Origin of the sequence: Citrobacter sp. Cpo089, assembly GCF_030332695.1 — a bacterium.
GTDB classification, from domain to species: Bacteria; Pseudomonadota; Gammaproteobacteria; order Enterobacterales; family Enterobacteriaceae; genus Citrobacter; species Citrobacter portucalensis.
Map to the genome: position 1 here is coordinate 1 of NZ_JAOWHJ010000050.1, position 115,343 is coordinate 115,343.

Consider the following 115,343-nt stretch of genomic DNA (forward strand, 5'->3'; position numbering starts at 1 on the left):
TTAACGCTGAGGTGTGATGACGAGGCACTACGGTGCTGAAGTAACAAATGCCCTGCTTCCAGGAAAAGCCTCTAAGCATCAGGTAACACGAAATCGTACCCCAAACCGACACAGGTGGTCAGGTAGAGAATACCAAGGCGCTTGAGAGAACTCGGGTGAAGGAACTAGGCAAAATGGTGCCGTAACTTCGGGAGAAGGCACGCTGATATGTAGGTGAAGTGGTTTACCCATGGAGCTGAAATCAGTCGAAGATACCAGCTGGCTGCAACTGTTTATTAAAAACACAGCACTGTGCAAACACGAAAGTGGACGTATACGGTGTGACGCCTGCCCGGTGCCGGAAGGTTAATTGATGGGGTTATCCGTAAGGAGAAGCTCTTGATCGAAGCCCCGGTAAACGGCGGCCGTAACTATAACGGTCCTAAGGTAGCGAAATTCCTTGTCGGGTAAGTTCCGACCTGCACGAATGGCGTAATGATGGCCAGGCTGTCTCCACCCGAGACTCAGTGAAATTGAACTCGCTGTGAAGATGCAGTGTACCCGCGGCAAGACGGAAAGACCCCGTGAACCTTTACTATAGCTTGACACTGAACACTGGTCCTTGATGTGTAGGATAGGTGGGAGGCTTTGAAGTGTGGACGCCAGTCTGCATGGAGCCATCCTTGAAATACCACCCTTTAATGGCTGGTGTTCTAACGTAGACCCGTAATCCGGGTTGCGGACAGTGTCTGGTGGGTAGTTTGACTGGGGCGGTCTCCTCCTAAAGAGTAACGGAGGAGCACGAAGGTTAGCTAATCCTGGTCGGACATCAGGAGGTTAGTGCAAAGGCATAAGCTAGCTTGACTGCGAGAGTGACGGCTCGAGCAGGTGCGAAAGCAGGTCTTAGTGATCCGGTGGTTCTGAATGGAAGGGCCATCGCTCAACGGATAAAAGGTACTCCGGGGATAACAGGCTGATACCGCCCAAGAGTTCATATCGACGGCGGTGTTTGGCACCTCGATGTCGGCTCATCACATCCTGGGGCTGAAGTAGGTCCCAAGGGTATGGCTGTTCGCCATTTAAAGTGGTACGCGAGCTGGGTTTAGAACGTCGTGAGACAGTTCGGTCCCTATCTGCCGTGGGCGCTGGAGAATTGAGGGGGGCTGCTCCTAGTACGAGAGGACCGGAGTGGACGCATCACTGGTGTTCGGGTTGTCATGCCAATGGCATTGCCCGGTAGCTAAATGCGGAAGAGATAAGTGCTGAAAGCATCTAAGCACGAAACTTGCCCCGAGATGAGTTCTCCCTGACTCCTTGAGAGTCCTGAAGGAACGTTAAAGACGATGACGTTGATAGGTCGGGTGTGTAAGTGTAGCGATACATTGAGCTAACCGATACTAATGAACCGTGAGGCTTAACCTTACAACGCCGAAGATGTTTTGGCGAAAGACAGAGACAATATTCAGCCTGATTACAGATTAGATTGACATGCAAAAGCGTGTTGATAAACAGAATTTGCCTGGCGGCTGTAGCGCGGTGGTCCCACCTGACCCCATGCCGAACTCAGAAGTGAAACGCCGTAGCGCCGATGGTAGTGTGGGGTCTCCCCATGCGAGAGTAGGGAACTGCCAGGCATTAATTAAAGTGAAGAAGCCCATCCTGCCGGATGGGCTTTTTTGCGTCTGCGCGGGATGAAAACCGCCGGATGCGGCGTGCCGCCTTATCCGGCCTGCAGGGGCCGGGCTGAACGTATTTTGTAGGCCTGATAAGCGCAGCGCATCAGGCTCATCACAACACCACGGTTACCATCTTATCCATTGCGTAACAAAATCAGCAAGTTGCTGTATATCGTTGATATCTAACAATGGAACATCCACCGCCAGCGGAACATCACTGGCAACCGCGATAACATATTCGTCTATCGCCAATTCTTCAGGACTATGCCCGCAACCGTCGCGAAAAAGCACGATCTTAGCGACAGGTTCATGCTTAAACCCTTCAACCAGCACTAGATCCAACGTCGCTGCATCCATCCGGCTTACCAGATATGCTAAATCCAGTTCGGGCTCTTCCGGTGTTTCTACCATTAATGCCCAACGTTGCTGGCTGGCGACCAGCGTTTGTGCTGCACCGGCTTTGCGCAGTTCATAGCTATCTTTACCGGGCTTGTCGACATCCATATTGTGATGGGTATGCTTAATCAATCCGGGACGTATACCTCTGGCACGTAGTTCCGGGATCAACTTTTTGAGCAGCGTGGTTTTTCCCGTGCCGCTCCATGCCGCAATGGCGAGTAATGGGATCATGATTTTTCCTGCCATTTTGCGAGCTCTTCGGGGGTGTTCACGTTTACGAACGCATCTTTATGATCGCTGAAATCGACAGCATGACCGCCAGCCAGACGCATAAAGACCATGACACGTCGTTCACCGGACTGAAGGTAATCCTGCAGCAAAGGCTGCATAGAGCGGTGCATCAGCGCAATGGTTGGGTGATCTCTTTCCCCATCATGCACCCAGACAACGGGTGCATCTTTACGTTGCTCTTTTAGACGAGCGACCAGATCGTGAGGAATATAGGGCATATCGCACGGGCAAAACAGAAACCACTCCCCCGTTTGCTGCAGGAATACCGATAGCATCCCGGCCAGTGGGCCAGGGAAATCGGCCAAGGAATCGGGAATAACTTTCAGGCCGCTTTGCTGGTATATATCCCGGTGGCGATTGGCATTAACCACCACGGTTTCGACCTGCAAAGCGAGAATGTCGGCCACATGCCGCCAAAGAGGTTTACCGTCCAGTTCAAGCAGACCTTTATCGGTTCCACCCATCCGTCTGGCCTTACCGCCAGCCAGCACAACCCCTGTTATTGCACTATCCAGAATCACTGATATCGCCTCTTTTAATGTGGGATTGACCCTGCTAACGTATCTGTATTGAGCCTAAGGAGCACAACCATGAAATGTAAACGTCTGAATGAAGTTATTGAACTCCTCCAGCCAGCCTGGCAGAAGGAACCCGATCTTAACCTGATGCAATTTTTGCAGAAACTGGCGCAAGAGTCAGGTTTTGACGGCGAACTGGCGGATTTAACTGATGACATTCTGATCTATCACCTGAAAATGCGAGACTCAGCGAAGGATGCTGTCATTCCAGGTATTCAGAAAGATTATGAAGAAGATTTTAAAACTGCACTACTCCGCGCTCGTGGTGTAATTAAAGAGTAAAAGCTTGTAATCGCCGCCACCGAAAGCGCTGCGAAATGATATCCTGAATCATTCGTAGTATTTTCCGGATGATGGGATGAACGACAACGCTTTTAATTTCCAGACGCTACACCCGGATACCATCATGGATGCACTGTTTGAGCAGGGGATCCGGGTGGATTCCGGGCTTACCCCGCTTAACAGCTATGAAAACCGTGTCTATCAATTCCAGGACGAAGACCGTCGACGCTTTGTCGTTAAGTTTTATCGCCCTGAACGTTGGTCTGTCGATCAGATCCAGGAAGAGCACCAGTTTGCTCTGGAACTGGTAAGCGATGAAGTTCCGGTAGCTGCGCCGTTGGTACTGAACGGCCAAACGCTGTTAAGCCATCAGGGTTTCCATTATGCGATCTTCCCCAGCGTCGGTGGACGCCAGTTTGAAGCCGACAACATCGATCAGATGGAGGCGGTGGGGCGCTATCTCGGGCGTATGCACCAGACCGGATGCAAGCGTACTTTTGCCTTCCGCCCAACGATTGGCCTTGAAGAGTACCTGGCTGAGCCGCGTAAAGTTTTTGAACACGCACAGCTTATCCCATCAGGGCAAAAAGCGGCTTTCCTGAAGGCAACGGATGCGCTTATCGCGATTGTTACCGAACGCTGGCATACGCGTTTTACCACGTTACGCCTGCACGGTGATTGTCATGCCGGTAATATTCTGTGGCGCGATGGCCCGATGTTTGTCGATTTAGATGATGCCCGCAATGGTCCGGTTATTCAGGATTTATGGATGCTCCTCAATGGTGATAAAGCTGAACAACGCATGCAGCTAGAAACCATTATCGAGGCTTATGAAGAGTTTAGTGAGTTCGACATCTCTGAAATCGGACTGATAGAGCCTTTACGCGCTATGCGTTTAGTTTATTATCTTGCCTGGCTGATTCGACGTTGGGCTGACCCTGCGTTCCCAAAAAACTTCCCGTGGTTAACCGGGGAAGATTACTGGCATCGTCAGACCGCAACCTTTATTGAGCAGGCAAAAATTCTGCAAGAGCCCCCCTTACAATTAACGCCAATGTATTAATCGGAGAAACTTGAACATGAAAAAAATATGGCTGGCGCTGGCTGGTATGGTCTTAGCTTTTAGCGCATCTGCAGCGCAGTTCCAGGATGGTAAACAATATATCACCCTGGAGAAGCCTGTTGCGGGTGAACCGCAAGTGTTGGAGTTCTTCTCCTTCTACTGCCCGCACTGCTATCAGTTTGAAGAAGTGCTTCATGTATCTGATAACGTGAAGAAAAAACTGCCAGAAGGCACCAAGATGACCAAATACCACGTCGAGTTTCTCGGGCCTTTGGGCAAAGACCTGACGCAGGCATGGGCGGTTGCAATGGCGCTGGGCGTTGAAGATCAGGTCACTGTTCCTCTGTTTGAAGGGGTTCAGAAAACCCAGACCGTTCAGTCTGTTGCTGATATCCGTAAAGTGTTTGTCGATGCGGGTATTAAAGGCGAAGACTATGATGCGGCATGGAACAGCTTCGTAGTGAAATCTCTCGTGGCACAGCAGGAAAAAGCAGCGGCTGATTTACAGCTGCAGGGCGTTCCGGCGATGTTCGTGAATGGTAAATATCAGGTAAATCCGCAAGGCATGGATACCAGCAGCATGGATATCTTTGTACAACAGTATGCGGATACCGTGAAATACCTGGTCGGTCAGAAGTAAAAGCAAAAGCCGGTCACTGACCGGCTTTTTTATTTTGAGGCTTTAATCGCGTCGAGCTGCGCGTCTTTCTCACTCCACAGCGTATTCAACCACAGCTGAAAGCGGCGCTTGAATGCCTTATCGTTCACGTAATCACCGTGTAACTCTTCATGGATTGGCTCCAGATTCACCCGCACGACAATCCGCGTTAGCTTACCGCTCAGCATATCGTAGAACGGTCGGCTACTGTTTTCCGGATAGCACAACGTGACGTTCAACATTTTATCGAACTGTGACCCCAGTACGTTCAATGCCATTGCAATACCTGCCGCTTTAGGAGGGAGCAGGTTTTGATAAGGAGAGCGGGTTTGCTCACGTTTATCTTTGGTAAAGCGTGAACCTTCGACAAAATTCACAATGGTTGTCGGGTGTACGCGAAACTTCTCGCAGGAACGACGCGTTGTTTCGACATCTTTACCACGGCGTTCCGGATGGCGAAGCAGATAGCCACGTGAATAGCGTTTCATAAACGGCATATCCAGCGCCCAGCAGGCCAGGCCAATAAAGGGCACCCAGGCCAACTGCTGCTTGAGGAAATATTTATTCATCGGGATGTGCTTACGGAACAGAACGCAAAGCACAACGATATCGGCCCAGCTGTAATGATTACAAATGAGCAGATACCAGTTTTTCTTGCTAAGACCTTCCAGCCCTTCAACATCCCACTTCAGCCGCGGATTAAGGTGCAGCAGTAGCGCCAGACCTTCACACCAGCAGTACATCATGAAATTACAGAAGACGGAAACCTTGCGCCAGACGACAGGAATGGGCAAAAGGAGTTTCACAACCCCGGCAAGGATGATCGGCACAGAACAAAAAATCGTGACCAATATGGTCAACACGATACTCAGCAACAGCGTTATCGCAGCGAGTATTCTCGTCATAATTAAATTATTCAAAAGGTTAGCCATAGACAGTGCGCGAAAGAGGCGCAAGGGGCTGATTTTATCAGAAAACGAACCAAATGATGGATCTTCCCTGAATAGAAAAAAAGAGAATATCTATCCACATCAGGATATAAGCTGTAAAAATGGAATAAAATGCCGTGAGTTTATTTAACCAATTGAAATTATTGTATAAATATAATGGAGCATTAATTGCCTTGCTATATTTAAAGAGCTGAAAATTATTTATTCACAAAGTTATCCACAGCTGTCTTTGCGAGCAAAGCAGAAGATCTGCAAAAGTTTTTCGACAAATGCGGCGAAAAACTCATGTTTTCATCCTGTCTGTGGCATCCTTTACCCATAATCTGATAAACAGGCACGGACATTATGGTTCAGATCCCAGAAAACCCACTTATCCTTGTAGATGGCTCATCTTACCTGTATCGCGCATACCACGCGTTCCCACCGCTGACTAACAGCGCAGGAGAACCTACGGGCGCGATGTACGGTGTCCTCAACATGCTGCGTAGCTTGATTCTGCAATATCAACCAACCCATGCAGCGGTGGTATTCGACGCCAAGGGTAAAACCTTCCGTGATGAATTATTCGAACATTATAAGTCTCACCGCCCACCGATGCCGGACGATCTGCGTGCGCAGATTGAACCTCTGCATGCGATGGTAAAGGCGATGGGGCTGCCACTGTTGGCTGTTTCTGGCGTGGAGGCGGACGATGTTATCGGTACGCTGGCGCGGGAAGCAGAGAAGATCGGTCGCCCGGTGCTGATTAGCACCGGTGATAAAGATATGGCTCAGTTAGTGACGCCGAATATCACCCTTATCAACACCATGACCAATACGATCCTCGGCCCGGATGAAGTTGTGAATAAGTACGGCGTCCCGCCGGAACTGATCATCGATTTCCTGGCGCTGATGGGGGATTCCTCAGATAACATTCCTGGCGTTCCAGGCGTAGGCGAAAAAACCGCTCAGGCACTGCTGCAGGGGCTGGGTGGGCTGGATACCCTCTATGCCGAATCAGACAAAATAGCGGGGCTGACCTTCCGTGGTGCGAAAACCATGGCGGGCAAACTTGAGCAGAACAAAGAGGTGGCGTACCTCTCTTATCAATTGGCTACCATCAAAACGGATGTTGAGCTGGAATTGACCTGTGAGCAGCTTGAAGTGCGTCAGCCCGCTGCAGAAGAACTGCTTGGCCTGTTTAAACAGTATGAATTTAAACGTTGGGTTACCGACGTTGAAGCGGGTAAATGGCTACAGGCTAAAGGGACGAAGCCGGCGGCAAAACCGCAAGAAACTATTGTCGTCGATGAAACGCCTGAGGAGCCGGCCACGGTTCTTTCGTACGATAACTATGTGACGATTCTGGACGAAGCGACGCTGGAAGCGTGGATCGCTAAGCTGAAAAAAGCACCTGTCTTTGCCTTCGATACTGAAACTGACAGCCTGGACAACATTTCCGCGAATCTGGTTGGCCTGTCTTTTGCCATTGAACCGGGTGTGGCGGCGTATGTTCCTGTTGCCCACGATTACCTGGATGCCCCTGACCAGATCGCGCGCGACCGCGCGCTGGAGCTGCTAAAGCCGCTGCTGGAAGATGAGAACGCGCACAAAGTCGGGCAAAACCTGAAGTACGATCGCGGCATCCTGGCGAACTATGGCATCGAGCTGCGCGGCATCACTTTTGACACCATGCTCGAATCCTACATTCTTAACAGCGTCGCTGGACGACACGATATGGACAGCCTGTCGGACCGCTGGCTGAAACATAAGACCATCACCTTTGAAGAGATTGCTGGAAAAGGCAAAAACCAGCTGACCTTTAACCAGATAGCACTGGAAGAGGCTGGTCGTTACGCTGCGGAAGACGCCGACGTTACGTTACAGCTGCATCTGAAGATGTGGCCAGAATTGCAACAGCATAAAGGGCCGTTGAACGTCTTTGAAAATATCGATATGCCGCTGGTGCCGGTTTTGTCTCGCGTTGAGCGCAACGGTGTGAAAATCGATCCGGCTGTTCTGCACAAGCATTCAGAAGAGCTGACGCTGCGTTTGAATGAGCTGGAGCAAAAAGCGCACGAGATCGCCGGAGAAGCGTTTAACCTCTCTTCCACTAAGCAACTGCAAACTATCCTGTTTGAAAAGCAGGGTATTAAGCCGTTGAAGAAAACCCCAGGCGGCGCGCCATCAACGTCGGAAGAGGTACTGGAAGAGCTCGCGCTGGATTACCCATTGCCGAAAGTGATCCTGGAATATCGTGGTTTAGCAAAACTGAAGTCGACCTATACGGATAAGCTTCCGTTGATGATTAACAAGAAAACCGGACGCGTGCACACCTCCTACCATCAGGCGGTTACCGCCACCGGGCGCTTGTCTTCAACGGATCCAAACCTGCAAAACATCCCGGTACGGAATGACGAAGGTCGTCGTATTCGTCAGGCGTTCATTGCGCCAGAAGACTACGTGATTGTCTCTGCGGACTACTCACAGATTGAACTGCGTATCATGGCGCACCTTTCACGTGATAAAGGTCTGCTTACCGCGTTTGCCGAAGGGAAAGACATTCACCGCGCAACGGCGGCTGAAGTCTTTGGTTTACCGCTTGATTCCGTGACCAGCGAACAACGCCGCAGCGCGAAAGCCATCAACTTCGGTTTGATCTACGGGATGAGCGCCTTTGGTTTGGCGCGCCAGTTGAATATTCCGCGCAAAGAAGCACAGAAGTACATGGATCTCTACTTTGAACGCTACCCAGGTGTGTTGGAATACATGGAACGTACCCGCGCGCAGGCGAAAGAGCAAGGCTATGTAGAAACGCTGGAAGGTCGCCGTCTCTATTTACCGGATATTAAATCCAGTAATGGTGCTCGTCGCGCTGGTGCTGAACGTGCGGCCATTAACGCCCCGATGCAGGGAACTGCCGCAGATATTATCAAGCGAGCCATGATTGCTGTGGATGGATGGCTGCAAACCGAGCAACCGCGCGTGCGCATGATCATGCAGGTACACGATGAACTGGTGTTTGAAGTGCACAAAGATGATCTGGAAAGCGTCTCTAAAAAGATCCACCAACTGATGGAAAACGAGACCCAGATTGACGTGCCGTTGCTGGTGGAAGTCGGGAGTGGTGAAAACTGGGATCAGGCGCACTAAGGGTTTACTTAATAACGCCCCTTTTTCGTAACTAAGCAACATAAGAGAGAGCTTTTTGTGATGTCCATTAGAATTCCCTATGTAAGGAATGAAAAAAAATTACAAAAAGTGCTTTCTGAGCTGCTCAAAAAAGAGTAAAGTTATTCTCGTAGGGTACAGAGGTAAGATGTTCTATCTTTCAGACCTTTTACTTCACGTAATCGGATTTGGCTGAATATTTTAGCCGCCCCAGTCAGTAATGACTGGGGCGTTTTTTATTGTGCGAAAGAAAAGTTTTGCACATGCTGTAGGCCGGATAAGACGCGCAGCGGCGCCATCCGGCATATCGGTGGGTTATTCCCCGTCCTGCTCCTCTTCAACCGGTGCCAGTTCACTAAACCAGCTATCCAGTTTTTGCCGCAGTTTGTCCACACCCAGTTTTTTCAGCGATGAAAATGCTTCTACCTGCACGTCACCGTTAAATGCCAGTACGGCTTCACGTACCATATTCAGCTGCGCTTTGCGTGCACCGCTGGCCAGCTTATCTGCTTTAGTCAGCAGTACCAGAACCTGAACGTTGCTCTCAACCGCCCACAGGATCATCTGTTGATCGAGATCTTTTAACGGGTGACGAATATCCATCAGCACTACCAGACCTTGCAGGCTCTGACGCTTTTCCAGATATTCAGCCAGCGCGCGCTGCCATTTACGCTTCATCTCTTCCGGAACTTCGGCATAACCGTATCCTGGCAAATCGACTAGGCGTTTGCCGTCAACGACTTCAAACAGGTTGATGAGCTGAGTACGACCCGGCGTTTTAGATGTACGCGCCAGACCTTTTTGATTCGTCAGGGTATTTAGCGCACTGGATTTGCCTGCGTTGGAACGGCCAGCAAAAGCCACTTCGATACCGGTATCGGAAGGTAAGTGGCGAATATCAGGCGCACTCATCACAAAGTGCGTCTGTTGATAATTCAAGTTAGTCAAAGCAGTCCTCTCCATCAATCAGGGCTTTGCAGCGATTATACCTGAACCCCAGCAAAAGGCTGGTTTTTCGACGAGTGGGCTGTGTAAGTAAAAACCCCGCGCTTTGTGAGACATTGCCGACAGTTTCTATACGAGATGACAGAGTAAAAAATGACAGAACTAAAATAAATCATATGGTTACATTTGGGCGCTATTCTTAAAATCAGAAATTGTTACCCAGGTTACTTGTACGTTTAAACCAAAACGGTAAAGTAGCGTCCATAGCGAGGAAGCTGAAAGGATAGATGACTCAGGATGAGGGTCAGGAGCGCCAGGAGGCGAAGACACAGGATTGTCAGGAAGACAAACGTCCGGAGACGTTAGTAAAAGGAAATGGAAACAACACGGAATGTTACAGGCTAAGGGAAAAACAGGGTGTGTTGATAGCCAACAGGGATTGTAGAGCCCGTAAGGGTTGAGAGTCAGGAAAAAAGGCGACAGATTACTCTGTCGCCTTTTTTCTTTATTTCTGCTAGATTCCGGCGCAATTATATACTGAATAAAAACAGCCAAAGACGAATCATGATGAAACCAACTTCTACACCACGCGGTAAAGGTCCTGCAAAAGCGCGTCGTAAAACACACGAAGAAATTAACCAGGAAGCTCGCGACCGTAAGCGCCAGAAAAAACACCGTGGTCATGCGGCAGGTAGCCGTGCGTCCGGTAGCGAAGGCGCATCTGGTGGCGGAAACCAAAATAAGCAAAAAGATCCTCGTATTGGCAGCAAAACCCCCATTCCATTGGGCGTGACCGAAAAAGTCACCAAACAGCACAAACCGAAGAGTGAGAAACCTATGCTTTCACCACAGGCTGAGTTGGATTTACTGGAAACGGATGAGCGCCTGGATGCGCTGCTGGAGCGTCTTGAAGCAGGAGAAACCCTGAGCGCGGAAGAACAGTCCTGGGTTGATGCCAAGCTGGATCGCATCGATGAGCTGATGCAAAAGCTGGGTCTTTCTTACGATGACGAGGAAGAAGAGGAAGAAGAAGAAAAGCAGGAAGACATGATGCGCCTGCTGAAAGGCGGCAACTAACGGTTTTACACCGTGGGTCTTCCCGTCCTGCTTATAACCCTTCCGGTTATATGTTATCTGGTGTGGTTATTCGTTAAACTACAGCGGTTGTCGCGGCGACAGAAGTTGCTGCGCAACCGACTTATCACCCGTACTGGGGTTAAGTCGGTACGCCGTACCCGCCAGAGACGCCATCGGAAGGAGTGAGCATGTCAGAGCAGTTAATAGACTGGGACCTGGCCCTGATCCAGAAATATAACTATTCCGGGCCACGATATACCTCGTACCCGACCGCGCTGGAGTTTTCTGAAGACTACGGCACTGAGGCATTTCTAAAGGCCGTGGCGCGTTATCCTGAGCGTCCTCTCTCGCTGTACGTTCACATCCCGTTCTGCCACAAGCTGTGCTACTTCTGCGGCTGTAACAAGGTCGTGACTCGTCAGCAGCATAAAGCCGATCAATACCTCGATGTCTTAGAACAAGAAATTATTCATCGCGCACCGCTGTTTGCCGGACGTCATGTCAGTCAACTGCACTGGGGCGGCGGCACGCCAACGTATCTGAATAAAGCGCAAATCAGCCGTTTGATGTCGCTGCTACGTGGCAACTTTAACTTTAACGACGACGCCGAAATTTCGATCGAAGTGGATCCGCGTGAAATTGAGCTGGATGTGCTCGATCATTTACGCGCTGAAGGTTTTAACCGCCTGAGCATGGGGGTGCAGGACTTCAATAAAGAAGTTCAGCGCTTGGTGAACCGTGAGCAGGATGAGGAGTTTATCTTTGCGCTGCTGAATCATGCGCGTGAGATTGGCTTTACCTCAACGAACATCGATCTGATTTATGGTTTGCCAAAACAGACGCCGGAAAGTTTCGCCTTCACCCTGAAACGCGTTGCTGAGCTGAATCCAGACCGACTGAGCGTCTTTAACTACGCGCACCTGCCGACGCTGTTTGCCGCTCAGCGCAAAATTAAAGATGCCGACCTGCCCAGCGCGCAGCAGAAGCTGGATATCCTGCAGGAAACCATCTCTTCACTGACCGAAACTGGCTATCAGTTCATTGGTATGGATCACTTTGCCCGCCCGGATGATGAGCTGGCGATTGCTCAACGCAAGGGTGTGCTGCATCGTAATTTCCAGGGTTATACCACCCAGGGTGATACCGATCTGCTGGGAATGGGCGTGTCAGCCATCAGTATGATTGGTGACAACTACGCGCAGAACCAGAAAGAGCTGAAGCGCTATTATCAGCAGGTAGACGAGCAGGGGGACGCGCTGTGGCGCGGAATTGCCCTGACCCGCGATGACTGCATTCGTCGTGATGTTATTAAGCTCCTGATCTGCAACTTCCGCCTCGACTATGCCGCTGTGGAACAGCAATGGGATCTGAACTTCGCTGACTATTTTGCCGAAGACCTGAAACTGCTGGCACCGCTGGCGAAGGATGGGCTGGTGGATGTCGATGAGAAGGGGATTCAGGTCACGCCGAAGGGCCGTCTGCTGATCCGTAATATTTGCATGTGCTTCGATGCGTATCTGCGCCAGAAAGCGCGGATGCAGCAATTCTCTCGGGTGATTTAACGCTTTTCCGGGTGGCGCTTCGCTTATCGTGCCTACGAAAATCTCAATACGTAGGTCGGGTAAGCGAAGCGCCACCCGGCGAACCCGCTAGCTGAAAAGCCCAACAAGCGCTGCGCACAATACTGCGGCGACAGCAGTTTGTGGCGTATGGCTTTCGACTGCACCGCTCGACAGCAGATTAATGATTGATTCCAGCATGATGACTTCCCCCCCGTTTTCCGGGCACGATCATACTTAACTCATCGGAACAGTAAAGCGCAAAATAGCAGCTATTTGCGCTCAATTATTGATCTTTACACAGTGACGATATGTCACTCCATTCCGAGTTCTTTTAGCTTACGCGTCAAGGTATTACGACCCCAACCGAGCAAGCGTGCCGCTTCCTGTTTATGCCCCTGAGTATGACGGAGCGCGGTAGTCAACAGCGTGCGCTCCATCTCCGGTTGGGCCTCGGAAAGCAAGTTTTGATGGCCGGAGCGTAATGCCCGATCTGCCCACTGTGCCAATAGCGTTGCCCAACTATCCGGCTGCATATGGGACGGTGCGTCTGGCACGGAGGTTTCAAACAGCTCGGTTGGTAAGTCCTGAATCAGTACTTCCTGCCCGGCGGCCATTACGGTTAACCAGCGGCAGGTGTTCTCAAGCTGACGCACGTTACCTGGCCAGGCCAGACGGGTGAGTGCAGCCTCAGTTTCCGGGTGTAATTGTTTGGCTTCCACCCCCAGTTCGCGGGCGGCCTCCTGCAGGAAATGACGCGCCAGGCGGGGGATATCCTCCCGACGTTCACGCAGCGGTGGCAGATGTACCCGAATGACGTTCAGCCGATGGAATAAGTCCTCACGGAATTTGCCTTCCTGCACGCGCAGTTCAAGATTCTGGTGCGTGGCGGCGATAATGCGTACATCTACCTTTACGGGCGCGTAACCGCCAACGCGGTAAAACTGTCCATCGGCTAATACGCGCAATAAACGCGTTTGCACGTCCAGCGGCATATCGCCAATTTCATCGAGGAACAGCGTACCGCCGTCTGCCTGTTCAAAGCGCCCCTGACGAATGGTATTCGCCCCGGTAAACGCGCCTTTCTCATGACCAAACAGCTCAGATTCGATCAAATCTTTCGGAATAGCCGCCATGTTCAGCGCGATAAACGGCGCTTTGACGCGCGGGCTATGACGGTGCAACGCATGGGCGACCAGTTCTTTACCGGTCCCTGACTCTCCGTTTATCAATACGCTGATTGACGATCGGGACAGGCGGCCAATAATGCGAAAGACATCCTGCATTGCCGGCGCTTCGCCGATGATGTCGGTTGTGGGGCCGTTAATCTGAACATTGCGCGGCTGCTGCTGTTCCTGATAATGGCTGATGGCGCGCTCGACCAGCGCCACGGCTTCATCAATATCAAAAGGTTTAGGCAGATAATCAAACGCCCCTTGCTGATAGGCGCTGACGGCGGCATCCAGATCGGAGTGCGCGGTCATTATGATGACCGGAAGCATCGGATGCCGCTGTTTAATCTGTTTTAACAGCGTCAGGCCGTCCATACCCGGCATGCGGATATCCGACAACAGCACGTCCGGCGTTTTGCTGGCCAGCGCGTCCAGTACCTCTTTACCACTTTCAAATGTGGTACAGCTTAGCCCTGCCCCTGCGAGCGCACGTTCAAGCACCCAACGGATGGAACTATCGTCATCAACGACCCAGACTATTCCTCGTTGCATAAACGTCACCTTATTTCCTGATAGGCAGGTAAACCGAGAACTCGGTATGACCCGGCCAACTGGTAAATTCAATTTTGCCGGAATGTTGATCAATCAAATTACGGGCGATAGATAATCCAAGGCCGGTACCACCTTCGCGACCGCTGACCATTGGGTAGAACAGCGTGTCCTGCAAATGCGAGGGAATACCCGGACCGTTATCCTCAACATCAATTCGTGCCGCCAGACGATAACGCATGCCGTGTAGCGTGAGCTGAAACGCGGTGCGGGTACGCAGAATGATCTCGCCGCCTTCCGGTCCCAGCGCCTGCAAAGCATTGCGCACGATGTTCAGCAAAACCTGCTCAATCTGGTCCGGGTCGTGCAGTAACTCAGGCAGACTTGGGTCGTAATCCCGGATTAGCGTGACGTTTTCCGGCAGCTCCATCGAGACCAGCGCCACCACGCGTTCCGCCACTTTGTGAATACTTTCCGTGATGTGCATTCCCGGCTGTTGTGGCCCCAGCAGACGGTCGACCAGATTACGCAGGCGGTCCGCCTGTTCAATAATGACTTTGGTATATTCGGTCAGCGCCGGGTCCGGAAGTGCTTTGCTGAGAAGTTGCGCCGCGCCGCGTAATCCACCCAGCGGGTTTTTAATTTCATGTGCCAGACCACGCACCAGATCGCGGGCAGCAATCTGCTGGGCGTGCTGGAGCTGTTCCTGACTCAGACGGCGCTGGTTATCCATAGGGGCCATCTCCAGCAAGATAAGGCCATCAGGCAGCCTCTGAGCGGTCACAGAGAGGATATGTGAGTGGCTGTCTATCACCAGCGTCACTTCGTTATCCGTAAAGCCCTGGCCTGCTTCCAGGCTCTCTCGCATCAGTCCGATGTTTAAGGAGAAATAACTCAACAGATCGGGAAGCGGTGTACCAAATAGTTTGCGGGAGCTTTGGGCGAGCAGCTGTTGCGCCGCCGGGTTGGCGTAATGTACAGCCAGCTCATCGTCGACCAGTAAGATGCTGTTGATTAAAGAATTGAGGATCTGCCCAGCATCGGGCAGCGTGCCGGTTGCCATTCAGCAGTCTCCTGAAAAGTGTTGCACCAATTTAGTGCATTATAGCGTTTTACATCAAAAAAGCGCGAAAAAGCAGGTTGTTAGTGGAGAAAAAAGCCCATCCTGGGATGGGCTACAGATGACTGGCAAACATAGATGCCGGATGGCGGCTTTGCCTTATCCGGCCTACAAGGTAATGTTACCCTCCAGGCCTGATAAGTTTGCTCCATCAGGCGTCCTATCATTCGCCATCGATCTCAAGCCTGCCTGAGCAGGCTAAAAGTTCCACGGCAACTCAAACGATTAAACGCTGTAGTACAGCTCAAACTCTACCGGGTGCGGAGTCATACGCACGCGGTCATCTTCTTCGCGACGCAGCGCAATGTACGCATCGATCGCTTCATTAGTGAACACGCCGCCTGCGGTCAGGAACTCGCGGTCCAGATCCAGTTCTTTCAGTGCTTCTTCCAGAGAACCAGCAACCTGTGGGATCTCTTTCGCTTCTTCCGGCGGCAGGTCGTACAGGTTTTTGTCCATTGCTTCGCCCGGGTGGATCTTGTTCTTAATACCGTCAAGACCAGCCATCAGCAGCGCTGCGAAGCACAGGTACGGGTTAGCAGCCGGGTCCGGGAAACGCACTTCGATACGACGCGCTTTCGGAGAAGCAACTACCGGGATACGGATAGACGCAGAACGGTTACGGGCAGAGTAAGCCAGCATGACCGGCGCTTCGTAACCCGGGACCAGACGCTTGTAGGAGTTGGTGGTCGGGTTAGCCAGGGCGTTGATCGCTTTAGCGTGTTTGATTACGCCACCGATGTAGTACAGCGCCTGCTCAGACAGACCTGCATATTTGTCACCGGAGAACAGGTTTACGCCGTTCTTGGACAGGGACATGTGGCAGTGCATGCCGGAACCGTTATCGCCAAACATTGGTTTTGGCATAAAGGTTGCGGTTTTACCGAAACGGTGAGCGACGTTGTGAACGACATATTTGTAGATCTGAATTTCGTCCGCTTTTTTGGTCATGGTGTTAAAGCGGGTCGCGATTTCGTTCTGACCAGCAGTCGCCACTTCGTGGTGATGCGCTTCAACAACCAGGCCCATCTCTTCCATGATCAGACACATGGTAGAACGGATATCCTGAGAAGAATCTACCGGAGGAACCGGGAAGTAACCGCCTTTCACGCCAGGACGATGACCTTTGTTACCACCTTCGTATTTGGTGGAGGAGTTCCATGCGCCTTCGATGTCATCGATAGCCACGTGGGAACCGGAAATAGATGCGCCGAAACGGATGTCGTCAAACAGGAAGAACTCTGGCTCTGGCCCGAACAGAACGGTGTCTGCGATGCCGGTAGAACGCAGATACTCTTCAGCACGTTTAGCAATGGAGCGCGGGTCACGGTCATAGCCCTGCAGCGTACCTGGTTCCAGGATATCGCAACGGATGATCAGGGTAGACTCTTCAAAGAACGGGTCGATGAGAGCAGTAGACGCATCTGGCATCAGAACCATGTCTGATTCGTTAATGCCTTTCCAGCCACCGATTGAGGAGCCGTCAAACATTTTGCCTTCTTCAAAGAATTCGGCATTTACCTGATGAGCAGGAATAGTGACGTGCTGTTCTTTGCCTTTGGTATCAGTGAAGCGTAAATCAACAAACTTCACTTCGTGCTCGTTCAGCATCGTCAAAACGTGTTCAGCGGACATACTTACTCTCCCGGATTGGTCATTGTCGTCGTGGTAACGAAGTCTTCAATTCTGCAAAAATTGGCCGTGTCGCCATAAAAAATATAAAGCGAAATCTGTGCCAACTTTTAAATTGCCCCTAAAAGGCGTTATCATGCGCACCATCGTGCAAAGGGGCTGCACCATGAAGGTTGTATTGCACCATTATAGTGCTTTAATGTGAACATTAAGCACCATATTGGTGCAAAGCATGTCAGATTACCCCTTTTAACGCTCCGTGAATGTGATCACAAAGAAACTCTGCAATACTTGTTTGCGGAGGATGTTTGTGATCCTGTTTTGTACTGCGATTAATCCGTGTACAATAACGCGCTATTTCTAAAATGCCTGAGGCAAAGTTGTGATCGAAAATTTGCGTAACATCGCCATCATCGCGCACGTAGACCATGGTAAAACGACCCTGGTAGACAAGCTGCTCCAACAATCCGGTACGTTCGATGCACGTGCTGAAACCCAAGAGCGCGTGATGGACTCCAACGATTTGGAGAAAGAGCGTGGGATTACTATCCTCGCTAAAAACACCGCTATCAAATGGAATGACTACCGTATCAACATCGTTGATACCCCGGGGCACGCCGACTTCGGTGGTGAAGTTGAACGTGTAATGTCCATGGTCGACTCTGTGCTGCTGGTGGTGGATGCAATGGACGGTCCGATGCCGCAGACGCGCTTCGTGACCAAAAAAGCCTTTGCCCATGGCCTGAAGCCAATTGTTGTTATCAACAAAGTTGACCGTCCTGGTGCGCGTCCTGACTGGGTTGTTGATCAGGTATTTGACCTGTTCGTTAACCTCGACGCTACCGACGAGCAGCTGGACTTCCCGATCGTTTACGCTTCTGCGCTGAACGGTATCGCGGGTCTGGATCACGAAGACATGGCTGAAGACATGACTCCGCTGTATCAGACTATCGTTGATCGTGTACCGGCTCCGAATGTAGATCTTGATGGCCCGCTGCAGATGCAAATCTCTCAGCTGGACTACAACAACTACGTTGGCGTAATCGGTATCGGCCGCATCAAACGCGGTAAAGTTAAACCGAACCAGCAGATCACTATCATTGATAGCGAAGGCAAAACCCGTAACGGTAAAGTCGGTAAAGTTCTGACCCATCTGGGTCTGGAACGTATCGAGAGTGATATTGCCGAAGCAGGCGATATCATCGCGATCACCGGTCTGGGCGAACTGAACATCTCCGACACCATCTGCGACCCGCAGAATGTTGAAGCGCTGCCAGCTCTGTCCGTTGATGAACCGACCGTTACCATGTTCTTCTGCGTAAACACCTCTCCGTTCTGCGGTAAAGAAGGTAAATATGTTACCTCTCGTCAGATCCTTGACCGCCTGAACAAAGAGCTGGTGCACAACGTTGCGCTGCGCGTTGAAGAAACCGAAGATGCGGATGCGTTCCGTGTATCCGGTCGTGGTGAGCTTCACCTGTCTGTTCTGATCGAAAACATGCGTCGTGAAGGTTTCGAAATGGCGGTTTCCCGTCCGAAAGTAATCTTCCGCGAAATCGACGGCCGTAAACAAGAGCCGTTCGAAAACGTAACGCTGGACGTTGAAGAGCAGCATCAGGGTTCTGTGATGCAGGCTCTGGGTGAGCGTAAAGGCGACCTGAAAAACATGAATCCAGATGGCAAAGGCCGCGTACGTCTTGACTACGTGATCCCAAGCCGTGGTCTGATCGGCTTCCGTTCAGAATTCATGACCATGACTTCCGGTACCGGTCTGCTGTACTCCACCTTCAGCCACTACGACGACGTTCGTGCGGGTGATGTGGGTCAGCGTCAGAACGGCGTACTGATCTCCAACGGCCAGGGTAAAGCAGTTGCGTTCGCACTGTTCAGCCTGCAGGACCGCGGTAAGCTGTTCCTGGGTCACGGTGCTGAAGTTTACGAAGGCCAGATCATCGGTATTCACAGCCGCTCTAACGACCTGACTGTAAACTGCCTGACCGGTAAGAAACTGACCAACATGCGTGCGTCTGGTACTGACGAAGCAACGGTTCTGGTTCCGCCGGTTAAGATGACTCTGGAGCAGGCTCTGGAATTCATCGATGACGACGAACTGGTAGAAGTTACCCCAACCTCTATCCGTATCCGTAAGCGTCACCTGACTGAAAACGATCGTCGCCGTGCAATGCGTGGCGCGAAAGAAGAGTAATTAACACTCTTTTTCAGGTAAGCACAAAAAAGCCGCTGATTATCAGCGGCTTTTTTTATCCCGGAAGAATTAGAAGAAATACTTAGCCCCGACACGAATTTGATTTTGTTCGCGGTGATAAGGTTCTACATTGCGGTCTAACCAGCGTAGTTCCAGGTAGGGTAACCAGTGTTCATTGATACGATACTTGAAGGTATTCGTAATCTCCCAGTGATGATCTTTTCCGTTACTGCTATTGAAGTCATTCACTCGAATAAAATAGTGCGGCTCAAAGGTATAGGAAAATTTATCGGTGATAGTAAAATTCCAGTAGTTGCCTATTTCATAGGTATCATTATTGTCCTGGTCACCGTTTAGATCGGTTGAGCTGTAGTTATTATGGTTATATCGGTTACGCACGGTAAGATTAAACCATGGGGTAAATTTATAGTTAACATCCAGATAAGCCGCACCACCGGAACCCGCACTCTTATCATTTATCAACCCACCTGGCTGGATAGTTAATTTATCTGTCGGTTTAAATAACGGATACCAGCCCTCTATTTCATTATAGCCGTGTTTTAACTCATCCTTGCGTTGCATGGTGTAGGTGTTGGTGAGCATGATACCCGCGCCCATATCGGAGTTATAGCCAACGCGCATCATCACTTCTATCTGATCTGACGCCAGATTATATGCCTCGCGGTTCTCGACATAGGCACCCGCAAAAACAGAGGTAGAAGCAACCGAAGATAAGAGAATTATTGTTGTTAACTTTTTCATAATAAATCCATTTTTTAAGCGTAGGGAGGCCGCCATCCATTAAGATGGAATAGGCGGCTATTATTTTTATACGTTTACAGCAGAGGTATTATTTTTAGTGGTAACAGGATCCGATAGAACATTGTTTTTCTTCCGTTGGCTGATTTCCTCAATAATAAAAGCAAAGCGAGTTTCGTTGAGCTTATAAAATAAACCCATTGTGAATGCAGCGATAATGGCCAGCCCACAAGGCCAGAGGAAAATAAGCTGACGCAGGCCGAGCAAAGTTGCATTACTTTGGGTTATGTTGGGGATATAACCGATTTGCGTCAGCATGATGCCCGGCAGGAAACCAGCGAGCGCAGCGGAAATTTTGCGCGAAAAGGTATAACCCGTATACACCGAACCTTCCGCGCGGATCCCTGTTTTCCATTCGCCATAATCGACCGTATCCGGAACCAGCGCCCAGTTCAGGCTGTTAACAAAAGCGGTTCCGAAGAAGGCCATACAGGAGAATGTCACGAACAAAAATGATGTGCTGCCCCAGAAAAAGTTCAGTACATCGCCGATAGCCCATAATGCCAGACCGCCGAGGTAAACCTGCTTTTTACCGAAGCGTTTCACCGCAGCGGGAACCAGCAGCACCCCAACCAGAATGCATCCCATGCTGAAGAACCCCATCCACGACAGCAGATGAATATCATTGAGCACGTACTGGGTGTAGTACACCTGGATTGCCAGCTTGATGTTGAATGCCGCTAGCGTGCATAAGTTGGCGACACACAGCACCAGCAGGGGAGGGTTACGGAAAATGGCACAGAACGATTTGAGAATGCTGGGCTTATGGTGATCCGGCACGATTTCAATGTAGCGTTCCTTCACTCCGCTGAAACACCACCACATGCTGAACAGCCCGCAGACTGAAAAGATCAGTGCGGCGATCAGATAACCCAGCGAGGATGAACTGACAAATAGCGCTTGAATCGGCATAAAGCCAACGGTGCACAGTAACAGACCAACGGTAGCGCCGCCCTGACGCCAGGCGGCGAGCTGAGCGCGTTCATGCGGGTTTTTAGTGATCGCAGGCACCATCGCGCCGTAGGAGCAGTTCATCAGGCTATAGAACAGACCGAATAGCATAAACAATACCGTCGCCAGCCCAGTTTTTACCGTTAGCGTAAAATCTGTCGCCAAAAACTGCGCGCTGGCAACAACTGCGACAGGAAATGACGCATACAAAATAAAAGGTCTGAATTTACCTTTTGCGCCAATATTACGCCTTGAGTCCAGCAATACACCGGTCAACATATCAGTGAAGGCGGTGAAGAACTTCGCCACCAGAAAGATAATCCCACCGTAATACGCCGGCATCCCTAGTTCATCGGTATAAAATTTAAGCAGATACAGTGTGCCGATACACAGCATCAAATTTGAGCCGAAGTCACCCACTCCGTAGGCGAATTTTTCACGCAGGCTCAGTTTTAGTGTTAGCGGATCATGAAAAGACATAATCGCTCCTCAATAGCGCCCCGTAGAGCGCTATTAATTATTATTATCAAACGGGTTGTTTACGCGCTTCTATCTCTTCAACGATGCGGACATACATCTTCTCGTTAAGGTTGTAGAAACAGCCCATAGCCACAATGGTGATCACCGCTAAAGCGCAGGGATAAATAAAGATCAACTGACGCAAACCTTCGACCGTACTTGCTGATTGCACCACGTTGGGAATGTAGCCGATTTGCGTCAGCATCCAGCCGGGGAAGAATCCCGCCAGCGCTTGTGAAACTTTACGAAAGAAGGTGAAACCGGTGTATACCGTGCCTTCAGAGCGTACGCCGGTTCGCCATTCGCCATATTCCACCGTATCGGAGACCAGCGCCCAGTTCAGGCTGTTAACGAATGCTGAGCCGAAGAACGCCAAGCAGGAGAAGGCGACAAAGCTGACGGAACCGCCACCAAAGAAGTAGTTAAGCAAATCCCCCGCGACCCAAATTAGCAAACCGCCAATGTAGACTTTTTTCTTGCCGAAACGTCTAACCATTCCTGGCATCAAGAAGACGCCGATGAAGATACAGCCCATGCTGAAAAAGCCCATCCAGGAAAGGAGAATTGGGTCATTCAGTACGTACTGGGTGTAATAGACCTGAATTGCCAACTTAACGTTAAATGCGCCAAGCGTACAAAGGTTGGCAACGCACAGAATAAACAGAGGGCGGTTACCGGCGATGGCGCGGAAGGATTGCAATAATCCCGGTTTTTGCGCGGCATCCACGGGTTTCACTTCCACGTAGCGTTCTTTTACCCCGGCATAGCACAGCCACATAAACAGCAGGCCAAACAGCGAGAACAACGTGGCGGCGAAGATATAACCCAGCTGTGAATTGCCTTCGATCAAGTTCATTACCGGTACAAAGCCGACTGTACATAGCAACAAACCTAAGGTTGCGCCCCCTTGTCGCCAGGCTGCCAGTGAAGCGCGCTCGTCCGGATTTTTCGTAATCGCGGGAACCATTGCACCATAGGAGCAGTTCATCATGCTGAAGAACAGTCCGTACAGCATAAACAGCACCGTTGCCATCACCGTTTTACCGGTTACTTCAAACGGTGTACCGACAAAGTTGGCAATCGCCAGCAACGTAACTGGAAATGCGGCGTAAAGAACGAACGGACGGAATTTCCCTTTCGGGCCGATTTTGCGGCGGGAATCGAGCATAATCCCGGTGCCCATATCGGTAAACGCGGTAAAAAATTTGGCGATAAGGAAAATGATGCCGCCATAAGTTCCTGGTAAACCAAGGACATCGGTATAAAACTTGAGTAAATAGAGGGTACCAATGTCCAACAGGATATTGGAGCCTAAATCACCCATCCCATAGGCGAGTTTTTCTTTGAACGGCAAGCGTAGGGTTGCCGGATTAGAGGAAGTCTGACTCATTATTATTCTCCATGTGCCCGCGAGTTTCCCCGCGGGCGAGCCGTGTTAGATATTGCGTAAGGTGGCAAACAGTGACGCCCATTCACTCTTCGCGCGATAAAACACCGGAGGCTTGCCGATAGGCGCATCTACGGTAATTTCACCGCCCTGGTAAGTTTCCCCAGTCCAGACGTTTACCCAGCTATCCTCTGGCAGATACAGCGTCCAGTTTTGCTGGCCCTGTTCGTGAACCGGCGCGACCAGCAAATCTTGTCCCAGCAGATACTGATATTTCAGGGTATAGGTCCGAGCATCGTCTTCGTAATGCAGGAACAGCGGGCGCATCACCGGCAGACCGATAGCGCTGTTTTGCGCGACAGCCTGTTTTAGATACGGTTTCAGGGTGGTAAAGACGGTGGTCATACGGGCAAAGTGGGCGATGGTTTCAGCATCACCATCAAACTGCCAGTTATCGCCAGGGCGGTTACCTTCGTGGGTGCGCATCATCGGCGTGAAGGCGCTGAAGTCACACCAGCGCAGCAGCAGTTCTTTGCTGCGTTTCATGTCAAACAGGGTGGTGTAGCCGCCGATATCGCTGTGGTGCAGACCGTGACCGGTCATCGCCAGCGACAGCGCCGCAGGAACGACGGAAGCCAGACCGTCGTCGAGGCTCCAGTCAACGTTCTGATCGCCTGCCCACATCATGGTGGAGTACTTCTGGCTGCCGGTGTAGCCCGCACGCATAAAGAACAGGATCTCGCCGAGTTTGCCGGTCTCCTGTAACGCTTCGTAGTTGCATTTCGCCCACAGTGCGGGCCAGGCGTTATGCATAATTTCAGCGCTGACGCCGTTGTGCAGATACGTATCGGTTGGCAGATATTCGCCAAAGTCGGCCATCCAACCGCCGCAGCCCAGCTCAATCATGTTCTTTTTGATGACTTCTTTGAACCAGTTGTAGGCTTCGGGGTTGGTCAGATCGACCACACCGCCGTAAAACTCGCCGAACTCAACCAAATAGTCAGCGCCTGAGGCATCTTTCGCCAGATAACCGCGAGCGGCAGCTTCGGCACAGAGATCTTTATCGCTGGCGACGTATGGGTTGATGTAGGAGAGAAACTGCACGCCTTCTTCTTTCCACTGCTTAATACGGTTATCCAACTGCGGATAGTTGTCGCTGTTCCACTTCCAGTTCCACATCACGCGCTTGCCAAAGGAGGTCATGCGGATCCCGGACCAATCCTGCGCCCAGATGCCGTTTACTTTCACGCCTGCGTTACGCATGGTGTCCAGTTTGTTCTGGCAAATCTCAGTACCGCCCTGAATACCGAGCGTGACGCCGTCGTAAATCCAGTCCGGCAGCTCCGGCTGGCGACCTAACAGCGCGGTCAGTTTTTCCAGCAGGGAAATATACGTGTCGGCGCACTCAAAGCGCAGGGTGGTTTTGTCTTCCCACAGCGCCAGCTCGTGATACTCCGGTGCGCTGAAGTCGAAATTCATATAGCAACTGTTATCAACGTGGCAGTAGTACTTCTGTGTGCTGACGAAGGTCGGCTGCGGGAAGAAGGTCCAGTAGTAGTCTCCGCCGGCATTTTCTTTGCAGTCAGCCTGCCAGGTGACATAGCTGTTTTTGTTACGGCCCACGCCCTGTTCGCTGGTCCACAGTGGGAAGGGTTTTCCGCGCAAATCGAAGTAAGAGAATTGTTCACCGCAGCCGTAAATATGATCGTCCGGGTTGGCTGCCAGACGCAGCCAGATGCGGTTATGGCTGAGATCATCGTTGTGCAGGTCCAGCTTCAGGCGGCTCTGTTCATCGGTAGAGATGTGCAGCGTGGCGTTGATGGTATTACCGCGGCTGAAATGTACCAGCCAGCCATCAGGTGACTCGCTAACCGTGGCGTCGGTCAGAGCAATCTTCTCATTGAGCTTGTCTTTGATGCTGAAGTTGCCGCGAAACATGTCAATGTCGGCAACGCCAGCGCCGATCCATAGACAAGGGGTTTCTGTGCTGTGACGTAAAATCAGGCGCTGGTGGTACGTTAAAGCAAATCCATCAGGTAGTGATGTGAGTTCTAAGGCGGTTGACCGTTGTTGTAGCGAATTCATTATCGTCTCCGTAAAAATAGGGTAATTCGGTAATTTGTCGGAAATCTGTTATTCACTGCCGATTAAAAAATGCATTTGATGTGTTTCTCCGGGCGCGAGATGAATCAGGCTAATTCCGGAGTTAAAGGCGTCTGGCGGGCAGGTCATCGGTTCAACCGCAAGGCCACGCCGTGCTAATTTTTCGCCGGTGTACACCTGTAGCCAGGGCTGGTGGCTGCGTAAAAAAGTGGACATGTTTTGCGATGGACTGGTTATCCTGACTTCCCACTCAGCGTCAGGTGGCATGGTCCTGAACGTATGATCGATAGTGGTCTGCGCAATGCGTCGCTGCGTTGTGAAATCCCGTTCATCGCATGTTTCTTCACTCGCTGGGAGTGTTAATTCACAGTCATCGATAGGGTGCTGATTGCAGGTCAGGTAGGGGTGTGCTCCCGCGCCATAGGGTGCAATTTCGTCACCCACATTCTGTGTCCGAATAATGACGTGCAATCCGCTGTCTGCCTCCAGTCGGTAAATCACCTCTGAAACCAGCGCAAAGGGATAGCCATAAGAGGGCGGAAGAAAAATCGTCAACGACACTTCCGTGTTCGACAGTTGATTAATCTGCCAGTCCCGCCAGGCCAGCAATCCATGGATGGCGGTATGTGAAACAGGGTCGTTAACGGCAAGTTGGAAGGTCTTGCCGTTATGTTTATAGCAGCCATTTGCAACGCGGTTTGGCCAGGGAACCAGCACTTTTCCTAAATGTGCCAGCGGCATCTCTTCCGGCTTATGTGGAATCACAATGTGACGCCCACGGTGCGTCAATTCTGCTAGTCCAGCACCAACCGTGACGATTTTCGCCTGGAAGTTTCCGGCTTGAAGATGAATGGTTTTTCCACCGTTATGCATGGCTGCTCACCTTGTTACTTATTTAGCGTTGATATCCAGCAGACCGGCAGCCACTGCCGGAGCAAGGCCCGGAGCCAGCGGTAGACGCGGGATCACCAGGCAGTGCAGCAGGTGATAAATGTCCTGCTTACCGTCCCAGACTTTGGTCGTCACCTTGTTATCGGTATCCAGTTCCTGCCACCATGAACCGGTCTCGTAGTCCATCAGATATGTGATGCAGTAATCCCACCACTTCTGGTACCAGGCTTCGTACTGGCTGTCGCCGGTGAGGGTATACAAGGCATAGGCGGTACCCATGGCTTCGACTATCGGCCAACGCACTCTTTCGCGAACTATGGGTTTACCATCCCAGTCCACCGAATAGACAAAACCATCTGCACCGTCTGGTGCCCAGGCATCACGGATGGTGGCGTGGAACAAGCCTTTGGCATCTTCCAGCAGCCAGGCGGGAGGCGTTTCGAAGCGGGCTTCCAGTGCGGCATGCAGATGCAGCATCAGGCGACCCCATTCGATCCAGTGGCCCGGCGTGCCGCCGTAAGCGCGGAAACGGTGAGCTGGGTTATCCTTGTTGTAATCGCGGATTGGGTTCCACTGTGAATCGAAGTGTTCGTTAACGCGATACTCCCCGCTGCGGGCTACGTCGTGAATAATCACCGATGCAATTCGCAGTGCGCGATCGAGCCATTTACGGTCATGGGTAACGTCATACACGATCAGGAAAGCCTCGACCGCGTGCATGTTGGCGTTACCGCCGCGGTAATCTTCCGTCTGGCTGAAAGCTTCGTCCCAGGATTCCAGGCACATCTGCTCTTCTTCACTCCAGAAGTACTTTTCAATCACGTCGATAGCGTCATCCAACAATTGCCTGGCCTGCGGATGACCGGTGGTGACCGCACTTGCCGCACCGAGCAAAACAAAGAAATGCTGATAGCCCTGTTTGGAGGCGTCCATAACGCCTTCGTCATTTACGCAGGCGTACCAACCGCCGTAGCGAGTGTCGCGCAGCGCGCCATTCAGTGCTTTAATGCCATGATCGACTAGCTGATATGCGCCAGGACGACCCATTGACGCGGCAACGGAGTAGACGTGCAGCATGCGGGCGGTGATCCACAGATGTGTCCCCATATCTGCTCTGACCTGACCACTGTTTCCCAGCCAGCCAAATCCGGTGGGTACCGCCGCATTCTTACCAAAGTTAAAGATGCGGTCGGTTTCTTGCTCCAGCCAACGGTTGTGGCTTAGGGTGTTGAACCATTTCATTCTTAGATCCTCTTAGCGCCGGGCCATCATTTCGTCGACGATATCGCCCAGGCGTTGCAATTTAGGTGCGGAAACATCACGCAGCATCAGTTCGGTATCCGGCAGGCCAACAACCGATGACCAGACCGCACGTCCGGCCAGGAAGCCAGATGCGCCTGCGGTCATTGCTACGCTGACTGCGCGCGGGAACAGTTTTTCATCTACACCAGAGGAGAGAATGACCCACGGCATGTTGATGTTTTCATTCAGGCGCAGAGAGGCGCTAAGCAATTCTTGTTGGGTACCTTTGCCGTACAGCGGCATTTCGACCTTGTAGAGATCGGCACCGCTATCACCCAGTTCTTTTGCGGCATCGATAATGGCCTGTTCGCGATCGAACTTATCGCCACGACGCGGTGGGCGAACAACCGGCTCGATGATGCTCAGCAAGCCATTGGAATGGCATAGCTCATTGAATTCTTTCACCATATCAAGACGCTGTTGGGCATCTTCATCGCTACGCCACAGCACCAGCAGTTTGAGAGCCTTAGCACCATCTTGCTTCACGGCCTGCGGGTTGATTTTTTTATCAATCACCACGCTATCGACCGGGATTCCGTTACCCGGAATAAACTCATCAGCGGCCACAATCATGGCGCAACTTTTGGCGACCGCGTTTTGCTCTACAACCTGGCGGTAGCAGAACTGCTGATCGACCAGAATGGCGGAGGCATAGGGGGATAGGATCTTCGCCGCATTGACTTTGAAATCGGTCAGCACGCTGTCATTGACCGGGGATTTTGCACCCGCTGCGGCAAACATTAAGCGCATGGCTTCGCGCTGATCGACCGCCAGCATGGCAAATCCGCCAGAAGCTCGGGTGATATCTTTCAGGGTGTACTTCGTCATTGCTCAGTCCTTACTTATCTGTGTGTTTATTTAGCCCGGCGGATGCGCGAACCTGTTCAAGAATGGCCGTCCAGTCTTCCCGGCCACGGCCAGCGGCACGCGCCTGGTTATAGACTTCGCGGGAGGCAGCACCGAGCGGCATCGGCACATGCAGTTGGTTGGCAACGTCCAGCGCGATGCCAAGATCCTTGTGAGCTAAATCGATCATGAATGCCGGGGAAAGATCGCCTTTCAGCACTTTGTTCGGCCAGGAGGTAGTGAAGTGGCCTTTCCCGGCGGGGGTACCGCTCATAACTTGCAAGGCCACATCAAAGGAGAGGCCAAGTGCCTCGCACAACACGGCTGCTTCGGCAGAAAGAGCGTTCAGTGCGATACTCATGTAGTTGTTGATGAGTTTCACGCGGATCCCCATGCCGGGACCCCCTGCATTGATCAGTTCATTACCCATCGCCATCAGAACCGGTGCGGCGCGTTCTACCTGCTGTGCTGTTCCGCCTGCCAGCAGCAACAGCGTTCCCGCGATAGCGTGATCGGAGGTACGCCCAACCGGGCAATCCATCATGTCGAAGCCTTTGGCACGCATATCGGCGATCAGCTTGTCGGTTTGCAGTGGGTGAATAGTCGACATATCAATCACTAATGCCTGCGGGGAGAGGCTTTCGCAGATACCTTGCTCGCCGAACAGTACGCTACGCACCAGATCGCCATTTGGCAGCATGGTGATGACAAATTCTGCCCCTTTTGCTGCCTGAGCCGGGTTGCTGGCAGGCTGTGCTCCTTTTTCCACCAGGCGCTGAACGGCATCCGGGTTAACGTCAAAGACGCTGAGTTGGTGACCCTGCTTCAGCAAGTTGCTCGCCATGGGTGAACCCATCTGACCTAATCCGATAAATGCTATAACTGCCATAACGTTCTCCTGAGACGTGGATGTCATTTTTTGTCATTTAAGGTCGTTTGTTTTTGTCTGTTTTTGATCGTATTTGTAATTTATGGTCAAAAAATTGACAGCCGTCACTTTTTAAACATTTTGTGAAATTAAAATGGTCTCATCTTGAAACGCCTAAGGAATGACCATGATTCGTATTGCTTGTGTAGGTATTGCCGTGATGGATCGCATCTATTACGTGGAAGAGTTACCGACTGAAGGAGGTAAGTATGTGGCGAAGCGTTATACGGAAGTGGGCGGTGGGCCTGCTGCAACGGCCGCAGTGGCTGCAGCGAAGCTGGGCGCACAGGTGGACTTTATTGGCCGTGTGGGCGATGACGACACCGGAAATAGCCTGCTGGCGGAGCTGGAATCCCTGGGGGTAAATACCCGTTACACCCGGCGCTACGCAGGGGCGAAGTCTTCGCAATCGGCAATTATGGTTGATACGCAAGGGGAGCGGATTATCGTTAACTATCCCAGCCCGGATTTATTGCCGGATGCTGATTGGCTAAATGAGATCGATTTTTCCCAGTGGGATGTGGTGTTGGCGGATGTTCGCTGGCATGAAGGGGCCAGAAAGGCGTTCACGCTGGCGCGTCAGGCGGGAGTGATGACAGTACTGGATGGCGACGTAACGCCACAAGATATCAGCGAGCTGGTGGCGTTAAGCGATCATGCTGCGTTCTCTGAACCTGGTCTGGTGCGTTTAACCGGGATAAATGATTCTGAAGTTGGACTGAAACAAGCAAAAACGCTCACAAATGGACATGTTTACGTAACGCGGGGAAGTGAAGGCTGTGACTGGATAAAAAATAATACGTTGCAGCATCAATCTGGATTTAAAGTCGACGTTGTGGATACTACGGGAGCTGGAGATGTTTTCCACGGTGCACTCGCATTCAGCCTGGCCGGCGGCGATGCTCCAGAAGAGGCCGTCAGGTTTGCCAGCGGGGTTGCTGCGTTAAAATGCACGCGTCCGGGAGGAAGGGCCGGAATCCCTGACTGTGATCAAACCCGATCTTTTCTGTCACTTTTTGTATAAAATGCCAGGGCAATGGTTTTTCGAGGAAATTTCATGAGTCTTACCGAACTGACCGGTAACCCGCGACACGATCAACTGCTTATGCTGATTAGCGAGCGCGGTTATATGAATATCGACGAGCTGGCCAGCCTGCTGGACGTGTCCACGCAAACCGTGCGTCGTGATATTCGTAAACTCAGTGAGCAGGGATTAATTACGCGTCATCATGGTGGCGCGGGCAGAGCTTCCAGCGTGGTGAATACGGCGTTTGAGCAGCGTGAAGTCTCCTGGACGGAAGAGAAAAAAGCCATCGCGGAAGCGGTGGCTGATTACATTCCCGATGGGTCAACGGTGTTTATTACCATTGGCACCACCGTTGAGCAGGTAGCACGCGCGCTGTTAAACCATAATCATTTGCGCATTATTACCAATAGCCTACGCGTGGCGCACATTCTGTATAACAACCCACGTTTTGAAGTCATGGTGCCGGGGGGAACGTTACGCCCGCATAACAGCGGCATCATTGGCCCTTCTGCCTCGGCATTTGTCGCTGATTTTCGGGCCGACTACCTGGTTACAAGCGTTGGCGCGATCGAAAATGATGGTGCGCTGCTGGAGTTTGATGTCAACGAGGCCAGCGTAGTGAAGACGATGATGGCCCATTCAAGGCATATTCTGTTGGCTGCGGATCATACGAAATATACGGCTTCTGCCGCGGTGGAAATTGGCAATGTGTCTCAGGTGACCGCGCTGTTTACCGATGAGTACCCAGGCCCGGCCCTGCATAATTTACTCCAGTCACAGCAGGTAGAAATTGTGCAGGTGAGTCCTTCACAGGATGATGCTCTGGCAGTGTAATTCTCCCCAATGATGGCTCGATAAGTTCGTAGCCATCACTCTCGCATAGTCAAACTTCTCCTTTCCCGCTACAGTTATTCATCCACGGCGAATAAGGAGAAGGGCATGCTCTATATCTTTGATTTGGGTAATGTGATTGTCGATATCGACTTCAATCGCGTGTTAGGAACTTGGAGCGATCTGAGCCGTGTACCGCTGGCTTCGTTAAAGCAAAGTTTCACCATGGGAGAGGCTTTTCACCAGCACGAGCGAGGTGAAATAACGGATGAAGCCTTTGCCGAGGCGATATGTCATGACATGGCGCTACCGTTAAGCTATGAGCAGTTCTCCCATGGCTGGCAGGCCGTTTTTGTTGCCTTGCGTCCTGAAGTCATCGACGTCATGCAAAAGCTGCGTGAGCAGGGGCATCGGGTGGTCGTCTTGTCGAATACTAACCGTCTGCACACGACGTTCTGGCCGGACGAATACCCCGAAATCCGCCAGGCTGCTGACCATATTTACCTTTCCCAGGATCTGGGCATGCGTAAACCGGAAGCGCGGATTTACCAGCATGTCCTGCAGTCTGAAGGTTTTTCTGCGCATGAGGCGGTATTTTTCGACGACAACGCCGATAATATTGAAGGGGCTAATCGGTTAGGGATTACCAGCATCCAGGTTGTCGATAAAACGACCATTCCGGACTATTTCGCGAAGTTGCTATGCTAAAAAATGTTCAGCAACAAGCCAGGCACCATACGCGTCCTGTTCGGGCCTGGCTGAAGCTACTATGGCAGCGGATTGATGAGGACAACATGACGACGCTGGCAGGGAATCTTGCCTATGTCTCATTGCTCTCATTAGTGCCGCTTATTGCCGTAGTTTTTGCTCTTTTCGCCGCATTTCCGATGTTTTCTGACGTCAGTGTTCAGCTACGTCATTTCATTTTCGCAAACTTTATCCCGGCGACGGGAGATGTCATTCAGCGTTATATCGAACAGTTCGTCGCCAACTCGAACAAAATGACGGCCGTTGGGGCGTGCGGGCTGATTGTGACAGCGTTATTACTGATGTATTCCATTGATAACGCCCTGAATACTATCTGGCGCAGCAAGCGTACTCGGCCTAAAGTTTACTCTTTCGCCGTTTACTGGATGATTTTAACGCTGGGGCCGCTGTTGGCGGGGGCGAGTCTGGCAATCAGCTCTTATCTGTTGTCATTGCGCTGGGCCAGCGATCTCAACACGGTGATTGATAACGTCCTGCGTATTTTCCCGCTGGTGCTTTCCTGGCTCTCGTTCTGGCTGCTATACAGCATCGTACCGACTACGCGTGTACCCAACCGTGATGCAGTTATTGGCGCCTTTGTGGCCGCTGTGTTGTTCGAAACCGGAAAGAAAGGATTTGCGCTCTATATCACGATGTTCCCGTCTTATCAGCTCATTTACGGTGTCCTGGCGGTGATCCCCATTTTATTCGTCTGGGTATACTGGACCTGGTGTATCGTCTTGCTAGGCGCGGAAATAACTGTCACTCTCGGGGAATACCGCAAACTTAAACAAGCCGCAGAACAAGAAGAAGCAGAGCAACCATGATTGCATTAATTCAGCGCGTAACCCGTGCCAGCGTCACCGTGGAGGGCGAGGTGACGGGTGAAATTGGCCCAGGACTTTTGGTCCTGTTAGGTGTCGAAAGGGATGATGACGAACAGAAAGCGAACCGCCTGTGCGAGCGCGTACTCGGCTATCGAATCTTTAGCGATGCCGAAGGTAAAATGAACCTTAACGTGCAGCAGTCAGGGGGCAGCGTGCTGGTGGTTTCACAGTTCACGCTGGCGGCAGATACCGAACGCGGCATGCGCCCGGGGTTTTCAAAAGGGGCTGCGCCCGATCGTGCAGAGGCGTTGTATGAGTACTTTGTTGAGCGTTGCCGCCAACAGGAAATGAATACGCAAACCGGTCGATTCGCTGCGGATATGCAGGTTTCACTGGTTAATGATGGCCCCGTGACGTTCTGGTTACAAGTATGAACCAGCTACCGGTGTGGCCGCGGACAACAAGAGAGAATACGACTATGTATCACCTTCGAGTACCGCAAACAGAAGAAGAATTGGAGCGTTACTACCAGTTTCGCTGGGAGATGCTGCGTAAACCTTTGCACCAGCCTAAAGGCTCAGAACGGGATGCCTGGGATGCAATGGCGCATCACCAGATGGTGGTGGACGAAGAGGGAAATCTGGTCGCAGTTGGCCGACTGTATATCAATGCGGATAACGAAGCCTCCATACGCTTTATGGCCGTTGACCCTTCCGTGCAGGAGAAAGGGTTGGGCACGCTGATGGCGATGACCCTGGAGTCTGTGGCGCGTCAGGAAGGAGTCAAACGCGTAACCTGTAGCGCCCGTGAAGATGCGGTCGAATTTTTCGCCAAACTGGGATTTGTGAGCCAGGGAGAAATCACCACACCGCAAACCACGCCGGTGCGTCACTTTTTGATGATTAAGCCTATTGCGACGCTGGACGACATTCTCCATCGCGGGGACTGGTGCGGACAGCTACAGCAAGCCTGGTACGAACATATTCCATTGAGTGAGAAAATGGGTGTGCGCATTCAGCAATATACCGGGCAGAAATTTATCACCACGATGCCCGAGACGGGCAATCAGAACCCGCACCATACGCTGTTTGCCGGGAGTCTGTTTTCCCTGGCGACGCTAACGGGCTGGGGACTTATCTGGCTGATGCTGCGTGAGCGTCATCTGGGCGGGACGATAATCCTTGCCGACGCACATATCCGATACAGCAGGCCGATCACCGGGAAACCTACCGCTATCGCCGATCTGGGCTCGCTGAGCGGTGACCTGGACCGTCTGGCAAGAGGTCGCAAGGCGCGCGTTCAGATGCAGGTTGGGGTGTTTGGCGATGACACGCCGGGCGTGGTGTTTGAAGGCACCTACATTGTGCTACCCGCAAAACCGTTTGGCGCATATGAAGAAGGCGGGAACGAGGAAGAGTAGGCCTTCTAGCTGAAATGCAATATTGGGTTCATTTGCTGATGTAAAATGCGGATTATGAAAATGCCATAATCCGCATTTTGATAAAAAATCGCATGCTGTCGATGATTGTATTGACGGGTACCTTCCTTAATCGCAGAACAGTTGTGTCCCATCAAAGCGTTTTTCTCTAACAGTAAAAAAAGCTGTTCCATCTCAGTCGTGTATTTATCCGCCTGCTGATAACCGAATTTTCTCCAGGTGTATTCATAGATAGATTCAAAGTCTTCGACTGCCTGATTAGAGAGTTTATACATTCAGACTGCGCTTTTTCCTGTGCGCGACCTCCTGTAGAGTCAGGTCGCTTGTGCCGCTGTGTATCCCATCCTCCAGCGCGTCGCGTAATGCGTTGTTTCGCAATTCTTGTTCTTCCAGTAAACGTAATGCTGAACGGACAACTTCGCTGGTGGAACCATAGCGCCCACTTTCAATCATTTCGTTAATAAAACGATCGAGATGCTCACCAATCGTAATGCTGGTAGTTCTGGGCATAGGTTTGTCCTTTGTGTTATCTATTCACACAAGATAGCACCCGTGGACGAAAACATGAACAACCTTACTGACCTAGCCGCCAGGCAACATCCCGCATTGCGCTTCGTGCCGCTTGACTCACCCCTGCTAGCTGGAAAAATCCGTGGATAACACCAAGATAGCGTTGGCAAGTGCACTCCACGCCTTGCTCCAGGAACTTTTGATACAGGGCCTCACCCTCATCTCGCAGTGGATCGAATTCAGCTGTAATGATGTGCGTGGTCGGTAAGCCGTTGAAGTCTTCGCGCCAGAGCGGGCTGACTTCGGGATGCAATGGATCGGTTTGCGAAATATACATCTCGTAGCCCGACAGCAGCGTGTCGCGGGTGATAATGTAATCCTGTCCATTATGGTCATAGCTCGCAAACCTGGCTGTTGCGTCCAGCATCGGGTAGATCAGCATAAGCTGCGCAGGTTGCCATTGTCCGCTAGCTTTCAGGCGTAGTGCGGTGACCAGCGCCAGATGCCCGCCAGCGCTGTCGCCAGCCAGCGTAATGTTGCTGCGGTCGACACCCAGTTTCTGGGCATACTTCCAGATAATATTGGCCCCGGTTTCAGCATCGTTATGTGCTGCCGGGAAGATGTGCTCAGGTGCGAGGCGATACTGCACCGCAATGACCCGACAGCCGCTGTACCAGGCAAGTTGCCTTAACTGGTTATCATGTGTGGCAAATCCGCCGCTGACAAAGCAGCCACCGTGATAATAGATAACGCAGGGGAGATTTCCCGTGCTGCCCCGCGGCGAAACTACGCGAAACATCATGGCATCGAGTTCAATATCTTCAACCTGTACGCGTGTTTCAGTTTCTCCTGCCAGCGCAGTGCTGGCGATATAGCCTGCTCTCCGGTCATCAATATTCTGCTCGCGCGAAGAAGGGCGTCCCGCCACGATAAATGCCTCAACCAGCTGTGCAATCCCGCTTTCCAGTGCCATTTTTACATCCCCTTATCTGTATAGATATACAGGTTTATAACCTGGATAACTAAGAATGAAAATGGGAAAAATGGGGGCAGGTATGATTCTGGAAAGCGGCTCGCAGATTAAATACCGTCATTGGTTTCTGCTGTTTGAATTCGGTATTGTGAGGAAAATGTACTATACGCCATTGACGTATAGTTAAGAGGATTATTTACTTTCATCAAATCAGAAAATCACAAATTCGATTGTTGCTGATTTATCAGAAAGGGATCAAGGATGATCTTACTCCACAAGAAAAAGTGCTGCTGCGTATGTTGAATGAGAGGTGGTAAATGGATAAGGCACTATTTGAGCGATTAACTCAAAGTATGGTTCAGATGAATGAGATCGCTGAAGGAACGCGACAACCTTCCCGTACCTTTCATATTGACGCCATGAAAATAAAGGAAATTCGCCAGTCTTCAGGATTATCACAGACTCGTTTCGCAGATTTGATATCGGTAAGCGTGGATACGTTGCGAAATTGGGAGCAAGGGCGTCGTTCACCGACCGGTCCAGCAAAAGCGTTGTTACGTGCTATTGCCAATGATCCAAAACATGTCATTCAGGCACTAAGATAATCCCCGGCAGTTTGGTTCAATTGCCGGGGGAAGATCTTAAAACTTACTCCCCTTCACCTGGGAACAGGAACGGGTTGATGGAGCTGCGGGCAAAGCCCTCTTGCTCCATGTGCGCGTCCAGCATCAGTGAAGCGAGATCGTCAGCCACGGCTTCAACTTTAGGGTCTTTTTCCTGATAGAGAATCTTCAGGTAAGTCCCGCAGTCGCCGCAGCCTTCAGCTTTAATTGCCGCCTGTTCGTTATCCAGCGACCAGTAGTTCAAATCACGGCTTTGCTCGCAGTTGCTGCACTTCACGCGTACCACGTGCCACTCGGTTTCGCACAGGTTGCAGTGCAGATAGCGCAGCCCCTGAGTGGTGCCGATTTGCACCATGCTGGAGACCGGCATTGAACCACACACCGGGCAGTACTGACGCTGTTCGCCGTATTCCGCACGGGCTTTGCCGGGGATCAGGCTTGCCATCTGCGCCCAGTAGAGCGACAGGGCAGCCCAAATAAACGGTGCTTTATCGCTGCTGACGGAGGCGAAATCAGAGGCAAACAGCGCGCTGGCCATCAGCTCCAGCTCCTGCTCTGAGGCTTTTTCCAGATTTTCGATCACGGCAAGCGCAGGGCCGCTCATTTCTGGTTTCAGCTCAGCAATTAACGACTGCAGTAGTTTTTGCCAGTGCTTGTCGCGTGGCAGAACGTGGATATCCAGCGGCGGTTTGCCCTGATCGTTCGCTTCTTTGATGCGAGCGGTCAGATCCATCTGCAGCGGATGGTCGTACAACACCACTTCCTGCGCGTGGGCGATCAGTGCTGCAAAGCGCAGGTAGTCGCCCAGCGGGTTGTTCTCGGCCAGCTCGCGCAGGCGCTCAGCGCGGCGGTTATACAAATTTTTGAGTCTGGGGAATAATAACGGCGGAATCATATCCGCCGTGCGTTTCTCGCTCTTCTCCAGCTCATCTTGCGGGATTATGCGAATACTCATTCAGATGACTTTTCCTGTTTCTGGCGGACTTCACGGTACCAGCGCGGGTGATGTTTCTTCGCCCATGAACTGGTAACCCATCCTTCCACCATCGCGGTAATGGTGCCTTTCACCCAAAGGGCGGCGTAAATGTGCACCATGATAACCACAATTAACGCTACTGCGGCAAATGAATGCAGCATTAACGCGAATCGGATCACCGGGATTGAGAAAGCAGGCGCAAAATACGGACGCCAGATGACCACTCCGCTCACCAGCAACAGGACCAGGAAGATAATCGCCGCCCAGAATACGCATTTCTGGCCGAAGTTATAACGTCCCGTGTCACCTACTTCCTCGTTGACGACAATCTTACGAATATTCTTCGCCCAAAAGATATCATCCCGATTGATTAGATTGTGGTGCCAGTAACGGAAAAACATGATGATAAACGAGGCAAACATGATCACGCCGACAAACGGGTGCAAAATTCGCGCCAGTTGTGGAGTGCCCATGATGTGCATCAGCCAGTTAAAAGACGGGAAGAGAAAGCCCATCCCGCTCACCGCCGCAAGAATGAAGCAGAAGGCGGTGATCCAGTGGTTGATGCGTTCCGGCGCCGTGTAGCGCACGATGGTGTCACGTCGTTTCATTTGCGCACCTCGTCGTCTTTTTCATGCAGATTGTCTTCTTCCTCTTCCGCACGGTTCGGGCCTACGCCGACGTAGTGGAAGATGCTGGCCGCAAATGTCGCTGCAAAGCCGACGGCTGCGAGGGGTTTCCAGATGCCTTTCCAGAACTTAACGGTAGCGCTGATCTCCGGGTTCTCTGGCAGGCCGTGATACAGATTCGGTTTGTCCGCATGGTGCAATACGTACATTACGTGCGTACCGCCAACACCCGCCGGATCGTACAGACCCGCGTTTTCGTAACCACGCGTTTTCAGCTCCGCCACGCGTTCGCCTGCCAGGGTTTTCATCGACTCTTTGGTGCCGAAATGAATGGCACCGGTTGGGCAGGTTTTCACGCAGGCCGGTTCTTGCCCGACCACAACACGGTCAACGCACAGCGTACATTTGTAGACGCGGTTGTCTTCCGGATTGAGGCGCGGAACGTCGAACGGGCAGCCCGCGATGCAGTAGCCACAGCCGATGCACTGCTCAGACTGGAAGTCGACGATACCGTTGGCATACTGAATGATTGCGCCTTCAGCCGGACACGCCTTCAGGCAGCCCGGATCGGCGCAGTGCATACAGCCATCCTTGCGGATAAGCCATTCCAGTTTGTCGTTTTGTTCCACTTCCGAGAAGCGCATCACCGTCCAGGATTTGGCGGTCAAATCAGCCGGGTTGTCGTACACCCCAACGTTGTTGCCCACTTCATCACGGATGTCGTTCCATTCAGAACACGCCACCTGACACGCTTTACAGCCGATACAGGTGGTGACGTCGATAAGCTTCGCCACTTCTTCCTGATGGTCCCGCGCCTGAGGCGCGGGGGTGAAACCGTTAGTGGCGGAACGACGAATGATGTCTTGCGATTGATAAGCCATAGGTCGTCTCCGTTACACCTTTTCCACGTTCACGAGGAAGGACTTAAATTCCGGCGTCTGCGTGTTCGCATCACCGACGAATGGCGTTAACGTGTTAGCGATAAAGCCTTTTTTCGCCACACCTTCGTAGCCCCAGTGAATCGGAATACCGATAGTGTCGATATCCTTACCGTTAGCCTTCAGCGTGCGAATACGTTTGGTCACCACCGCCTTGGCCTTAATGTAGCCGCGATTAGAGGAGACTTTGACGGTATCGCCGTGGGAGATACCGAGCTTATTCGCCAGCTTCTCGCCAATTTCCACAAACTGTTCCGGCTGAGCGATGGCATTCAGCAGCGCATGCTTGGTCCAGTAGTGGAAGTGCTCGGTCAGACGGTAGGTTGTACCGACGTACGGGAACTTATCTGCTTTACCCAGTGCTTCCGCGTCACCTTTAAAGATACGTGCGGCAGGGTTAGAGATAACGTTCGGGTGCAGCGGGTTAGTTCCCAGCGGCGTTTCAAACGGCTCGTAGTGTTCCGGGAACGGACCTTCCGCCATCTTATCGATAGCAAACAGGCGTCCCATCCCTTCCGGCTGCATGATGAACGGCCCAACGTTGCTGCCCGGTGCGGCGGCGCTGTAGTCCGGAATATCCATCCCGCTCCATTTTGCCCCGTCCCATTTCAGGATCTGACGTTTTGGATCCCACGGATTCCCCTGCGGGTCAGCAGAGGCGCGGTTGTACAGAATACGTCGGTTGAGCGGCCACGCCCATGCCCAGCCCAGCGTATTGCCAAGGCCTGACGGGTCGGCGTTATCGCGACGTGCCATCTGGTTGCCTTCCGGCGTCCAGCTACCGGCAAAAATCCAGCAGCCGCTGGAGGTCGTGCCATCGTCACGCAGTTGGGCGAACGAGCTAAGCTGTTGGCCTTTCTTGACAATAACCGCACCGGTTGCCGGGTCGGTAATGTCGGCCAGCGCTTTACCGTTACTCTCCATCGCCACTTCTTCCGAAGCCGGTTCGTGCGGGGTGGAGTAGTTCCAGGTCATGCTCAGCACCTGTTCAGGGTTCGCGCCACCTTGCTCGGCATACATCTTGCGCAGACGCAGGAAGATACCGGCGAGGATTTCGCCATCGGTAACGGCAATCCCCGGGGCGTCCGCGCCTTTCCAGTGCCACTGCAGCCAGCGACCGGAGTTAACGATAGAACCGTTCTCTTCAGCGAAGCAGGTGGACGGCAGACGGAATACTTCGGTCTGGATTTTCGACGGATCAACATCGTTTGACTCACCGTGGTTCTGCCAGAAGGTGGAGGTCTCGGTGTTGAGCGGGTCGATAGTGACCAGGAACTTCAGTTTGGACAGTGAAGCCACAACTTTGTTTTTGTTCGGGAATGACGCGACCGGGTTAAAGCCCTGGCAGATATAGCCATTCACTTTGCCCTGATTCATCATCTCGAAGTACTGCAGGACGTCGTACCCTTTATCCCACTTCGGCAGCCAGTCGAAGCCCCAGCTGTTTTCCGCTGTCGCTTTATCGCCAAAGAAGGCTTTCATCATCGAAACGAAGAATTTCGGGTAGTTGCCCCAGTAGTTCACCTGACCTTCCAGCAACGGTTTTGGCGTGTTGGCGGCAAGGTAGGTTTGCAGGTCAGTCTGTTTCTCGCTTGGCAGCGTCATATAGCCTGGCAGGCTTTGTGACAGCAGGCCTAAGTCGGTCAGGCCCTGAATGTTGGAGTGACCGCGCAGGGCGTTAACACCGCCGCCAGCCATCCCCATGTTGCCAAGCAGCAACTGGATCATCGCCATGGTACGGATGTTCTGCGCACCCACGGAGTGTTGCGTCCAGCCCAGGGCGTACAGGAACGACGCGGTTTTATCTTTGGCACTGGTTTCTGCGATGTACTCACAGACCTTCAGGAAGTCGGCCTTTGGCGTCCCGCAGATGTTTTCTACGACGTCCGGCGTGTAGCGGGAGACGTGCTGTTTCAGCAGGTTCCACACGCAGCGCGGATGTTGCAGGGTGACATCGCGTTTGGCGAAGCCTTTTTCATCCAGCTCGTAGTTCCAGCTGGTTTTGTCATACTTGCGTTTGTCCGCGTCGTAGCCGGTGAACAGGCCATCTTCGAAACCGTAATCCTCACGCACGATCAGGCTGGCGTTGGTATAGGCCTCAGTATATTCGCGGTTGAATTTTTCGTTGTTCAGCAGGTACAGCAAAACGCCTGACAGGAAAGCAATGTCAGTACCGGAACGAATTGGCGCATAGAAATCAGCCACCGCAGCGGTTCGCGTAAAGCGTGGATCGATAACAATCAGCTTCGCACCGTTGTGAATTTTGGCTTCCATCGCCCAGCGGAATCCGACCGGGTGAGCTTCAGCGGCGTTACCGCCCATCACCACGACGAGGTTGGCGTTTTTAATGTCGACCCAGTGGTTGGTCATCGCACCGCGACCAAATGTTGGAGCAAGACTTGCTACCGTTGGTCCGTGTCAGACGCGTGCCTGGTTGTCGACCGCGAGCATACCGAGCGCGCGGGAGAATTTTTGCGTTAAATAACCGGTTTCGTTACTGGAAGCGGAAGCACACAGCATTCCGGTGGAAAGCCAGCGGTTAACGGTTACGCCTTCAGCGTTTTGTGCAACGTAGTTAGCGTCGCGGTCTTCTTTCATCAGCTTAGCGATGCGGTCAAATGCCTCATCCCAGCTAATCTGTTGCCACTTATCTGAGCCTGGTGCGCGATATTCCGGGAATTTCAGGCGGCTTTCGGAGTGGATGAAGTCCACAAGTCCTGCCCCTTTCGGGCACAGCGCGCCACGGTTCACCGGGTGATCCGGGTCCCCTTCGATATGGAAGATGGATGCTTTGGCGTTTTTTGCGCCGTCACCGAGGCTGTACATTAACAGTCCACAGCCAACGGAACAGTAAGTGCAGGTGTTACGGGTTTCGCGGGTGCGCAGCAGTTTATATTGCCGTGTTTCCGCGAGCGCTACGCCGGGTGCAAAACCCAGTGCCGCTGCCGTGGTGCCTGCCATACCGCCAGCGCAGATCTTAAAGAACTGCCTTCTGCTGACCTGCATGGTTCGCTCCTTGTTTCGACATTGTCACGTTCCCTTCGCTTTTCTGTAACGCGAACGCGAGGGAAGTGGTTGTTATTTTTCTTTGCGGACGGGACCGCAAAGGTCCAGAATTGGGTGAATTTCCCTCCGTCCAGGAGGGATTTGTAAAGAATACCACAATGTTGGTATGCGTGTTCCAATATGGTTAAAAGAAAGTGAATAAGATTATTCAAGAAAACATCAAGAATGTGACATCTTCGACAGGATCTCGCCAGTTGACCCTCTGGAAACGCGAGGATTTGCAACATCCTCAGCCTGATGAGGTAGCTGAAGAAGTGCCTGTTGCGCTGGTATACAACGGGATTTCGCACGTGGTGATGATGGCATCCCCGAAAGATCTTGAGCACTTCGCGATGGGTTTTTCACTTTCTGAAGGCATTATTGAGTCCCCGCAGGATATCTACGGAATGGACGTAGTGCCTTCCTGCAACGGATTGGAAGTGCAGGTTGAACTGTCCAGCCGTCGCTTTATGGGGCTGAAGGAGCGTCGTCGCGCGCTGGCCGGTCGCACCGGTTGCGGCGTTTGTGGCGTGGAGCAGCTCAATGACATTGGCAAGCCGGTCCAGCCGCTGCCGTTTACCCAGACATTCGATCTGGCGAATCTTGATAACGCTTTACGACATCTCAAGGATTTTCAACCCGTGGGGCAACTGACAGGCTGCACGCACGCGGCTGCCTGGGTACAACCGTCAGGTCATCTGGCGGGCGGGCATGAAGATGTTGGACGTCATGTTGCGTTGGATAAACTGCTGGGACGACGTGCAATCGAAGGGGAAACCTGGCAACAGGGCGCGGTATTAGTCTCCAGCCGCGCCAGTTATGAGATGGTGCAGAAGTCGGCGATGTGCGGTGTGGAGATCCTGTTTGCTGTTTCTGCGGCGACAACGCTCGCCGTGGAAGTTGCCGAACGTTGTAACCTGACGCTGGTGGGTTTTTGCAAACCGGGCAGGGCGACGATCTATACGCATCCGCAACGTCTGGTCGCGCTGTGACGCCACCAGGCGGCCAGAATACTGCCGGAAAATGCCAGTTCCATGATTACGGCAACTGGCGAGCCAACAATCACATTGTTCAGCAGCCAACACAGGCTGCCACACAAGGTGTATCCCCGTAATTTTCCGCTGCGTTTTTGAAATGACGCAAATGTCATCAGCAGGCTTCCCATCAGCGGCAATATACTCGACAGATTTTGCCAAAGATAAATGCTACACAGCAGCGACCCCAGCATAAATCCCCACATCACCCAGCGGTGAAAGGTGACGATGGCTGTCGCGTAGCGGCATGCGGCAATGATCATTAACCCAGCCGCAGCGTGTTGATCCAAAAGATAGAAATGGATAGCTAACAGAGAAGTGGAGCTGGTGAGCAGCGTTAAAGTGATAGCCCGGCGTTGAAAATGAAAAGCAGAAATATCCAGTAAGAAGCTGATGCCAGCCAGCATCTGAGAAAGAAGAAATGCGTTCATTGTGGTCGCCATCTATTAAAGAGTGACGGGACAATAATCGACGCATCACCGTAAGGCGTTAACCTTTGTTAAGACGCTGGCGAATACGGGACAGGCTAACGGGGGTAATGCCGATATAGCTGGCAAGATCGCGCTGGGTGAGCTGTGACTCCCAGTCCGGGAAGTGTGTTTGTACGTACTGGTAGCGTTGCTCTGGGGTATTGAGCAGCAGCATTTGCTCTTTTTTCTCTTTGTAGATCAATTGCTGGACCAGTAGCTGAGTCTTAATATCCTGATTTTCCGGCGCATCAAGCAAAGCCAAGGGGAATTCAGTGGTTTCTCCTGCGGAGATCATTTGCAGGCTGTAATCGGCAGGTGTGTTAATTAGCCAGTTCAGGTACAGAAAGCAGTATTCCCCGGCAAAGTAGAACTCTTTAACCCTTTCAACGCCGTTGTCTGCGTGATAAACCGCACGAGCCACACCATGATGTAAAAGATGAATTTTACTTTGTGGTTCACCCTGACGAAGTAACCAACTACCCGCCGGTTGCGTTTTTCTACGGCTGCCAGCAAGCCATTGTGATTCCTGATTACGTAACATCTTATCTCTCAAATAATTTGAATAAGACTGGCAAATCCTTCCGCTTTCAGTTGTTCGAGTATCAGCCTATTATTTATCACATCAAGGCATGGTGCCTTACTCAAACAACTAAGTTAAAGGGTTTATATCATGAAAAGCATCAAAAATTTTGTCGCAGTTATCGCTCTGGCTACTTCATTCGGTTCTTTCGCTGCTCAGACAGTGACCGCAACCGGTTCTACGCTGGAAAGCGCTGAAGCAAAAATCGCCGCTCAGGCTGAACGCGCAGGTGCCAGCGATTACAAAATCACTCAGGCCTATACCGGTAACCGCGTGCACATGACCGCCGAACTGCTGAAATAAGATACCTTAGTACTGTCGAAAGAGCGCCCTTGAGGCGCTTTTTTAGTTTATGCCCGCCATTCGCAGCAGCGCCGTCACCACTGCAGCAGCGACGATCACCACGATTAGCGGCATCTTGCGCCAGGCGAGAAATACCGCAAAAGCCACGCCCAGCACGCGGGCCATGCCAGCGAAGTGTTCACCTTCGTAAAAGGTGGTCGCCAGCGCAACGGAGAACAGTAATACCGTTGCGGCGTCGGAAAGCAGCGCCTGCGAGCGTTCCGAGAACGCTAAACGGCTCCCAAGCTTCGCTCCTCCTAAACGCATTAAATACGTTCCCAGGGATAACATGGCGATACCGACGATAAACAGCGTCATGTTGCCCATTATTTTTTCCTCGTCAGTAAGCCAAACAGTGAGAGCAGAACCGGTAAACCGACCGGCGCAAAGGGGATGGCGGCAAGCGACAACCCGGCACCGCTACAGGCGCGAATCAGCGTGGTGCGGTTTTTAAAGGCCGGGACCACTAAGGCTAATAAAATTGCAGGGAAGACGGCATCCAGACCGATGGTTTCCGGGGCGGGGAGCAGTTTGCCGACGCCCGCGCCGATCAGTGTGCCAACAGGCCAGAAAATCGCGACGCCCAGACCGCACAGCCAGAAGGCGGCTTTACGTTGTTCGGGCGTTTTTTGCGACAGGCCAAAGACTACGCTTTCGTCGTTCATGATATGACAGCCGAGGAAACTCGCAGCCCGGGAGCCCACCAGGTCGCGAACCGTGACGCCAAACGGCACGTGTCGGGCGTTGACCAGTAAACCGGCCGCCGCCGCCGCCAGTGGGTTACCGCCGCTGGCGACGATGCCGATAAACATAAATTCGGACGCACCCGCCAGTACCGTAATCGAAAGCACAAACGGTACCCACAGCGGGAAGCCGTAGGCCATCGCCAGCGAGCCGTATGACATGCCGACTACGCCGACGGCCAGACAGACTAAAAATATTGCTTTTATCGTGTCGCCTTTGAGACTGGAAAAATAATGTTTCATACCGTTTTAGCCATATCGAACGAATTTCCATTATAATGAACGCGACCAGTTAATATTACAAGTCGAACGATTCGTTCGATATAAAGAACATGGAGTCGTGAATGACCCAGCCCATCAGTATGATCGCGAAAAGCCTTGTGCGTGAACGCCAGCGCACCGGTTTGTCATTGGCAGAGATTGCCCGTCGCGCAGGGATTGCAAAATCGACACTCTCGCAATTGGAAGCGGGCAATGGCAATCCTAGCCTGGAAACGCTCTGGTCGCTGTGTGTGGCGTTGGATATTCCCTTTGCTCGCCTGCTGGAGCCGCAGGAACAAAAAACGCAGGTGATTCGTCGCGGAGAAGGGACAAAGGTGGTAGCCGAGCAGGCGCACTATCAGGCCATTTTACTGGCCGCCTGCCCGCCGGGGGCGCGGCGGGATATCTATCTGCTGCTGACGCAACCGGGCGCGGATCGTATTTCACAGCCGCATCCACCGGGATCGGTTGAACACATCATCGTGACGCAGGGTAAGGCGATGGTAGGATTGACTGAAGCGCCGGAGGAGTTAGGCGAGGGGGACTATATTTGTTACCCCGCCGATCGGGCGCATATTTTTAAAGCGCTGGAGCCTGACACCCAGGCGATTCTGGTCTCTGAGCAAAATTGAATTGTCGGATGGCGCTATCGCTTATCCGACCTACAAAAAATAAAACCGTAGGCCCGGTAAGCTTGCGCCACCGGGCATATAACTTACTGTAAATAAAACACTTCTTTTAGCTCTGCGCTAACCGGGCTGTTGTCCGGGTTTGCTGGCATTACGTCACGCATATGCTTCCACCAACGTTGGCAAACGTCGGTGCTGGCAACGGCATTCCAGCGTTCTTCGGACTCAATCTCAACGGTGGCGAACAGCAGATTGCGCGCCTGATCGAGATAAATCGCGTAGTGATGGGCGCCGTGCTCTTTCAGCACCGCTTCCAGCTCTGGCCAGATGGGGTTATGACGACGCTGGTACTCAACGTGCGCGTCGGCATTCACCTGCATCACAAAGGCCTTGCGGATCATAACGCCTCCAGATACAGCTCGCGGACCTCGTCGCGGCTGGCGGTGCGCGGGTTGCACGGCGCACACGGATCGGCCAACGCTTTATCCAGCCAGCCTTCAATATCCTCTTTCGTCACGCCAAGGGAGCTAAAGCCCGCAGGAATACCGACACGCTTGCTGAGTGCACGAATCGCGTTGATGGCCTCCATACTTGCCGCTTCATCGCTCATGTTACGGATATCGACGCCCATTGCCTGCGCCACGCGGGCAAAGCGCGCCACGGCGTTCGGACGGTTAAAGTTTTCGATTACCGGCAGCAGGATGGCGTTGCAGACGCCGTGTGGCAGATTATGGGTTGCGCCCGGCTGGTGCGCCAGCGCATGCACCAGACCCAGACCAGCGCTGTTAAATGCCATCCCCGCCAGATACTGACCAAACGCCATTTGCTCACGAGCTTCGAGGTTATGACCGTCGTCGACCGCTTTTGGTAGCCACAGGTTGATCAGGCGAATCGCTTCCAGTGCGTTAGCGTCGGTAAGCGGATGAGCACCAACGGAAACATAGGCTTCCACCGCGTGGGTCAGGGCGTCCATACCGGTTGCGGCGGTGACGGAGGCCGGGATTTCCAGCATCACGCTGGCATCATCCACGGCGATATCCGGGATGATATTCGGGTCGATGATCACCTCTTTGACCTTACGGGCAGAGTCGATAATGACCGCGTTGCTGGTCATCTCTGCTGCCGTACCGGCGGTAGTGTTGATGGCGATCAGCGGGACGCCCGCATTTTTCACTTTGCCCACGCCGGAGTAAGCGGTAGAAGGGCCAGGGTTGGCTGTCAGGATTTTTACCGCTTTGGCGGTATCGATCGGGCTGCCGCCACCGAAGGCGATGATGTAGTCACATTCTGCGTTCTGATAGGCCGCAAAACCTTTCTGTACCAGCTCTTCTGTCGGGTTCGGGAATACTTCATCAAACAGGTGGTAAGACATTTGATGTTTATCCAGCGCGGCAAACAGGCTATCCAGCAGGCCCAGTTTTACCAGTTGACCATCGGTGACGATCAGCGCTTTGCCCCATTGTTTATTCGCCACGAGATTCACCATATCGACAATCGCGCCGGCGCCATGCAGGCTAATTTTTGGCAGTGCCAACATAAAGCTCATCACTATTCTCCTTAATAATAAAATCCTGTAGGCCGGATAAGGCGAAGCCGCATCCGGCGTTGAGTTGGGAGGTATCAGTACAGCTCTATGGCGCTTGCCAGCGGCGTAACACCAAAGCGTTTGCCAAGTGCGACCAGCTCTTCACGTGAGATGGTCTGCTTCATACCGCCCATCGAAAAGATTTTGACCAGAACTTCGGCGGATTTCTCTGCGGTATCTATCAAACCGAACGCTTCGTCTAGGGTAGGTCCGCTTCCGAACACGCCGTGGAACGGCCAAAGTACCAGCGAGTGTTTCTGCATTTCCTCGGCGGTAGCCTGACCAATTTCATCTGTACCCGGCACCATCCACGGCAGAATGCCAACGCCATCCGGGAACACCACCAGGCACTCGGTGCTGCCTTCCCACAGCTTGCGGGTAATCAGCGCTGTGTTGTTTTCCAGTACGTAGGTCAGAGCGATCAGGTTGGTGGCATGGCAGTGCATGATCACGCGGTCTTTACCGTTCGTCGCTTTAATGCGTTCGCAGTGGGAGAGGAAGTGAGCCGGCAGTTCAGAGGTCGGCACGGCCTCGTGGGTCAGGCCCCAGAGGATGTGGTAGCCCGCACCGTCGCTGTCTACTTGTACCACGCCCAAATTTGCCGCGGGATCGAGCTGAACGTTACGGAAAAATTTACCGGAACCAGTGACGATAAACGGCGTGTTTGCCAGCAGCGGCATCGGCTGACTTAGCGCAATATAGCGTGGTTTTTCGTAGAAATCGGCGCTAAACGGCGCGATATCTGCTTCATCAAGACGCAGCGTCAGGTTGCCGCCGTTACGCTCGTCCCAGCCTTTCAGCCACGCATCAGAAGTGGCTTTGATCATCCCCTGGACGAACCAGGAAGTCGTAATATTTTGCATGTTCGGTGTTCCTGTTTATTGCCCGAACGTTATCGGGTCTTACGAAGGCCGGATAAGCGAAGCGGTATCCGGCAATCGTGTTTCATTCATTGCCAGATGGCGACGCGGGGCGTCTTATCCGGCCTACAAGCCTGGCGTCACGGTTAGCTACGTTTGCTCAAAATCTCTTTTTCATAAGCGCGCACGCTGTCCAGCCACTGGCTGCCCGCAGGCGTGTCGTGGCGCTGGCAATACATCTCCCAGACGGCCTGCCACGGCAGCGATTTTTGCTCTTCCAGCAGGGCCAGGCGTGCGGTGTAGTCGCCGTTGGCTTCGAGCTGACGCAGTTGTTCGGTGGGTTCTAACAGCGCGCGCAGCAGGGCTTTTTTCATATTGCGGGTGCCGATCACCCACGCGGCAATGCGGTTAATGGAGGCGTCGAAGAAGTCGAGGCCAATGTGTACGCGGTCAAACAGGTTGTGGCGGACGATCTCGCTGGCAATCGCCTGAGTTTCATCATCCAGCAGCACCACGTGGTCGCTGTCCCAGCGCACCGGGCGGCTGACGTGCAGCAGCAGGCGCGGTACATACAGCATGGCGGCAGAAATTTTGTCGGAGATCACTTCAGTCGGATGGAAGTGGCCCGCATCCAGACACAGTGCGGTCTGGCGGCTGGTGGCGTAACCCATGTAGAACTCGTTAGAGCCCACGGTGTAGCTTTCCGCACCGATGCCAAATAGCTTGCTTTCGACGGCATCGATATGGTGCGCCGGGTCGAGTTTCTCGCTGATCACTTCGTCCAGTGCGTCCAGCAGACGCTGGCGCGGCGCTAAACGGTCAACGGTGATGTCTTTCATGCCATCCGGGATCCAGATGTTCATCACCGATGGTGTACCCAACTGCTCGCCAAAATACGCCGAGACGCGACGGCTGGCTTTGCAGTGATCGATCCAGAACTGGCGAATGGTGTCGTCGGCGTGCGCCAGCGTGAAACCGTCGGCGCTCAGCGGGTGTGAGAAGCAGGATGGGTTGAAATCCAGCCCTAACTGGTTCGCTTTCGCCCACTCAACCCAGTTTTTGAAGTGTTCGGGTTTGATTTGGTCGCGGGGAACCGGTGTATCCGATTCCAGATAGATCGCGTGCAAATTCAGACGTTTTGGACCAGGAATCAGGCTTAGCGCTTGCTCCAGATCGGCCCGCAGTTCGGTGGCGTTACGCGCTTTACCCGGATAGTTACCGGTAGCCTGAATACCGCCAGTAAGCGAGCCTTCCGGGTTTTCGAAACCGGCGACATCATCGCCCTGCCAGCAGTGCATGGAGACCGGCAAACGATCGAGCTGGCGTAAGGCCGCCTCGACATCAATGCCTACCGCGGCGAAACGCAGTTTTGCCAGTTCCCAGGCTTGTTCAAGTTGAGTGGTCATGCGCAAAGCTCCTTTGTCTGTCGTAGTGATTGAAACTGCGCCTGGTAGCGGGCAATTTCACTTTCAGGATTGGGAATGAAGGTGGTCAGTTCGTAGTTGGCGCGCACCACCTGACGGAAATCATCGACGTTGTTCAGCTCGTCCAGCGTCATCAGCTGGATGCCAATATTGCCGAGCGTGGAAGCCTCAATCGGCCCGGACATCACGCGAATACCGCAGGCATCCGCACATAGCTGGTTCAGTAAGGTGTTCTGGCAGCCACCACCGACAATGTGCAGTTGGCTAAATGCTGCACCACGCAGTTGAGCCAGTTCTTGCAGGATGTCGGCGTACAGCAACGCCAGGCTGTCGAAGATACAGCGCGCCAGTTCGGCGTTTTGCAGGGGAACGGGTTGACCTGATTCACGGCATGCCGCCTGAATTTCTGCACTCATATCGTCGGGGTTGATAAAGCGATCGTCGTTCGGGTTTATCAGGAACTGGCAGGCCGACAGCGCTTGCGTTTGGCAGATAAGCGTTGGCAGGTCGGTAATCTGGCGCTCTTTTAATACGCGCTGGAGCAGCCATAGCCCCATAATATTTTTCAGGACACGGTAACGTCCTTCCGCGCCGCCTTCATTGGTGATATTCGCCGCCAGCGCCTCATCGTTGGTATACGGTGTTCTGCTCTCAAAGCCCATCAGCGACCAGGTCCCGGAAGAGAGATAGGCGCTGTTTTTGTCGGCCAGCGGAGAAGCAATGACCGCGCTGGCCGTGTCGTGACTGGCGACGGCGACAACCGGAATTTGGTTTTTCTGCGGGCAAATCCAGTGGCCGATCACGTTCCCTGGATGCGTCGGGCGACCAAACCAGGCTTTGTCTGCCCCGGTCCACGCCAGCAGTGTGTCATCCCAGTCGTCGGTATTGATATTGACTAGCTGGGTGGTGGTGGCGTTGGTGTATTCCCAGTTCATTTTGCCGGTCAGGCGAAAGCTGAAGTAGTCGGGGATCAGCAGGGCATGGGCCACCTGCGGGAGCAGTTCTGGCTGCTGTTCAACCAGCGCACGCAGTTGATACAGGGTGTTAAAGGGCAGAAACTGAATGCCGCTACGGCGGTAAATTTCACCTTTACCCGGCTGCTTCATCGCCTGCGCCAGAATGCCGGTCGTGCGGCTGTCACGGTAAGAGACCGGCAGACCGACACGTTGACCGACGTTATCGATCAGAACGTAATCCACGCCCCAGGTATCAATGCCGATGCTGTCTATCCGAATGCCTTCATCGCAGACTTTTTTCAGGCCAAGACGAATATCGTGTTCCAGGCTGTCGATGTCCCAGGTGTCAAAACCGTCTGTTTTTTGCAGGCAGTTCATGAAGCGGTGGATTTCACGTAGCGTCAGGGAGCGGTGTTCACTGTCGTAACGCGCCAGCATTACGCGCCCACTGGATGCGCCGAGATCGACTGCGACACAATGGCGAAAAGTCATAGCGAGGTCCTTCTGAGTTTTATTGCACTCAGTCTAAGAACCCCAGATAAAGCGTACCTTCTTGACAGTGACAGCCACAATTAGCGGCTGGCAACATGGCAAAGGTGAACGTGACGCTGTTCACAATTTCTATTAATAGGACCAGTTTTAGCGGATGTGACGCCTTCCGCAATTCCCGATCTTTCCCGCCATTTCTTGAAGAATTGACCGTGTTTACGCACTTTGGCGTCAAAAATTTAAGGTGAGGGTGATAACCCTTAATTACTATTCAGCCATGTTCATTTGATCGGGAAGGATGTCATCATGACGGTATTGCATTGCGTGGATTTTTTTCCGACAGGTAAAGCGCCAGTGGCTATTGAACCGCGGCTTCCTCAACCTGCGTTTCCAGAGCATCATCATGATTTTCATGAAATTGTGGTGGTCGAACATGGAACGGGGATCCATGTGTTCAACGGGCAGCCTTACACCATCAGCGGCGGTACGGTGTGTTTCGTTCGCGATCATGACCGGCATTTATATGAACATACTGACAATCTGTGCCTGACCAATGTGTTGTATCGCTCTCCGGATGCGTTTCAATTTCTGGCTGGGCTGAATCAGCTTTTACCTCAGGAACAGAATGGGCAGTATCCCTCCCACTGGCGGGTGAATCAGGGGGTGTTGCAGCAGGTTCGACAACTGGTGGGGCAGATGGAAGCGCTCGGTGAGGGGATGGATACACCAACGGCGGCAAATCGCGAGATCCTGTTTATGCAACTGCTGGTGCTGCTGCGTAAAAGCAGCCTGATGGAAGCAGCGACCGATAACGACGCGCGGCTTAACCTCCTGATGGCGTGGCTGGAAGATAACTTTGCCGACGAGGTGTGTTGGGAGGCGCTGGCCGAGAAGTTTTCCCTCTCTTTGCGCACTCTGCATCGCCAGCTCAAACAGCAAACCGGATTGACGCCGCAGCGCTACCTTAACCGCTTGCGGCTGATCAAGGCCCGACATCTGCTTCGCCACAGTGATGACAGTGTGACAGACATCGCTTATCTCTGCGGATTCGGCGACAGTAACCACTTTTCGACGCTTTTTCGTCGTGAGTTCAAGTGGTCACCACGCGATATTCGTCAGGGGCGCGATCTCGTTGTGGCAAGCCGCCTCCAGTAACGCGAAAGCTATCAACGTTTTTTACCGCCGAATCTCAGATAATCATGTCCCTTAACGCCGGATGGTGGCTACGCCTTATCCGGCCTACGTGGATGCCCTGTAGGCCGGATAAGCGCAGCGCATCCGGCAAGCATTCAGGTTGAGGTCATGTGATGGCGAATCAGCTAATCCTTCTGAAATCAGACTTCTTTGCGCATGAGCAGCAGGCTGTGGCCGTGGCTGACCGTTATCCGCAGGATGTCTTTGCTGAGCATACCCACGAGTTTTGCGAGCTGGTTATGGTCTGGCGCGGTAATGGTCTGCATGTCCTTAACGATCGTCCGTACCGGATAACCCGTGGCGACCTGTTTTACATTCGCGCCGAAGATAAACACTCCTACACCTCCGTGAACGACCTGGTGTTGCAAAATATCATCTACTGCCCGGAGCGGTTGACGCTGAATGTTGACTGGCAAGGGGCGATCCCCGGATTTGACGGTACGCCGAGGCAGCCGCATTGGCGACTCGGCAGCGTTGGCATGAGCCAGGTCCGACAGGTGATAAGCCAGCTTGAGCATGAAAGCAATCAACGTGATGCACAGGCTTTTACCATGGCTGAGCTGCTGTTCGGGCAGTTGGTGACACACCTTAAGCGGCATCGTTATGCCACGGATACGCTCCCGGCGACCTCCAGTGAAACGCTGCTGGATAAACTGATCACCGCGTTAGCCGGTAGCCATGAGCATGCGTTTGAACTGGATACGTTTTGCGAGCGCGAACAGTGCAGCGAGCGCGTTTTGCGCCAGCAGTTTCGCAGCCAGACCGGGATGACCATCAACCAGTATCTCCGCCAGGTGCGGGTTTGCCATGCGCAGTATCTGCTCAAACATAGTCGGTTGATGATTAGCGAGATTTCCATGCGCTGCGGTTTTGAGGACAGTAACTACTTTTCAGTGGTATTTACGCGGGAAACCGGGATGACGCCGAGCCAGTGGCGTCATCTCAGTACTCAGCATGCTTAGCTGGCCATTCCCAGACCGACAATGTTTGCCGCGACAATGATCACCACGCAGCCGAGGCTTAGCACGCTGACCGGACGACGACCCGCGTTTTTCCACTCTTTCAATACCAGACCGACAATCCCGCCGCACAGAACATAGAAGCTCATGTGCAGCATCCAGCTTACATAGTCATACTGCGCCGGAATACGTGCGTGGCCCCAGGCGTAGAAGAAGAATTGCAGATACCACATCAAGCCACCAAGCGCAGAGAGCAGCACGTTGGTGATAATCAGCGGTTTGGCTAACGAGAAGTCGGCTTTTATCGACAAGTTCTTCACTTTTGCCAGACGAATGAAGCAGAAGCCCAGGTTAACAAGCGCGCCACCGCCCATAATGACCACATAGCTAGGCAGGGCGACATACAGCGGATCGACGCCCAACGCGGCGGCGGCATCGTGCATCGGTTTCGCTGCGTTCATCGCAAAGGACATCCCGGCGGAGAAAATACCGCACATGACGGCCAGAACCAGACCTTTTTTCAGGTTGAAATCTTCCGCTTTGATGCCCATTTTGCGTTCTTTTAACTGACCGGCACGGGTAACAATGCCTACGCCAATCAGCGCGACCAGTACGCCAAGCAGCGTCATGCGGCCACCAGAGGTATTGATCAGTACATCAAAATTGCCGTTGATAATCGGGGTCATCAGCGTGCCGACAATCAGCGTAATACCTATCGCAATCCCGATACCCATCGACATACCGAGATAGCGCATGGTCAGGCCATAGTTGATATTGCCAATCCCCCACATTGCACCAAACAGAAATACCGGAGCCAGTGTGGAGAGGCTGAAGGAGCTGAAGTAGGCCCAGAAATCGGGAAGTAACATGGCGCTGATGGTCCACGGCAGGATTATCCAGGAGACGATCCCGCCAACCGACCACATCGTTTCCCATGACCAATGTTTGACTTGCTTGAACGGGGCATAGAAACAGGCGGCACTGGCTGCCCCTATCAAATGCCAAAAGATACCCATCGTAATCGCGTTACTCATGACTTAATCCTCGTTATTTTTTATCGTCGGTAATGACCCCTCCGACCTAACGAGTTTAAAAATTACGCAGGTGGTTAACCTTTTGACGATTGCCGCCCTTTTGCGCATGTTGGCAATTATCACGTTAAGTGGGTGATTCGGCTCACATCTTTAACAATGGGTTTGATTCATTAAGACCCTGTAAAAAGTACGGCATTGATAATCATTTTCAATATCATTTAATTAACTATAATGACCCAACTGCTTACGCGGCGTTAACACTGGCCGCCCGACAATACTGGAGATGATTATGAGTTATACACTGCCATCCCTGCCGTACGCTTATGATGCCCTTGAACCGCACTTCGATAAGCAGACGATGGAAATCCACCACACCAAACACCACCAGGCTTACGTAAATAACGCCAACGCTGCGCTGGAAAGCCTGCCTGAATTCGCCAGCCTGTCCGTTGAAGAGCTGATCACCAAACTGGATCAACTGCCAGCAGACAAGAAAACCGTACTGCGTAACAACGCGGGCGGTCACGCTAACCACAGCCTGTTCTGGAAAGGCCTGAAAACCGGTACTACGCTGCAGGGCGACCTGAAAGCGGCTATCGAACGTGACTTCGGCTCCGTTGACAACTTCAAAGCTGAATTTGAAAAAGCAGCGGCAACCCGCTTTGGCTCCGGCTGGGCGTGGCTGGTTCTGAAAGGTGACAAACTGGCTGTTGTTTCCACCGCCAACCAGGATTCCCCGCTGATGGGTGAAGCTATCTCTGGCGCTTCCGGTTTCCCAATCGTGGGCCTGGACGTGTGGGAACACGCTTACTACCTGAAATTCCAGAACCGTCGCCCGGACTACATCAAAGAGTTCTGGAACGTGGTGAACTGGGACGAAGCTGCCGCGCGTTTCGCAGCAAAAAAATAAGTTCTACGCTTTAACAAAGCCCTGCAAGCGATGCTTGTGGGGTTTTTTTGTGATCAAACTCAATATAAAAACAATGATCCACTTAAATTGAAACAAGGTTTTATTATGCGAGTGGGATCACTTTTATAGTCTCTATGAATGTCTATCTTCTTTTCATCAAGACGGGCGCATCTCAAAGCAAGATGCAATCGCCCATAAAAATTGCCCCATTTTTATGTCTACAGGTGATGGAAATGCAGATCAAACGTACGATAGAGAAAATCCCAGGCGGTATGATGCTGGTGCCGCTTTTCCTGGGCGCGTTGTGTCACACCTTTTCCCCCGGCGCCGGGAAATATTTCGGCTCCTTTACCAACGGTATGATCACCGGTACGGTACCTATCCTGGCAGTCTGGTTCTTTTGCATGGGGGCGTCGATCAAGCTAAGCGCCACCGGCACCGTGCTGCGTAAATCAGGTACGTTAGTCATAACCAAGATTCTGGTGGCGTGGGTGGTTGCAGCGATTGCTTCACGCATTCTGCCGGAACATGGTGTAGAGGTCGGATTCTTCGCTGGGTTGTCTACGCTGGCGCTGGTGGCCGCGATGGATATGACCAACGGCGGGCTGTATGCCTCGATTATGCAGCAGTACGGCACCAAAGAAGAGGCCGGGGCGTTTGTCCTGATGTCGCTGGAGTCTGGCCCGCTGATGACCATGGTGATTCTGGGAACCGCCGGGATCGCGTCGTTTGAACCGCACGTATTTGTTGGTGCAGTATTGCCGTTCCTGATTGGCTTTGCGCTGGGGAATCTGGACCCTGAACTGCGGGAGTTCTTCAGCAAAGCGGTGCAGACGCTGATCCCGTTCTTTGCCTTCGCATTAGGTAACACCATTGATTTGAGCGTGATTGCGCAGACCGGCGTGCTGGGTATTCTGCTGGGCGTGGCGGTGATTATCATCACTGGTATTCCATTGATTATCGCCGATAAACTGATTGGTGGTGGCGATGGTACGGCGGGGATTGCCGCTTCCAGTTCCGCGGGGGCGGCGGTTGCTACGCCTGTGCTGATTGCTGAAATGGTTCCGGCATTTAAACCGATGGCACCGGCAGCAACTTCCCTGGTCGCCACGTCGGTGATTGTGACCTCCATTCTGGTGCCGATTATCACGTCTATCTGGTCGAAAAAGGTCAAAGCAAGGGCGGCAGAAATTGATATTCGTGGTACCGTGAAGTAAGTCTCTTAAGCCGGATGGTCTGCTCCATCCGGCTTAATTATTTACCCTTTGACGACAAACACCTCATCGATTGTTCGGCACTCACTCTCGTTCAACTCTCCACCGGCATTACGTGACACGCCGGTACAATAGCCAAATTTACGCGATACCACGGTTTTGATGGTGGTGACAAAATCTTCGCCGATGGCATAGATGGACATGTAGGTGCCAATCTGGTCCTGAATATCGCGAAGCGCTGCCAGGTCGCCCTGTTTAAACGCTTCCCGCGCGCTGACAAACAGTTCCGGCATGACGTTGTTCAACCCTGAAATAATCCCCGCGCCACCTGCCAACAGGTTGGGAATGTAGTATTCGTCATAGCCGGACAGCACGGCAAAATCCTCCCGCACGGCGCGGGTGGTCTGAATCATACTGCGGGTATGGGACTGGCACTCGACGGTGTCTTTAATGCCAGCGAAATTCGGGAACTCGGCGGCGAGGGTGGCTACCAGTTCGGGGGTTAAATCGCAGCCGGTGCGTGCCGGGAAGTTATAAGCAAACCATTTGCCGCTGAGTTTCTGCCCCAACTGACGGAAGTAGCTCAGCAGCTGTTTCGCTGTTTGTCCGTAGTAGTAGGGTGGCAGGATCATCACGGCATCGTAACCTGAGCGATACGCTTCCTGCGCCATCAATAAAACATCATTCTGGCAGGTGGATGAGACGTTGGCGACCATCTTTAGCGAGCTCATGGCACGGGCTTCGCGGATCAGCAACAGCCTTTCTTCGAGCGTAAAGGAGGCAAATTCCCCGATGCTGCCCATCAGCAAAATCACGTCGATTTTGGCCTCGGTAAGGCGTTTGAGATGTTGGCTTAGACCGTTGAGATCGATCTTGCCATCATTGTCCATTGGCGTAATGGAAGGACACCAGACGCCAGCAAATTGCGATTGACCAGTCACGTTGTCGACTCCTTATTTGAAATGATGTTTCAAAACCAGATTACATTGATAGCATGTGTCCCTAAGTTTCATGTGAACCGTGCTCTCATTTTGAGCGACTGGGGTAAAATAAATGTGGTGTAATGGGGGAAATTTATCGGGAGAGGGAACAGATGCGATATCCGGTCGATGTTTTTACGGGCAAAGTTCGGGACTACACGGGAAGCCGTCCCAGCGCGATTGCTAAAGTCCAGATTGACGGTGAGTTGATGCTGACCGAACTGGGGCTGACGGGGGATGAACAAGCGGAAACGAAAATTCATGGCGGGCCGGATCGCGCGCTGTGTCACTATCCGCGTGAACACTATCAGCACTGGAGACAAGCGTTTCCGGAGCAGGCGGAGCTATTTGTCGCCCCCGCGTTTGGTGAGAACCTCTCTACTGAGGGGCTGACTGAAGAGAATGTGTATATTGGCGACATTTTCCAGTGGGGAGAGGCGCTGATTCAGGTCACGCAGCCGCGCTCGCCGTGCTTTAAGCTGAATTTCCATTTTGGCATCAGCGATATGGCCAGCCAGATGCAGGATGTGGGTAAGACAGGCTGGCTGTGCAGCGTCATCGCGCCTGGTCAGGTGTCAGCAGACGCGCCATTGATCCTGGCGTCACGCGTGAGCGACGTCAGCGTACAGGAGGCAATTGCTATCGCCTGGCATATGCCGTTTGATGATTCGCAATATCACCGTTTACTGTCGGCTGCCGGGTTATCAAAAAGCTGGACCAGAACGATGCAAAAGCGCCGTCTAAGCGGCAAGATCGAAGACAATTCCCGCCGTTTGTGGGGAAAATAAACCTACCTTCATCTGGCAATTAAATCAGGTGGCGACACCTGATTTACCTCTCCCCCGTGGTTCATCTCCTGCGTACCAAACCGGGCAAAAACCTGACGGTCACGGTTTGCTTCAAAGCCATTCTTGATACCTGGTCCACAAAAAGAAACTCTGCGTTGAAAAAAAACTTGAGTATTTCCTGCACTCAAATATCTTAGCTTCAAATTGGTTTAAACCAGATGAGCGAAATGAAAAAGAAAAACAATGTTGATGTGCTCAGAGAGCGCTTTGAAAGCTGGTTAAACGAGAATAATTTACCAGCGGGCTCCAAATTGCCCTCGGAGAGAGAGTTATGTGAGCTGCTGGATGCAAAGCGTATGACCTTACGTCAGGTTCTGATTGAGCTTGAGATCGATGCGCGTATTTTCCGCAAGAACCGCAGTGGTTGGTTTATTTCATCGAAGCGATTTATTTATAACCCTAAATCACTTTCCAGCTTCAATGCTGAAGCTTGTGCTCAGGGACGTAAGCCTTTTTGGGATTATTTAACCAAAGAAACCATTGATACAGTTCCGCATCATGTTGATGATGTTTTTCTCTCCTCCGGCGATCGCTATTTAGTTACCGGCTGGTGCGGCCTTGATTCACATAAAGTGTTTTACCATGAATCCTATATTGATGCCGATGTTGCGCCAGGATTCATTAATAAATTGGGCAATCAGTCTTTTGCCAGCGTCTGGGAAGATGCGTTTGGCCATGTTTTAAATATCAAAGAAATGATTTTTAAACCGGTCAATATGCCAGAAGTGGCCTGCAAAGAGCTGGGTGTTGCGCCTAATACGTATGGAATTTTAGTAGAAAAACATCGGGCTACCCGAGATAAAAAAGTGGTTCAGGTTGATTTCGAATACTGGCGACTTGAATCAGTGGAACTTGTTATTCGCGATGAATGAGAAAAATAATGGGAAAATGTAACCAAGAACTTCTTGCGGAACGCGCGAGAAATATACCGCTGTACCTACATGCTTATGCTTTTCATCTGAATATGCGCTACGAGAGAGTCCTGCCGGGGGATCTTCTGGATATTGCGCATCAGCAAAAATTGAAGGGTGTAAAAATACATGTTGAGGATGGTGAGTCCCAATCACTGCAGAAACTGAACGATCAGCAGCTACACGATTTTAAAGAAAAGGCCAAAAAATATAATCTGGATGTGCATATCGAAACGAGCGCATCGGATAAGGCAACATTGACGGATGCAATCCGTATTGCTGTTGCTACTGGTGCAACTTCAGTGCGTTTCTACCCGCGTTATGAAGGGTATCTGAACGATGTTATGGCGAAGATTGCCAATGATATTGCGTGGCTGTCTCAGTATGACGATTGCGGACTAAGCTTTACTATCGAACAGCATGAAGATCTGCAAGGCCATGAGCTGGTGACGCTGGTTAATAATAGCGGGATGAAAAATCTCTCTATTCTGTTTGATTTTGGCAACATGATTAATGCCAATGAGCAGCCGCTTTCTGCGTTAGAGGTTATGTCTCCTCTGATCACTCAGGTGCATATCAAAGACGCAAAAATTATTAAAGAAGGTAAAGGCTGGGGGCATGAGGCTTGTCGTTCAGGACACGGCGATTTACCCATGGAAGAGATGCTTAAGGCATTATTACTTTTAGGTGAAGATAAACCGCAAGTACATGCTTTTGGCCTGGAAGAAGAAGTTGAATATTATGCCCCTGCATTTCGCTTCGACGATGAGGGTGATAATCCATGGATCCCATGGCGCGATGCAAGTTATACGCCGCTGCCTGACAGCAACATGATTGATACGCGACTGGCGCAGGAAAAAGAACATGCTCTTGCCCAAATAAAATATATCCGTGATATATGTGACAAGTTTATAGGCAATTAATTAGTTTTCTTAAAATATTATTAAATGCGGAAAGGATTATGAAAATAATCCCCTGGCGTTATTAATTATACAATTTAATTTAGATATTTCTCTCAACAAGCAATGAGGGTTTAATCATGTTCATGAATAAATGGGCAAGACTCTGTTTTTTGATTTTAGGCGGCGGCACGATATTCAAGCTTTCGAGTATGAAAGATGTTTTCTATGTGCCAATGCAGAATGACTGGGGTTTAACTAATACGCAAATTGGGTTGAGCTTTACGGTTTATACGATTGTTCAGACAACCGGACTTTTTCTTTCTCTCTATATCGCAGACCGTTACTCCAAGAAAATATTATTACCGTTCGGTCTGATTGGCGTTGGGTTATGTGGCTTATATCTGGCAACGCTACCGTCATTTACCGGTTATCTCATTTGCTTTGCCGCGATGGCTTTCTTTGCCGATGTGGTTTATTGGCCGGTATTGCTGAAAGCCGTTCGTTTGCTGGGAACGAAAGAAGAACAAGGACGCATGTTCGGCTTTTTAGAAGCCGGACGTGGCGTGGTGGATGTTATCGTTGCATCTGGCGCTCTGTTTGTCTTCGTCCAGTTTGGTGAAGGTAAAGCGGGGATGCAGGCGGGCCTGTTGTTCTATACGGTAATTACGCTTGTGGCAGGTATTGTGACGTACTTTATTGTCGATGATGACAAAGTGAAAGGCGGCGAGAAAACCAGTGCCAACATGGAAGTGTTAAAGGGTATCAAACATGTTTTGTCCTGCCCTAACGTTTGGCTGGCCTCTTTAGGTATTTTCTTCGTTTACGCCGCGTACTGTGGCCTGACTTACTTTATTCCGTTCTTAAAAGATATCTATATGCTGCCGGTAGCGCTCGTTGGTGCGTACGGCATCATCAACCAGTATGCGTTAAAAATGGTAGGTGGGCCGATTGGTGGAATGTTGGCAGATAAAGTTGCTAAATCACCGACAGTGTATCTGAAGTGGACGTTCCTGATCTCTGCTGTAGCGATGCTTGTGTTCATGCAGTTACCGCATCAAACAATGAACGTGTATATCGGTATGGCGGCGACATTAGGGTTCGGAGCGATTATCTTCTCACAGCGCGCCATTTTCTTCGCGCCAATGGATGAGATCGGTACCCCACGTGAGTATGCGGGCTCGGCAATGGCGTTTGGTTGCATCATCGGTTATATGCCAGCGATGTTTGCGTACACGTTGTACGGCTATTTGCTGGATACCAATAGCGGCATCACTGGCTACAACTATGTCTTTAGCGTGATGATTGCGTTCAGCTTAATGGGCTTTATCTGTTCGACCATTCTGGTGAAGCGGATTAAAAAGCAAAAGCTAGCGGCGGCAGAAGTGACAGCATAAAGTGAGAGCTTCCCCGGCACGAGGCTACCGGGGAAGCCTGTTAAGCGCGTTTATACAGCGGTAACCAAATCACCAGCCGTAAACCACCCAGCGGGCTGTCTTCGGCCTTCACCCAGCCACGATGCTGCTGAATTGCGGTTTCAACAATCGCCAGACCCAGACCTGTTCCGCCAGACTCGCGATCGCGCGCCTCATCGGTACGATAGAACGGACGGAAAATCTGTTCTCTGTCTTCAGGGCTAACGCCTGGGCCATCGTCGTCCACGGTGATGGTAATCCCGTCGATATCCACCGCGAAGCCAACTTCAATCTTCGTATGTGAATAGCGCAGGGCATTGCGAACAATGTTTTCCAGCGCACTTTCCAACGCATTTGGGTTACCGTACAGCGGCCACGGACCCGGCGGGAAATTCACCGTGAGTGATTTACCCATCTGCTCAGCTTCAAAGGCGGCGTTATCCAGCACTTCGCCCCACAGCTGATTAGCTTTCACTGTTTCACTGACCAGCGCGTTTTTCTGCTGATTACGTGACATCACCAGCAGGTCGTTGATCATGCTGTCCAGTCGGTGTGCTTCTGTTTCAATGCGCTCCAGCTCTTTGCTCTCACCGCTACGACGGCGCAGCAGAGCGGTGCCCAGTTGCAGACGCGTTAGCGGTGTTCTCAGCTCGTGAGAGATGTCCGACAGCAGGCGTTGCTGTGTGGTCATCATCCGTTCCAGCGCTGTCACCATCTGGTTAAAGCTGGCGCCTGCCGCCAGAAACTCCTGCGGACCGGCTTCCAGTTCCGGATGCTGACGCAGGTTGCCCTGGGCCACTTCATCCGCCGCGTTTTTCAACTTACGCGCAGGTTTCGCCAGACTCCAGGCAAGCCAAAGCAATAGCGGTGAGCTGACTAACATGGTGACGATCAGCAACAGCAGCGGTCGGTCGAACAGCAGGTTGATAAAGTCAGATTGTGAGCTGCTGGCAGGTCGTATGAGATACAGCTGGTAGTTATCTTCACCGTCTCTGACGGAGAAAGGCCCGACCATCTCAACGCGACCGTATTTTTTCTTTTGCGGATGGTCGGCGTTATCGGCCTGACCAATAAAGTTACGAATGATCTGCATTTCGTTGCGTTCTGCGCCGATCACGCGTCCTTCCGTCGTAACAAGTAATAACCGCTGCCCTGGCGGCGCCCACTTGTCTATCGCCCGAAACAAGCGACGCCACCACATCAAATCGTTGGGTGGATCGTTCGCCAGTTCAGCTTCAACGTGTTGCTCAATCATTAACCCCTGGCGCTGCTCGCTGTCCAGTAGCTCGGTCATCTGGCGTGAGTCGAGCTTGGGTAACATCAGTACCAACATCAACACCAGTGCCAGCGTCAACCAGAAGATGGCAAAGATGCGTGCGGTTAAGCTCCCTATCATGAAGCGGAGACCATCAGGTAGCCGCGACCACGCAGGGTTTTAAACCACGGGTGTCCGTCTTTACGCTCTGGCAGCTTACGACGCAGGTTCGAGATATGCATATCGATCGCGCGATCGAAAGGCGTCAGGCGTTTGCCCAGCACTTCCTGGCTCAGGTGCTCACGCGAAACCACCTGACCGAGATGCTGAGCCAGCAAATAGAGCAGGGTGAATTCGGTGCCGGTTAACTCCAAAATTTGCCCGTCAAAGCTGGCTTCCTGGCGACCCGGATTAAGGCTTAACGCATCTACTTCCAGCGTCGGCGAGCCGTTATCGCTGTTCTGCTGCTGTTCGCTCCAGTGTGAGCGACGCAGAATAGCGCGGATGCGCGCGACCAGTTCACGGTCGTTAAACGGTTTAGGTAAATAGTCGTCCGCTCCCAGCTCAAGGCCAAGTACGCGATCCAATTCGCTGCCGCGAGCGGTCAGCATGATTACAGGTGTCTGGTGTGTCTGACGAAGTGCTTTCAGCGTATCAATGCCGTTTTTCTTCGGCATCATGACGTCGAGCAAAAGTAAATCGATGCTGTCATCCAGAAGCTCAAGCGCCTGTTCCCCATCATAGGCAACCAGCACATCGAAACCTTCCATTTCGAGCAACTCCTTTAACAGGGAAGTCAGCTCTCGGTCATCATCAACTAACAGGATTTTATTCATTGTTTACGTACCTCCGAGGCAGAAATTACGTCATCAGGCGTCGCTAATCTATGACTTTACGTTGTTTTACACCCCCTGACGCATGTTTGCAGCCCGAATCGTAAACTGTCTCTCGTTGAATCGCGACAGAAAAGATTTTGGGAGCAAGTGATGGGCAAAGTTACCGCTGCCGTCATGGCCTCAACGCTGGCACTCAGTACATTTAGCCATGCAGCTGAAGTCGTCACAGGCGATCACTGGCACCTGGGTGAAGGCTCATCGCAACGCAGCGTTCAGAGCCACATGTTTGACGGTATCAGTTTAACCGAACATCAACGTCAACAGATGCGAGATTTAATGCAGCAGGCAAGACACGAACAGCCTCCTGTTAATGTTAGCGAAATGGAGACAATGCATCGCCTTGTCACCGCAGAGAAATTTGATGAAAGCGCAGTGCGCGCTCAGGCAGAAAGAATGGCGCAAGAACAGGTTGCCCGCCAGGTTGAAATAGCCAGGATCCGCAACCAGATGTATCGCCTGTTAACGCCCGAGCAGCAAGCGGTTTTAAATGAGAAACATGAACAACGAATGGAGCAACTGCGCGATGTAGCGCACTGGAAAAAAAGCTCATCGTTGAATTTATTGAGTAGTAGCAACTCACGTTCCCAGTAGTAACCCTGTTTTCCTTGCCATAGACACCATCCCTGTCTTCCCCCACATGATGTGGGGGTTTTTTTTGCCTAAAATTACAGTGAATTACCAAAGATAAACAGCTACTTGCAGATAGTATTTGGAGCTGAAAACAGCTTTTGTTATGTGTGGCTGACTTCAATGTAACTTACTGCCTTTATGTAGAGCGGCGTGATCTGATAATAATGCTTAGCTTTTTCCTAAATCCAACACTTTTCCATCATTGGTAATGATAAATGTGTAGTAGTGATTTTTTCCATTTAAGGTATAGCTTGTACCATACACCACCCCTTTTTCTAAATTGACCGTGAAGCAGGTACTTGGGTAGATGAGATGTTTAAAATCGCCGACTAATAATTTTTTATCTTCTCTACCATTAGTTGACAGAATATAGCGGTTTAACACATCATTTTTATCTATGGTAAAGCAAACACGATTGCCATCTACGTAGATCGCCTGTCGTTCACCGGACTCTGCACCCTCTCTGCCTTTCCCTGGGCACCCGGCCAGAAATAAAAGTAAAGGGAGAAAAAAGAACGATTTCTTCATATCGGAAAGCTCCCGAGTACCTTTTCATATTTCTGCATTAATTCCAGCGCCGGTTCTTCTGGGTCATAATCACGGTAAACATACAGATCGCTATGCCCATCAAACCCATAGTGCTTTAACAACCAGTAATCGCTGACTAAGGATGCTTGTTGCTCCAGTCCGTAATCAAGTAGATTTTTTTCATTTAGGCTGTATGTATAGTCAGCTGCCCATGAGAATGCCCCACGTGTTCGTACCCACATTCCATATTGGTGCTGCCAAACATGCATCATTTCATGCAAAAAAAGATGCTGGGCATTTGGAGTTGGCTGTTTTGTTGGCATCGAGAAATCATCTTCGTATTTTATTGTTCTAAACCACATTTCGCCGTCAGGCGTCATCGCCTGACCTGGGTTTTGAGTATCAAAAGGAAGATAACTTTCCAGATGAACCCAAACCTGATGGTAAAGAATGCTGAAGCCAAAGAGCGAGTTTGCAAGATTTATCTCGCCAAGCCTTAACCTACGCAGACCTCCTTCTTGGATCGGTTTCCAGTCAATAGAATTAGGGTAATACGCCATCTTAATCCCTCAAGATATGTTGATTGAGCGTTTATCGTACACCTAAAGTAAATGAGGATTAGAAGTGTTACAGAGAGGCCTTAAAAATTCAGAATAAAACGTATTCAGGTGACGTATTGCTGCAACATTCCATCCCTGTCTTCCCCCACATGATGTGGGGGTTTTTTTTGCCCAAAATTTGTCCCTCGGTTATTGCCTGACTGTTTTATTTCATCCGTTATACTAGCGGCATATCCTGGCAGGAGTGTTTATGAATCAAACCTATGGGCGGCTGGTGAGCCGGGCGGCAATCGCGGCGACCGTGATGGCATCGCTGTTACTTTTGATCAAAATTTTCGCGTGGTGGTACACCGGATCGGTCAGTATTCTGGCAGCGCTGGTGGATTCTCTGGTGGACATCGCGGCGTCATTAACCAACCTGTTGGTGGTGCGCTATTCGCTGCAGCCCGCCGATGATGAACATACGTTCGGACACGGAAAAGCGGAATCGCTGGCGGCGCTGGCGCAAAGCATGTTTATTTCCGGTTCGGCGCTGTTTTTATTCCTGACCGGGATTCAGCATCTCATTCAACCCACGCCGATGAAAGATCCCGGCGTTGGGGTGGTTGTCACCATTATTGCGTTAGTGTGTACAATCATTCTGGTCTCGTTTCAGCGCTGGGTAGTGAAGCGTACGCAAAGTCAGGCCGTTCGGGCAGATATGCTTCATTATCAGTCTGATGTTATGATGAACGGTGCGATTCTCATTGCGCTCGGGCTGGCATGGTACGGCTGGCATCGTGCGGATGCCTTGTTTGCGCTCGGGATTGGCATCTATATTTTATATAGCGCATTACGCATGGGGTATGAGGCAGTGCAATCTTTGCTGGATCGCGCTTTACCCGATGAGGAACGTCAGGAAATTATTGATATCGTGACGTCATGGCCTGGAGTCAGCGGCGCTCACGATCTTCGCACGCGGCAGTCAGGGCCGACCCGCTTTATTCAGATTCATTTGGAAATGGAAGATAATCTGCCGCTCGTTCAGGCGCATTTAGTGGCTGAACAGGTTGAGCAGGCAATTTTACGGCGTTTCCCGGGATCGGATGTCATCATTCATCAGGATCCCTGTTCAGTCGTACCCAAGGAAGGCAAGATGTTTGAGCTTTCATAATTCGTTGTAAAAAAAGTGAACCGGGCCAGCATTTTGTGTATAAATTACCACCATTTGGCCTGACCTGAATCAATTCAGCAGGAAGTGATTGTTATACTATCTGCATATTCGTTGGATCGTTTCGATATGCGGAATCGACTTCCGGCAGCAGATTTCATTTTGCATTCCAAAGTTCAGAGGTAGTCATGATTAAGAAAATCGGTGTGTTGACAAGCGGCGGTGATGCGCCGGGCATGAACGCAGCAATCCGTGGTGTTGTACGTGCAGCGTTGACGGAAGGGCTGGAAGTCATGGGGATCCATGATGGCTACCTGGGTTTGTATGAAGACCGTATGGTCCAGCTTGACCGCTACAGCGTGTCCGACATGATCAACCGTGGCGGTACTTTCCTCGGTTCTGCTCGCTTCCCGGAATTCCGTGATGAAAACGTACGTGCGGTGGCGATCGAAAACCTGAAGAAGCGTGGCATCGACGCCCTGGTTGTTATCGGGGGTGACGGTTCTTACATGGGGGCAAAACGCCTGACTGAAATGGGCTTCCCGTGCATCGGTCTGCCGGGCACTATCGACAACGATATCAAGGGCACTGACTACACCATCGGCTACTTCACCGCGCTGGGTACTGTCGTTGAAGCGATTGACCGCCTGCGTGATACCTCTTCTTCTCACCAGCGTATTTCTATCGTTGAAGTGATGGGCCGCTACTGTGGTGACCTGACCCTGGCAGCAGCGATTGCCGGTGGCTGTGAGTTCGTGGTGGTTCCGGAAGTGGAATTCAGCCGTGACGATTTGGTTACTGAAATCAAAGCAGGTATCGCGAAAGGTAAAAAACACGCAATCGTAGCGATCACTGAACACATGTGTGACGTTGACGAATTGGCGCATTACATTGAGAAAGAAACGGGTCGTGAAACGCGTGCAACCGTACTGGGTCACATCCAGCGTGGTGGTTCCCCGGTTCCTTACGACCGTATTCTGGCATCCCGTATGGGCGCCTATGCCATTGAACTTCTGCTGGAAGGTCACGGCGGTCGCTGCGTAGGTATTCAGAACGAGCAGCTGGTTCACCATGACATCATCGACGCTATCGAAAACATGAAGCGTCCGTTCAAAGGTGACTGGCTGGACTGCGCGAAGAAACTGTATTAATTGCAATTGCCGGATGGCGGCTTGCGCCTTATCCGGCCTACATGATGCAAATCGTAGGCCTGATAAGCGTAGCGCCATCAGGCAAAAACTCGACTCCATATATTCCCCCAAGTTATAGCAAATCTTTTTTTATTCTTTAATGTTTGGATGCCTTTCTGGCACGCTTTGCTCATCACAACACTACCTAAGAGAGCTGGGCGATGAACAAATGGGGCGTAGGGTTAACATTATTGCTGGCATCGACCAGCGTTCTGGCAAAGGATATTCAGTTACTTAACGTATCGTACGATCCAACGCGTGAACTGTACGAGCAGTACAATAAGGCCTTCAGCGCGCACTGGAAGCAGGAAACGGGCGACAACGTCGTGATTCGCCAGTCGCATGGTGGTTCGGGTAAACAGGCGACCTCCGTCATCAACGGCATTGAAGCCGATGTCGTGACGCTGGCACTGGCTTACGACGTGGATGCCATTGCTGAACGTGGCCGTATCGATAAAAACTGGATTAAACGCCTGCCGGATAACTCTGCGCCTTACACCTCCACCATCGTATTCCTGGTCCGCAAAGGCAATCCCAAACAAATTCATGACTGGAACGATTTAATCAAACCGGGCGTGTCGGTCATTACGCCAAACCCGAAAAGCTCCGGCGGAGCTCGCTGGAACTATCTGGCGGCATGGGGCTATGCCCTGCACCACAACAACAACGATCAGGCCAAGGCACAAGACTTTGTGAAGGCCCTGTATAAAAACGTTGAGGTACTCGATTCTGGTGCACGTGGTTCAACCAATACCTTCGTTGAACGTGGTATCGGTGATGTGCTGATTGCCTGGGAAAACGAAGCGCTGTTGGCAACGAACGAGCTGGGCAAAGATAAATTCGAGATAGTGACCCCGAGTGAATCTATCCTCGCGGAGCCGACCGTGTCCGTGGTTGATAAAGTGGTGGAAAAGAAAGACACCAAAGCGGTGGCGGAAGCTTACCTGAAGTATCTCTACTCTCCGGAAGGTCAGGAAATTGCGGCGAAAAACTACTATCGTCCACGTGATGCAGACGTTGCGAAGAAATACGAAAACGCATTTCCGAAGCTGAAGCTGTTCACTATCGACGAAGAGTTTGGCGGCTGGACGAAAGCGCAGAAAGAGCACTTCTCTAACGGCGGTACGCTCGACCAAATCAGTAAACGATAAATAAGTCTCTGATTTACCGACCCGGTGGCCTAACGCGACCGGGTTTTTTATTTGTCATGGTTTTGCGTTACTCTTGCCCTTCAATGGGATACAGGAAACGCGTAATGAAAAAAGCAGGCTATCTTTTACTGGCGGTGATTGTGGTCGCCGCCGCTGCAGGTATCGGGTACTGGAAATTCACCGGCAACCCGGACGCATTACGCCAGATCGTTCTTCAGCAATGCCTGCCGCACCAGTTGCAGCAGCAGGACCCCGCACCATGCGCTGAAGTAAAGCCGGATGCTGGATATGTGGTGTTCAAAGACCGTAACGGCCCACTGCAATATCTGTTGATGCCTACCTGGCGGATCAACGGTACGGAAAGTCCGCTGTTGTTGAAATCAGGCACACCGAACTTTTTCTGGCTGGCCTGGCAGGCGCGTAGCTTTATGAGCCAAAAATACGGCCAGGAAATCCCTGACAAAGCAGTCTCTCTGACCATTAACTCACGTAGCGGGCGTACGCAAAATCACCTGCATATTCATATCTCCTGCCTGCGAACCGATGTCAGAAAGCAGCTGGATGACAACCTGGCGAAAATCAGCACCCGCTGGCTACCATTACCGGGTGGGCTGCGCGGTCATGAATATCTGGCACGTCGCGTCACGGAAAATGAACTGGCACAACGCAGCCCGTTTATGATGCTGGCGGAAGAGGTGCCGGATGCGCGTGAGCATATGGGCAGCTATGCGTTGGCGATGGTGCGCCAGAGCGACGAATCCTTTGTCCTGCTGGCTACTCAGCGCAATCTGCTGGCACTGAATCTCGCCTCCGCTGAGGAAATTCAGGATCATCAATGTGATATTCTGCGTTAACCCCACCTAATCTGGCGTTTACTCCGCATGCCTGTCCCCGTATTCTTGTTGAAAAAAACAACAGGAGACAGGCATGTCGCTCTGGCTTACACACCCTCTGTTTATCCCCTCTCTGGTGGTTGGTATCACCATTCTGCTCTGGGCTACGTCGCTGCTGCCGGAGTTTATAACGGCGCTGCTGTTCTTTGCCGTGGCGATGGTCGCCAAAATCGCGCCACCGGATGTGATTTTTGGCGGCTTTGCGTCCTCCGCATTCTGGCTGGTGTTTAGCGGCTTTGTACTGGGTATTGCGATTCGTAAAACGGGGCTGGCGGACAGGGCGGCGAGGGCGCTGTCATCGAGGTTGACTGATTCCTGGCCGTTAATGGTGGCGAGCGTAGTGCTGCTGAGTTACGCGCTGGCATTTGTAATGCCATCCAACATGGGCCGCATTGCGCTGCTGATGCCGATTGTCGCGGCGATGGCGAAACGAGCTGGAATTAACGAAGGCACGCGCGCCTGGTATGGTCTGGCACTGGCCGTCGGGTTTGGGACGTTCCAGCTTTCTGCGACGATTTTACCCGCTAACGTACCGAATCTGGTGATGAGCGGCGCGGCGGAAGGCTCTTACGGCATCCACCTCAATTATCTTCCCTATTTGCTGCTGCATACGCCGGTTCTGGGTTGGCTTAAAGGCGCGGTGCTCATTGTGCTTATCTGCTGGTTGTTCCCTGGCAAGCCGCATGCGCCGCGCGATCTCACGCCGCCGGAGCCGATGAGCCGGGATGAAAAACGTCTGGCCTGGATGTTAGCGGTGGTGCTGTTCTTGTGGGTAAGCGAAAGCTGGCACGGTATTGGCCCCGCGTGGACCGGGCTGGCGGCGGCAGTTATCACATTGCTACCACGGGTTGGCTTTATCAATGGCGACGAGTTTTCCGCTGGGGTCAACATTCGTACCTGTATTTATGTGGCGGGTATTCTGGGGCTGGCGATCACCGTCACGCAGACCGGTATTGGTAGCGCCGTTGGCGAAGCGCTGTTACAGGTGATGCCGCTGGATGCGGAAAAGCCGTTTACCAGTTTCCTCGCGCTGACCGGTATTACCACTGCGCTTAATTTTATTATGACGGCGAACGGTGTTCCGGCGCTGTATACCACGTTGGCGCAAAGCTTTGCCGATGCGACGGGATTCCCACTGCTGTCGGTGATTATGATCCAGGTGCTGGGTTATTCCACACCACTGTTGCCGTATCAGGCTTCACCGATCGTGGTGGCGATGGCGCTCGGGAAAGTACCTGCAAGGGCGGGGATGCTGCTGTGTATCGCACTGGCGGCGGCAACATATCTGATTCTTCTGCCGCTGGATTACGCCTGGTTTACGGTGTTGGGAAAACTGTAGCTGTATCAAAATGTTAATTTTTTGTTTTGTGAGTGAGTGAATTGTATTATGCGCGGCAATATTGGTTAATGCCTGAGCGCAGATTTGCGCACTGGAAATTCAAGGATTGATTCATGGACAGTTTAACCCCCATCCGCTGTTGGCCTGCCATCATCTCGCTCGTGATTACGCTGACCATCTGGTTTGTTATCCCGTGTCCACCTGACGTAACCCCGCAAGCGTGGCACCTGCTGGCACTGTTTATTGGTACGATCGCTGCGATTATCGGTAAAGCCATGCCGATTGGCGCAATTGCGATTGTGGCGATTATGCTGGTGGCGATGACTGGCGTTACTAACCCCGGCAAACCCTCCGCGGCGTTGAACGATGCGTTGAGTGGTTTTTCTAACCAGCTAATCTGGCTGATCGGTTTATCCATTATGCTGTCGCAAAGTCTGTTAAAGACTGGCCTGGGAGCGCGTATTGGCTACGGGTTTATTGCGCTATTTGGTAAAAGAACGCTGGGCATTGCGTGGGCATTAACCCTTGCGGAAACGCTAATTGCACCCGTAACGCCAAGCAATACCGCGCGTGGCGGCGGCATTATCCACCCGGTAATGCGGGCGATTGCGGAGAGCCTCGGCTCGCAGCCAGGCCATGCCGAGAATGGCTCAACGGGCCGTTATCTCGCGCTGGTGAACTACAACATTAACCCGATCAGCTCGGCAATGTTCATCACTGCGACCGCACCTAACCCGTTAATCGTCAGCTTTTTGACGAAGGGGACGGATGGCGTGCTGAACATGACCTGGGGAATGTGGGCTATTGCGGCGCTTCTTCCTGCTCTGGTATCACTGGTTGTCATGCCGATTGTAATCTGGTGGCTCTATCCGCCAGCTATCACGCGCACGCCAAATGCGCCGCAGTTCGCGCGGCAAAAACTGGATGCGCTGGGTCCACTATCACTGGCAGAAAAAATCACCCTGGCAGTGTTCATTTTGCTGCTCTGCCTGTGGGCGGGTGTTCCAGCGATGCTGATGGGCAGTGCCTGGAGCGTAAACCCTACCAGCGCCGCGTTAATTGGATTGTCGATTCTATTGATGGCGGGCGTATTGAGCTGGGATGACATTCTTAAATGCCGCGGGGCATGGGATACGATAGTCTGGTTTGCCGCGCTGGTGATGATGGCAGATTTTCTCAGCAAACTGGGGTTGGTGGGATGGCTGGCAACCAGTGTTGGTAGTGCAATCGACCATCTTGGCGTGCACTGGAGTGTTGCAACGCTGCTGTTGATTCTGCTTTACGTCTACTCGCACTACTTTTTCGCCAGCACAACTGCGCATATTACGGCTATGTTCGCTGCGTTCTTCGCCGCAGGATTAGGCCTCGGCGCGCCACCAGCATTGCTTGGTTTAATGCTCGGTTTCTCCTCCTCTTTGATGATGTCGCTCACGCACTATGGCACGGGTACTGCGCCGATCATCTTTGGTTCGGGCTATGTCACGCTGGCGGAGTGGTGGAAAACGGGCCTGGTGATGAGTGTGGTCAACCTGACCATTTGGGGGGGGACCGGCGCCTTCTGGTGGCACTGGTTGGGATACTGGTAGTTAATACAGCGGGAGGAGTGCTCCTCCCGCCTTAACAACTTAAGCCTGTTTAGCGGCTTCTGCTGCTTTAACGATGACTGCGAAGGCGTCTGCTTTCAGAGAAGCACCACCAACCAGCGCACCGTCGATGTCCGGCTGAGCAAACAGTTCTGCCGCGTTAGCTGCGTTTACAGAACCGCCGTACTGGATGATAACTTGTTCAGCGATTTTCGCGTCAGCTTTAGCAATGTGGTCACGAATAAATTTGTGAACAGCCTGAGCCTGAGCAGGAGTTGCAGACTTACCGGTACCGATAGCCCATACTGGTTCGTAAGCGATAACGACGCCTTCGAATGCTGCTGCGCCCTGAGTTTTCAGAACCGCGTCGATCTGACGTGCGCAAACTTCTTCAGTTTTGCCTGCTTCGTTTTCTGCTTCGGTTTCACCGATGCACAGAACCGGAGTCAGACCTTGCTCTTTCAGCACAGCGAATTTTTTAGCGATCAGCTCGTCAGATTCTTTGTGGTAAGTACGACGCTCAGAGTGACCGATAATGATGTACTGCGCGCCGATATCTTTCAGCATTTCAGCACTTGTTTCACCGGTGAATGCGCCAGACAGGTTCAGATCAACGTTCTGCGCGCCCAGAATGATGTGGCTACCGGCAGCGGCGTGTTTCGCCAGGTCGATATACATTTCCGGCGGAGCAATTGCTACTGCACAGCCAGCAACGCCAGCCAGTTCTTTACGCAGATTAGCAACCAGTTCGTTTACCATGTGGCGGCTGCCGTTCAGTTTCCAGTTACCCATCACTAAAGGATGTCGCATTTCATTTCTCCACGCTTGTCAGCGAATTAAGGAATATGGCCGCCCCTCAGGGCAGCATGGTCTGTGAAACAGTATAGAGATTGATCATCCCGAAGGCTTTGCTTTTTGTCATTTCCCCGTCATTCTCCACGTTGCAGGTGCGTTGGCTGTACTCTCTCACCCCAGTCACTTACTGATGTAAGCTCCTGGGGGGTCGTTGCGTCGCCGCCTTCCTGAAACGTGAATAATTTAGGGGGAATTCGACCCTTCGAGGTTTTCAGATAGAGCCAGCTTAATCGGTTCAACAGCGAAGGTCAGCCCCTTTTCACCGTTATCTACCACGACATAGCGAATTGCGCCTTCTGTTTCGGCGTAATAGTGCTTACCTTTGCCTGCGGCGAGCAGTTTTTGCAGCTTTTTCTGGCTCTGTTCCTTCGTCAGTAGTGGTGCGACAGTGCGGATGACGGCGGTCATGTATTCCAGCGCTTTCGCTTTAGCTGCCTTTTGCTCTGGTCCTTGAATTGGTAACCAGGTTATCTGCATGCTTTTGATTTTCAGGGTGCCGCGCTCAAGGGCGGAAGACGCATACAGGTTTTCATTGATTTTACTGGCCGCGCGGGTGAGATTTGCCCGATCGCGACTGCTGTCGATAGCGCGGAACTCATTCAGGATCAGCTTCGGATTCTGTGTATTAAAGTTTTCGCGAAACTGGCTAATCGACAGGTCAAAGGTCGGCGCGCCCGCCAGTAAATAGGGGGCTGTGGTTGCCGTCGATGGCTCTTTCGCCAGTGCCGCAGTGCTCGCGGTTAAGGCTGAAAACAATAATAAAAACAGTGTAAATCCGTGCTTCATCAATCGTACCTTTCATTCTCACTGCTCACGATTAAAACGGTAACCGTCGAGCTTGTCAAAAGGGTAAACTGTTCTGGAAGGTAATAATAAAGGAACTTACATGACCATACAGCAGTGGTTATTCTCATTTAAAGGGCGCATCGGGCGCCGTGATTTCTGGATTTGGATTGGCCTATGGATCGTCGGCATGCTGGTTCTGTTTTCGCTGGCGAGCAAACAATTACTCGATATTCAGACCGCGGCTTTTTGTCTGGTGTGTCTGCTATGGCCAACGGCGGCAGTGACGGTAAAACGTCTGCATGACCGGGGGCGTTCCGGAGCGTGGGCGCTGTTGATGATTCTGGCGTGGATGCTGCTGGCCGGAAATTGGGCGATGTTACCCGGCGTCTGGCAATGGGCGGTAGGCCGCTTTGTTCCAACGTTGATTCTGGTCGGTATGCTTATCGATCTGGGTGCGTTCATTGGCACCCAGGACGCAAATAAATATGGTAAGGATACGCAGGACGTAAAGTACAGAGCTGGCTCGTAGGCCGGATAAGCGCAAGCGCCATCCGGCAAAATGCCCGGGTGTTTACCGGGCAGTAAAACGTTCTTACCAGTAGTGCTCTGCAGTCATATGGCCCGGTCGGCGGCGCAGGTGTTTGGTCATCTGCCGGGTCTCTTTCAGCAACTGCTGCGTGTCGCGTACCATCTGCGGGTTTCCACACAGCATCACATGGCAGGTTTCTTTATCCAATGGCAGCCCGACTGCTTTTTCCAGCTCACCGCTTTCAATCAGCGCCGGTACACGCCCGGTCAGCGAATCTGCCACGGTTTCACGGCTGACAACCGTCTGGATACGTAATTTACCTTCGTAGCGCTTTTCCAGCGCCTGCATCAACGGTAGATAGCTCAAATCGGCGGCATAACGCGCGGCGTGGACCAGCACCAGGTTTTTGAAGCGATCCAGGTCCTTGCCTAACTGCAGAATCGACAAATATGGGCCGATAGCCGTGCCGGTTGCCAGCATCCACAGCGTGTCGCAATCGGGGACTTCATCCAGCACGAAGAAACCAGCCGCTTCACTCACCACCTGGACTTCATCGCCAGGCTTCAGTGCTGCCAGACGAGGGCTGAGTTTGCCGTCGGGAACCGTCACCAGATAAAACTCTAAATCGGAGTTATCAGGGGCATTGACGTAAGAATAGGCACGCTGGACGCGTTCGCCGTCGATCTCAAGGCCAAGCTTGGTGAATTGACCTGCAGTGAAAGGAAGAACCGGAGCTCGCACGGTCAAACTAAACAGGGCATCGGTCCAGTTCTGTACCTTCGTGACTTTGCCTGTTACCCAATCTGCCATGGTTTTCTCCTGTCTGCTTTGATTGCCTTATCTTCGTTCGTTGGACGAAAGATTTCCAGCCCATATGGGCTGGAAGGCTCTATTGATCAAATCAATTACAGGATGTGCGCCTGCACATCGGGATCTTTACGATCGAGGTAGTGAATCGACTGAATGCGGCGGATCGTACGTGATTTGCCGCGGATCAGCAGCGTTTCGGTGGTCGCGATATTACCTTTACGGCTAATCCCTTCCAGCAAATCGCCTTTGGTGATGCCGGTGGCGGAGAAAATGACGTTGTCGCTACGCGCCATTTCATCGAGGCGCAGCACTTTGCCCGCTTCAATGCCCATGGCGGCGCAACGAGCCAGTTCTTGTTCGCCAATGCGACGGTTCTCTTCGCTGTCGCCTTTGACGTCATGACGTGCCAGCAAACGGCCTTGCATGTCGCCGTCCAGCGCGCGGATGACGGCGGCAGAAACGACACCTTCAGGTGCGCCGCCAATGCCGTACAGCACGTCAACTTCACTGTCTGGCATGCATGTCAGAATGGAGGCAGCAACGTCACCGTCTGGAATAGCAAAGACGCGCACGCCCAATTTTTGCATTTCGGCGATCGTTTCATTATGGCGTGGCTTGGCCAGAATGGTGACGGTCAGTTCACTCAGCGGCTTATTGAGTGCAGCGGCAACGTTATGCAGGTTGGCTTCCAGCGACAGGTTCAGGTCGATAGACCCTTTTGCGCCTGGGCCGACAATCAGCTTCTCCATGTACATGTCTGGCGCGTTCAGGAAGCAACCTTTATCGCCAACAGCCAGTACGGCCAGCGCGTTTGCCTGACCCATTGCCGTCATGCGTGTGCCTTCGATAGGATCGACGGCGATGTCGACCGCATCACCAAGACCGGTCCCGACTTTCTCACCGATAAACAGCATCGGCGCTTCATCGATCTCGCCCTCGCCAATCACGATGGTGCCGTCAATGTTGACCTGGTTGAGCATAATACGCATGGCGTTTACCGCCGCGCCGTCAGCGGTATTTTTGTCGCCGCGGCCCAGCCATTTATAGCCAGCCAGCGCGGCCGCTTCGGTCACGCGTGAAAATTCAATGGCAAGTTCTCGTCTCATTGCAAACTCGTAGCTAAAAGGAATGGCGCGAAGTGTAGCACAGGGGAGGGGGCGAGATTATTGATGTGTGTGCGGGGTTGCCCCCGCACGAAGATATTGCCGGATAAGGCACAGTTGCCATCCGGCTATGACGTATTACTCGTCGTGATCTTCCCACGCCATGGCGCGTTTGACCGCTTTTTTCCAGCCGCTGTAACGGAAGTTACGTTCGGTGGTTTCGATACCTGGGCGGAATTCACGCTCGATGACCGCTTTTTCCTGCAGCTCATCCAGATTCTGCCAGAAGCCTACTGCCAGACCAGCCAGGTATGCCGCACCCAATGCGGTGACTTCGCGGACTTCCGGGCGCTCAACGCGCGTGCCGAGAATGTCGGACTGGAACTGCATCAGGAAGTTGTTGGCGACCGCACCGCCATCAACGCGCAGGGCGTGCAGGCGAATACCGGAGTCAGCCTGCATTGCTTCCAGAACATCACGAGTCTGATATGCAATAGACTCAAGCGTGGCACGGATGATGTGGTTGGAGTTTACCCCACGGGTCAGACCAAAGATGGCGCCGCGAGCATACGGGTCCCAGTATGGTGCGCCCAGGCCAGTAAATGCCGGAACGACGTATACGCCGTTGGTGTCTTTCACTTTGGTGGCGAAATATTCGGAGTCGAACGCATCGCTGATGAGTTTCATTTCATCACGCAGCCACTGGATAGATGCGCCAGCCATAAATACCGCACCTTCCAGCGCGTAGTTCACTTCCCCGGTCGGTCCGCAGGCGATGGTGGTCAGCAGTCCGTTTTCGGACTTAACGGCTTTCTCGCCGGTGTTCATCAGCATGAAGCAGCCGGTACCGTAAGTATTTTTCGCCATCCCTTCCTTCACGCACAGCTGGCCAAACAGCGCCGCCTGCTGGTCACCAGCGATACCGGAGATAGGAATACGAATGCCGCCTTTACCACCGATGTTGGTTTGGCCGTACACTTCAGAAGAACGACGTACTTCTGGCAGCATTGCACGCGGAATATCCAGCGCATCCAGCATCGTGTCATCCCAGTCCAGGGAGTGGATGTTGAACAGCATGGTACGCGAGGCGTTGGTGTAATCTGTGACGTGTACGCGCCCCTGCGTCATTTTCCAGATAAGCCAGGTGTCTACGGTACCAAACAGCAGTTCGCCGCGACGAGCGCGCTCACGCGAGCCTTCTACGTTGTCGAGGATCCACTTCACCTTGGTACCGGAGAAGTACGGGTCAATAACCAGACCGGTGTTGTTACGGATGTACTCTTCCATGCCGTCACGTTTGAGCTTTTCGCAGATATCCGCGGTACGACGGCACTGCCACACAATGGCGTTATAGATTGGTTTACCGGTTTCGCGTTCCCAGACGATGGTGGTTTCACGCTGGTTGGTAATACCGATCGCTGCAATTTCATCGGAACTGATATCGGCTTTCGCCAGAACTTCTACCAGCGTGGAGCTTTGGGTCGCCCAAATTTCCATTGGGTCATGTTCTACCCAACCGGCTTTCGGGTAGATTTGTTCGAATTCGCGCTGTGAAACGGCAACGATATTCGCATCGTGGTCCATTACGACCGCGCGGGAGCTGGTGGTGCCCTGGTCGAGCGCAACGATATATTTTTTTTCAGTCATAATTTTTTGTCCCGTAGTCACATTACTGCGAAGCTTTTTGTTGAGTGTTGGCCGCAACGTCTTTTTCTTCAATCGCGCAGACATCGCACGGTAAATGACGACCAATCAGTTTGCGATATGCCCATGCGCCCAAAATCGCGCCGGTAATCGGGCCAAACACCGGAACCAGGAAGTAAGGGATATCGCGACCACCCGTGAAGGCAATCTCACCCCATCCGGCCATCCAGGCGAAGAGTTTCGGTCCGAAGTCACGTGCCGGGTTCATCGCAAAACCTGTCAGCGGACCCATGGAAGCACCAATAACGGCAATCAACAAGCCGATCAGCAGTGGTGCCAGCGGACCACGAGGTACACCGTTACCATCGTCGGTCAGAGCCAGAATCAGCCCCATTAGAATAGCGGTAATGACCATTTCAACCGCGAAGGCCTGCACAAAATTGATATGCGGGTTCGGATAGGTGGAGAAAGTACCTGCCAGACCCAGGCTCTCGGTACTGCCGCGTACGATATGGTTGGTTTGTTCGAAATCGAGGAAAAGATTGTAATAAAGCCCGTAAACCAGTGCCGCTGCGCAAAAGGCGCCGGCAATTTGCGAAATAATAAAAGGAACAACTTTGCGTTTATCAAAACAGGCGAACAGCCAGAGTGCGATGGTTACCGCGGGATTCAGGTGTGCACCAGAAACGCCTGCGGTCAGATAGATAGCCATCGCTACCCCCAGACCCCAGATGATACTGATTTCCCACTGACCAAAAGTAGCCCCAGCCACTTTAAGTGCAGCGACACAGCCCACACCGAAGAAAATCAACAACCCGGTACCGAGGAATTCAGCAATGCACTGGCCTTTTAAGGTTGATGTTTGACTCATAATCGGATCCTGAAGAGAGTTTAATGTTTATTGTGTGCGAGAAGGTCACTGACATCCCCGGAGCCGGTAGGCACACTGTTAATTTATCGTTAACGCTCAAAAACGAGAAATATCGAAATTAAAATGTGTGTACTGCATCAACAAAATGAGCGTTTTCGCGCCATTGTGAGGTATTTGTTATACAAAAATAGTGTGAGCTGAATCATTTCACTGATCAATCTGTTAACACTTAAGAGTTATGACAGTAATGTCACCAGGAGAAAGACTAAAAGTGTTGCAAACCGCAATCTGCGCGGGATGCCGCTGGACAGGGATGACGCGGCTTCATACAATCGGTGTTAAGTAGAGTGCGCTCGTTTTTATTAAGGCGTCGCCGGTTATCGGGACGAGGATTTTTATCCATCAACGCCTTGCAATTCAGGAGAGGTATGACAATGTCATTAGAAGTGTTTGAGAAACTGGAAGCAAAAGTACAGCAGGCGATTGATACCATCACGCTGTTGCAGATGGAAATCGAAGAGCTGAAAGAAAAGAACAACTCACTGTCGCAGGAAGTTCAGACTGCACAGCAGCAGCGTGAAGAGCTGGAGCGTGAGAACAACAGCCTGAAAGAACAGCAGAGCGGCTGGCAGGATCGTCTGCATGCCCTGCTGGGTCGTATGGAAGAAGTCTAATCCTCGTCATATTTCACGTTATGGCGGCGTTGGCTGCGTGCATTCACCCCAGTCACATAGTGACCTATGCTCCTGGGGATTCACTTACTTGCCGCCTTGCCCTGACGTGAAATCTTTAGAAGATTTAGAGTGCGAGTTTGTAGGCCGGACAAGGCGCAAGCCGCCATCCGGCAATCAACGACAACGCATAAAAAAGGCACCTTACGGTGCCTTTTTCGCTTACTCGATATCGAGTGGGTCTTCGGAGAGGATTATCCCGGTGTTGTCGGCGTACAGGTGGTCGCCGGAGAAGAACGTTACGCCGCCAAAGTTGACGCGCACATCGCTTTCCCCGATACCTTCTCCTGAAGCACCTACCGGAATAGCGGCAATCGCCTGAATGCCGATGTCCAGCTCTCCCAGATCGTCTACCTGGCGGACTGAGCCGTAGATGACCAGACCTTCCCATTCATTCTGTACCGCCAGCCGTGCCAGTTCGGCATCGACCAGCGCACGACGAACAGAACCGCCGCCATCGACCAGCAGAACACGACCACGGCCATTTTGTTCGAGCAGATCGTACAGCAACCCGTTGTCCTCGAAACATTTTACCGTGATGATTTGTCCGCCAAACGACGCCCGTCCTCCAAAGTTAGAGAACAGCGGTTCCACGACGTTGACATCTTCCTGATAGATGTCACAAAGCTCGGATGTATCGTATTTCATAGGCTTAACGTTCAGTTGCTGCGAGAATTTTTAGTATATCGCGCTATGTGTACTGTTGGCAAAATCATCAATTGTTAATTGATATTTGTCAGTTAAAGAGACCACTGACTTAAGAAAATTCCAACGACAAACAGCAGGTTAGTTAACAATGCCGCTTTTACGGTGCGTTCCAGCATCGGACGCATTGCTGCCGGGTCCATCTCGCGCATTACATAGCGAGCCTGTTTGATCAGCAGCGGAGCGGCGAGGATAAACAGCCATCCCCACAGGCTTTGCAGTGAGAACAGGTTGAACAGTGCCAGACAGACCAGCGTGCCCATCAGCAGACAGGCGTGGTAGCGGCGGGCATTGACGGCGCCTAAACGCACGACCAGCGTGTTCTTGCCGTTCTCTCTGTCGCTGTTGATATCGCGCAGGTTGTTGACGTTGAGCACGGCGGTTGCCAGCAGGCCGCAGGCGGTGGCAGGCAGAATCAGCGCCGGAATCAACGTATGAGCCTGCAGATACCAGCTTCCCATCACACTGAGCCAGCCGAAAAATACCAGCACAGAAATATCGCCCAGGCCGATATATCCGTAAGGGCGATTACCCACGGTGTAGGTGATCGCGGCGATAATCGACAGACCGCCGAGCACCAGGAAACCGACAAAATCCGCCAGCGTGTGACAGGCTACAGCTACCAAGGCCAGCCCGGACAGACAGATCAGCACCACGGTGACGATCAGCGCGCGCTTCATCTGCTGTTGGGTGATAACCCCTTTTTGCATACCGCGCAGCGGTCCAATGCGGTCGGGCTTGTCGCTGCCTTTGACGGCATCGCCATAGTCGTTAGCGAGATTGGACAGAATTTGCAGCAGTCCCGCCGTAATCAATGCCAGCAGAGCAACCAGCGGATCGAAGTATCCTTGCCACCATGCTAATGCCGTACCGACGATGATCGCCGCGAAGGCGAGCGGTAAGGTCTTAGGTCGTAAACTTTCCAGCCAGGCTTGTGAGCGGCTAATTTGTTGTTGTTCAGTCATATTTAGCGCCAATAAAAATGGGGCTTTATCAGCCCCATCAACAGTGATGAAAATGCATTGAACGCGATTATAGGATAAAACGGCTCAGATCTTCATCTGCGACCAGCGCATCCAGATGTTTGCTCACATATTCGGCATCAATTGTGATGCTTTGGCCGTTCAAATCGCTCGCATCATAGGAAATATCTTCCATCAGACGTTCCAGAACGGTATGCAGACGACGTGCACCGATGTTTTCGGTGGTTTCGTTAACCTGCCAGGCCGCTTCGGCAATGCGCTTAATACCGGATTCAGTGAAGTTGATGTCCACACCTTCAGTCGCCATCAGCGCTTTGTACTGGACGGTGATGGAGGCATTCGGTTCGGTAAGGATACGCTCAAAATCGCTGGTGGTCAGCGCCTGCAGCTCGACACGAATCGGCAGACGACCCTGCAGTTCTGGGATCAGGTCGGACGGTTTGGCTACCTGGAATGCACCAGAAGCGATAAACAGAATGTGATCTGTTTTCACCATGCCGTGCTTGGTGGAGACAGTGCAGCCTTCAACCAGCGGCAGCAGGTCGCGCTGTACGCCTTCACGGGACACGTCCGGGCCGGAAGATTCGCCGCGCTTACAGATCTTGTCGATTTCGTCGATAAACACGATCCCGTGCTGCTCAACGGCGTCGATAGCTTCTTGTTTCAGCTCTTCCGGGTTCACCAGTTTGGCCGCTTCTTCTTCAATCAGCAGTTTCATCGCGTCTTTGATTTTCAGCTTACGCGGTTTTTGCTTCTGACCGCCCAGGTTCTGGAACATGGACTGCAGCTGGCTGGTCATCTCTTCCATTCCTGGAGGCGCCATAATTTCAACGCCCATCGGTGCGGCCGCGAGATCGATTTCGATCTCTTTATCATCCAGCTGGCCTTCACGCAGTTTTTTACGGAATGCCTGACGTGCTGCAGAAGGTTCCTGCGGCTGCTCTGACTGTCCCCAGTTATTTTTAGCCGGTGGGATCAGCACGTCGAGAATGCGCTCTTCCGCCATCTCTTCGGCACGGAAGCGGTTTTTCTCGATTGCCTGCACGCGGACCATTTTAATGGCAGCATCGGTCAGATCGCGGATGATGGAATCAACTTCTTTACCAACATAGCCGACTTCGGTGAATTTTGTTGCTTCGACTTTGATGAACGGCGCGTTGGCCAGTTTTGCCAGACGACGGGCAATTTCAGTTTTACCGACGCCGGTCGGGCCAATCATCAGAATGTTTTTCGGCGTGACTTCATGGCGCAACTCTTCGTTGAGCTGCATACGACGCCAGCGGTTACGCAGGGCGATCGCCACGGAACGCTTCGCGTTATCCTGGCCGATGATGTGTTTGTTCAGTTCGCTGACAATTTCGCGTGGGGTCATTTCAGACATGGGGGATCCTTACGCTTTGGAGTTCAATTCTTCGATGGTATGGAAGTGGTTGGTATAAATGCAGATATCCCCTGCAATATCCAACGCTTTTTCAGCAATCTCGCGTGCGCCAAGCTCGGTGTTTTCAAGCAGAGCGCGTGCAGCAGCCTGGGCGTAGGGACCGCCGGAGCCGATAGCAATCAGATCGTTTTCTGGCTGGATGACATCGCCGTTACCGGTGATGATGAGCGATGCAGTTTCATCTGCGACGGCCAGCAGCGCTTCGAGTTTGCGCAGCATACGGTCGGTACGCCAGTCTTTTGCCAGTTCAACGGCAGCTTTCACCAGGTGACCCTGGTGCATTTCCAGCTTGCGTTCAAACAGTTCAAACAGCGTGAATGCATCCGCAGTACCGCCCGCAAAGCCCGCGATGACTTTATCGTTGTACAGACGGCGGACTTTCTTCACGTTGCCTTTCATTACGGTGTTACCCAGTGTGGCCTGACCATCACCAGCGATTACCACATGGCCGTTACGGCGTACGCTTACTATTGTTGTCACGAGCAGACCCCTTGGTTACAAATGCAATGTACAGGCCCCGCACAGTGTACGGGGCGTAATGCAAGTATAGATGGGGGAGATTTTGGGGGTTTCAACCCCCAGTGGAGAGTCGAATGCAGTTTGTGTGACCAGCAACCTTCAGGCGGCTGATGGTGTTGTCGGCATTCTCTTTGCCTTTGACCGGACCAATGACCACACGATTCCAGCCGTTATTGGTGGTTATACGGGAGTTAAAGCCTTCAAAGGCCAGCTGTGCACGCACAGTTTCTGCCTGCTCAGCGCCTTTAAATGATCCGCACTGAACCATCCAGCGGCGTTCATCTTTTTTCTCAGCCGTCTGTTTTGGCGGCTGCGTTTCATTGGTTATTGGCGCGGCCGGCTGCGGTTTTGGCTGAGCAGCGGTGGTATGCGCTGGCGTTTGCAGCAGATCCTGATACGGCTGTTGCGCCGCCGGTTTTGGCTGCGCTTTCGGCTGCTGTACCGGCGCGGCTTGTGCTGTACGCGTTTGCTGCTGCTGATACGGCTGTTCTGTTGCCCGTGGACGCGGCTGCTGAGCCTGCTGCTGGGCATTGTTCCACTGCTGCTGTTGCACCTGACGCTGACGCTGCAGCGTTTGCTGGCGCTGTTCAGCCGTTTGCTCGTTCCACGGTACTTCGTTGAGCTGTGTCGGCTGTTGACGCATATCAGCCTGCATTTGCGCCAATAGCTGACGCTGCTCATTGGTTAGCTGATCGGCATTCAGCACCTCGCCGCCCGCAGACGGTTCGGTAGGCGCACGTACGCCAGGCTGACGGCTCTCCAGCTCTTTGATGTATCGCCAGCGCTCTTCCGGTTTTGGCGGAATGCCATTACCGGTGACTTTCTGGTTTTGCAGCGTTTCGGACTCTTCTTTCTTGTGATGCGTAATGAAGTACAGACCACCGATAAAGGTCACGAGTACGGCTGCAGCAATAGCAACCATTGCGGGCGATACCGCAGGCGTATTGCGTTGTTTTTTCCGTGATGTGCTCTTCTTGCGCCGCGAAGGTGCCGGTTGGCCGCGACGTACATAATCTCGTTGTGCCACTATCGTTTCGCTGTATTTATTCGTTCGTCAGCCCGCCATGTTACTTAAGCGGCGGGCCTTTGACCAGACAGGGGAGTCCGAAAGCACTTTACTTTACGTCAGTGCCCGGGTAGTACCCCGAATAATAAGCTCGCAGTCCAGTAAACGTGAGCCACTGCTGACGCTCTGCCCTTGTAATTGATCGAGCAGTAACAGCATAGCTTCACGTCCGATATCGAAACGCGGCTGTGCGACGGTTGTCAGGGGTGGATCACAAAATTCCGTGAGCGAAATGTTATCAAAGCCAATAATGGATAAATCATCAGGGACTTTCAGACCCTGGCGTTTGGCGTAAGAGAGTGCGCCCAGCGCCATGACGTCGCTGTGACAAAAGACCGCGGTAGGCGGCTGCGGTAGTTCAAGGAGCTGCTTCAGTGCATTGGCTCCCGCTTCATAGGTAAAGTCACCGCGCGCGATAAAATGCGGATCGACCGTAATTCCGCTGCGGCGTAACGCCTGAACGTAGCCTTGCAGACGGTAATGGCACAGCGGCATATCTTCGGGGCCGGCGATACAGCCAATGCGTTTATGCCCCAGTTCCAGCAGATAATTCATCGCGTTAAAGGCGGCGGTGAGGTTATCAATGTGTACGGTAGGGAGTTCCAGCTCTGGTGCGAACTCGTTCGACATGACCATCGGCGGTAAATTGCGCTGCTCTTCCACGCTGGCATCAAACGGCAGGCGCGAGCTGAGCAGTACCATGCCATCGATCTGCTTGGTGATAATGAGGTTAAGAAACGTCTTTTCCTGTTGGTTCTGGTGCGCGCAGTCGCCAATAAGCACCAGGTATCCCTGTTCTGCGGCAGTCACTTCAATGCCACGAATCACTTCGCTAAAAAACGGATCGCAGATATCCGGCACAATCACCAGAATGGTACGCGACTCATTACGCTTAACGTTACGTCCCATTGATTGGGGTAGATATCCCACTTCCAGCGCTGCCTGCTCAACCTTGTTACGGGTTGACTGCGAGACTTTGTCCGGGTTCATTAATGCGCGGGATACGGTTGCCGTTGAGACTTTCGCCTTCAGAGCAACATCTTTCATCGTAGCGGCGGCAACCTGCTTATTCGGTTTCACTCTTTCTCCTCGCCAGAGAGCTGCTGGCACAGACTCGTCCCTGGATAACCTTCATCTGAAACATTTTTATCAGATAGTGAATGGAAGCGGTTACAGAATTTTCATAAAAAGTGTGATGGATCTTTAATTTTACGATCCGCCTCGCATCGTGAGGGGTTATCCCTCGATGGGATCGACATCCAGCACCCATTTAACCTTGCGTGCATCGGGTAGCGTATTGATCAGTGCCAGCGTGCCGCTGACGATATGTTGCAGGCGAATTCGTGATGGATGTTGCAACAATATTTGCCAACGATAACGACCACCGCGTTTGGGCGCCAGTGCGGGAACCGGGCCGAGCACCCAGAGTTTGTCATCGGCCAACGGGCTGGCTTGCATGAGATTCCGTAGCTGCTGCAAGAACATTGGTGCATGCTGGTTGTTATGATCTTCTGCCCGCACGATCACATGGCTGGTCCACGGTGGAAGCTGGAGCGTTTGTCGCTCGGCCAGCGCCTGTTCGGCAAACGCGTCATAGCCTTTATACAGCAAGGTTTGCAGCAGCGGATGTTCAGGATGGTGCGTTTGCAGCACCACTTCGCCTTGCTTCCCGGCGCGTCCGGCACGGCCAGAGACCTGCGTATAGAGCTGGGCGAAGCGTTCTGCTGACCGGAAATCTGCGGAGAATAGCGCGCCGTCAACGTCCAGCAGCGCCACCAGAGTGACGTCCGGGAAGTGGTGGCCTTTGGCCAGCATTTGCGTGCCTATAAGTATTCGTGCGCCGCCGCGATGCACTTCCGCCAGATGCTGCTCCAGCGACCCTTTACGGCTGGTGGTGTCGCGATCTATACGTGAAATTGGCACACCGGGGAAAAAAGGTGCCAGAGCCTGCTCAAGCTGTTCGGTGCCGAGTCCTACCGGAACCATATGCGTCGAACCGCAGGAAGGGCACTGACGCGGTATTGGGCGCTGGCTGTCGCAGTGGTGGCAACGCAGGTGGTGCTGCGCCTGATGTAGCGTGTAGTAATGATCGCAACGCGGACATTCGGCAATCCAACCACAGTCGTGGCACAGCAGCGCAGGCGCAAAACCACGACGGTTCAAAAACAGGATCACCTGGTTATCCGCCTGCAGGTGCTGACGCATACGGGCGATCAGCGCAGGGGCTAGACCGGCCTGCACCTGCTGACCTTTGAGATCCAGCACGTGCTGAGTGGCTGGGCGCGCATTTCCGGCGCGGCGCGTCAGGCGCAGCATGCGGTATTTGTTCTGCCGCACGTTACACAGCGTTTCCAGTGCCGGAGTGGCTGAGCCGAGAATAATCGGGATTTGCTCGCTATGGGCGCGGTAAACCGCGAGGTCGCGCGCATGATAGCGCCAGCCTTCCTGCTGTTTATAAGAGCTGTCGTGCTCTTCGTCGATGACAATCACGCCGAGATTTTTAAACGGCGTAAACAGCGAAGAACGCGTGCCGATAACAATCGCCGCCTCGCCATTTTTTGCTTTCAGCCAGGCTGAAAGACGTTCACTGTCGTTTAAACCGGAGTGCAGGACTTCGACCGGCGCATTAAAACGTTCGCGAAAACGGGCAATAGTTTGCGGCGTCAGGCCAATCTCCGGCACCATCACCAGCGCCTGCTTGCCCTGGGCAAGGACGTTTTCCAGAACGCTGAGATAGACTTCTGTTTTGCCTGATCCCGTTACGCCCGCTAATAGCCAGGCGCTAAAACTTTCTGAGGCGCTGTGAATCGCCCCGACGGCGGTGGCCTGCTCGGTGTTCAGTCGCAGACGCTCACCGGAAACCGCGTAGTCCGTACGCCAGTCGCTAAAGCCTGGTGTTTCGCTCGCCAGATCGCACAGCCCTTTTTTCCGCAGTGCCTGTAATGCGGCATCATTAAATTCCAGTTCAGCCACCTGGTCGCGCCAGATTTTCCCCTGGCGTAGCGCAGCCAGCGCCTGTTGCTGCTTGGGAGAACGCTTTAGGCTGTTGAGGTCAATAATCTGGCCTTCTTCAGTGGCAAACCAGTACCACATGGGCGCGTTTGTCGCCGGGCGTCCCTGGCGCAGTAAAATTGGCAGAGCGTGAAACAGTACGTCACCGATGGGATGATGATAATAATCAGCCGCCCACAACAGCAGACGCCAGACAGAGGTCGAGTAGACCGGTTCGCTGTCCAGCACTTCTAGAACGGCTTTCAATTCGCTCCGCGGCAGTTCACTGTACTCGCTGACGGAAAGGACGATACCCACGCGCTCCTGCTGCTTGCCAAAGGGCACGCGTACACGACACCCGGCTTTGGCACTCAAGCCTTCCGGCAGGAGGTAGTCAAAGGTGCGAGGTAGCGGAACAGGTAAGGCAACGTGCGCAACGGGCATTGAATCATCCTGACTTGAAATCTGGCGGGTTAGTATACACATTAGTGGAGGGTAGAATGCGGATCAGTTTGCATGAGCAGGTTAATTTCTGTATGATTCGCCGCCTTTGATGCAAATTTGTATCACTGACCTATACTATTAACATCGCGTGGTGTCTGGCGTTAGGGCTGGAAGAGCGACGCGGCCTTAAACCGAGGTTTTCCCATGAAAAAAGATATTCACCCGAAATACGAAGAAATTACTGCAAACTGCTCTTGCGGTAACGTCATTAAAATCCGCTCTACTGTCGGTCACGATCTGAACCTCGACGTGTGCAGCAAGTGCCACCCGTTCTATACTGGCAAGCAGCGTGATGTTGCTACCGGTGGTCGTGTTGATCGCTTCAACAAGCGTTTCAGCATCCCAGGCAGCAAGTAAGTTTCAGCTGTCAGAAAAAAGCGCCTTATGGCGCTTTTTTTGTTTCTGCGTTTCAGAACTGAAATATATATTGATGCATTGAATAGTCTATTTAATTTAATAAATAAAACGCTGTTTTATTTTTTCGGTAAAATATTGAGACTGGTGATCTGCATCCTTTTTATCTTCTGTCTTTTGCCACTTTTACTAGTTCCTGGCAAAATGCCAAAGGTTTCTGCTTTCTTTCTAAAATACACTTTTGTGGAAATATAAAATTAATCTAAAAGCCTTTTTGTTTTCCCATTTTATGGACAAAACGAGATGGATAATTTCCGTTATTGAGTGTGAAGAGGGATTGTCATGAAATTTAAATCTGCGTTATTACTGATTCCATTATTCTCTGCGGCCGCACAAGCGGGTTATGTTGATTACCGGCATGAATATTATGACGATGGACGTAATTACGATCGTGTTTATATGTCTCACCGTTTTGCCACGGGTTTTGGTGTCGCAGTCGAAGCCATTTCTCGTTCCGAAAACACGCAGTCAAATGATGCGTGGAATAATATGGAAAGTAACGGTAACGAGTATACCGCAAGCTACCAGTTCACATGGCAGGGTCTTGTCTGGCAGCCCGGCATTGCGATAGAAACGGGCGATAATATCGCGATTTATAAGCCTTATATCCGCGTGCAGTACAACATCAACGACAACTGGTGGACCGCGTTCCGCTATCGTCAGGAGTACATGCGCAGAAACACTGACGGCAAAGATGACCGCATGGTCTATCGTCCGGAAGCCTGGCTTGGTTATAACGTCAATGACTGGATGTTTGAGCTAAATGGTATTTATAAAATTGCCGATAGCGAAGATTTATATAACAACCGGAAAGATGATTATGAATATAACTTCCGCGTGGCGTATAAACTAGGCTCATGGGTTCCATTTGTTGAAGTTGGCAACGTTTCCTCGGGTTATAACACTACCACCACAGACGATCGTCAGACCCGTTATCGTGTCGGTCTTGGTTATAACTTCTAATCGGTAATAGTTTTCGTATTGGCTGATTACGTCGATAAGCATAGTTTGTGTGAATAATATGTCTAAGGAGTTGACATCATGTCTAATGATGGAACTATTATTGGAAATAATGAAACCACTGCCGTCAGGCCTTTCGGAATTAGAGATAAAATCGGTTATTTATGTGGTGACCTCGGAACCTGTTTTATTCTTGGCTTAGTTAATAGTTTTTTAATGATTTATTACACTAACGTCCTCGGTATTTCCGGCGTTATTGTTGGCTCACTCTATTTTGTGACCAAACTCTTTGATGCGTTCGTTGATGTTGGTGTAGGGCGCTTATGCGATACCTCTAAACTGACGGTACATGGACGTTTCAACCCGTGGGTGCGTCGCATGAAGTATCCATTTTGCATCATTGCGGTTGTCCTGTTCCTGCCGTTTGTGAATGATTTTTCTTATACGGCGAAAATCATCTACATCTGTTGCTCCTATTTCATTTACGGTTCGCTGTTATCGACCGTGAGTATTCCGTACGGTGCTATGTCTGCGGCGATTAGCTCGAATCCGGATGATCGTGTATCGCTTTCAACCTGGCGTAGCGTTGGGTCAGCAATTGGCGGTGGGGCAACTGGCTTTTTCATTCCGATCCTGATGTACACCACCCTGGTGGACGGAAGCCAGGTGATTTCCGGGCAACACTTCTTCTGGATTTCCATTGGTTGCGCAGTGCTGGGCTTGATCTTTTTATCCTTGACCTGTCATTTAACGACGGAGCGCGTGCGCGTGGAGAGAAAAGAGAGCATGCCCGTTTCGGTGTTGCTGAAGGGACTGGCACGCAATAAGGCGCTGATTGTTTTAGTGGTTGTGGATTTGCTGATTGTAATTAATCAGGGGTTGTCCGGTACCAACATGACTTACCTGTTTAATGACTATTTCCACAATAAAGAGGCGATGTCAGTCGCGTTGCTGTTTACCTTTGGTTCCCTGGTTTTGCTGGCGCCATCGGCATCCTGGCTCACGAAGCGGTTTGGTAAAAAAGAAGCCAGCGTAGGCGCGTTGCTTTTTGCCGTGGTCATGTATGTGATTATGTACTTTGTCCACATTACGGATGCAAAGGTCTATCTGGTTTTCTTGTTCCTGGCGACGCTGGGTGCAGGGTTATTCAACCTGATGATTTGGGCGTTTATGACTGATGTTTGTGACTACCATCAGTATGTCACTGGCGATCGCGAGGATGGCACGGTTTATGGTGTGAACTTCTTTGCGCGCAAGGTTGGTCAGGCATGCGCAGGGGCGATTGGTGGCTTTATGTTGGCTATCATTGGCTATCAATCATCGTCAACAGGTGGTGCAGTGCAAACCAGCATTGTGCAGGAAAATATTTATACGATGGCGAATCTCTTGCCGGCGCTATGCCTGTTTTTGGCGGCGGTCATTCTGATTTATTTCTATCCATTGAACCGTACGGAAACGCTCAAAATGGAAGAAACATTGAATAAACTCAATGGTATTAGTAAGTAACACAGTGAGAAAAGGCGGGAGCATTCCCGCCTCTACACATCCATTGCTGTTCTAACTATCAGTATTCCCACGTTTCCGGGTTGATACCCAGTTCACGCATGATTACCTTTGCTTCTTCCGGGATTTCATCACTGCGTTCTTTACGCAGGTCGTCATCGTTGGGTAAGGGTTGCCCAGTAAAAGCATGCAGAAACGCTTCACACAGCAGTTCACTGTTGGTGGCGTGGCGCAGGTTGTTCACCTGACGACGCGTGCGTTCATCGGTAAGGATTTTTAACACCTTCAGAGGAATGGAAACCGTAATTTTTTTGACTTGCTCACTCTTCTTACCGTGCTCAGCGTATGGGCTGATATATTCGCCGCTCCATTCAGCCATGAGATACCTAATCCTCTTCGTCATTAATATTGAGGCCAGAACCTGAGCCCGGACCATAATTGCGCGTAGTTTATCGTAGTGGCGTGGCCCTGACACGAAGTAAGCCGACGCAGATGTACGCTAATGCATATAATTTTAACGGCTATTTCTAGTTTGCTCAATCTATACGCAAAGAAGTTTAGATGTCCAGATGTATTGACGGCTATCGTAACTATGATTACTCTGGTGTCTGACTTTTCACCGACTCAGCCAGGATCTCCTCAATATGACGCGTAAACAGGCCACCATCGCAGTGCGTAGCGGGTTAAATGACGACGAACAGTACGGTTGCGTTGTCCCGCCGATTCACCTCTCCAGCACCTATAACTTTACCGGATTTAATGAACCTCGCGCCCATGACTATTCGCGTCGCGGCAACCCAACGCGCGATGTTGTTCAGCGTGCGCTGGCGGAACTGGAAGGCGGTGCTGGTGCTGTGCTGACCAATACTGGTATGTCGGCGATTCATCTGGTGACCACGGTCTTCCTCAAGCCAGGCGATCTGCTGGTCGCACCGCATGACTGCTACGGCGGGAGCTATCGACTGTTTGACAGTCTGGCAAAACGTGGCTGTTACCGCGTCCTGTTTGTCGATCAAGGAGATGAGCAGGCATTGCAGGCCGCATTGGCGGAAAAACCGAAGCTGGTGCTGGTAGAAAGCCCAAGCAACCCGCTGCTGCGCGTGGTGGATATTGCGAAAATCTGCCAGCTGGCGCGTGAAGCTGGCGCGGTCAGCGTGGTCGACAACACTTTTTTAAGCCCGGCACTGCAAAATCCACTGGCATTGGGCGCCGATCTGGTGTTGCATTCATGCACGAAATATTTAAACGGTCACTCAGACGTGGTGGCTGGTGTTGTGATAGCGAAAGATCCGGAAACGGTCACTGAACTGGCATGGTGGGCGAATAATATTGGTGTGACCGGCGGCGCGTTTGATAGTTATCTGCTGTTGCGCGGCCTGCGTACTCTGTCTCCTCGAATGGAGGTGGCGCAACGTAATGCTCAGGCGATAGTCGATTATCTGCAAACTCAGCCGCTGGTGAAAAAATTGTATCACCCGTCATTGCCGGATAATCAGGGCCATGAGATTGCTGCGCGTCAGCAAAAAGGCTTTGGCGCGATGTTAAGTTTTGAACTGGATGGCGATGAGCAAACGCTGCGCCGTTTCCTCGGCGGGTTGTCATTGTTTACGCTGGCGGAATCGTTAGGGGGCGTTGAAAGTCTGATCTCCCACGCCGCAACCATGACACACGCGGGCATGGCACCAGAAGCGCGTGCTGCTGCCGGGATTTCCGAAACGCTGCTGCGTATCTCCACCGGAATTGAAGATGGCGAAGATTTAATTGCCGACCTGGAAAATGGCTTCCGGGCTGCAAACAAGGGGTAAACATGAGTGTGATTGCGCAGGCAGGGGCGAAGGGTCGTCAACTGCACAAATTTGGTGGTAGTAGTCTGGCAGACGTGAAATGTTATCTGCGTGTCGCAGGCATTATGGCGGATTACTCGCAGCCTGATGACATGATGGTTGTTTCAGCCGCAGGCAGTACCACTAACCAGTTGATTAGCTGGCTGAAATTAAGCCAGACCGATCGCCTTTCTGCGCATCAGGTTCAACAGGCGTTACGTCGCTATCAAAGTGAGCTTATCAGCGGTTTGTTACCTCCTGAGGTAGCGGATGGACTGATTGGCGCGTTTATTCACGATCTGGAGCGTCTGGCCGGATTACTCGACAGCGGTGTGAACGATGCCGTCTATGCTGAGGTTGTTGGGCATGGTGAGGTATGGTCCGCGCGTTTGATGTCTGCGGTCCTTAACCAACAGGGGCTGGAGTCAGCCTGGCTGGATGCGCGCGATTTTTTACGTGCTGAACGCGGTGCCCAGCCGCAGGTAGATGAAGGTCTTTCTTACCCGCTGCTACAGCAACTGCTGGCGCAGCATCCGGGTAAACGGCTGGTGGTTACCGGCTTTATTAGCCGCAGCAATTCCGGTGAAACGGTCCTGCTGGGGCGTAACGGCTCCGACTACTCGGCGACGCAGGTTGGCGCGCTGGCGGGCGTTTCTCGCGTAACTATCTGGAGCGATGTCGCCGGGGTTTACAGTGCGGATCCGCGTAAAGTAAAAGACGCCTGTTTGCTGCCGCTGCTGCGTCTGGATGAAGCCAGCGAACTGGCACGTCTGGCGGCACCGGTTCTCCATGCCCGTACCTTACAGCCGGTTTCCGGTAGCGATATCGATCTCCAGCTGCGTTGTAGCTATACGCCGGAGCAGGGTTCAACGCGCATTGAACGCGTACTGGCCTCCGGTACCGGGGCGCGTATTGTGACCAGTCATGATGACGTCTGCCTGATTGAGTTTTTGGTTCCGACTGGCCAGGACTTTAAGCTGGCTTATAAAGAGATTGATCAGGTTTTAAAACGTACCCAGGTGCGTCCGCTGGCAGTGGGTGTGCATCCTGACCGCCAACTGCTGCAATTTTGCTATACCTCCGAAGTCGCTGACGGCGCACTGAAAATTCTTGATGAAGCTGGTCTGCCAGGCGAGCTGCGTCTGCGCCAGGGGCTGGCGCTGGTGGCGATGGTCGGGGCGGGCGTCACCCGTAATCCGCTGCATTGCCACCGTTTCTGGCAACAGTTGAAAGGTCAGCCGGTTGAATTCACCTGGCAATCGGAAGAGGGTATCAGCCTGGTCGCGGTACTGCGTACTGGGCCAACAGAGAGCCTGATTCAGGGTCTGCATCAGTCAATTTTCCGTGCGGAAAAACGCATTGGTCTGGTGTTGTTCGGCAAAGGCAACATTGGTTCGCGCTGGCTGGAGCTGTTCGCTCGCGAGCAGAGCACGCTCTCGGCGCGCACCGGATTAGAGTTTGTGCTGGCGGGTGTGGTTGATAGCCGTCGTAGTCTGCTGAATTACGAAGGGCTGGATGCCAGCCGCGCGTTAGCTTTCTTTGATGACGAGGCAGTAGAGCAGGATGAAGAGTCTCTATTCCTGTGGATGCGTGCTCACCCGTATGATGATTTAGTGGTGCTGGACGTTACTGCCAGCGAGCAACTGGCGGATCAGTATCTGGATTTTGCCAGCCATGGTTTCCACGTTATCAGCGCCAACAAACTGGCGGGGGCGAGCAGCAGTCATAATTATCGCCAAATTCATGACGCTTTTGAAAAAACCGGTCGCCACTGGTTGTATAACGCCACCGTGGGTGCAGGCTTGCCGATCAACCATACCGTGCGCGATCTGATTGATAGCGGAGATACCATTCTGTCGATCAGCGGGATCTTCTCAGGCACGTTGTCGTGGTTGTTCCTGCAATTTGATGGTACGGTCCCGTTCACCGATCTGGTGGATCAGGCGTGGCAACAGGGTCTGACTGAACCCGATCCGCGCGTAGATCTTTCTGGCAAAGATGTGATGCGTAAGCTGGTGATTCTGGCGCGTGAAGCAGGTTACGACATCGAACCGGACCAGGTTCGCGTGGAATCGCTGGTGCCTGCGCACTGTGAAGAAGGCTCTATTGACCATTTCTTTGAGAATGGTGATGAGCTGAACGAACAGATGGTGCAGCGTCTGGAAGCGGCGCGTGAAATGGGGCTGGTGCTACGCTATGTGGCGCGTTTTGATGCTAACGGTAAAGCGCGCGTTGGTGTTGAAGCGGTTCGTCCTGAACACCCGCTGGCGGCGCTGTTGCCGTGCGATAACGTATTTGCCATTGAAAGCCGCTGGTATCGCGATAACCCGCTGGTGATCCGTGGACCGGGCGCAGGTCGTGACGTCACCGCCGGCGCTATTCAGTCAGACATCAACCGTCTGGCGCAACTGCTGTAGTTTTTGTTGCCGGATGATCCGGCCGACGGTTCGTTTGTGACCCTGGCCGGATAAAATACGTCAACAGCCTTCTGCATAATCACTTCAACTCTCATCCTGGGTTAAACCTACCCGTATTGCGTCTTACCCGCGCTCTGGCCAGAGGCGAGGCTGTCACCGCTCTCGTTAACGGCTTGCAGACGGCCATGACGCAATCCCCCATCATTTCAGGCTGATGTGAATTTTTTTCACGTTGGCTGAGTATTCCTCACCTTTAACGATGATTTTTGTGTTGACGCCAGCGTGCTTTTCCGTCATTTTTACATCTAGACGTCTAAACGTATAGCAGTTCACAACACAACATATAACGACAAAAGATTGATGAGGTAAGGTATGAGCTTTTTTCACGCCAACCAGCGGGAAGCCCTGAATCAGAGCCTGGCGGAAGTGCAGGGTCAGATTAACGTTTCGTTTGAGTTTTTCCCGCCGCGCACCAGTGAAATGGAGCAAACCCTGTGGAACTCCATCGATCGCCTGAGCAGCCTGAAGCCGAAGTTTGTTTCAGTCACCTACGGTGCAAACTCTGGTGAGCGCGACCGCACGCACAGCATTATTAAAGGTATTAAGGATCGCACGGGTCTTGAAGCGGCTCCGCACCTGACCTGTATTGATGCAACCCGCGATGAGCTGCGGACCATTGCTCAGGACTACTGGAATAACGGTATTCGTCATATTGTTGCTCTGCGCGGTGACTTGCCGCCGGGAAGCGGTAAACCGGATATGTATGCCTCTGACCTGGTGACTCTGCTGAAAGACGTTGCGGATTTTGATATCTCCGTTGCGGCTTATCCGGAAGTACACCCGGAAGCGAAGAGCGCTCAGGCCGATCTGCTGAACCTGAAGCGGAAGGTAGATGCCGGTGCAAACCGCGCGATCACCCAGTTTTTCTTCGATGTAGAAAGCTATCTGCGTTTTCGTGATCGCTGCGTGTCTGCGGGTATCGATGTGGAAATTATTCCGGGCATCTTGCCGGTATCTAACTTTAAACAGGCGAAAAAATTTGCCGATATGACCAATGTTCGTATCCCTTCCTGGATGTCGACCATGTTTGATGGTCTGGATGATGATGCCGAAACCCGTAAGCTGGTGGGTGCAAACATCGCCATGGACATGGTGAAAATCCTCAGTCGCGAAGGGGTGAAAGATTTTCACTTCTATACGCTCAACCGCGCCGAGATGAGCTACGCTATTTGTCACACACTGGGTGTAAGACCGAATTAAACAGATGCCCCAGCCCTCTACGGAGGGCTTTTTTTTGATCATTTTGATCTACATCTCTGTAACTTAAAATATAAAAGGAATTAGCTATCGAATCTGTGGGTTATTTCGACTATATCTTATCTCTGGTGGTGTATATCGTAGTCAGAACACTGTAAAGGGAGCATATAGATGAGCATGTCCGACGATAGCCAGAACGCATCAACTGCCGGTAAGTGTCCTTTTCATCAGGGCGGTCACGATCAGAGCGCGGGAGCAGGAACGAATAACCGCGACTGGTGGCCTAACCAACTCCGCGTTGATCTTTTAAACCAACATTCCAATCGTTCGAACCCGCTGGGTGAGGACTTCGACTACCGTAAAGAGTTTAGCAAACTCGACTATTCTGCCCTGAAAGGGGATCTCAGAGCCCTTCTGTCCGAATCTCAACCGTGGTGGCCCGCTGACTGGGGAACCTATGCCGGATTATTTATCCGCATGGCATGGCACGGTGCAGGGACCTATCGTTCCATCGATGGACGCGGTGGCGCGGGTCGCGGACAGCAGCGTTTTGCACCACTGAACTCCTGGCCGGACAACGTCAGCCTGGATAAAGCGCGTCGTCTGCTGTGGCCAATCAAGCAGAAATATGGTCAAAAAATTTCCTGGGCCGACCTGTTTATCCTTGCGGGCAACGTGGCGCTGGAAAACTCCGGCTTCCGTACCTTCGGCTTTGGTGCCGGTCGTGAAGATGTCTGGGAACCGGATCTCGACGTAAACTGGGGTGATGAAAAAGCCTGGCTGACCCACCGTCATCCGGAAGAGCTGGCGAAAGCGCCGCTGGGCGCGACCGAAATGGGTCTTATCTATGTAAACCCAGAAGGGCCGGATCATAGCGGCGAACCGCTCTCAGCGGCAGCGGCGATTCGCGCGACCTTCGGTAACATGGGCATGAACGACGAAGAAACCGTGGCGCTGATTGGCGGCGGTCATACGTTGGGCAAAACCCACGGCGCAGCACCGGCTTCGCACGTTGGGGCCGATCCAGAATCCGCGCCGATTGAAGCGCAGGGCCTGGGCTGGGCCAGCAGCTACGGCAGCGGCGCGGGTGCAGACGCAATTACTTCCGGTCTGGAAGTTGTGTGGACGCAGACGCCGACCCAATGGAGCAACTATTTCTTCGAGAACCTGTTCAAATACGAGTGGGTACAAACTCGCAGTCCGGCAGGCGCGATTCAGTTTGAAGCCGTTGACGCACCAGAAATTATTCCCGATCCGTTTGATCCATCGAAAAAACGTAAGCCGACGATGCTGGTTACCGACCTGACGCTGCGTTTTGATCCTGAGTTCGAAAAGATCTCCCGCCGTTTCCTGAACGATCCGCAGGCGTTTAACGAAGCGTTTGCCCGTGCATGGTTTAAGCTGACGCACCGTGATATGGGGCCAAAATCGCGCTACATCGGACCGGAAGTACCAAAAGAAGATCTGATTTGGCAAGACCCGCTGCCGCATGCGTTCTTCAACCCAAGCGAAGAAGATATTCTGAAGCTGAAGGCGACCATCGCCGCTTCCGGGTTGTCCGTGGGCGAACTGGTATCGGTAGCGTGGGCTTCCGCATCAACTTTCCGCGGTGGGGATAAACGTGGCGGCGCTAACGGTGCGCGTCTGGCGCTGGACCCACAGCGTGGCTGGGATGTGAATGCTACCGCGGCACGCGTACTGCCTGTGCTGGAAGGCATTTATAAGTCAGCCCATACCGCTTCGTTAGCCGATATTATCGTGCTGGCCGGGGTTGTTGGTATAGAGCAGGCGGCTAGCGCTGCGGGTGTCAGCATTAAGGTACCTTTTGCACCGGGCCGCGTGGATGCGCGCCAGGATCAAACGGATATTGAGATGTTCGAATTGCTCGAGCCGATTGCCGATGGTTTCCGTAACTACCGCTCTCGTCCAGACGTGTCGACCACCGAGTCGCTGCTGATTGATAAAGCACAGCAGCTGACGCTGACCGCACCGGAAATGACCGTGCTGGTGGGCGGTATGCGTGTACTGGGCACCAACTTCGACGGTAGCCAGCACGGCGTCTTTACCGATCGTCCAGGCGTACTCAGCACTGACTTCTTCGTCAATCTGCTGGATATGCGTCATGAGTGGAAGGCGGTTGATGAGTCAAAAGAGCTGTTCGAAGGTCGTGACCGTCTGAGCGGCGAAGTAAAATACACGGCAACCCGCGCCGATCTGGTGTTCGGTTCTAACTCCGTACTGCGCGCAGTGGCTGAAGTTTATGCCTGCAGCGATGCTCACGAGAAGTTTGTGAGAGATTTCGTTTCCGCATGGGTGAAAGTAATGAACCTGGATCGTTTCGATCTGCTGTAACAGCTAATGCCGGATGTCGCTTGCGCGGATCCGGCATGGTATGAATAAAAAAATCCCCGCTTTTGCGGGGATTTTCTATTTGCAGGTTATTCCCACTCTTGCAGGTAACGTTGACCGTACTGATCAGCCACCAGCAGGGCGGCATACACCTGGTCCGGCGTCGCGCCGCCAGGCATGTTGTGGATGGTTTCGCCTTCGGCACAGGCTGCCTCAGCCACAATGCGCATTTTCGCTGGGATATCCTGTTTGATATCCAGTTGCGCCAGGGTAATCGGTAGGCCAACGGAATGGCACAGTGCTGCAACGGTTTCAATTTCATCGACCGGCGCGTTTTCCAGCACCAGCTGCGTCAGCGTACCGAAAGCCACTTTCTCGCCGTGATAGTAGTGATGCGCATCCGGGATTGCAGTCAGACCGTTATGAATGGCGTGAGCCGCTGCCAGACCACCGCTTTCAAAACCGACGCCACTCAGATAGGTGTTGGCTTCAATAACACGTTCCAGTGCCGGTGTAACCACGTGCTGCTCGGCTGCCAGCATCGCTTTTTCACCTTCTTCGATTAGCGTATTAAAGCACAGCTCTGCCAGCGCCAGCGCCGCCTGAGTACATTGACCGCCCGCCATGGTGGTTGCGCCGCTACGTGAACAGGCACGGGCTTCGAACCAGGTCGCCAGCGCATCGCCAATACCCGCAGCTAACAGACGTGCCGGTGCGCCCGCGACAATTTTGGTATCCACAATGACCCTGTCCGGGTTGTTGGGCAGCAGCAGATAGCGATCGAATTCACCGGCATCGGTGTAAATGACGGACAGCGCGCTGCACGGCGCATCGGTAGAGGCGATGGTTGGGGCAATGGCGACAGGCACGCCCATAAAGTGCGCCAGCGCTTTGGCGGTATCCAGCGTTTTACCGCCGCCAATACCAAGTACTGCGCCACACTGCGCTTTTTCTGCCACGCCGCGCAGACGGTCGATTTCGTTTTGTGAACATTCGCCGCCAAACGGTGCAATTTCCAGCGCCAGTCCGGCATCCTGGAAGCTTTTTTCCAGTGCGCCCTGGGCAAAACCTAAGACAAACTTGTCCCCAACGACCAGCCAGCGTTCTGCCAGTGGTTTGAGGTAGCTGCCAAGACGGGTAATAACATCGGCACCCTGGATGTACTTACCAGGTGATTGAATAATGCGATCCATACTTTATTTCCCTCACAGGTTGATGTGACCAAATGCGTTGTTCCAGTCCTGCTCAAACTTCTCTATTGCTGACTCTACCGCAGGGGTATTGAGCATTTGTTGCGCGACGTCTAATGGCAGGGTGATAGCTTCACATCCTGCCAGTAAGCAATCCAGCGCCTGACGCGGGGTTTTAAAGCTGGCTGCCAGTACCATGCTGTTTGGCGCATGCAGTTCCAGTAACGTTTGCAGTTCCTGTACAGTGCGAATTCCGTCGCCGCCCTGCGCGTCGATACGGTTAACGTAAGGTGCGATATATTTAGCTCCCGCCAGCGCAGCCAGTAGCCCCTGAGAAGCACTGTAAACCGCGGTTCCTAGCGTGGTGATGCCCTCTTTTTTCAGCATCTTAATCGCGGCCAGACCTTCGGATGTCACCGGGATTTTCACTACCAGACCGGGCACCGCGTTGCTCAGGCGTTTGGCCTCTTCCACCATGCCCTGCGCGTCTCGGCTCATGGTTTGGGCAAACAAAATACCCTCTTCGCCGATGGCGTTTTGCAGGCGTGGCAGTACATCCCAGATGGATTCTTTGCTTGCCGCTACAATGCTTGGGTTGGTGGTGACACCCGCGATAGGGAAGATGCGTGCCAGACGTTCAACTTCCGCGACGTTGGCGGTATCAAGGTAAAGTTCCATATAAAACACCCTCTTTGTTTTCTATTAGCAGCCCGTTGCCGGGATGCTTTGCTGTAAACAGGATAAGAGTGTTTGGTTAAGCTCCGCTATCTGACAAATTTGCCAAAAGCTGGATAAATGTAATGTATAAATAAAAATGAGAGATACTTCACATATCAGTTTTAGGTGAGTTTATTCTGGTAATGTGGGGAATAGATTTCTATTTGTATATTACAAAAATCCAGTGAATGTTGTTTTTGTCTTCTTTATTGCTGGCGGATATCTTTCTCCGTCAATTGGCTGTGGTACTGCCGACGGTATTCTGATGGCGAACGTTCGGTATTTTTGCGAAACAGGCGGCAGAAGTAGTTGCTGTCAACAAACCCACAAATGTGCGCCACCTCTTTAATCTTCAATTCGTAACCCTTCAACAGCGTTTTTGCGTGCTCCAGTCGCGTGTGGTTCAGGTATTCGTTAAAACCGATAGCGCCCGTTTTTTGAAAAAGGTGGGAAAGATAATTGGGTGAGATGTAGAACGCCTGCGCGACGGATTCTCGGGTGAGTGGTGAAGCGTAGCGTTCGTCAATATAGTTGCGAATGGCTTCGAAAAGCGCCTGACTGCGTGATGCGGTTTGGATCTGGCTGCCGAGCAAATCGCGGCAGTGGCTCAGCAAGCTCGCAACGATTAGCCTGGCGGTTTGCTGCTCCTGCGGCTGCATCTGCATTTCATTGAGCGTTTGCAGCAGGAATGAGCCAATACGCGGTCCACGCCGCGCGACGTGCTGACGGGTAAGGTTTTGATATTGCTTACCGTCCCACTGCACGATGCTAAAACCCAGTTGCTGTTTGCCAAATAAGATACTGAGCGTGGTCACCGGTGTGAGCCACTGTGGAAAGTTCCAGCCACCAGCCGGAACGAACAAGGCATCGTAAGGCTGTAACGTCGCGGATGCGCCAGCAACACCGTTATCGGTGAATTCACCTTCCAGCACAATCTCCAGGCGGGGAAAATCGACCTGATACGCCAGTTCCGGCGTTGAGCTACTGGTGCTGGCAAAGTAAATCTGGCGCAGCGGCGTGGGGCCGTTGATCAGGCGAGAGAGCAGGTGGCTGATGTCATGATACATGTTAATCCCTTGCAGGCAGCAGACAGGGAAACAGTAACGTTGAAAACAATCGCCCTCAAGTGATTATTGCCGGATGGCGGCTAATGCCTTATCCGGCCTACAAGTCTTTGCGAGCTGTAGGCCGGATAAGCGTAGCGCATCCGGCAGACTGTTACTGATTACCGATTTGATCGCCGTAAGGCAGGGTATCGTAATCAATCAGGGCATTCTTTTTGTACGGGTTGCCAATCCAGCGGGTCGTCTCTTTGAACTGCGGGCTGGTAATGGCACGAGTTGGATCGAAACCATCATAGGTGAAGCCCGCTAAATCAGACCAGGTGTGGATAAGCTCTGAGCTGCTGTATTTACGATTCACATCCTGTGAGAAGTCACGCGGGTGTGCAGCCTGCCATTTTTCCGAGGTCCACAGCAGGAACGGCACCGTATACATATGACGCGTTGGGTTGTCTTCATTACGACCCTGCGTTTTATGCGGCGGCGTATCGTATACCTCTTCTCCATGATCGGAGAAGTACAGCAGGAAGCCGTTCGGATCGGTCGCTTTATAGTCTTTGATCAGACTGGCAATGATATGGTCATTGTAAACATTCGCGCTGTCGTAATCGTTGTAAGCTTCCAGCTCATCGTCACTCAGGCCAGCGGGCACATTGTCGATATTATTGTCGAACTTACCCTGACCATCCGGATAGCGGAATTTGTACTTAATATGCGTTCCCAGCAGGTGCACGATGATGAACTTTTTCGGTGCAGGGTCAGCCAGTACTTCTTTAAACGGTGCCAGCACGTTGCTGTCATATTCGCGTGCACTTTGTGTACGCTGCTGGTTCATATAGAACTGTTTATCCGTCTGTTTAGAGAACACTGTCAGCATGGTGTTGCGGGCAGTCATCGTCTGCTGATTGGTGATCCAGAAGGTTTTATAACCTGCCTGTTTCATCATGTTCATCAGGGACGGCTGCGTCAGATACAGATCCGGGTTCTTCTCGTTAGCGAAGGTCAGCGCCTGCTGCAGGATTTCAATGGTGTACGGACGGGAGGTCACGACATTATTGAACACGGTGAAGTTAGGATCGGATTTATGCAGCGCATCCAGTTCCGGCGTTGTTTCGCGTGGGTAACCGTACAGGCTCATGCGGCCACGTTGCGTTGATTCGCCAATCACCAGTACCAGCGTACGCGGTGCATCACCTGAGCTGTCTTTAAAGTTGGCCAACGGCGGTAGGGCATTGTTCTCATTCAGCAGGCTGTTCAGCGCGGTCAACTGCTGACGATACTGATAATAACCGGAGATGAATTGCCATGGCGCAGCTGGTTCCATGCGTGAGGCGAGACCATTCAACGTTTTTTCAAATGGTTTATGTTTGATAAACGTGTTCACCGTCATCGGATGCAGAATCAAACCGTATAACAGTGCAAACGACACCAGATAGCGCCAGGGTGATGGAATATGCACAGGACGCAGACGTGTCCATAGCAGAATTGCCGCAGCTGTATAGGCCAGCGCAATTAAGACAATCTTCAGACTGAAATATTGGCTCAGATATTCGCTGGCTTCGTTCGCATTGGTTTCAAACATTACGTACAGAACGCTTTGCGAGAACTCTTGTCCGTAAATGACGTAATAGCTTAGAGCAGCCAGCGAGGCCGCCCATAGCATTACGCCAATGACGGCAGCAATAACGCGGATACGGTTTGGAAATAAGAATACCGGAATCAACCACAGCGAACTGAACAGTAAGGAGTCGCGTAAACCATTAGTTCCGCTATAGCCGGATAAGAGAATAACGACCTGGAGTAAACTGGAAAAAAAACAAAAATAGAGGAGCGCCCAACCCAGGGCTTTCCAGCTAAATTTAGGTTTAGACTGGGGGTGTAAGGATTGCATAATGTAAGCCTGTCTTTAATTGTAGCGCCAAGAGTAGCACTTAAACATTAAGAGGAACTGAAGCATCACGATCTTAGGATCGTGTTTTGCCATCTATATATTCATTTAGTGAATATATTCGAGGGGGAATATATTGAAAATGAAGTGGTTGTAACAGCGGTTTTTGCCGTCGCCTCCGAATAATAGCACGAAGGCGACGGGGGAGGGATGTTAGCCTGTATTACGCATACCAGCGGCGACACCAGCGATTGTGACCATCAATGCTTGTTCCACGCGAGGGTCCGGTGCATTGCCTTGCTCTTCCGCCAGGCGTGAGCGGTGTAACAGCTCTGCCTGTAATACGTTCAGCGGGTCAGTATAAATATTTCTTAACTGAATGGACTCGGCAATCCACGGCAGGTCGGCCATCAAATGTGAGTCGTTGGCAATCGCCAGTACGACATCGATATCTGCTGCCAGGCGTTGGCGTAGCTCTGCACCCAACGGCCACAGATCTTTTTTGACCAGGCGCTGATCGTAATACTCTGCCAGCCACAGGTCTGCTTTCGCGAAAACCATTTCCAGCATGCCAAGGCGTGTGGAGAAGAATGGCCAGTCGCGGCACATGGCTTCAAGTTCGCTTTGCTTGCCGTCTTCAACCACTTTTTGCAGCGCGGTACCTGCACCCAGCCAGGCCGGGAGCATCAGGCGGTTCTGCGTCCAGGCGAAGATCCACGGAATGGCGCGCAGAGACTCTACCCCGCCGGTCGGACGGCGTTTTGCCGGACGTGAACCGAGCGGGAGTTTACCCAGTTCCTGCTCCGGTGTAGCTGAGCGGAAATAAGGGACGAAGTCTTTGTTTTCACGCACATATCCACGATAGAGCTCGCAGGAAATATCGGAAAGTTCATCCATGATATGACGCCAGCTATCTTTCGGTTCTGGCGGTGGTAACAGGTTGGCCTCCAGAATTGCTCCGGTATACAGCGACAGGCTGCTGATGGTCACTTCCGGCAGGCCGTACTTAAAGCGGATCATCTCCCCTTGTTCTGTCACGCGCAGACCACCTTTCAGGCTGCCCGGCGGTTGAGAGAGTAGCGCTGCATGGGCAGGCGCGCCGCCGCGACCAATGGAACCACCGCGACCGTGGAACAGCGTCAGTTCGATACCGGCTTTTTCGCAGGTTTTGATTAGCGCGTCCTGAGCCTGGTATTGCGCCCAGGAGGCCGCCATCACGCCCGCGTCTTTTGCGGAATCAGAGTAGCCAATCATGACCATCTGTTTGCCCTGAATAAATCCGCGGTACCAGTCGATATTCAACAGTTGCGACATGACGTCATCGGCATTGTTGAGGTCGTCCAGCGTTTCAAATAGCGGAGCGACCGGCATAGCAAAACCAATTCCGGCTTCTTTCAGCAGCAGATGCACGGCCAGCACATCCGACGGAGTTTTCGCCATCGAGATAACATAGGCGGCAATGGAGCCATATGGGGCTTCGGCAATGACCCGACAGGTGTCGAGCACTTCGCGGGTGTCGTTGCTCGGTTCCCAGTTACGCGGCAGGAGCGGACGCTTGGAATTCAGTTCGCGGATCAGGAAAGCCTGTTTATCCGCTTCCGACCAGTTTTCGTAGTCGCCAATGCCCAGATAACGGGTCAGTTCGCCCAGGGCTTCAGTATGACGGGTGCTTTCCTGACGAATATCAATACGCACCAGCGGTACACCGAAACACTTCACGCGCCTAAGGGTGTCGAGCAATTCGCCATTGGCGATAATGCCCATGCCACAGGCCTGTAGAGACTGGTAGCACGCGTATAGCGGGTCCCAGAGCTGTTCGTTTTGGGTGAGAAGTCCCGCAGGTTTCGGCAATTTCTCGCCTTTCAGACGGGCTTCAAGCCAGGCCTGGGTTGCCATCAGACGAGAACGCAGGGTTTTCATCAGATAGCGATAAGGTTCAGCTGCACCTTCTTCGCCTACCAGCGCCATCAGCTCCGGCGTGGCATCCACCATCGACAGCTCAGAAATCAGAAACTGGATGTCTTTCAGGAACAGGTCTGTCGCTTTCCAGCGGCTGAGCAGCAGCACGTGACGGGTGATATCTGCCGTTACGTTCGGGTTACCATCACGGTCACCGCCCATCCAGGAAGTAAATCGAACCGGGACAAAATCAACCGGCAGCTTATAACCCAGATGCTCTTCCAGTTGTTCATTCAGCTCGCGCAGGTAGTTCGGCACACCTTCCCACAGGCTGTTTTCAACTACCGCGAACCCCCATTTGGCTTCATCAACCGGGCTTGGGCGCAGCTTACGGATCTCATCCGTATGCCAGGACTGAGCAATGAGCTGACGCAGACGGCGCATCAGTTGGTTGCGTTCATAATCGACGAGGTCTTTGTTATCAAGCTGCTTGAGGCAGGCGTTCACTTCACCCATTTTATGGATCAGCGTACGACGAGTGATCTCGGTCGGGTGGGCGGTGAGTACCAGCTCCAGAGAGAGTGATTCTACGGCTTTCTTGATGGTGGCGTCATTGAGGTTGGGCTGCTCTTTCAGTTTACGCAGAGTGCGAGCAATCACTTCCGGGTTGCTGGCTGCTTCGCCTTTTGGCGAAATGCTGTGGTATTGCTCGGCGGTGTTGGCCAGGTTCAGGAACTGGCTAAATGCGCGGGCAACCGGCAGCAGCTCGTCGTTAGACAGATTTTGCAGTGTGGTGAGCAATTCCTGGCGATTAACTTCATTGCCAGCGCGAGATGATTTGGACAGCTTACGAATTGTTTCTACGCGATCAAGAATGTTCTCTCCCAGCGCATCCTTGATGGTCTCTCCCAGCACTTTGCCGAGCATACTGACATTACTACGCAACGCGGAATATTGTTCGTTCATATTAACCCAGACACCCCATCTATTTTGAATATGTCCTGTATCTTTCGCGCCTGACTATCACGCGAAATCTTGCGGACTTAACTTTTTAGCCGTCTTTTATAAAGCCACGTAAAACACGTGACGTCAATTGCTGCGAAATCGGTTCAGCAAACGAATAAATGCCGTGAATTTACGTTATTTAATTCACATCCAATCAAATAAGCGTTGCTTATGGAAATGTTAAAAAATCACCCCGCTTACCACTTAAGGATTAGCGGGGTGACAAGTAGTTAATGCCAGCAAAAATGATGCACAACCTGGGTGATTAATTCGCGAGTTGGCTTAATAAAGCGTGTTTCCAGATATTCATCCGGCTGATGCGCCTGATTAATAGAACCTGGACCCAATACCAGCGTCGGGCAAAGCGTCTGGATAAATGGCGCTTCGGTGCAGTAGTTCACCACTTCAGTCTGTGCGCCCAGCAGTTTCTCAACCACCTCCACCAGTTGATGGTCAGGCGGACACTCATAGCCTGGAATCGGCGGATGCAGTTCCGATACGGTCAGGCGACCCGGCCAGCGTTCGCTGACAGGGGCCAGCGCTTCGTTAAGTAACCCATTGAGATCGTTTAGCGTCATACCCGGTAGCGGTCGAATATCCATATGCAGTTCGCAGCAGGCGCAGATTCTGTTGGCGGCGTCGCCGCCGTGGATGTGGCCCAAATTTAACGTTGGATACGGAACGGTAAAGGCATCATGGTGATAGCGCGCTTTCAGGTCATCGCGCAGATGCATGATATGGCCGATGGCATCATGCATCAGTTCAATCGCATTAACGCCACGTGCCGGATCGCTTGAATGACCCGATTGTCCCAGAATGCGTATCGCATTAGAGATATGACCTTTGTGTGCACGAACCGGTTGCAGTGAAGTGGGTTCGCCAATAATCGCGCAGTCTGGGCGCAGAGCAGTGGTTTCAGAAAAGTAGCGAGCTCCCGCCATGCTGGTCTCTTCGTCAGCAGTGGCCAGAATGTAGAGGGGCTTTTTCAGCTTTGTGACGTCGACATCACGCAACGCGTCGAGGATAAAGGCGAAGAAGCCTTTCATGTCCGCCGTACCCAAACCATAGAGCTTATTGTCATATTCGGTCAGGGTGAACGGATCGCGCGTCCAGCGTCCATCGTCAAAGGGTACGGTATCGGTATGACCCGCCAACAACAGACCACCAGCGCCCTGTCCAATGCTCGCCAGCATATTGAATTTATTTCGCGTATCGGGAACCGGTTGGACCTCCACATTGAAGCCTAAATCTTTAAACCAGCCCGCCAACAGAGTGATTAAACCTGCATTGCTTTGATCGAGCGCTTCTTCGGTAGCGCTAATCGATGGCGTGGCAATCAGAGCGCGGTAAATCTCGATAAATGGCGGTAAATTGTTTTTCATTGTTGACACACCTCGGGTCATGATAGTATCAATATTCATGCAGTATTTGTGAATAAAAATACATTAACGTTGAGCGTAATAAAACCCACCAAGTGTAAGGTGAGGTGATAAAGGCTTATACCTGGCAACAGAATCTAAGAAGGTGAGCAGCCCCGATGTTGAATACGCTGATTGTGGGCGCCAGTGGCTATGCCGGCGCAGAGCTTGTGACCTATGTAAATCGCCATCCTGATATGACCATAACCGCTTTGACCGTCTCAGCGCAAAGCAATGATGCAGGAAAATTAATCTCCGATTTGCATCCGCAGTTGAAAGGCATTGTCGATTTACCGTTGCAGCCAATGTCAGATATCAGCGAGTTTAGCTCAGGGGTGGATGTTGTGTTCCTCGCAACGGCTCATGAGGTAAGTCATGACCTGGCGCCGCAGTTTTTGCAGGCCGGTTGCGTGGTGTTTGACCTCTCTGGCGCGTTTCGCGTAAATGACGGCGCGTTCTATGAGAAATATTATGGTTTTACCCATCAGCATCCCGACCTGCTGGAGCAGGCAGTTTACGGGCTGGCGGAGTGGAACGCGGACAAGCTGAAAGAAGCGAATCTGATTGCTGTGCCGGGTTGTTACCCGACGGCGGCGCAGCTTTCGCTGAAACCACTGATTGACGCCGGACTGTTGGATCTCAGTCAGTGGCCGGTAATTAATGCGACCAGCGGCGTGAGCGGCGCGGGCCGTAAAGCGGCTATCTCTAATAGTTTTTGCGAAGTAAGCCTGCAACCGTATGGCGTGTTTACCCATCGTCATCAGCCGGAAATCGCCACTCATCTGGGGGCTGAAGTGATTTTCACCCCACATCTGGGCAACTTCCCGCGCGGAATTCTGGAAACTATCACTTGCCGCCTTAACGCGGGTGTAACTCATGCTCAGGTAGCTCTGACGCTGCAACAGGCGTATGGCGATAAACCGCTGGTGCGTCTGTATGACAAAGGGGTTCCAGCGCTGAAGAATGTGGTTGGATTACCATTCTGTGATATAGGGTTTGCTGTGCAGGGTGAGCATTTGATCGTTGTGGCGACGGAAGACAACTTATTGAAAGGCGCGGCGGCACAGGCGATGCAGTGCGCAAATATTCGTTTTGGCTTTGCCCAAACGCAGTCTCTTATTTAAGGGTGCAACAATGAATCCATTAATTATCAAGCTGGGCGGCGTTTTACTGGATAGCGAAGAGGCGCTGGAGCGCTTGTTTACCGCACTGGTTAATTATCGTGAGTCGCACCAGCGTCCGCTGGTCATTGTGCACGGTGGCGGCTGCGTGGTCGACGAGCTGATGAAGCAGCTTAACCTGCCGGTGAAAAAGAAAAATGGTCTGCGCGTCACGCCTGCCGATCAAATTGACATTATTACCGGTGCCCTGGCGGGAACGGCGAATAAAACCTTGCTGGCCTGGGCGAAAAAGCATCACATCGCGTCTGTTGGTCTGTATCTTGGCGATGGCGACAGCGTAAAAGTGACGCCGCTCGATAAAGAACTGGGTCATGTTGGGCTGGCGCAGCCGGGTTCGCCTAAACTGATTAACACGCTGCTGGAAAGCGGTTTTCTGCCGGTAGTGAGCTCTATTGGTGTCACTGATGATGGTCTGCTGATGAACGTGAATGCCGATCAGGCTGCAACGGCGCTGGCGGCAACGCTGGGTGCGGATCTGATCCTGCTCTCTGATGTGAGCGGTATTCTGGATGGCAAAGGCCAGCGCATTGCCGAAATGACCGCAGCGAAAGCGGAACAGCTGATTGAACAGGGCATTATTACCGATGGCATGATCGTGAAGGTGAATGCGGCGCTGGATGCCGCGCGTACGCTGGGCCGTCCGGTGGATATCGCCTCCTGGCGTCATGCAGAGCAACTTCCGGCGCTGTTTAACGGCACGCCAATTGGTACGCGTATTCTGGCTTAACTATTAATGTGCCGGATGGCGGCTTTGCCTTATCCGGCCTACGTGGGTTTTGTAGGCTCGGTAAGCGCAGCGCCACCGGGCAAAAATATCATATTAAGGAAATTTGTTATGGCACTTTGGGGTGGGCGTTTTACACAGGCAGCAGATCAGCGGTTCAAACAGTTCAACGACTCGTTGCGTTTTGACTACCGCCTGGCAGAACAGGATATTGTTGGCTCTGTGGCCTGGTCCAAAGCGTTGGTAACAGTCGGTGTACTGACCGCCGATGAACAGCTGCAGTTGGAAGAGGCGCTGAATAACCTGCTGGAAGAGGTTCGTGCGAATCCTCAGCAGATTCTGCAAAGCGATGCCGAAGATATTCACAGTTGGGTGGAAGGTAAGCTGATTGATAAAGTCGGCCAGCTTGGTAAAAAACTGCATACCGGGCGTAGCCGTAATGACCAGGTCGCGACCGATCTCAAGCTGTGGTGCAAAGACACGGTTATCGAATTACTGTCGGCCAATCGTCAGTTGCAAACTGCGCTGGTGGTGACGGCGGAGAATAACCAGGACGCCGTCATGCCGGGTTACACCCACCTGCAACGTGCGCAGCCGGTGACGTTTGCTCACTGGTGTCTGGCCTATGTTGAAATGTTGGCGCGTGACGAGAGCCGTTTGCAGGATGCGCTCAAACGCCTGGACGTCAGTCCGTTAGGCTGCGGCGCGCTGGCGGGTACGGCGTATGAAATCGATCGCGAGCAGTTGGCGGGTTGGTTGGGCTTTGCCTCGGCAACGCGCAACAGCCTGGACAGCGTTTCTGACCGTGACCACGTGCTGGAGTTACTCTCCGACGCCTCTGTCGGCATGGTACACCTGTCGCGTTTTGCTGAAGATCTGATTTTCTTTAACACCGGCGAAGCGGGCTTTGTTGAACTCTCCGACCGTGTGACTTCCGGTTCATCTCTGATGCCGCAGAAGAAAAACCCGGATGCGCTGGAGCTGATCCGTGGCAAATGCGGTCGCGTGCAGGGTGCGCTGACCGGCATGATGATGACTTTAAAAGGCCTCCCACTGGCATACAACAAAGATATGCAGGAAGACAAAGAAGGGCTATTCGACGCGCTCGACACCTGGCTGGACTGTCTGCATATGGCCGCGCTGGTGCTGGATGGCATCCAGGTGAAACGTCCGCGTTGTCAGGAAGCGGCGCAGCAGGGTTATGCTAACGCCACTGAGCTGGCGGATTATCTGGTGGCGAAAGGCGTCCCGTTCCGCGAAGCGCACCATATCGTGGGGGAAACGGTGGTCGAGGCGATTCGCCAGGGCAAACCGCTGGAAGCGCTGTCGCTTGCCGACTTACAAAAGTTCAGCCAGGTGATTGGCGATGACGTTTACCCGATCCTCTCGTTGCAATCGTGTCTGGATAAACGTGCAGCGAAAGGTGGTGTGTCGCCGCAGCAGGTTGCGCAGGCGATCGACTTCGCGAAGGCACGCCTGTAGGTCGGATAAGGCGAAGCCGCCATCCGGCACTGTGCGCCGTTCTGCCTGATGGCGCTACGCTTATCAGGCCTACCAAACCATAACCCGGCCGAGCTTTGCGACGCCGGGCTTTTTTATGCAAAAAAAATGCGGACTCAAGGTCCGCAAAAGTTCACGTTGGCTTTAGTTATTTCGAGTATGAGAGAAACTCTCAAACGGACAGTAGCTTCAAGGGTTAAAGGGGTACCGTTCCGTTTCTGTGGTGCATTATTAAACAGAAAGCTTGATAGGGATAATCGTTCGTTGCTATGCTACCTATCGCTACGAACTATCGTGGCGATGGAGGATGAATAATGAATATTCGTGATCTTGAATACCTGGTGGCACTAGCCGAACATCGTCACTTCCGACGAGCGGCAGACTCCTGTCACGTTAGCCAACCCACGCTGAGCGGGCAGATCCGCAAGCTGGAAGATGAGCTTGGCGTCATGTTGCTGGAGCGTACGAGTCGCAAGGTGCTGTTCACCCAGGCCGGTTTGCTGCTGGTGGATCAGGCGCGCACCGTGCTGCGCGAGGTCAAAGTGCTCAAGGAGATGGCAAGCCAACAAGGCGAGACAATGTCTGGCCCGCTGCATATTGGTTTGATCCCAACGGTGGGGCCATACCTGCTGCCGCATATTATCCCTATGTTGCACCAGACCTTTCCAAAACTGGAAATGTATCTTCATGAGGCGCAGACGCATCAGCTGTTGGCGCAACTGGATAGCGGTAAGCTCGACTGCGTCATCCTGGCGCTGGTGAAAGAGAGTGAGGCGTTCATCGAAGTACCATTATTTGATGAGCCTATGCTGCTGGCGATCTATGAAGATCACCCATGGGCAAACCGTGACTGTGTACCGATGTCCGATCTGGCGGGTGAAAAACTGCTGATGCTGGAAGATGGCCACTGTCTGCGCGATCAGGCGATGGGTTTCTGCTTTGAAGCGGGTGCTGATGAAGATACCCATTTTCGGGCAACCAGTCTGGAAACGCTGCGTAACATGGTGGCGGCAGGCAGTGGTATTACCTTGCTGCCTGCGCTGGCCGTTCCGCCGGAGCGTAAGCGTGATGGTGTCGTTTATCTGCCATGCATTAAACCCGAACCGCGTCGCACGATTGGTCTGGTGTACCGTCCTGGTTCGCCGCTGCGCAGCCGTTATGAACAGCTGGCAGAGGCCATCCGTGGATCAATGGATGGCCATTTCGACAGTGCGTTAAAACAGGCGGTTTAAGCCATTTAGCGCCGCTACCCGATAGGCTTCTGCCATGGTTGGGTAGTTAAAGGTGGTGTTAACGAAGTACTCGATAGTGTTACCACCACCTTTTTGCTCCATTATCGCTTGTCCGATGTGAATAATTTCGGCCGCGCGCTCCCCAAAGCAGTGGATCCCCAAAATCTCTTTGGTTTCGCGATGGAACAGGATCTTCAGCGTTCCGACACTCATACCCACGATTTGTGCACGTGCCAGATGCTTAAACTGGGCGCGGCCAACCTCGTATGGAACTTTCATTGCCGTGAGCTGCTGTTCTGTTTTACCAACGGAGCTGATTTCCGGAATGGTGTAAATTCCGGTTGGGATATCTTCGATCAGATGCGCGGTGGCTTCGCCTTTTACCAGTGCCTGGGCGGCAATGCGTCCCTGGTCGTAGGCCGCTGATGCCAGGCTCGGATAACCGATCACATCCCCTACGGCATACACATGCGGCAGCGCCGTCTGGTACATACTATTCACTTTGAGCTGCCCGCGGCTGTCGGTTTTCAGACCAATGTTTTCCAGCGCCAGCGAATCGGTATTACCGGTACGGCCATTGGCGTACAGCAGGCAGTCGGCCTTCAGTTTCTTACCGGACTTCAGGTGCATGATGACGCCGTCATCGCAACCTTCAATCTTCTCATACTCTTCGTTGTGGCGAATGACCACACCGCTGTTCCAGAAGTGGTAAGAGAGCGAGTCGGACATCTCCTGATCGAGGAATGCCAGCAGACGATCGCGGGTGTTGATTAAATCAACTTTGACGTCCATTCCACGGAAGATCGACGCATATTCACAGCCAATGACCCCCGCGCCATAAATCAGCACATGACGGGGTTCGTGGTGCAGGCTCAGGATAGAGTCACTGTCGTAAACCCGGGGATGCGAAAAGTCGACATCAACAGGGCGATAAGGACGCGAACCGCAGGCAATAACAAACTTATCCGCAGTCAGCGTTTCCACCGTACCGTCGTGACATTCCAGGGCAATCGTGTGTTCATCAACAAAACGGGCATTTCCCTGCAAAATTTCGCAGTGGTTGCGTTCGTAAAATCCTTGCCGCATACGTGTTTGCTGATTAATAACGTTATCAGCGTGGTTGAGAATATCGGCGAAAGAAGAACGAAGGAGTCGGGAGTGGTCGCTGTACAGTGGGTTCTGATTGAATTCAATAATGCGGCTGACGGCGTGGCGGAGAGCTTTCGACGGGATGGTGCCCCAGTGGGTACAACCTCCGCCGACGTTATGATAGCGCTCAATTACCGCGACGCGCGCTCCTTGCTTAACCAGACCCATTGCCGCGCCTTCGCCGCCGGGACCGGAACCTATTACTATTGCATCGTAATCGTAAGAATGTGACATGGTCAGGCTTACCTGTTCTTATACATAAAAGCAACAGAATAGTAACATCGTTGTTGAGATAACCCAATTATCGTTGTGCTTTTTTGCGAACTCGAAGCACAAACTGCGCGTAAACAATCATTCACAAAGCCATGCCAACCGCCTAATCTCTGGTATAGTGCCAGCAAGGTATGTGGAAGGATTCAGACATCGTGATGGGCGTTAGAGCGCAACAAAAAGAAAAAACCCGGCGTTCGCTGGTAGAAGCCGCATTTAGTCAACTGAGCGCTGAGCGCAGTTTTGCCAGTCTCAGTTTACGCGAAGTTGCTCGTGAAGCGGGCATTGCGCCAACCTCGTTTTATCGCCATTTCCGCGATGTGGATGAACTCGGCCTGACGATGGTGGACGAAAGCGGTCTGATGCTGCGTCAGTTGATGCGCCAGGCGCGCCAGCGTATCGCGAAGGGCGGGAGTGTGATCCGCACCTCGGTCTCAACATTTATGGAGTTCATCGGCAACAATCCCAACGCCTTCCGTTTATTATTGCGCGAGCGTTCGGGGACATCCGCAGCGTTTCGTGCAGCGGTCGCTCGTGAAATTCAGCACTTCATTGCGGAACTTGCGGACTATCTGGAACTCGAAAACCATATGCCTCGTGCGTTTACTGAAGCGCAAGCCGAAGCCATGGTAACCATTGTATTCAGCGCCGGGGCAGAAGCACTGGATGTTGGCGCTGAACAGCGCCGACAGCTGGAAGAGCGGCTGGTATTGCAACTACGCATGATCGCGAAAGGCGCATTTTATTGGTACCGCCGTGAACAAGAGAAGATGACGCACCACTCCGAGTAACGAGAAGGACAAGCAATGAAACAGTCAGGTCAAGATAAAGGTACGCTGCTGCTGGCGCTGGTTGCTGGCTTATCGATCAATGGTACATTTGCGGCGCTGTTTAGCTCCATTGTGCCATTCTCCGTATTCCCGATCATTTCGCTGGTGCTGACGGTGTATTGTCTGCATCAACGCTATCAGAACCGCACCATGCCTGTGGGATTGCCGGGCCTGGCTGCAGCCTGCTTTATCCTCGGCGTTCTGTTGTACAGCACCGTGGTACGCGCTGAATATCCGGATATTGGCTCTAACTTCTTCCCGGCGGTACTGTCTGTAATTCTGGTGTTCTGGATCGGCTTTAAAGTCCGTAACCGTAAACAGGAAATTGCGGAGTAACAGTTGTAGCGGTAGGCCGGATAAGGCAACGCCGCTATCCGGCAATCTGAACAGGTAGCGCTTATCCAGCCTACGTTCTGTCTTACTTCTTGGTTAACAGTACGCCGCACTCCATATGGTGCGTATACGGGAACTGATCGAATAGCGCCAGACGTGAAACATTGTGCGTCTGGC

At 52.3% G+C, this 115,343-nt stretch carries 109 protein-coding genes, 2 rRNA genes and 2 pseudogenes (1 of these 113 running past the window's edge); 53 read left to right on the plus strand and 60 right to left on the minus strand.

Features of this window, described 5'->3' with window-relative positions; genetic code table 11:
- Both OGX92_RS08850 and rrf read left to right on the plus strand, forming a co-directional pair.
- Positions 1-1,401 (plus strand): 23S ribosomal RNA (locus OGX92_RS08850); the annotation flags it as partial.
- Positions 1,402-1,497: 96 nt separating this feature from the next.
- Positions 1,498-1,613: ribosomal RNA gene (rrf, locus tag OGX92_RS08855) — 5S ribosomal RNA — on the plus strand.
- Positions 1,614-1,781: 168 nt separating this feature from the next.
- On the opposite strand, the gene mobB is transcribed toward rrf, so the two are convergent.
- The gene (gene mobB, locus OGX92_RS08860; protein ID WP_103015350.1) at positions 1,782-2,300 is read right to left on the minus strand and encodes a molybdopterin-guanine dinucleotide biosynthesis protein MobB; all 519 of its coding nucleotides are present in this window, start codon (positions 2,298-2,300) and stop codon (positions 1,782-1,784) included.
- Entirely contained in the window at positions 2,282-2,866 is a 585-nt protein-coding gene (gene mobA, locus OGX92_RS08865; protein ID WP_003825335.1) for a molybdenum cofactor guanylyltransferase MobA, read from the minus strand. Before mobA ends, mobB begins: the two co-directional genes overlap by 19 nt.
- A gap of 69 nt (positions 2,867-2,935) precedes the next feature.
- Between mobA and OGX92_RS08870 the strand changes: the two genes are divergently transcribed.
- The 3 genes from OGX92_RS08870 to dsbA all read left to right on the plus strand — a co-directional run bounded on the left by OGX92_RS08870 (position 2,936) and on the right by dsbA (position 4,908).
- The gene (locus tag OGX92_RS08870; protein WP_003028616.1) at positions 2,936-3,205 is read left to right on the plus strand and encodes a YihD family protein; all 270 of its coding nucleotides are present in this window, start codon (positions 2,936-2,938) and stop codon (positions 3,203-3,205) included.
- 76 nt (positions 3,206-3,281) lie between these two features.
- Positions 3,282-4,268 (plus strand): serine/threonine protein kinase, encoded by a 987-nt coding sequence (locus OGX92_RS08875; RefSeq protein WP_286586448.1) that lies wholly within the window; start codon positions 3,282-3,284, stop codon positions 4,266-4,268.
- A gap of 16 nt (positions 4,269-4,284) precedes the next feature.
- Entirely contained in the window at positions 4,285-4,908 is a 624-nt protein-coding gene (gene dsbA / locus OGX92_RS08880; RefSeq protein ID WP_003028621.1) for a thiol:disulfide interchange protein DsbA, read from the plus strand.
- Between the two features lie 13 nt (positions 4,909-4,921).
- On the opposite strand, the pseudogene yihG reads toward dsbA, so the two are convergent.
- A pseudogene (gene yihG, locus OGX92_RS08885) lies at positions 4,922-5,789 on the minus strand (1-acylglycerol-3-phosphate O-acyltransferase, YihG family).
- Between yihG and OGX92_RS23570 the strand changes: the two are divergent.
- From OGX92_RS23570 to spfP, 3 genes are all read left to right on the plus strand, one after another.
- Entirely contained in the window at positions 5,671-6,006 is a 336-nt protein-coding gene (locus OGX92_RS23570) for a hypothetical protein (protein ID WP_230320052.1), read from the plus strand. The pseudogene yihG and the gene OGX92_RS23570 sit on opposite strands and share 119 nt — an antisense overlap.
- A 215-nt stretch (positions 6,007-6,221) precedes the next feature.
- On the plus strand, positions 6,222-9,008 hold the full coding sequence (polA, locus tag OGX92_RS08890; RefSeq protein ID WP_164563275.1) for a DNA polymerase I: 2,787 nt from the start codon (positions 6,222-6,224) through the stop codon (positions 9,006-9,008).
- Between the two features lie 166 nt (positions 9,009-9,174).
- Positions 9,175-9,222: a small protein SpfP gene (spfP, locus tag OGX92_RS23575; RefSeq protein WP_071892919.1), complete on the plus strand. Its 48-nt coding sequence runs from the start codon at positions 9,175-9,177 to the stop codon at positions 9,220-9,222.
- 119 nt (positions 9,223-9,341) lie between these two features.
- On the opposite strand, the gene yihA is transcribed toward spfP, so the two are convergent.
- Positions 9,342-9,974: a ribosome biogenesis GTP-binding protein YihA/YsxC gene (gene yihA / locus OGX92_RS08895; protein ID WP_063941722.1), complete on the minus strand. Its 633-nt coding sequence runs from the start codon at positions 9,972-9,974 to the stop codon at positions 9,342-9,344.
- A 284-nt stretch (positions 9,975-10,258) separates the two neighbouring features.
- Between yihA and OGX92_RS08900 the strand changes: the two genes are divergently transcribed.
- The 3 genes from OGX92_RS08900 (at position 10,259) to hemN (ending at position 12,610) form a co-directional block, all read left to right on the plus strand.
- Positions 10,259-10,432, plus strand: a complete 174-nt coding sequence (locus tag OGX92_RS08900) for a hypothetical protein (protein WP_122973887.1) — start codon at positions 10,259-10,261, stop codon at positions 10,430-10,432.
- Positions 10,433-10,538: 106 nt separating this feature from the next.
- A complete protein-coding gene (gene yihI / locus OGX92_RS08905; RefSeq protein WP_286586464.1) occupies positions 10,539-11,048 on the plus strand; it encodes a Der GTPase-activating protein YihI in 510 nt (169 codons plus the stop codon).
- 188 nt (positions 11,049-11,236) lie between these two features.
- Positions 11,237-12,610, plus strand: a complete 1,374-nt coding sequence (hemN, locus tag OGX92_RS08910; RefSeq protein ID WP_032950661.1) for an oxygen-independent coproporphyrinogen III oxidase — start codon at positions 11,237-11,239, stop codon at positions 12,608-12,610.
- A gap of 87 nt (positions 12,611-12,697) precedes the next feature.
- Here hemN and OGX92_RS08915 read toward each other — a convergent pair whose 3' ends face one another.
- From OGX92_RS08915 to glnA, 4 genes are all read right to left on the minus strand, one after another.
- A complete protein-coding gene (locus OGX92_RS08915; RefSeq protein ID WP_020996121.1) occupies positions 12,698-12,808 on the minus strand; it encodes a YshB family small membrane protein in 111 nt (36 codons plus the stop codon).
- A 113-nt stretch (positions 12,809-12,921) separates the two neighbouring features.
- Complete coding sequence (gene glnG / locus OGX92_RS08920) at positions 12,922-14,331, minus strand: nitrogen regulation protein NR(I) (RefSeq protein WP_003825317.1); 1,410 nt, start codon at positions 14,329-14,331, stop codon at positions 12,922-12,924.
- 10 nt (positions 14,332-14,341) lie between these two features.
- A complete protein-coding gene (gene glnL / locus OGX92_RS08925; protein ID WP_008786986.1) occupies positions 14,342-15,391 on the minus strand; it encodes a nitrogen regulation protein NR(II) in 1,050 nt (349 codons plus the stop codon).
- A 282-nt stretch (positions 15,392-15,673) separates the two neighbouring features.
- Positions 15,674-17,083 carry a glutamate--ammonia ligase gene (glnA, locus tag OGX92_RS08930; protein WP_003825314.1) on the minus strand — a complete coding sequence of 470 codons (1,410 nt, stop codon included), beginning with the start codon at positions 17,081-17,083 and terminating at the stop codon, positions 15,674-15,676.
- A gap of 379 nt (positions 17,084-17,462) precedes the next feature.
- Here glnA and typA point away from each other — a divergent pair, with 379 nt between their 5' ends.
- Positions 17,463-19,286: a ribosome-dependent GTPase TypA gene (typA, locus tag OGX92_RS08935; protein ID WP_003028641.1), complete on the plus strand. Its 1,824-nt coding sequence runs from the start codon at positions 17,463-17,465 to the stop codon at positions 19,284-19,286.
- Positions 19,287-19,355: 69 nt separating this feature from the next.
- Here the strand turns inward: typA and ompL are convergent, their stop codons facing one another.
- The 8 genes from ompL to yihU all read right to left on the minus strand — a co-directional run bounded on the left by ompL (position 19,356) and on the right by yihU (position 28,993).
- Positions 19,356-20,048 (minus strand): porin OmpL, encoded by a 693-nt coding sequence (gene ompL / locus OGX92_RS08940; protein ID WP_003825311.1) that lies wholly within the window; start codon positions 20,046-20,048, stop codon positions 19,356-19,358.
- Positions 20,049-20,114: 66 nt separating this feature from the next.
- Entirely contained in the window at positions 20,115-21,536 is a 1,422-nt protein-coding gene (locus OGX92_RS08945; protein WP_286586449.1) for an MFS transporter, read from the minus strand.
- A 46-nt stretch (positions 21,537-21,582) separates the two neighbouring features.
- Positions 21,583-22,965, minus strand: coding sequence for an MFS transporter (locus OGX92_RS08950; RefSeq protein WP_267391485.1), 1,383 nt, complete (start codon positions 22,963-22,965; stop codon positions 21,583-21,585).
- Positions 22,966-23,010: 45 nt separating this feature from the next.
- Positions 23,011-25,047: an alpha-glucosidase gene (locus OGX92_RS08955; RefSeq protein WP_267391483.1), complete on the minus strand. Its 2,037-nt coding sequence runs from the start codon at positions 25,045-25,047 to the stop codon at positions 23,011-23,013.
- 48 nt (positions 25,048-25,095) lie between these two features.
- On the minus strand, positions 25,096-25,938 hold the full coding sequence (locus tag OGX92_RS08960; protein WP_267391481.1) for an aldose-1-epimerase: 843 nt from the start codon (positions 25,936-25,938) through the stop codon (positions 25,096-25,098).
- A gap of 18 nt (positions 25,939-25,956) precedes the next feature.
- Positions 25,957-27,198 carry a sulfoquinovose isomerase gene (yihS, locus tag OGX92_RS08965; protein ID WP_126957459.1) on the minus strand — a complete coding sequence of 414 codons (1,242 nt, stop codon included), beginning with the start codon at positions 27,196-27,198 and terminating at the stop codon, positions 25,957-25,959.
- A gap of 12 nt (positions 27,199-27,210) precedes the next feature.
- Complete coding sequence (gene yihT, locus OGX92_RS08970) at positions 27,211-28,086, minus strand: sulfofructosephosphate aldolase (protein ID WP_003825301.1); 876 nt, start codon at positions 28,084-28,086, stop codon at positions 27,211-27,213.
- Positions 28,087-28,096: 10 nt separating this feature from the next.
- Entirely contained in the window at positions 28,097-28,993 is an 897-nt protein-coding gene (gene yihU, locus OGX92_RS08975; protein ID WP_048227546.1) for a sulfolactaldehyde 3-reductase, read from the minus strand.
- 166 nt (positions 28,994-29,159) lie between these two features.
- Here yihU and OGX92_RS08980 point away from each other — a divergent pair, with 166 nt between their 5' ends.
- From OGX92_RS08980 to fabY, 6 genes are all read left to right on the plus strand, one after another.
- Entirely contained in the window at positions 29,160-30,056 is an 897-nt protein-coding gene (locus tag OGX92_RS08980) for a sugar kinase (RefSeq protein WP_148362611.1), read from the plus strand.
- A 33-nt stretch (positions 30,057-30,089) separates the two neighbouring features.
- Positions 30,090-30,893, plus strand: a complete 804-nt coding sequence (locus tag OGX92_RS08985; protein ID WP_003825295.1) for a DeoR/GlpR family DNA-binding transcription regulator — start codon at positions 30,090-30,092, stop codon at positions 30,891-30,893.
- A 105-nt stretch (positions 30,894-30,998) separates the two neighbouring features.
- Complete coding sequence (gene yihX / locus OGX92_RS08990) at positions 30,999-31,598, plus strand: glucose-1-phosphatase (RefSeq protein WP_003825293.1); 600 nt, start codon at positions 30,999-31,001, stop codon at positions 31,596-31,598.
- Positions 31,592-32,464: a virulence factor BrkB family protein gene (locus tag OGX92_RS08995; protein WP_008786998.1), complete on the plus strand. Its 873-nt coding sequence runs from the start codon at positions 31,592-31,594 to the stop codon at positions 32,462-32,464. The genes yihX and OGX92_RS08995 overlap by 7 nt, the downstream gene beginning before the upstream one ends.
- A complete protein-coding gene (gene dtd, locus OGX92_RS09000) occupies positions 32,461-32,898 on the plus strand; it encodes a D-aminoacyl-tRNA deacylase (RefSeq protein WP_003825289.1) in 438 nt (145 codons plus the stop codon). The genes OGX92_RS08995 and dtd overlap by 4 nt, the downstream gene beginning before the upstream one ends.
- Before the next feature lie 44 nt (positions 32,899-32,942).
- On the plus strand, positions 32,943-33,884 hold the full coding sequence (gene fabY / locus OGX92_RS09005) for a fatty acid biosynthesis protein FabY (protein WP_003825286.1): 942 nt from the start codon (positions 32,943-32,945) through the stop codon (positions 33,882-33,884).
- A gap of 5 nt (positions 33,885-33,889) precedes the next feature.
- Here fabY and OGX92_RS09010 read toward each other — a convergent pair whose 3' ends face one another.
- From OGX92_RS09010 to OGX92_RS09020, 3 genes are all read right to left on the minus strand, one after another.
- Positions 33,890-34,177 (minus strand): type II toxin-antitoxin system RelE/ParE family toxin, encoded by a 288-nt coding sequence (locus tag OGX92_RS09010; protein WP_003825284.1) that lies wholly within the window; start codon positions 34,175-34,177, stop codon positions 33,890-33,892.
- On the minus strand, positions 34,170-34,412 hold the full coding sequence (locus OGX92_RS09015; protein ID WP_003825282.1) for a type II toxin-antitoxin system ParD family antitoxin: 243 nt from the start codon (positions 34,410-34,412) through the stop codon (positions 34,170-34,172). The genes OGX92_RS09010 and OGX92_RS09015 overlap by 8 nt, the downstream gene beginning before the upstream one ends.
- A gap of 64 nt (positions 34,413-34,476) precedes the next feature.
- Positions 34,477-35,385, minus strand: a complete 909-nt coding sequence (locus OGX92_RS09020; RefSeq protein ID WP_284962603.1) for an alpha/beta hydrolase — start codon at positions 35,383-35,385, stop codon at positions 34,477-34,479.
- Between the two features lie 188 nt (positions 35,386-35,573).
- Between OGX92_RS09020 and OGX92_RS09025 the strand changes: the two are divergent.
- Positions 35,574-35,702: pseudogene (locus tag OGX92_RS09025) on the plus strand (type II toxin-antitoxin system RelE/ParE family toxin); the annotation flags it as partial.
- Positions 35,703-35,990 carry a NadS family protein gene (gene nadS / locus OGX92_RS09030; RefSeq protein ID WP_038635893.1) on the plus strand — a complete coding sequence of 96 codons (288 nt, stop codon included), beginning with the start codon at positions 35,703-35,705 and terminating at the stop codon, positions 35,988-35,990.
- Between the two features lie 43 nt (positions 35,991-36,033).
- Here the strand turns inward: nadS and fdhE are convergent, their stop codons facing one another.
- From fdhE to fdnG, 4 genes are read right to left on the minus strand one after another with little or no spacing between them, the layout of a single operon-like run.
- Positions 36,034-36,963: a formate dehydrogenase accessory protein FdhE gene (fdhE, locus tag OGX92_RS09035; protein ID WP_286586454.1), complete on the minus strand. Its 930-nt coding sequence runs from the start codon at positions 36,961-36,963 to the stop codon at positions 36,034-36,036.
- Positions 36,960-37,595, minus strand: a complete 636-nt coding sequence (gene fdoI, locus OGX92_RS09040) for a formate dehydrogenase cytochrome b556 subunit (RefSeq protein WP_164563263.1) — start codon at positions 37,593-37,595, stop codon at positions 36,960-36,962. The genes fdhE and fdoI overlap by 4 nt, the downstream gene beginning before the upstream one ends.
- Entirely contained in the window at positions 37,592-38,494 is a 903-nt protein-coding gene (fdoH, locus tag OGX92_RS09045) for a formate dehydrogenase O subunit beta (RefSeq protein ID WP_003825273.1), read from the minus strand. The genes fdoI and fdoH overlap by 4 nt, the downstream gene beginning before the upstream one ends.
- A gap of 12 nt (positions 38,495-38,506) precedes the next feature.
- Positions 38,507-41,557: a formate dehydrogenase-N subunit alpha gene (fdnG, locus tag OGX92_RS09050; protein WP_100193805.1), complete on the minus strand. Its 3,051-nt coding sequence runs from the start codon at positions 41,555-41,557 to the stop codon at positions 38,507-38,509.
- Positions 41,558-41,751: 194 nt separating this feature from the next.
- Here fdnG and fdhD point away from each other — a divergent pair, with 194 nt between their 5' ends.
- Positions 41,752-42,588: a formate dehydrogenase accessory sulfurtransferase FdhD gene (fdhD, locus tag OGX92_RS09055; RefSeq protein WP_284962601.1), complete on the plus strand. Its 837-nt coding sequence runs from the start codon at positions 41,752-41,754 to the stop codon at positions 42,586-42,588.
- Here fdhD and OGX92_RS09060 read toward each other — a convergent pair.
- Positions 42,555-43,061 carry a YgjV family protein gene (locus tag OGX92_RS09060; RefSeq protein ID WP_032945569.1) on the minus strand — a complete coding sequence of 169 codons (507 nt, stop codon included), beginning with the start codon at positions 43,059-43,061 and terminating at the stop codon, positions 42,555-42,557. The two genes, fdhD and OGX92_RS09060, sit on opposite strands and share 34 nt — an antisense overlap.
- A 58-nt stretch (positions 43,062-43,119) precedes the next feature.
- Positions 43,120-43,641, minus strand: a complete 522-nt coding sequence (locus OGX92_RS09065) for a Crp/Fnr family transcriptional regulator (protein WP_003825264.1) — start codon at positions 43,639-43,641, stop codon at positions 43,120-43,122.
- A 129-nt stretch (positions 43,642-43,770) separates the two neighbouring features.
- Here OGX92_RS09065 and OGX92_RS09070 point away from each other — a divergent pair, with 129 nt between their 5' ends.
- A complete protein-coding gene (locus tag OGX92_RS09070) occupies positions 43,771-43,983 on the plus strand; it encodes a YdgH/BhsA/McbA family protein (protein WP_131380434.1) in 213 nt (70 codons plus the stop codon).
- 42 nt (positions 43,984-44,025) lie between these two features.
- Here OGX92_RS09070 and OGX92_RS09075 read toward each other — a convergent pair whose 3' ends face one another.
- Together OGX92_RS09075 and OGX92_RS09080 are read right to left on the minus strand one after the other, a co-directional pair.
- Positions 44,026-44,349 carry an AzlD domain-containing protein gene (locus tag OGX92_RS09075; RefSeq protein ID WP_003825260.1) on the minus strand — a complete coding sequence of 108 codons (324 nt, stop codon included), beginning with the start codon at positions 44,347-44,349 and terminating at the stop codon, positions 44,026-44,028.
- The gene (locus tag OGX92_RS09080) at positions 44,349-45,008 is read right to left on the minus strand and encodes an AzlC family ABC transporter permease (RefSeq protein ID WP_003825259.1); all 660 of its coding nucleotides are present in this window, start codon (positions 45,006-45,008) and stop codon (positions 44,349-44,351) included. The genes OGX92_RS09075 and OGX92_RS09080 overlap by 1 nt, the downstream gene beginning before the upstream one ends.
- Before the next feature lie 101 nt (positions 45,009-45,109).
- Here OGX92_RS09080 and OGX92_RS09085 point away from each other — a divergent pair, with 101 nt between their 5' ends.
- Positions 45,110-45,658, plus strand: a complete 549-nt coding sequence (locus OGX92_RS09085) for a helix-turn-helix domain-containing protein (protein WP_003825255.1) — start codon at positions 45,110-45,112, stop codon at positions 45,656-45,658.
- A gap of 83 nt (positions 45,659-45,741) precedes the next feature.
- On the opposite strand, the gene rhaM is transcribed toward OGX92_RS09085, so the two are convergent.
- From rhaM to rhaB, 5 genes are all read right to left on the minus strand, one after another.
- Positions 45,742-46,056 (minus strand): L-rhamnose mutarotase, encoded by a 315-nt coding sequence (rhaM, locus tag OGX92_RS09090; RefSeq protein ID WP_003825253.1) that lies wholly within the window; start codon positions 46,054-46,056, stop codon positions 45,742-45,744.
- Positions 46,053-47,201 (minus strand): lactaldehyde reductase, encoded by a 1,149-nt coding sequence (gene fucO / locus OGX92_RS09095; RefSeq protein WP_149335643.1) that lies wholly within the window; start codon positions 47,199-47,201, stop codon positions 46,053-46,055. Before fucO ends, rhaM begins: the two co-directional genes overlap by 4 nt.
- A gap of 74 nt (positions 47,202-47,275) precedes the next feature.
- Positions 47,276-48,103, minus strand: a complete 828-nt coding sequence (gene rhaD / locus OGX92_RS09100) for a rhamnulose-1-phosphate aldolase (RefSeq protein WP_003825250.1) — start codon at positions 48,101-48,103, stop codon at positions 47,276-47,278.
- 143 nt (positions 48,104-48,246) lie between these two features.
- Positions 48,247-49,506 carry an L-rhamnose isomerase gene (gene rhaA / locus OGX92_RS09105; protein ID WP_149281832.1) on the minus strand — a complete coding sequence of 420 codons (1,260 nt, stop codon included), beginning with the start codon at positions 49,504-49,506 and terminating at the stop codon, positions 48,247-48,249.
- Complete coding sequence (rhaB, locus tag OGX92_RS09110; RefSeq protein WP_286586455.1) at positions 49,503-50,972, minus strand: rhamnulokinase; 1,470 nt, start codon at positions 50,970-50,972, stop codon at positions 49,503-49,505. The genes rhaA and rhaB overlap by 4 nt, the downstream gene beginning before the upstream one ends.
- Positions 50,973-51,275: 303 nt before the next feature.
- Between rhaB and rhaS the strand changes: the two genes are divergently transcribed.
- Together rhaS and rhaR are read left to right on the plus strand one after the other, a co-directional pair.
- Positions 51,276-52,124: an HTH-type transcriptional activator RhaS gene (rhaS, locus tag OGX92_RS09115; RefSeq protein WP_008787013.1), complete on the plus strand. Its 849-nt coding sequence runs from the start codon at positions 51,276-51,278 to the stop codon at positions 52,122-52,124.
- A 152-nt stretch (positions 52,125-52,276) separates the two neighbouring features.
- The gene (rhaR, locus tag OGX92_RS09120; RefSeq protein WP_126957439.1) at positions 52,277-53,125 is read left to right on the plus strand and encodes an HTH-type transcriptional activator RhaR; all 849 of its coding nucleotides are present in this window, start codon (positions 52,277-52,279) and stop codon (positions 53,123-53,125) included.
- Here rhaR and rhaT read toward each other — a convergent pair.
- Positions 53,122-54,156, minus strand: a complete 1,035-nt coding sequence (rhaT, locus tag OGX92_RS09125; protein ID WP_003825242.1) for an L-rhamnose/proton symporter RhaT — start codon at positions 54,154-54,156, stop codon at positions 53,122-53,124. The two genes, rhaR and rhaT, sit on opposite strands and share 4 nt — an antisense overlap.
- A 289-nt stretch (positions 54,157-54,445) precedes the next feature.
- Here rhaT and sodA point away from each other — a divergent pair, with 289 nt between their 5' ends.
- Together sodA and kdgT are read left to right on the plus strand one after the other, a co-directional pair.
- Entirely contained in the window at positions 54,446-55,066 is a 621-nt protein-coding gene (gene sodA / locus OGX92_RS09130; protein ID WP_003825239.1) for a superoxide dismutase [Mn], read from the plus strand.
- Positions 55,067-55,299: 233 nt separating this feature from the next.
- On the plus strand, positions 55,300-56,283 hold the full coding sequence (gene kdgT / locus OGX92_RS09135) for a 2-keto-3-deoxygluconate transporter (protein ID WP_003825237.1): 984 nt from the start codon (positions 55,300-55,302) through the stop codon (positions 56,281-56,283).
- Positions 56,284-56,324: 41 nt separating this feature from the next.
- Here the strand turns inward: kdgT and OGX92_RS09140 are convergent, their stop codons facing one another.
- A complete protein-coding gene (locus OGX92_RS09140) occupies positions 56,325-57,221 on the minus strand; it encodes a dihydrodipicolinate synthase family protein (protein WP_286586456.1) in 897 nt (298 codons plus the stop codon).
- Between the two features lie 152 nt (positions 57,222-57,373).
- On the opposite strand from OGX92_RS09140, the gene yiiM reads away from it, so the two are divergent.
- From yiiM to OGX92_RS09160, 4 genes are all read left to right on the plus strand, one after another.
- Positions 57,374-58,048 carry a 6-hydroxyaminopurine reductase gene (gene yiiM / locus OGX92_RS09145; RefSeq protein WP_003825233.1) on the plus strand — a complete coding sequence of 225 codons (675 nt, stop codon included), beginning with the start codon at positions 57,374-57,376 and terminating at the stop codon, positions 58,046-58,048.
- A gap of 227 nt (positions 58,049-58,275) precedes the next feature.
- Complete coding sequence (locus OGX92_RS09150) at positions 58,276-58,980, plus strand: GntR family transcriptional regulator (RefSeq protein WP_003825231.1); 705 nt, start codon at positions 58,276-58,278, stop codon at positions 58,978-58,980.
- Positions 58,981-58,988: 8 nt separating this feature from the next.
- Positions 58,989-59,942 carry a sugar phosphate isomerase/epimerase family protein gene (locus OGX92_RS09155; RefSeq protein ID WP_003825228.1) on the plus strand — a complete coding sequence of 318 codons (954 nt, stop codon included), beginning with the start codon at positions 58,989-58,991 and terminating at the stop codon, positions 59,940-59,942.
- 122 nt (positions 59,943-60,064) lie between these two features.
- Positions 60,065-61,315 (plus strand): MFS transporter, encoded by a 1,251-nt coding sequence (locus OGX92_RS09160; protein WP_122973888.1) that lies wholly within the window; start codon positions 60,065-60,067, stop codon positions 61,313-61,315.
- Positions 61,316-61,355: 40 nt separating this feature from the next.
- Here the strand turns inward: OGX92_RS09160 and cpxA are convergent, their stop codons facing one another.
- Both cpxA and cpxR read right to left on the minus strand, forming a co-directional pair.
- On the minus strand, positions 61,356-62,729 hold the full coding sequence (gene cpxA / locus OGX92_RS09165; protein WP_003028758.1) for an envelope stress sensor histidine kinase CpxA: 1,374 nt from the start codon (positions 62,727-62,729) through the stop codon (positions 61,356-61,358).
- The gene (cpxR, locus tag OGX92_RS09170; protein ID WP_003028763.1) at positions 62,726-63,424 is read right to left on the minus strand and encodes an envelope stress response regulator transcription factor CpxR; all 699 of its coding nucleotides are present in this window, start codon (positions 63,422-63,424) and stop codon (positions 62,726-62,728) included. The genes cpxA and cpxR overlap by 4 nt, the downstream gene beginning before the upstream one ends.
- 150 nt (positions 63,425-63,574) lie before the next feature.
- On the opposite strand from cpxR, the gene cpxP reads away from it, so the two are divergent.
- Entirely contained in the window at positions 63,575-64,075 is a 501-nt protein-coding gene (gene cpxP, locus OGX92_RS09175; RefSeq protein ID WP_008787022.1) for a cell-envelope stress modulator CpxP, read from the plus strand.
- A 207-nt stretch (positions 64,076-64,282) separates the two neighbouring features.
- Here the strand turns inward: cpxP and OGX92_RS09180 are convergent, their stop codons facing one another.
- Together OGX92_RS09180 and OGX92_RS09185 are read right to left on the minus strand one after the other, a co-directional pair.
- Entirely contained in the window at positions 64,283-64,642 is a 360-nt protein-coding gene (locus OGX92_RS09180) for a putative T6SS immunity periplasmic lipoprotein (protein WP_284962597.1), read from the minus strand.
- The gene (locus OGX92_RS09185) at positions 64,639-65,202 is read right to left on the minus strand and encodes a type IV secretion protein Rhs (RefSeq protein ID WP_079939319.1); all 564 of its coding nucleotides are present in this window, start codon (positions 65,200-65,202) and stop codon (positions 64,639-64,641) included. The genes OGX92_RS09180 and OGX92_RS09185 overlap by 4 nt, the downstream gene beginning before the upstream one ends.
- A 250-nt stretch (positions 65,203-65,452) precedes the next feature.
- On the opposite strand from OGX92_RS09185, the gene fieF reads away from it, so the two are divergent.
- The 6 genes from fieF (at position 65,453) to OGX92_RS09215 (ending at position 72,511) form a co-directional block, all read left to right on the plus strand.
- The gene (gene fieF / locus OGX92_RS09190; RefSeq protein ID WP_003825216.1) at positions 65,453-66,355 is read left to right on the plus strand and encodes a CDF family cation-efflux transporter FieF; all 903 of its coding nucleotides are present in this window, start codon (positions 65,453-65,455) and stop codon (positions 66,353-66,355) included.
- A 185-nt stretch (positions 66,356-66,540) separates the two neighbouring features.
- Entirely contained in the window at positions 66,541-67,503 is a 963-nt protein-coding gene (gene pfkA / locus OGX92_RS09195) for a 6-phosphofructokinase (RefSeq protein ID WP_003825214.1), read from the plus strand.
- A 200-nt stretch (positions 67,504-67,703) separates the two neighbouring features.
- On the plus strand, positions 67,704-68,693 hold the full coding sequence (gene sbp, locus OGX92_RS09200; RefSeq protein WP_126957435.1) for a sulfate/thiosulfate ABC transporter substrate-binding protein Sbp: 990 nt from the start codon (positions 67,704-67,706) through the stop codon (positions 68,691-68,693).
- A 104-nt stretch (positions 68,694-68,797) separates the two neighbouring features.
- Positions 68,798-69,547 carry a CDP-diacylglycerol diphosphatase gene (locus OGX92_RS09205; protein WP_020996109.1) on the plus strand — a complete coding sequence of 250 codons (750 nt, stop codon included), beginning with the start codon at positions 68,798-68,800 and terminating at the stop codon, positions 69,545-69,547.
- Between the two features lie 73 nt (positions 69,548-69,620).
- The gene (locus tag OGX92_RS09210; protein WP_126957433.1) at positions 69,621-70,925 is read left to right on the plus strand and encodes an SLC13 family permease; all 1,305 of its coding nucleotides are present in this window, start codon (positions 69,621-69,623) and stop codon (positions 70,923-70,925) included.
- A gap of 113 nt (positions 70,926-71,038) precedes the next feature.
- Positions 71,039-72,511: a DASS family sodium-coupled anion symporter gene (locus OGX92_RS09215; protein WP_103285929.1), complete on the plus strand. Its 1,473-nt coding sequence runs from the start codon at positions 71,039-71,041 to the stop codon at positions 72,509-72,511.
- A 39-nt stretch (positions 72,512-72,550) separates the two neighbouring features.
- Here OGX92_RS09215 and tpiA read toward each other — a convergent pair whose 3' ends face one another.
- Together tpiA and OGX92_RS09225 are read right to left on the minus strand one after the other, a co-directional pair.
- Positions 72,551-73,318 carry a triose-phosphate isomerase gene (tpiA, locus tag OGX92_RS09220; protein ID WP_003028783.1) on the minus strand — a complete coding sequence of 256 codons (768 nt, stop codon included), beginning with the start codon at positions 73,316-73,318 and terminating at the stop codon, positions 72,551-72,553.
- 228 nt (positions 73,319-73,546) lie between these two features.
- Positions 73,547-74,149: a YiiQ family protein gene (locus OGX92_RS09225; protein ID WP_286586457.1), complete on the minus strand. Its 603-nt coding sequence runs from the start codon at positions 74,147-74,149 to the stop codon at positions 73,547-73,549.
- 100 nt (positions 74,150-74,249) lie between these two features.
- Here OGX92_RS09225 and OGX92_RS09230 point away from each other — a divergent pair, with 100 nt between their 5' ends.
- The gene (locus OGX92_RS09230; protein ID WP_003825201.1) at positions 74,250-74,678 is read left to right on the plus strand and encodes a DUF805 domain-containing protein; all 429 of its coding nucleotides are present in this window, start codon (positions 74,250-74,252) and stop codon (positions 74,676-74,678) included.
- A 63-nt stretch (positions 74,679-74,741) separates the two neighbouring features.
- Here OGX92_RS09230 and fpr read toward each other — a convergent pair whose 3' ends face one another.
- The 4 genes from fpr to OGX92_RS09250 all read right to left on the minus strand — a co-directional run bounded on the left by fpr (position 74,742) and on the right by OGX92_RS09250 (position 79,106).
- Positions 74,742-75,488: a ferredoxin--NADP(+) reductase gene (gene fpr / locus OGX92_RS09235; protein WP_063941742.1), complete on the minus strand. Its 747-nt coding sequence runs from the start codon at positions 75,486-75,488 to the stop codon at positions 74,742-74,744.
- 95 nt (positions 75,489-75,583) lie between these two features.
- The gene (gene glpX / locus OGX92_RS09240) at positions 75,584-76,594 is read right to left on the minus strand and encodes a class II fructose-bisphosphatase (protein ID WP_063941743.1); all 1,011 of its coding nucleotides are present in this window, start codon (positions 76,592-76,594) and stop codon (positions 75,584-75,586) included.
- A gap of 135 nt (positions 76,595-76,729) precedes the next feature.
- Positions 76,730-78,238: a glycerol kinase GlpK gene (gene glpK / locus OGX92_RS09245; RefSeq protein ID WP_149335649.1), complete on the minus strand. Its 1,509-nt coding sequence runs from the start codon at positions 78,236-78,238 to the stop codon at positions 76,730-76,732.
- A gap of 22 nt (positions 78,239-78,260) precedes the next feature.
- Entirely contained in the window at positions 78,261-79,106 is an 846-nt protein-coding gene (locus tag OGX92_RS09250) for an MIP/aquaporin family protein (protein ID WP_003825195.1), read from the minus strand.
- A gap of 428 nt (positions 79,107-79,534) precedes the next feature.
- Here OGX92_RS09250 and zapB point away from each other — a divergent pair, with 428 nt between their 5' ends.
- Positions 79,535-79,780 carry a septal ring assembly protein ZapB gene (gene zapB / locus OGX92_RS09255; protein WP_095533156.1) on the plus strand — a complete coding sequence of 82 codons (246 nt, stop codon included), beginning with the start codon at positions 79,535-79,537 and terminating at the stop codon, positions 79,778-79,780.
- A gap of 219 nt (positions 79,781-79,999) precedes the next feature.
- Here the strand turns inward: zapB and rraA are convergent, their stop codons facing one another.
- The 7 genes from rraA to priA form a co-directional block, all read right to left on the minus strand.
- Positions 80,000-80,485: a ribonuclease E activity regulator RraA gene (rraA, locus tag OGX92_RS09260; RefSeq protein ID WP_079939327.1), complete on the minus strand. Its 486-nt coding sequence runs from the start codon at positions 80,483-80,485 to the stop codon at positions 80,000-80,002.
- Positions 80,486-80,577: 92 nt separating this feature from the next.
- The gene (gene menA, locus OGX92_RS09265; protein ID WP_003825185.1) at positions 80,578-81,507 is read right to left on the minus strand and encodes a 1,4-dihydroxy-2-naphthoate polyprenyltransferase; all 930 of its coding nucleotides are present in this window, start codon (positions 81,505-81,507) and stop codon (positions 80,578-80,580) included.
- A gap of 67 nt (positions 81,508-81,574) precedes the next feature.
- A complete protein-coding gene (gene hslU / locus OGX92_RS09270) occupies positions 81,575-82,906 on the minus strand; it encodes an ATP-dependent protease ATPase subunit HslU (protein WP_003028803.1) in 1,332 nt (443 codons plus the stop codon).
- Between the two features lie 9 nt (positions 82,907-82,915).
- Positions 82,916-83,446 carry an ATP-dependent protease subunit HslV gene (hslV, locus tag OGX92_RS09275; protein ID WP_003028805.1) on the minus strand — a complete coding sequence of 177 codons (531 nt, stop codon included), beginning with the start codon at positions 83,444-83,446 and terminating at the stop codon, positions 82,916-82,918.
- A 91-nt stretch (positions 83,447-83,537) separates the two neighbouring features.
- The gene (gene ftsN, locus OGX92_RS09280; protein ID WP_072025521.1) at positions 83,538-84,512 is read right to left on the minus strand and encodes a cell division protein FtsN; all 975 of its coding nucleotides are present in this window, start codon (positions 84,510-84,512) and stop codon (positions 83,538-83,540) included.
- 93 nt (positions 84,513-84,605) lie between these two features.
- Entirely contained in the window at positions 84,606-85,631 is a 1,026-nt protein-coding gene (gene cytR, locus OGX92_RS09285; RefSeq protein ID WP_003825179.1) for a DNA-binding transcriptional regulator CytR, read from the minus strand.
- Between the two features lie 156 nt (positions 85,632-85,787).
- A complete protein-coding gene (priA, locus tag OGX92_RS09290; RefSeq protein WP_286586459.1) occupies positions 85,788-87,986 on the minus strand; it encodes a primosomal protein N' in 2,199 nt (732 codons plus the stop codon).
- A 204-nt stretch (positions 87,987-88,190) separates the two neighbouring features.
- Here priA and rpmE point away from each other — a divergent pair, with 204 nt between their 5' ends.
- From rpmE to OGX92_RS09305, 3 genes are all read left to right on the plus strand, one after another.
- Positions 88,191-88,403 carry a 50S ribosomal protein L31 gene (gene rpmE / locus OGX92_RS09295; RefSeq protein ID WP_003028810.1) on the plus strand — a complete coding sequence of 71 codons (213 nt, stop codon included), beginning with the start codon at positions 88,191-88,193 and terminating at the stop codon, positions 88,401-88,403.
- A gap of 339 nt (positions 88,404-88,742) precedes the next feature.
- Positions 88,743-89,423, plus strand: a complete 681-nt coding sequence (locus OGX92_RS09300) for an oligogalacturonate-specific porin KdgM family protein (RefSeq protein ID WP_003825173.1) — start codon at positions 88,743-88,745, stop codon at positions 89,421-89,423.
- Between the two features lie 78 nt (positions 89,424-89,501).
- Entirely contained in the window at positions 89,502-90,926 is a 1,425-nt protein-coding gene (locus OGX92_RS09305; protein ID WP_003825170.1) for an MFS transporter, read from the plus strand.
- Positions 90,927-90,984: 58 nt separating this feature from the next.
- Here the strand turns inward: OGX92_RS09305 and metJ are convergent, their stop codons facing one another.
- Positions 90,985-91,302 (minus strand): met regulon transcriptional regulator MetJ, encoded by a 318-nt coding sequence (gene metJ / locus OGX92_RS09310; RefSeq protein WP_003825168.1) that lies wholly within the window; start codon positions 91,300-91,302, stop codon positions 90,985-90,987.
- Between the two features lie 265 nt (positions 91,303-91,567).
- Here metJ and metB point away from each other — a divergent pair, with 265 nt between their 5' ends.
- The 4 genes from metB to katG all read left to right on the plus strand — a co-directional run bounded on the left by metB (position 91,568) and on the right by katG (position 98,772).
- Complete coding sequence (gene metB, locus OGX92_RS09315) at positions 91,568-92,728, plus strand: cystathionine gamma-synthase (protein ID WP_003028818.1); 1,161 nt, start codon at positions 91,568-91,570, stop codon at positions 92,726-92,728.
- Between the two features lie 2 nt (positions 92,729-92,730).
- Positions 92,731-95,163 (plus strand): bifunctional aspartate kinase/homoserine dehydrogenase II, encoded by a 2,433-nt coding sequence (locus OGX92_RS09320; RefSeq protein ID WP_003825164.1) that lies wholly within the window; start codon positions 92,731-92,733, stop codon positions 95,161-95,163.
- Positions 95,164-95,535: 372 nt separating this feature from the next.
- Positions 95,536-96,423 (plus strand): methylenetetrahydrofolate reductase, encoded by an 888-nt coding sequence (gene metF, locus OGX92_RS09325; protein WP_003825161.1) that lies wholly within the window; start codon positions 95,536-95,538, stop codon positions 96,421-96,423.
- 168 nt (positions 96,424-96,591) lie between these two features.
- Positions 96,592-98,772 (plus strand): catalase/peroxidase HPI, encoded by a 2,181-nt coding sequence (katG, locus tag OGX92_RS09330; protein ID WP_126957423.1) that lies wholly within the window; start codon positions 96,592-96,594, stop codon positions 98,770-98,772.
- An 86-nt stretch (positions 98,773-98,858) separates the two neighbouring features.
- Here katG and gldA read toward each other — a convergent pair whose 3' ends face one another.
- From gldA to argE, 6 genes are all read right to left on the minus strand, one after another.
- Positions 98,859-99,962, minus strand: coding sequence for a bifunctional L-1,2-propanediol dehydrogenase/glycerol dehydrogenase (gene gldA, locus OGX92_RS09335; RefSeq protein WP_003825158.1), 1,104 nt, complete (start codon positions 99,960-99,962; stop codon positions 98,859-98,861).
- A gap of 12 nt (positions 99,963-99,974) precedes the next feature.
- Positions 99,975-100,637, minus strand: coding sequence for a fructose-6-phosphate aldolase (gene fsa / locus OGX92_RS09340; protein WP_003825157.1), 663 nt, complete (start codon positions 100,635-100,637; stop codon positions 99,975-99,977).
- A gap of 245 nt (positions 100,638-100,882) precedes the next feature.
- The gene (locus OGX92_RS09345) at positions 100,883-101,743 is read right to left on the minus strand and encodes a helix-turn-helix transcriptional regulator (RefSeq protein ID WP_063941749.1); all 861 of its coding nucleotides are present in this window, start codon (positions 101,741-101,743) and stop codon (positions 100,883-100,885) included.
- A 151-nt stretch (positions 101,744-101,894) separates the two neighbouring features.
- The gene (locus OGX92_RS09350) at positions 101,895-103,628 is read right to left on the minus strand and encodes a phosphoethanolamine transferase CptA (RefSeq protein ID WP_003825142.1); all 1,734 of its coding nucleotides are present in this window, start codon (positions 103,626-103,628) and stop codon (positions 101,895-101,897) included.
- A gap of 210 nt (positions 103,629-103,838) precedes the next feature.
- Complete coding sequence (gene ppc, locus OGX92_RS09355) at positions 103,839-106,490, minus strand: phosphoenolpyruvate carboxylase (RefSeq protein ID WP_003825139.1); 2,652 nt, start codon at positions 106,488-106,490, stop codon at positions 103,839-103,841.
- Between the two features lie 269 nt (positions 106,491-106,759).
- A complete protein-coding gene (gene argE / locus OGX92_RS09360) occupies positions 106,760-107,911 on the minus strand; it encodes an acetylornithine deacetylase (protein ID WP_286586460.1) in 1,152 nt (383 codons plus the stop codon).
- A gap of 155 nt (positions 107,912-108,066) precedes the next feature.
- Here argE and argC point away from each other — a divergent pair, with 155 nt between their 5' ends.
- From argC to oxyR, 4 genes are all read left to right on the plus strand, one after another.
- On the plus strand, positions 108,067-109,071 hold the full coding sequence (gene argC, locus OGX92_RS09365; protein ID WP_003825135.1) for an N-acetyl-gamma-glutamyl-phosphate reductase: 1,005 nt from the start codon (positions 108,067-108,069) through the stop codon (positions 109,069-109,071).
- Between the two features lie 10 nt (positions 109,072-109,081).
- Positions 109,082-109,855: an acetylglutamate kinase gene (gene argB / locus OGX92_RS09370; RefSeq protein ID WP_003028854.1), complete on the plus strand. Its 774-nt coding sequence runs from the start codon at positions 109,082-109,084 to the stop codon at positions 109,853-109,855.
- 108 nt (positions 109,856-109,963) lie between these two features.
- Positions 109,964-111,334 (plus strand): argininosuccinate lyase, encoded by a 1,371-nt coding sequence (gene argH / locus OGX92_RS09375; protein ID WP_286586461.1) that lies wholly within the window; start codon positions 109,964-109,966, stop codon positions 111,332-111,334.
- Positions 111,335-111,666: 332 nt separating this feature from the next.
- Positions 111,667-112,584, plus strand: coding sequence for a DNA-binding transcriptional regulator OxyR (gene oxyR / locus OGX92_RS09380; protein ID WP_003028858.1), 918 nt, complete (start codon positions 111,667-111,669; stop codon positions 112,582-112,584).
- Here the strand turns inward: oxyR and sthA are convergent.
- Positions 112,567-113,967: a Si-specific NAD(P)(+) transhydrogenase gene (gene sthA, locus OGX92_RS09385; RefSeq protein ID WP_003028860.1), complete on the minus strand. Its 1,401-nt coding sequence runs from the start codon at positions 113,965-113,967 to the stop codon at positions 112,567-112,569. The genes oxyR and sthA overlap by 18 nt on opposite strands.
- Before the next feature lie 191 nt (positions 113,968-114,158).
- On the opposite strand from sthA, the gene fabR reads away from it, so the two are divergent.
- Positions 114,159-114,794: an HTH-type transcriptional repressor FabR gene (gene fabR / locus OGX92_RS09390; protein ID WP_003028862.1), complete on the plus strand. Its 636-nt coding sequence runs from the start codon at positions 114,159-114,161 to the stop codon at positions 114,792-114,794.
- A 15-nt stretch (positions 114,795-114,809) separates the two neighbouring features.
- Positions 114,810-115,169: a YijD family membrane protein gene (locus OGX92_RS09395; protein ID WP_003825114.1), complete on the plus strand. Its 360-nt coding sequence runs from the start codon at positions 114,810-114,812 to the stop codon at positions 115,167-115,169.
- An 82-nt stretch (positions 115,170-115,251) separates the two neighbouring features.
- On the opposite strand, the gene trmA is transcribed toward OGX92_RS09395, so the two are convergent.
- Positions 115,252-115,343, minus strand: partial view of a tRNA (uridine(54)-C5)-methyltransferase TrmA gene (trmA, locus tag OGX92_RS09400; RefSeq protein ID WP_063941750.1) — the end only. 1,009 nt of this gene lie beyond the right edge of the window; the window shows 92 of its 1,101 coding nt (coding positions 1,010-1,101); its start codon lies off the right edge, out of view — the gene reads right to left on this strand; it ends in the stop codon at positions 115,252-115,254.

Coding starts and splice junctions, on each gene's coding strand:
- yihS (WP_126957459.1), bottom strand. CDS start 27,198: ATGAAATGGTTCAACACCCTAAGCCACAACCGTTGGCTGGAGCAAGAA.
- OGX92_RS09395 (WP_003825114.1), top strand. CDS start 114,810: ATGAAACAGTCAGGTCAAGATAAAGGTACGCTGCTGCTGGCGCTGGTT.
- sthA (WP_003028860.1), bottom strand. CDS start 113,967: ATGTCACATTCTTACGATTACGATGCAATAGTAATAGGTTCCGGTCCC.
- yihU (WP_048227546.1), bottom strand. CDS start 28,993: ATGGCAGTTATAGCATTTATCGGATTAGGTCAGATGGGTTCACCCATG.
- hemN (WP_032950661.1), top strand. CDS start 11,237: ATGTCAGAGCAGTTAATAGACTGGGACCTGGCCCTGATCCAGAAATAT.
- rhaD (WP_003825250.1), bottom strand. CDS start 48,103: ATGCAAAATATTACGACTTCCTGGTTCGTCCAGGGGATGATCAAAGCC.
- OGX92_RS09210 (WP_126957433.1), top strand. CDS start 69,621: ATGTCGCTCTGGCTTACACACCCTCTGTTTATCCCCTCTCTGGTGGTT.
- OGX92_RS08900 (WP_122973887.1), top strand. CDS start 10,259: ATGACTCAGGATGAGGGTCAGGAGCGCCAGGAGGCGAAGACACAGGAT.
- menA (WP_003825185.1), bottom strand. CDS start 81,507: ATGACTGAACAACAACAAATTAGCCGCTCACAAGCCTGGCTGGAAAGT.
- OGX92_RS09155 (WP_003825228.1), top strand. CDS start 58,989: ATGGGAAAATGTAACCAAGAACTTCTTGCGGAACGCGCGAGAAATATA.
- argB (WP_003028854.1), top strand. CDS start 109,082: ATGAATCCATTAATTATCAAGCTGGGCGGCGTTTTACTGGATAGCGAA.
- rhaT (WP_003825242.1), bottom strand. CDS start 54,156: ATGAGTAACGCGATTACGATGGGTATCTTTTGGCATTTGATAGGGGCA.
- ppc (WP_003825139.1), bottom strand. CDS start 106,490: ATGAACGAACAATATTCCGCGTTGCGTAGTAATGTCAGTATGCTCGGC.
- cpxP (WP_008787022.1), top strand. CDS start 63,575: ATGGGCAAAGTTACCGCTGCCGTCATGGCCTCAACGCTGGCACTCAGT.
- fucO (WP_149335643.1), bottom strand. CDS start 47,201: ATGAGCTTTATGTTGGCACTGCCAAAAATTAGCCTGCATGGCGCCGGC.
- cpxA (WP_003028758.1), bottom strand. CDS start 62,729: ATGATAGGGAGCTTAACCGCACGCATCTTTGCCATCTTCTGGTTGACG.
- OGX92_RS09305 (WP_003825170.1), top strand. CDS start 89,502: ATGTCTAATGATGGAACTATTATTGGAAATAATGAAACCACTGCCGTC.
- argE (WP_286586460.1), bottom strand. CDS start 107,911: ATGAAAAACAATTTACCGCCATTTATCGAGATTTACCGCGCTCTGATT.
- OGX92_RS09350 (WP_003825142.1), bottom strand. CDS start 103,628: ATGCAATCCTTACACCCCCAGTCTAAACCTAAATTTAGCTGGAAAGCC.
- hslU (WP_003028803.1), bottom strand. CDS start 82,906: ATGTCTGAAATGACCCCACGCGAAATTGTCAGCGAACTGAACAAACAC.
- rhaM (WP_003825253.1), bottom strand. CDS start 46,056: ATGATCCGCAAGGCCTTTGTGATGCAGGTGAATGCCGACGCGCACGTT.
- OGX92_RS09015 (WP_003825282.1), bottom strand. CDS start 34,412: ATGCCCAGAACTACCAGCATTACGATTGGTGAGCATCTCGATCGTTTT.
- OGX92_RS09205 (WP_020996109.1), top strand. CDS start 68,798: ATGAAAAAAGCAGGCTATCTTTTACTGGCGGTGATTGTGGTCGCCGCC.
- OGX92_RS09225 (WP_286586457.1), bottom strand. CDS start 74,149: ATGAAGCACGGATTTACACTGTTTTTATTATTGTTTTCAGCCTTAACC.
- fabY (WP_003825286.1), top strand. CDS start 32,943: ATGTATCACCTTCGAGTACCGCAAACAGAAGAAGAATTGGAGCGTTAC.
- argC (WP_003825135.1), top strand. CDS start 108,067: ATGTTGAATACGCTGATTGTGGGCGCCAGTGGCTATGCCGGCGCAGAG.
- pfkA (WP_003825214.1), top strand. CDS start 66,541: ATGATTAAGAAAATCGGTGTGTTGACAAGCGGCGGTGATGCGCCGGGC.
- OGX92_RS09085 (WP_003825255.1), top strand. CDS start 45,110: ATGACCCAGCCCATCAGTATGATCGCGAAAAGCCTTGTGCGTGAACGC.
- zapB (WP_095533156.1), top strand. CDS start 79,535: ATGACAATGTCATTAGAAGTGTTTGAGAAACTGGAAGCAAAAGTACAG.
- OGX92_RS08995 (WP_008786998.1), top strand. CDS start 31,592: ATGCTAAAAAATGTTCAGCAACAAGCCAGGCACCATACGCGTCCTGTT.
- OGX92_RS08960 (WP_267391481.1), bottom strand. CDS start 25,938: ATGCATAACGGTGGAAAAACCATTCATCTTCAAGCCGGAAACTTCCAG.
- rhaR (WP_126957439.1), top strand. CDS start 52,277: ATGGCGAATCAGCTAATCCTTCTGAAATCAGACTTCTTTGCGCATGAG.
- OGX92_RS09345 (WP_063941749.1), bottom strand. CDS start 101,743: ATGTATCATGACATCAGCCACCTGCTCTCTCGCCTGATCAACGGCCCC.
- kdgT (WP_003825237.1), top strand. CDS start 55,300: ATGCAGATCAAACGTACGATAGAGAAAATCCCAGGCGGTATGATGCTG.
- fpr (WP_063941742.1), bottom strand. CDS start 75,488: ATGGCAGATTGGGTAACAGGCAAAGTCACGAAGGTACAGAACTGGACC.
- OGX92_RS08915 (WP_020996121.1), bottom strand. CDS start 12,808: ATGCTGGAATCAATCATTAATCTGCTGTCGAGCGGTGCAGTCGAAAGC.
- katG (WP_126957423.1), top strand. CDS start 96,592: ATGAGCATGTCCGACGATAGCCAGAACGCATCAACTGCCGGTAAGTGT.
- metB (WP_003028818.1), top strand. CDS start 91,568: ATGACGCGTAAACAGGCCACCATCGCAGTGCGTAGCGGGTTAAATGAC.
- rhaB (WP_286586455.1), bottom strand. CDS start 50,972: ATGACTTTTCGCCATTGTGTCGCAGTCGATCTCGGCGCATCCAGTGGG.
- yiiM (WP_003825233.1), top strand. CDS start 57,374: ATGCGATATCCGGTCGATGTTTTTACGGGCAAAGTTCGGGACTACACG.
- yihT (WP_003825301.1), bottom strand. CDS start 28,086: ATGACGAAGTACACCCTGAAAGATATCACCCGAGCTTCTGGCGGATTT.
- yihI (WP_286586464.1), top strand. CDS start 10,539: ATGAAACCAACTTCTACACCACGCGGTAAAGGTCCTGCAAAAGCGCGT.
- OGX92_RS09020 (WP_284962603.1), bottom strand. CDS start 35,385: ATGGCACTGGAAAGCGGGATTGCACAGCTGGTTGAGGCATTTATCGTG.
- OGX92_RS08980 (WP_148362611.1), top strand. CDS start 29,160: ATGATTCGTATTGCTTGTGTAGGTATTGCCGTGATGGATCGCATCTAT.
- fieF (WP_003825216.1), top strand. CDS start 65,453: ATGAATCAAACCTATGGGCGGCTGGTGAGCCGGGCGGCAATCGCGGCG.
- glpK (WP_149335649.1), bottom strand. CDS start 78,238: ATGACTGAAAAAAAATATATCGTTGCGCTCGACCAGGGCACCACCAGC.
- OGX92_RS08950 (WP_267391485.1), bottom strand. CDS start 22,965: ATGAGTCAGACTTCCTCTAATCCGGCAACCCTACGCTTGCCGTTCAAA.
- OGX92_RS09300 (WP_003825173.1), top strand. CDS start 88,743: ATGAAATTTAAATCTGCGTTATTACTGATTCCATTATTCTCTGCGGCC.
- cpxR (WP_003028763.1), bottom strand. CDS start 63,424: ATGAATAAAATCCTGTTAGTTGATGATGACCGAGAGCTGACTTCCCTG.
- glpX (WP_063941743.1), bottom strand. CDS start 76,594: ATGAGACGAGAACTTGCCATTGAATTTTCACGCGTGACCGAAGCGGCC.
- rhaS (WP_008787013.1), top strand. CDS start 51,276: ATGACGGTATTGCATTGCGTGGATTTTTTTCCGACAGGTAAAGCGCCA.
- polA (WP_164563275.1), top strand. CDS start 6,222: ATGGTTCAGATCCCAGAAAACCCACTTATCCTTGTAGATGGCTCATCT.
- OGX92_RS09320 (WP_003825164.1), top strand. CDS start 92,731: ATGAGTGTGATTGCGCAGGCAGGGGCGAAGGGTCGTCAACTGCACAAA.
- ompL (WP_003825311.1), bottom strand. CDS start 20,048: ATGAAAAAGTTAACAACAATAATTCTCTTATCTTCGGTTGCTTCTACC.
- OGX92_RS09060 (WP_032945569.1), bottom strand. CDS start 43,061: ATGAACGCATTTCTTCTTTCTCAGATGCTGGCTGGCATCAGCTTCTTA.
- OGX92_RS08985 (WP_003825295.1), top strand. CDS start 30,090: ATGAGTCTTACCGAACTGACCGGTAACCCGCGACACGATCAACTGCTT.
- OGX92_RS09065 (WP_003825264.1), bottom strand. CDS start 43,641: ATGTTACGTAATCAGGAATCACAATGGCTTGCTGGCAGCCGTAGAAAA.
- OGX92_RS23570 (WP_230320052.1), top strand. CDS start 5,671: ATGAAATTACAGAAGACGGAAACCTTGCGCCAGACGACAGGAATGGGC.
- oxyR (WP_003028858.1), top strand. CDS start 111,667: ATGAATATTCGTGATCTTGAATACCTGGTGGCACTAGCCGAACATCGT.
- OGX92_RS09150 (WP_003825231.1), top strand. CDS start 58,276: ATGAAAAAGAAAAACAATGTTGATGTGCTCAGAGAGCGCTTTGAAAGC.
- priA (WP_286586459.1), bottom strand. CDS start 87,986: ATGCCCGTTGCGCACGTTGCCTTACCTGTTCCGCTACCTCGCACCTTT.
- OGX92_RS09180 (WP_284962597.1), bottom strand. CDS start 64,642: ATGAAGAAATCGTTCTTTTTTCTCCCTTTACTTTTATTTCTGGCCGGG.
- rraA (WP_079939327.1), bottom strand. CDS start 80,485: ATGAAATACGATACATCCGAGCTTTGTGACATCTATCAGGAAGATGTC.
- sodA (WP_003825239.1), top strand. CDS start 54,446: ATGAGTTATACACTGCCATCCCTGCCGTACGCTTATGATGCCCTTGAA.
- OGX92_RS09230 (WP_003825201.1), top strand. CDS start 74,250: ATGACCATACAGCAGTGGTTATTCTCATTTAAAGGGCGCATCGGGCGC.
- glnL (WP_008786986.1), bottom strand. CDS start 15,391: ATGGCAACCGGCACGCTGCCCGATGCTGGGCAGATCCTCAATTCTTTA.
- fdhE (WP_286586454.1), bottom strand. CDS start 36,963: ATGAGTATTCGCATAATCCCGCAAGATGAGCTGGAGAAGAGCGAGAAA.
- argH (WP_286586461.1), top strand. CDS start 109,964: ATGGCACTTTGGGGTGGGCGTTTTACACAGGCAGCAGATCAGCGGTTC.
- OGX92_RS08875 (WP_286586448.1), top strand. CDS start 3,282: ATGAACGACAACGCTTTTAATTTCCAGACGCTACACCCGGATACCATC.
- OGX92_RS09185 (WP_079939319.1), bottom strand. CDS start 65,202: ATGGCGTATTACCCTAATTCTATTGACTGGAAACCGATCCAAGAAGGA.
- glnA (WP_003825314.1), bottom strand. CDS start 17,083: ATGTCCGCTGAACACGTTTTGACGATGCTGAACGAGCACGAAGTGAAG.
- OGX92_RS09215 (WP_103285929.1), top strand. CDS start 71,039: ATGGACAGTTTAACCCCCATCCGCTGTTGGCCTGCCATCATCTCGCTC.
- dsbA (WP_003028621.1), top strand. CDS start 4,285: ATGAAAAAAATATGGCTGGCGCTGGCTGGTATGGTCTTAGCTTTTAGC.
- yihX (WP_003825293.1), top strand. CDS start 30,999: ATGCTCTATATCTTTGATTTGGGTAATGTGATTGTCGATATCGACTTC.
- OGX92_RS09010 (WP_003825284.1), bottom strand. CDS start 34,177: ATGTATAAACTCTCTAATCAGGCAGTCGAAGACTTTGAATCTATCTAT.
- OGX92_RS09250 (WP_003825195.1), bottom strand. CDS start 79,106: ATGAGTCAAACATCAACCTTAAAAGGCCAGTGCATTGCTGAATTCCTC.
- OGX92_RS09075 (WP_003825260.1), bottom strand. CDS start 44,349: ATGGGCAACATGACGCTGTTTATCGTCGGTATCGCCATGTTATCCCTG.
- dtd (WP_003825289.1), top strand. CDS start 32,461: ATGATTGCATTAATTCAGCGCGTAACCCGTGCCAGCGTCACCGTGGAG.
- OGX92_RS08945 (WP_286586449.1), bottom strand. CDS start 21,536: ATGTCTTTTCATGATCCGCTAACACTAAAACTGAGCCTGCGTGAAAAA.
- fsa (WP_003825157.1), bottom strand. CDS start 100,637: ATGGAACTTTACCTTGATACCGCCAACGTCGCGGAAGTTGAACGTCTG.
- tpiA (WP_003028783.1), bottom strand. CDS start 73,318: ATGCGACATCCTTTAGTGATGGGTAACTGGAAACTGAACGGCAGCCGC.
- fdoH (WP_003825273.1), bottom strand. CDS start 38,494: ATGGCTTATCAATCGCAAGACATCATTCGTCGTTCCGCCACTAACGGT.
- nadS (WP_038635893.1), top strand. CDS start 35,703: ATGGATAAGGCACTATTTGAGCGATTAACTCAAAGTATGGTTCAGATG.
- OGX92_RS09080 (WP_003825259.1), bottom strand. CDS start 45,008: ATGAAACATTATTTTTCCAGTCTCAAAGGCGACACGATAAAAGCAATA.
- glnG (WP_003825317.1), bottom strand. CDS start 14,331: ATGCAACGAGGAATAGTCTGGGTCGTTGATGACGATAGTTCCATCCGT.
- metF (WP_003825161.1), top strand. CDS start 95,536: ATGAGCTTTTTTCACGCCAACCAGCGGGAAGCCCTGAATCAGAGCCTG.
- OGX92_RS09070 (WP_131380434.1), top strand. CDS start 43,771: ATGAAAAGCATCAAAAATTTTGTCGCAGTTATCGCTCTGGCTACTTCA.
- rhaA (WP_149281832.1), bottom strand. CDS start 49,506: ATGACCACTCAACTTGAACAAGCCTGGGAACTGGCAAAACTGCGTTTC.
- sbp (WP_126957435.1), top strand. CDS start 67,704: ATGAACAAATGGGGCGTAGGGTTAACATTATTGCTGGCATCGACCAGC.
- OGX92_RS08955 (WP_267391483.1), bottom strand. CDS start 25,047: ATGAATTCGCTACAACAACGGTCAACCGCCTTAGAACTCACATCACTA.
- gldA (WP_003825158.1), bottom strand. CDS start 99,962: ATGGATCGCATTATTCAATCACCTGGTAAGTACATCCAGGGTGCCGAT.
- rpmE (WP_003028810.1), top strand. CDS start 88,191: ATGAAAAAAGATATTCACCCGAAATACGAAGAAATTACTGCAAACTGC.
- mobB (WP_103015350.1), bottom strand. CDS start 2,300: ATGGCAGGAAAAATCATGATCCCATTACTCGCCATTGCGGCATGGAGC.
- fdoI (WP_164563263.1), bottom strand. CDS start 37,595: ATGAAACGACGTGACACCATCGTGCGCTACACGGCGCCGGAACGCATC.
- metJ (WP_003825168.1), bottom strand. CDS start 91,302: ATGGCTGAATGGAGCGGCGAATATATCAGCCCATACGCTGAGCACGGT.
- OGX92_RS08870 (WP_003028616.1), top strand. CDS start 2,936: ATGAAATGTAAACGTCTGAATGAAGTTATTGAACTCCTCCAGCCAGCC.
- OGX92_RS09160 (WP_122973888.1), top strand. CDS start 60,065: ATGAATAAATGGGCAAGACTCTGTTTTTTGATTTTAGGCGGCGGCACG.